The organism is Bartonella grahamii ATCC 700132, assembly GCF_000518085.1.
Lineage (GTDB): Bacteria > Pseudomonadota > Alphaproteobacteria > Rhizobiales > Rhizobiaceae > Bartonella > Bartonella grahamii.
Genome location: NZ_JACX01000001.1, coordinates 115,344 through 230,686, shown reverse-complemented (window position 1 = coordinate 230,686; position 115,343 = coordinate 115,344). Strand labels below are relative to the sequence as shown.

At 36.7% G+C, this 115,343-nt stretch carries 85 protein-coding genes (1 of these 85 only partly in view); 40 read left to right on the top strand and 45 right to left on the bottom strand.

The window, feature by feature from the left end; all coding sequences use genetic code 11:
* The 5 genes from sucD to U736_RS0100875 all read right to left on the bottom strand — a co-directional run.
* Positions 1 to 380 carry the 5' end (the start) of a succinate--CoA ligase subunit alpha gene (sucD, locus tag U736_RS0100895; protein WP_015857104.1) on the bottom strand. Its footprint begins 523 nt before the window's first position, so the window shows 380 of its 903 coding nt (coding positions 1-380); its start codon is at positions 378 to 380; its stop codon lies beyond the left edge, outside the window.
* 3 nt (positions 381 to 383) lie between these two features.
* Positions 384 to 1,580 (bottom strand): ADP-forming succinate--CoA ligase subunit beta, encoded by a 1,197-nt coding sequence (gene sucC / locus U736_RS0100890; protein ID WP_026500161.1) that lies wholly within the window; start codon positions 1,578 to 1,580, stop codon positions 384 to 386.
* Positions 1,581 to 1,670: 90 nt separating this feature from the next.
* On the bottom strand, positions 1,671 to 2,633 hold the full coding sequence (mdh, locus tag U736_RS0100885; RefSeq protein WP_015857106.1) for a malate dehydrogenase: 963 nt from the start codon (positions 2,631 to 2,633) through the stop codon (positions 1,671 to 1,673).
* Positions 2,634 to 2,921: 288 nt separating this feature from the next.
* Complete coding sequence (gene zapE, locus U736_RS0100880; RefSeq protein WP_015857107.1) at positions 2,922 to 4,121, bottom strand: cell division protein ZapE; 1,200 nt, start codon at positions 4,119 to 4,121, stop codon at positions 2,922 to 2,924.
* A 97-nt stretch (positions 4,122 to 4,218) separates the two neighbouring features.
* Positions 4,219 to 4,764, bottom strand: coding sequence for an AprI/Inh family metalloprotease inhibitor (locus U736_RS0100875; RefSeq protein WP_015857108.1), 546 nt, complete (start codon positions 4,762 to 4,764; stop codon positions 4,219 to 4,221).
* A 226-nt stretch (positions 4,765 to 4,990) separates the two neighbouring features.
* Between U736_RS0100875 and dapF the strand changes: the two genes are divergently transcribed.
* From dapF to U736_RS0100840, 7 genes are all read left to right on the top strand, one after another.
* Complete coding sequence (gene dapF / locus U736_RS0100870) at positions 4,991 to 5,842, top strand: diaminopimelate epimerase (RefSeq protein WP_026500160.1); 852 nt, start codon at positions 4,991 to 4,993, stop codon at positions 5,840 to 5,842.
* The gene (mtaB, locus tag U736_RS0100865; protein WP_015857110.1) at positions 5,842 to 7,125 is read left to right on the top strand and encodes a tRNA (N(6)-L-threonylcarbamoyladenosine(37)-C(2))-methylthiotransferase MtaB; all 1,284 of its coding nucleotides are present in this window, start codon (positions 5,842 to 5,844) and stop codon (positions 7,123 to 7,125) included. Before dapF ends, mtaB begins: the two co-directional genes overlap by 1 nt.
* A gap of 14 nt (positions 7,126 to 7,139) precedes the next feature.
* Positions 7,140 to 8,393 (top strand): signal recognition particle-docking protein FtsY, encoded by a 1,254-nt coding sequence (ftsY, locus tag U736_RS0100860; protein WP_015857111.1) that lies wholly within the window; start codon positions 7,140 to 7,142, stop codon positions 8,391 to 8,393.
* Complete coding sequence (locus U736_RS0100855) at positions 8,390 to 9,076, top strand: septation protein A (RefSeq protein ID WP_026500159.1); 687 nt, start codon at positions 8,390 to 8,392, stop codon at positions 9,074 to 9,076. Before ftsY ends, U736_RS0100855 begins: the two co-directional genes overlap by 4 nt.
* A 62-nt stretch (positions 9,077 to 9,138) precedes the next feature.
* Positions 9,139 to 9,900 (top strand): hydroxyacylglutathione hydrolase, encoded by a 762-nt coding sequence (gene gloB, locus U736_RS0100850; protein ID WP_015857113.1) that lies wholly within the window; start codon positions 9,139 to 9,141, stop codon positions 9,898 to 9,900.
* 2 nt (positions 9,901 to 9,902) lie between these two features.
* Entirely contained in the window at positions 9,903 to 10,400 is a 498-nt protein-coding gene (locus U736_RS0100845; RefSeq protein ID WP_026500158.1) for a hypothetical protein, read from the top strand.
* 194 nt (positions 10,401 to 10,594) lie between these two features.
* Positions 10,595 to 11,107 (top strand): hypothetical protein, encoded by a 513-nt coding sequence (locus tag U736_RS0100840; RefSeq protein ID WP_026500157.1) that lies wholly within the window; start codon positions 10,595 to 10,597, stop codon positions 11,105 to 11,107.
* Between the two features lie 549 nt (positions 11,108 to 11,656).
* On the opposite strand, the gene U736_RS0100830 is transcribed toward U736_RS0100840, so the two are convergent.
* The 6 genes from U736_RS0100830 to rho all read right to left on the bottom strand — a co-directional run bounded on the left by U736_RS0100830 (position 11,657) and on the right by rho (position 18,625).
* The gene (locus tag U736_RS0100830; RefSeq protein ID WP_026500155.1) at positions 11,657 to 12,562 is read right to left on the bottom strand and encodes a ParB/RepB/Spo0J family partition protein; all 906 of its coding nucleotides are present in this window, start codon (positions 12,560 to 12,562) and stop codon (positions 11,657 to 11,659) included.
* A 32-nt stretch (positions 12,563 to 12,594) separates the two neighbouring features.
* Positions 12,595 to 13,392, bottom strand: a complete 798-nt coding sequence (locus tag U736_RS0100825) for a ParA family protein (protein WP_015857117.1) — start codon at positions 13,390 to 13,392, stop codon at positions 12,595 to 12,597.
* A 6-nt stretch (positions 13,393 to 13,398) separates the two neighbouring features.
* The gene (gene rsmG, locus U736_RS0100820) at positions 13,399 to 14,046 is read right to left on the bottom strand and encodes a 16S rRNA (guanine(527)-N(7))-methyltransferase RsmG (protein ID WP_015857118.1); all 648 of its coding nucleotides are present in this window, start codon (positions 14,044 to 14,046) and stop codon (positions 13,399 to 13,401) included.
* A complete protein-coding gene (gene mnmG, locus U736_RS0100815) occupies positions 14,046 to 15,914 on the bottom strand; it encodes a tRNA uridine-5-carboxymethylaminomethyl(34) synthesis enzyme MnmG (RefSeq protein WP_026500154.1) in 1,869 nt (622 codons plus the stop codon). The genes rsmG and mnmG overlap by 1 nt, the downstream gene beginning before the upstream one ends.
* 106 nt (positions 15,915 to 16,020) lie before the next feature.
* Entirely contained in the window at positions 16,021 to 17,328 is a 1,308-nt protein-coding gene (gene mnmE, locus U736_RS0100810; RefSeq protein ID WP_026500153.1) for a tRNA uridine-5-carboxymethylaminomethyl(34) synthesis GTPase MnmE, read from the bottom strand.
* A gap of 31 nt (positions 17,329 to 17,359) precedes the next feature.
* Positions 17,360 to 18,625: a transcription termination factor Rho gene (gene rho, locus U736_RS0100805; RefSeq protein WP_015857121.1), complete on the bottom strand. Its 1,266-nt coding sequence runs from the start codon at positions 18,623 to 18,625 to the stop codon at positions 17,360 to 17,362.
* Between the two features lie 555 nt (positions 18,626 to 19,180).
* Between rho and U736_RS0100800 the strand changes: the two genes are divergently transcribed.
* The 6 genes from U736_RS0100800 to polA all read left to right on the top strand — a co-directional run bounded on the left by U736_RS0100800 (position 19,181) and on the right by polA (position 26,004).
* Positions 19,181 to 20,005 (top strand): pyruvate, water dikinase regulatory protein, encoded by an 825-nt coding sequence (locus U736_RS0100800; RefSeq protein WP_012754433.1) that lies wholly within the window; start codon positions 19,181 to 19,183, stop codon positions 20,003 to 20,005.
* Positions 20,006 to 20,017: 12 nt separating this feature from the next.
* Positions 20,018 to 20,614, top strand: coding sequence for a Maf family nucleotide pyrophosphatase (locus U736_RS0100795; protein WP_012754434.1), 597 nt, complete (start codon positions 20,018 to 20,020; stop codon positions 20,612 to 20,614).
* The gene (locus U736_RS0100790; RefSeq protein WP_012754435.1) at positions 20,607 to 21,479 is read left to right on the top strand and encodes a shikimate dehydrogenase; all 873 of its coding nucleotides are present in this window, start codon (positions 20,607 to 20,609) and stop codon (positions 21,477 to 21,479) included. The genes U736_RS0100795 and U736_RS0100790 overlap by 8 nt, the downstream gene beginning before the upstream one ends.
* Positions 21,476 to 22,060, top strand: a complete 585-nt coding sequence (gene coaE / locus U736_RS0100785) for a dephospho-CoA kinase (RefSeq protein WP_012754436.1) — start codon at positions 21,476 to 21,478, stop codon at positions 22,058 to 22,060. Before U736_RS0100790 ends, coaE begins: the two co-directional genes overlap by 4 nt.
* 4 nt (positions 22,061 to 22,064) lie before the next feature.
* Positions 22,065 to 22,772 (top strand): DNA polymerase III subunit epsilon, encoded by a 708-nt coding sequence (gene dnaQ, locus U736_RS0100780; RefSeq protein WP_012754437.1) that lies wholly within the window; start codon positions 22,065 to 22,067, stop codon positions 22,770 to 22,772.
* A 322-nt stretch (positions 22,773 to 23,094) separates the two neighbouring features.
* The gene (gene polA, locus U736_RS0100775; protein ID WP_012754438.1) at positions 23,095 to 26,004 is read left to right on the top strand and encodes a DNA polymerase I; all 2,910 of its coding nucleotides are present in this window, start codon (positions 23,095 to 23,097) and stop codon (positions 26,002 to 26,004) included.
* Between the two features lie 5 nt (positions 26,005 to 26,009).
* Here polA and U736_RS0100770 read toward each other — a convergent pair whose 3' ends face one another.
* The 7 genes from U736_RS0100770 to ihfB form a co-directional block, all read right to left on the bottom strand.
* The gene (locus U736_RS0100770; protein ID WP_012754439.1) at positions 26,010 to 26,873 is read right to left on the bottom strand and encodes an endonuclease/exonuclease/phosphatase family protein; all 864 of its coding nucleotides are present in this window, start codon (positions 26,871 to 26,873) and stop codon (positions 26,010 to 26,012) included.
* Between the two features lie 112 nt (positions 26,874 to 26,985).
* Positions 26,986 to 27,759: a Bax inhibitor-1/YccA family protein gene (locus U736_RS0100765; RefSeq protein ID WP_012754440.1), complete on the bottom strand. Its 774-nt coding sequence runs from the start codon at positions 27,757 to 27,759 to the stop codon at positions 26,986 to 26,988.
* A gap of 1,116 nt (positions 27,760 to 28,875) precedes the next feature.
* Positions 28,876 to 29,379, bottom strand: coding sequence for a signal peptidase II (gene lspA / locus U736_RS0100760; protein WP_012754441.1), 504 nt, complete (start codon positions 29,377 to 29,379; stop codon positions 28,876 to 28,878).
* The gene (locus U736_RS0100755; RefSeq protein WP_026500152.1) at positions 29,369 to 30,223 is read right to left on the bottom strand and encodes a TrmH family RNA methyltransferase; all 855 of its coding nucleotides are present in this window, start codon (positions 30,221 to 30,223) and stop codon (positions 29,369 to 29,371) included. Before U736_RS0100755 ends, lspA begins: the two co-directional genes overlap by 11 nt.
* A 2-nt stretch (positions 30,224 to 30,225) precedes the next feature.
* Positions 30,226 to 31,161 (bottom strand): class I SAM-dependent methyltransferase, encoded by a 936-nt coding sequence (locus U736_RS0100750; protein WP_012754443.1) that lies wholly within the window; start codon positions 31,159 to 31,161, stop codon positions 30,226 to 30,228.
* A 171-nt stretch (positions 31,162 to 31,332) separates the two neighbouring features.
* Positions 31,333 to 31,629 carry a lipopolysaccharide assembly protein LapA domain-containing protein gene (locus U736_RS0100745; RefSeq protein ID WP_012754444.1) on the bottom strand — a complete coding sequence of 99 codons (297 nt, stop codon included), beginning with the start codon at positions 31,627 to 31,629 and terminating at the stop codon, positions 31,333 to 31,335.
* Between the two features lie 7 nt (positions 31,630 to 31,636).
* Complete coding sequence (gene ihfB / locus U736_RS0100740; protein WP_012754445.1) at positions 31,637 to 31,915, bottom strand: integration host factor subunit beta; 279 nt, start codon at positions 31,913 to 31,915, stop codon at positions 31,637 to 31,639.
* Between the two features lie 184 nt (positions 31,916 to 32,099).
* On the opposite strand from ihfB, the gene lptC reads away from it, so the two are divergent.
* From lptC to rlmN, 6 genes are all read left to right on the top strand, one after another.
* Positions 32,100 to 32,744, top strand: a complete 645-nt coding sequence (gene lptC / locus U736_RS0100735) for an LPS export ABC transporter periplasmic protein LptC (protein WP_012754446.1) — start codon at positions 32,100 to 32,102, stop codon at positions 32,742 to 32,744.
* A gap of 76 nt (positions 32,745 to 32,820) precedes the next feature.
* The gene (locus U736_RS0100730) at positions 32,821 to 33,420 is read left to right on the top strand and encodes an LptA/OstA family protein (protein ID WP_012754447.1); all 600 of its coding nucleotides are present in this window, start codon (positions 32,821 to 32,823) and stop codon (positions 33,418 to 33,420) included.
* A 6-nt stretch (positions 33,421 to 33,426) separates the two neighbouring features.
* On the top strand, positions 33,427 to 34,221 hold the full coding sequence (lptB, locus tag U736_RS0100725; protein WP_012754448.1) for an LPS export ABC transporter ATP-binding protein: 795 nt from the start codon (positions 33,427 to 33,429) through the stop codon (positions 34,219 to 34,221).
* A 911-nt stretch (positions 34,222 to 35,132) separates the two neighbouring features.
* Positions 35,133 to 35,597 (top strand): PTS IIA-like nitrogen regulatory protein PtsN, encoded by a 465-nt coding sequence (gene ptsN / locus U736_RS0100720; protein ID WP_012754449.1) that lies wholly within the window; start codon positions 35,133 to 35,135, stop codon positions 35,595 to 35,597.
* A 1,811-nt stretch (positions 35,598 to 37,408) separates the two neighbouring features.
* The gene (locus tag U736_RS0100715) at positions 37,409 to 37,912 is read left to right on the top strand and encodes an invasion associated locus B family protein (RefSeq protein ID WP_026500150.1); all 504 of its coding nucleotides are present in this window, start codon (positions 37,409 to 37,411) and stop codon (positions 37,910 to 37,912) included.
* Between the two features lie 42 nt (positions 37,913 to 37,954).
* Positions 37,955 to 39,181, top strand: coding sequence for a dual-specificity RNA methyltransferase RlmN (gene rlmN, locus U736_RS0100710; protein WP_012754451.1), 1,227 nt, complete (start codon positions 37,955 to 37,957; stop codon positions 39,179 to 39,181).
* 496 nt (positions 39,182 to 39,677) lie between these two features.
* On the opposite strand, the gene U736_RS0100705 is transcribed toward rlmN, so the two are convergent.
* Positions 39,678 to 40,325 (bottom strand): LysE family translocator, encoded by a 648-nt coding sequence (locus U736_RS0100705; protein WP_012754452.1) that lies wholly within the window; start codon positions 40,323 to 40,325, stop codon positions 39,678 to 39,680.
* Positions 40,326 to 40,495: 170 nt separating this feature from the next.
* On the opposite strand from U736_RS0100705, the gene U736_RS0100700 reads away from it, so the two are divergent.
* The 6 genes from U736_RS0100700 (at position 40,496) to trxA (ending at position 53,171) form a co-directional block, all read left to right on the top strand.
* Positions 40,496 to 41,743 carry an argininosuccinate synthase gene (locus tag U736_RS0100700; RefSeq protein WP_026500149.1) on the top strand — a complete coding sequence of 416 codons (1,248 nt, stop codon included), beginning with the start codon at positions 40,496 to 40,498 and terminating at the stop codon, positions 41,741 to 41,743.
* A gap of 364 nt (positions 41,744 to 42,107) precedes the next feature.
* Entirely contained in the window at positions 42,108 to 43,769 is a 1,662-nt protein-coding gene (locus tag U736_RS0100695; RefSeq protein WP_012754454.1) for a lysine--tRNA ligase, read from the top strand.
* Positions 43,769 to 45,343: a peptide chain release factor 3 gene (locus U736_RS0100690; protein WP_012754455.1), complete on the top strand. Its 1,575-nt coding sequence runs from the start codon at positions 43,769 to 43,771 to the stop codon at positions 45,341 to 45,343. Before U736_RS0100695 ends, U736_RS0100690 begins: the two co-directional genes overlap by 1 nt.
* A 730-nt stretch (positions 45,344 to 46,073) precedes the next feature.
* Positions 46,074 to 49,193 carry a double-strand break repair protein AddB gene (gene addB / locus U736_RS0100680; protein WP_026500147.1) on the top strand — a complete coding sequence of 1,040 codons (3,120 nt, stop codon included), beginning with the start codon at positions 46,074 to 46,076 and terminating at the stop codon, positions 49,191 to 49,193.
* A gap of 2 nt (positions 49,194 to 49,195) precedes the next feature.
* Entirely contained in the window at positions 49,196 to 52,672 is a 3,477-nt protein-coding gene (gene addA / locus U736_RS0100675) for a double-strand break repair helicase AddA (RefSeq protein WP_026500146.1), read from the top strand.
* A 175-nt stretch (positions 52,673 to 52,847) separates the two neighbouring features.
* Positions 52,848 to 53,171: a thioredoxin gene (trxA, locus tag U736_RS0100670; RefSeq protein ID WP_012754458.1), complete on the top strand. Its 324-nt coding sequence runs from the start codon at positions 52,848 to 52,850 to the stop codon at positions 53,169 to 53,171.
* Between the two features lie 777 nt (positions 53,172 to 53,948).
* On the opposite strand, the gene U736_RS0100665 is transcribed toward trxA, so the two are convergent.
* The 11 genes from U736_RS0100665 to gyrB form a co-directional block, all read right to left on the bottom strand.
* The gene (locus U736_RS0100665; protein WP_012754459.1) at positions 53,949 to 54,419 is read right to left on the bottom strand and encodes a bifunctional alanine racemase/tRNA (adenosine(37)-N6)-threonylcarbamoyltransferase complex ATPase subunit type 1 TsaE; all 471 of its coding nucleotides are present in this window, start codon (positions 54,417 to 54,419) and stop codon (positions 53,949 to 53,951) included.
* 51 nt (positions 54,420 to 54,470) lie between these two features.
* Entirely contained in the window at positions 54,471 to 56,936 is a 2,466-nt protein-coding gene (locus U736_RS0100660; protein WP_012754460.1) for a sensor histidine kinase, read from the bottom strand.
* 33 nt (positions 56,937 to 56,969) lie between these two features.
* The gene (gene ahcY, locus U736_RS0100655; RefSeq protein WP_012754461.1) at positions 56,970 to 58,367 is read right to left on the bottom strand and encodes an adenosylhomocysteinase; all 1,398 of its coding nucleotides are present in this window, start codon (positions 58,365 to 58,367) and stop codon (positions 56,970 to 56,972) included.
* A gap of 718 nt (positions 58,368 to 59,085) precedes the next feature.
* Positions 59,086 to 60,084: a complex I NDUFA9 subunit family protein gene (locus U736_RS0100650; protein WP_012754462.1), complete on the bottom strand. Its 999-nt coding sequence runs from the start codon at positions 60,082 to 60,084 to the stop codon at positions 59,086 to 59,088.
* 42 nt (positions 60,085 to 60,126) lie between these two features.
* Complete coding sequence (locus U736_RS0100645; protein ID WP_012754463.1) at positions 60,127 to 61,446, bottom strand: bifunctional folylpolyglutamate synthase/dihydrofolate synthase; 1,320 nt, start codon at positions 61,444 to 61,446, stop codon at positions 60,127 to 60,129.
* A 4-nt stretch (positions 61,447 to 61,450) separates the two neighbouring features.
* Complete coding sequence (gene accD, locus U736_RS0100640) at positions 61,451 to 62,371, bottom strand: acetyl-CoA carboxylase, carboxyltransferase subunit beta (protein ID WP_012754464.1); 921 nt, start codon at positions 62,369 to 62,371, stop codon at positions 61,451 to 61,453.
* A gap of 1,008 nt (positions 62,372 to 63,379) precedes the next feature.
* A complete protein-coding gene (locus tag U736_RS0100635; RefSeq protein ID WP_012754465.1) occupies positions 63,380 to 64,099 on the bottom strand; it encodes a sulfate transporter family protein in 720 nt (239 codons plus the stop codon).
* 1,882 nt (positions 64,100 to 65,981) lie between these two features.
* On the bottom strand, positions 65,982 to 67,403 hold the full coding sequence (gene coaBC, locus U736_RS0100620; RefSeq protein WP_012754466.1) for a bifunctional phosphopantothenoylcysteine decarboxylase/phosphopantothenate--cysteine ligase CoaBC: 1,422 nt from the start codon (positions 67,401 to 67,403) through the stop codon (positions 65,982 to 65,984).
* A 68-nt stretch (positions 67,404 to 67,471) separates the two neighbouring features.
* Positions 67,472 to 69,058 carry a 2-polyprenylphenol 6-hydroxylase gene (gene ubiB / locus U736_RS0100615; RefSeq protein WP_012754467.1) on the bottom strand — a complete coding sequence of 529 codons (1,587 nt, stop codon included), beginning with the start codon at positions 69,056 to 69,058 and terminating at the stop codon, positions 67,472 to 67,474.
* A 2-nt stretch (positions 69,059 to 69,060) separates the two neighbouring features.
* The gene (gene ubiE / locus U736_RS0100610; protein ID WP_012754468.1) at positions 69,061 to 69,843 is read right to left on the bottom strand and encodes a bifunctional demethylmenaquinone methyltransferase/2-methoxy-6-polyprenyl-1,4-benzoquinol methylase UbiE; all 783 of its coding nucleotides are present in this window, start codon (positions 69,841 to 69,843) and stop codon (positions 69,061 to 69,063) included.
* A gap of 118 nt (positions 69,844 to 69,961) precedes the next feature.
* Entirely contained in the window at positions 69,962 to 72,394 is a 2,433-nt protein-coding gene (gene gyrB, locus U736_RS0100605) for a DNA topoisomerase (ATP-hydrolyzing) subunit B (RefSeq protein WP_012754469.1), read from the bottom strand.
* Between the two features lie 1,513 nt (positions 72,395 to 73,907).
* Here gyrB and U736_RS0100600 point away from each other — a divergent pair.
* Positions 73,908 to 74,813: an ABC transporter substrate-binding protein gene (locus tag U736_RS0100600; protein WP_425290140.1), complete on the top strand. Its 906-nt coding sequence runs from the start codon at positions 73,908 to 73,910 to the stop codon at positions 74,811 to 74,813.
* Positions 74,814 to 74,824: 11 nt separating this feature from the next.
* On the opposite strand, the gene U736_RS0100595 is transcribed toward U736_RS0100600, so the two are convergent.
* A complete protein-coding gene (locus U736_RS0100595; protein WP_026500143.1) occupies positions 74,825 to 76,357 on the bottom strand; it encodes a YifB family Mg chelatase-like AAA ATPase in 1,533 nt (510 codons plus the stop codon).
* Between the two features lie 409 nt (positions 76,358 to 76,766).
* Between U736_RS0100595 and U736_RS0100590 the strand changes: the two genes are divergently transcribed.
* From U736_RS0100590 to U736_RS12630, 3 genes are all read left to right on the top strand, one after another.
* Positions 76,767 to 78,731: an autotransporter assembly complex protein TamA gene (locus U736_RS0100590; RefSeq protein ID WP_012754472.1), complete on the top strand. Its 1,965-nt coding sequence runs from the start codon at positions 76,767 to 76,769 to the stop codon at positions 78,729 to 78,731.
* Entirely contained in the window at positions 78,731 to 83,389 is a 4,659-nt protein-coding gene (locus tag U736_RS0100585; RefSeq protein ID WP_012754473.1) for a translocation/assembly module TamB domain-containing protein, read from the top strand. The genes U736_RS0100590 and U736_RS0100585 overlap by 1 nt, the downstream gene beginning before the upstream one ends.
* A 326-nt stretch (positions 83,390 to 83,715) precedes the next feature.
* Positions 83,716 to 83,871, top strand: a complete 156-nt coding sequence (locus U736_RS12630) for a hypothetical protein (RefSeq protein ID WP_244596096.1) — start codon at positions 83,716 to 83,718, stop codon at positions 83,869 to 83,871.
* Positions 83,872 to 85,498: 1,627 nt separating this feature from the next.
* Here the strand turns inward: U736_RS12630 and U736_RS0100575 are convergent.
* From U736_RS0100575 to infC, 3 genes are all read right to left on the bottom strand, one after another.
* On the bottom strand, positions 85,499 to 87,271 hold the full coding sequence (locus U736_RS0100575; protein WP_012754474.1) for an ABC transporter ATP-binding protein: 1,773 nt from the start codon (positions 87,269 to 87,271) through the stop codon (positions 85,499 to 85,501).
* A gap of 64 nt (positions 87,272 to 87,335) precedes the next feature.
* Entirely contained in the window at positions 87,336 to 87,521 is a 186-nt protein-coding gene (locus U736_RS0100570; RefSeq protein WP_026500141.1) for a hypothetical protein, read from the bottom strand.
* A 346-nt stretch (positions 87,522 to 87,867) separates the two neighbouring features.
* Complete coding sequence (gene infC, locus U736_RS0100565) at positions 87,868 to 88,386, bottom strand: translation initiation factor IF-3 (RefSeq protein WP_026500140.1); 519 nt, start codon at positions 88,384 to 88,386, stop codon at positions 87,868 to 87,870.
* Between the two features lie 195 nt (positions 88,387 to 88,581).
* Between infC and U736_RS0100560 the strand changes: the two genes are divergently transcribed.
* The 3 genes from U736_RS0100560 (at position 88,582) to dapE (ending at position 91,535) form a co-directional block, all read left to right on the top strand.
* Positions 88,582 to 89,361: an alpha/beta hydrolase gene (locus U736_RS0100560; RefSeq protein WP_012754475.1), complete on the top strand. Its 780-nt coding sequence runs from the start codon at positions 88,582 to 88,584 to the stop codon at positions 89,359 to 89,361.
* 31 nt (positions 89,362 to 89,392) lie between these two features.
* Positions 89,393 to 90,139: a M48 family metallopeptidase gene (locus U736_RS0100555; protein WP_012754476.1), complete on the top strand. Its 747-nt coding sequence runs from the start codon at positions 89,393 to 89,395 to the stop codon at positions 90,137 to 90,139.
* A gap of 223 nt (positions 90,140 to 90,362) precedes the next feature.
* Complete coding sequence (gene dapE / locus U736_RS0100550) at positions 90,363 to 91,535, top strand: succinyl-diaminopimelate desuccinylase (RefSeq protein WP_026500139.1); 1,173 nt, start codon at positions 90,363 to 90,365, stop codon at positions 91,533 to 91,535.
* A 1,623-nt stretch (positions 91,536 to 93,158) separates the two neighbouring features.
* Here dapE and hemW read toward each other — a convergent pair.
* Positions 93,159 to 94,358 carry a radical SAM family heme chaperone HemW gene (hemW, locus tag U736_RS0100545; protein ID WP_012754478.1) on the bottom strand — a complete coding sequence of 400 codons (1,200 nt, stop codon included), beginning with the start codon at positions 94,356 to 94,358 and terminating at the stop codon, positions 93,159 to 93,161.
* A complete protein-coding gene (gene rdgB / locus U736_RS0100540; protein ID WP_012754479.1) occupies positions 94,355 to 95,002 on the bottom strand; it encodes an RdgB/HAM1 family non-canonical purine NTP pyrophosphatase in 648 nt (215 codons plus the stop codon). The genes hemW and rdgB overlap by 4 nt, the downstream gene beginning before the upstream one ends.
* 515 nt (positions 95,003 to 95,517) lie before the next feature.
* Here rdgB and hrcA point away from each other — a divergent pair.
* Complete coding sequence (gene hrcA / locus U736_RS0100535; RefSeq protein ID WP_012754480.1) at positions 95,518 to 96,588, top strand: heat-inducible transcriptional repressor HrcA; 1,071 nt, start codon at positions 95,518 to 95,520, stop codon at positions 96,586 to 96,588.
* A 124-nt stretch (positions 96,589 to 96,712) separates the two neighbouring features.
* Complete coding sequence (grpE, locus tag U736_RS0100530; RefSeq protein ID WP_012754481.1) at positions 96,713 to 97,375, top strand: nucleotide exchange factor GrpE; 663 nt, start codon at positions 96,713 to 96,715, stop codon at positions 97,373 to 97,375.
* 106 nt (positions 97,376 to 97,481) lie between these two features.
* On the opposite strand, the gene thpR is transcribed toward grpE, so the two are convergent.
* The 6 genes from thpR to U736_RS0100500 all read right to left on the bottom strand — a co-directional run bounded on the left by thpR (position 97,482) and on the right by U736_RS0100500 (position 102,526).
* Complete coding sequence (thpR, locus tag U736_RS0100525) at positions 97,482 to 98,021, bottom strand: RNA 2',3'-cyclic phosphodiesterase (RefSeq protein ID WP_026500138.1); 540 nt, start codon at positions 98,019 to 98,021, stop codon at positions 97,482 to 97,484.
* A 626-nt stretch (positions 98,022 to 98,647) separates the two neighbouring features.
* Positions 98,648 to 98,941, bottom strand: coding sequence for an HPr family phosphocarrier protein (locus U736_RS0100520; RefSeq protein ID WP_012754483.1), 294 nt, complete (start codon positions 98,939 to 98,941; stop codon positions 98,648 to 98,650).
* Between the two features lie 17 nt (positions 98,942 to 98,958).
* Positions 98,959 to 99,357 (bottom strand): PTS sugar transporter subunit IIA, encoded by a 399-nt coding sequence (locus tag U736_RS0100515; RefSeq protein ID WP_012754484.1) that lies wholly within the window; start codon positions 99,355 to 99,357, stop codon positions 98,959 to 98,961.
* Positions 99,358 to 99,491: 134 nt separating this feature from the next.
* The gene (locus tag U736_RS0100510; RefSeq protein WP_012754485.1) at positions 99,492 to 99,956 is read right to left on the bottom strand and encodes an HPr kinase/phosphatase C-terminal domain-containing protein; all 465 of its coding nucleotides are present in this window, start codon (positions 99,954 to 99,956) and stop codon (positions 99,492 to 99,494) included.
* A gap of 23 nt (positions 99,957 to 99,979) precedes the next feature.
* On the bottom strand, positions 99,980 to 101,764 hold the full coding sequence (locus tag U736_RS0100505; protein WP_026500137.1) for a sensor histidine kinase: 1,785 nt from the start codon (positions 101,762 to 101,764) through the stop codon (positions 99,980 to 99,982).
* Between the two features lie 39 nt (positions 101,765 to 101,803).
* A complete protein-coding gene (locus U736_RS0100500) occupies positions 101,804 to 102,526 on the bottom strand; it encodes a response regulator transcription factor (RefSeq protein WP_026500136.1) in 723 nt (240 codons plus the stop codon).
* A 386-nt stretch (positions 102,527 to 102,912) separates the two neighbouring features.
* Here U736_RS0100500 and lysM point away from each other — a divergent pair, with 386 nt between their 5' ends.
* The gene (lysM, locus tag U736_RS0100495) at positions 102,913 to 103,368 is read left to right on the top strand and encodes a peptidoglycan-binding protein LysM (protein WP_012754487.1); all 456 of its coding nucleotides are present in this window, start codon (positions 102,913 to 102,915) and stop codon (positions 103,366 to 103,368) included.
* A gap of 108 nt (positions 103,369 to 103,476) precedes the next feature.
* Here lysM and U736_RS0100490 read toward each other — a convergent pair whose 3' ends face one another.
* Positions 103,477 to 104,031, bottom strand: coding sequence for a copper chaperone PCu(A)C (locus U736_RS0100490; RefSeq protein WP_012754488.1), 555 nt, complete (start codon positions 104,029 to 104,031; stop codon positions 103,477 to 103,479).
* Between the two features lie 968 nt (positions 104,032 to 104,999).
* Here U736_RS0100490 and dnaK point away from each other — a divergent pair.
* The 5 genes from dnaK to lepA all read left to right on the top strand — a co-directional run bounded on the left by dnaK (position 105,000) and on the right by lepA (position 113,948).
* Complete coding sequence (dnaK, locus tag U736_RS0100480; protein ID WP_012754489.1) at positions 105,000 to 106,892, top strand: molecular chaperone DnaK; 1,893 nt, start codon at positions 105,000 to 105,002, stop codon at positions 106,890 to 106,892.
* 156 nt (positions 106,893 to 107,048) lie between these two features.
* Positions 107,049 to 108,191, top strand: coding sequence for a molecular chaperone DnaJ (dnaJ, locus tag U736_RS0100475; protein WP_012754490.1), 1,143 nt, complete (start codon positions 107,049 to 107,051; stop codon positions 108,189 to 108,191).
* 840 nt (positions 108,192 to 109,031) lie between these two features.
* On the top strand, positions 109,032 to 109,937 hold the full coding sequence (argB, locus tag U736_RS0100470; RefSeq protein ID WP_012754491.1) for an acetylglutamate kinase: 906 nt from the start codon (positions 109,032 to 109,034) through the stop codon (positions 109,935 to 109,937).
* Positions 109,938 to 109,969: 32 nt separating this feature from the next.
* Positions 109,970 to 110,884, top strand: coding sequence for a DMT family transporter (locus U736_RS0100465; RefSeq protein WP_012754492.1), 915 nt, complete (start codon positions 109,970 to 109,972; stop codon positions 110,882 to 110,884).
* 1,258 nt (positions 110,885 to 112,142) lie between these two features.
* The gene (gene lepA / locus U736_RS0100460; protein ID WP_012754493.1) at positions 112,143 to 113,948 is read left to right on the top strand and encodes a translation elongation factor 4; all 1,806 of its coding nucleotides are present in this window, start codon (positions 112,143 to 112,145) and stop codon (positions 113,946 to 113,948) included.
* Between the two features lie 75 nt (positions 113,949 to 114,023).
* Here lepA and U736_RS12085 read toward each other — a convergent pair whose 3' ends face one another.
* Together U736_RS12085 and dapD are read right to left on the bottom strand one after the other, a co-directional pair.
* Complete coding sequence (locus U736_RS12085; protein ID WP_155914949.1) at positions 114,024 to 114,170, bottom strand: hypothetical protein; 147 nt, start codon at positions 114,168 to 114,170, stop codon at positions 114,024 to 114,026.
* A gap of 262 nt (positions 114,171 to 114,432) precedes the next feature.
* Positions 114,433 to 115,281, bottom strand: a complete 849-nt coding sequence (gene dapD / locus U736_RS0100450) for a 2,3,4,5-tetrahydropyridine-2,6-dicarboxylate N-succinyltransferase (RefSeq protein ID WP_012754494.1) — start codon at positions 115,279 to 115,281, stop codon at positions 114,433 to 114,435.
* Positions 115,282 to 115,343 lie beyond the last annotated feature (62 nt).

Below are 115,343 nucleotides of genomic sequence, written 5' to 3'. Positions count from 1 at the left end.
CCAATAAGACGAGACTTTGAGTTTTCTAATCGCGCCTTCACTTTAACCATATCCATAACGGGAATACCTTCCGTAATACAGATAATTAAACGAACTTCAGCTTCAATAGCCTCTATAATAGCTGCCGCAGCCCCTGCAGGAGGAACATAAATAACAGAAGCATCCGCGCCTGTTTTTTCCTTTGCTTCTGCAACATTAGCAAAGATAGGAAGAGCTTCGCCTTTTGAACCTTCCCATATTTCTCCACCCTTTTTAGGATTAACACCCCCAACCATTTGCGTACCATGATAAGCAAGCGCCTGTTCTGTATGAAATGTTCCTGTTTTTCCTGTAAGCCCTTGAACTAGAACTTTTGTCTCTTTATTCACAAGAATCGACATAGCTTAAGCTCCCTTCACGGCTGCAACAATTTTTTGGGCAGCATCATCTAAATCATCAGCAGGAATAACATTCAAACCACTTTCATTGATAATTGCTTTACCCTGCTCAACATTAGTGCCTTCAAGACGAACAACTAAGGGAACCTTTAAACCAACCTCACGAACAGCAGCAACCACACCTTCAGCAATGACATCACAACGCATAATACCACCAAAAATGTTAACCAAAATGCCCTTAACATTTGGATCGGCCGTAATAATTTTAAAAGCAGCTGTCACCTTTTCTTTTGACGCTCCACCACCAACGTCAAGAAAATTTGCAGGCTCAGCTCCATAGAGTTTGATAATATCCATTGTTGCCATAGCAAGACCCGCACCATTAACCATGCAGCCAATTGTACCCTCAAGAGCAACATAAGCAAGATCATGCTTTGATGCTTCAATTTCTTTTGGATCCTCTTCTGAAAGATCGCGTAATTCTAAAATATCTGGATGACGAAACAGAGCATTATTATCAAAAGAAACTTTTGCATCAAGAACACGTAAACGACCATCTTTCATCACAATAAGCGGATTGATTTCTAAAAGGCTCATATCTTTTTCACAAAATGCCTTATAGAGAATCGGAAAAAGCTTTTCACCATCTTCTCGCGCACTACTTTGTAGTTTCAATGCATCACAAAGTCTTGCACAATCAACCGAAGTAACACCCTCTACAGCATCAATGGGAAGCGTGAATATTTTTTCTGGTGTCTCTTCAGCAACCGTTTCAATATCCATTCCACCTTCTGTTGAAACAACAAAAGCAATTCGACCAACGCTACGATCAACCAAAAGTGAAAGATAAAGCTCCCTTTCAATATCAGCACCATCCTCAATGTAAAGACGATTGACCTGCTTACCCTCTGGACCCGTTTGTTTGGTTACCAAAGTTTTACCAAGCATTTCTTGAACATTTGCAACAACTTCTTCAACAGATTTTGCAAGCCGAACACCACCCTTTGCATCAGGACCAAGTTCTTTAAACTTACCCTTACCACGACCACCAGCGTGTATCTGACTTTTAACCACATAGAGAGGTCCGGGCAATTTTTCCGCCCATTTTTCAGCTTGCTCAACAGAATAAACAGCAACACCATTTGCAATTGGTGCTCCATATTCATGAAGCAGACGTTTGGCCTGATACTCATGGATATTCATGCATTTGTCCTTTTCTTTTATGGATCATTATTAATCCTAAAGTTTTAATATTCTAAATACTTAGTTTTAATGAATTAAATCTTGTTCAATTTACTTGAGACTAGGCACAAGAGCAATACAAGCTTCACAAAGCTTTTTAACTGCATTTACTGAATGATCAAAAGCATCTCTTTCTTCTTTATCAAGATCAATTTCAATGACTCGTTCAACACCACCTGCACCAATTACAACAGGAACACCAACGTAGGTATCATTAACCCCATATTCTCCTGAAAGATAAGCTGCAACAGGCACAACACGCTTAGTGTCCTTTAAATAGGCCTCAGCCATAGAAACAGCAGAAGCTGCTGGTGCATAATAAGCAGAACCTGTTTTTAACAAACCAACAATTTCTGCACCGCCATCACGGGTACGCTGGATAATTTGATCAATTCTTTCCTGTGTTGTCCAGCCCATCTTTACAAGATCAGGCAAAGAAATACCACCAACCGTTGAATAACGCACGAGAGGAACCATTGAATCACCGTGCCCTCCTAAAACAAACGCTGTCACATCTTTAACAGAGACCTTAAATTCCTCAGATAAGAAATGACGAAAACGTGCTGAATCAAGAACACCAGCCATACCAACCACTTTATGTGTAGGGAGACCTGAAAATTTCTGCAATGCCCACACCATCGCATCAAGGGGATTGGTAATACAAATAACAAATGCTGAAGGCGCGTATTTTTTAATTCCAGCTCCAACTTGTTCCATCACCTTTAAATTAATTCCCAAAAGATCATCTCGGCTCATACCAGGTTTTCGCGCAACGCCTGCTGTTACAATAACAACATCAGATCCTTCAATTGCTTCATAAGCATTAGCACCTTTTAGACTGATATCAAAACCGTCAACGGGAGAAGATTCGGCGATATCTAGAGCCTTACCTTGTGGCACACCTTCCGCAATATCAAATAAAACAACATCACCAAGCTCTTTAAGCCCAATAATATGTGCTAAAGTACCACCAATCATACCTGAACCAATGAGAGCTATTTTTTTTCGTGCCATTTTATTTTTTCCTAACTTTTAGATAATTCAGCGCACACCCATCAGCGTCCGTATACTGAATATTTTTGACTTCAACCATATTCAAACAATATCATAAAAAGGAGTAAAGAAATGAAATTTACAAATTTTTCTCCTTACAGAAACAACAACCCTCCGCTGAAACAACTATTAGAAAATTATCACGATGTATCGATAAAGTGAATTTAAAAAAAATACAACAGAATTATTACATTTCTTTAATTTCAAAGAGTTATTGTTTTTACAGTTTACGTAAAGGTAAAAGTATAATCAATGCTTCTTCTTCAAAAGAAAATGTTCTTCCCAAAGTTTTAAATAATCGTGGCTTTGCATTTCAAAAAGACGTGACTGTGTTCTTTGAAATTCAAATGTTTCCGTAATCTGCGCATGCCCTTTATACAAATCCCCCACCTCTGCCGCAGCCGACATAAATAACCGTATGTGGCGCTCATAAAGAATATCAATAAGCAAAATAAACCGTTTTGTTTCATTGCGACATGTATCATCCATGACCGGTACATTATCAATAAAAATCGTATGATAACGCTCCCCTAATACCAAATACTCAGCCGCTGCCAAAGGCTTTGCACATAAATCTCTATAATCAAAGCGTGCACATCCTGCACCAACACGCGGAATAGGAATAAGGCGCCCTTTTATAGAAATTTTATCAGATATCTCCTTATGTCCTTGCAATACAAGTGCCCATGCTTGATCCATGCATTCATCTGCTTTTTTCCCTAAAGGTGCTACATACACAGGCTGTAGATTTGATTTTTCAAGACGATAATCTGTTTTTGCATCAAGATTAACAACACGAACATATGCTTTCAAAACTTGAATAAAAGGCAAAAAGAGTTCACGATTTAAACCGTTATAATAAAGGTTATCCGGCGCCACATTTGAAGTCGCAATAAAGAAAATTCCTTTATCAAACAAAGCAGAAATAAGCCGCCCCAATACCATAGCATCAGCAATATCTGTTACACTAAACTCATCAAAACAAAGTACCTTTGCTTCTCGTGCAAGATCTTCAGCAACAGCTAAAATAGGATTATCTTGTTTAAACTTTTCACCCCCAGATGCTTGACGATAAAAATTAATACGCTCATGCACATCAGTCATAAAATCATTAAAATGAGCACGCTTTTTATGACCTTTAGGCAAACAAGAAAAGAACAAATCCATCAGCATGGTTTTGCCCCGTCCTACTTCACCAAAAACATACAACCCCTGAAAAGAACCTTTTTCATCCCCTTGTTTTACAACACAAGAGATATTTTGTTTTTTCCTCTTGAATATTCTATTAAAGAAAGAGCAAAATATCCAAGTCCAAGGACGAGAGATGTTTTGTTCCGCAATTTTTTTTAATAAATGATCAAAATATTCTGTTATAGCTAATTGAGCGGGATCAAAACAAACCTCCCCTTTAGAGACAAGCTCTTTATAACGTGTTGAAACGAGAATCATCCAAATAACCTTTTCAAACCGTTCTCAATGAAAAATACAAATACTTTTCACGAATCTGCCCGTCTAGCTTAGTTTTTCATAAACGATCAAAAATGATTTAACGACTTAAAACAACTGGATGATCATCAAGTGTACGTCCCTCAAAACGATCAACATTTGAAGAGTAGAGAGCAAGGATAACACGTCCAGAGTTATTATAAAAATATAATCTTTTTCCTTTAACAGCCCACGATCTCACTTGGGAAGCAATTCCTGGACAGTGTAAAGGACCAGCGCGGTACCCTTGTCCAAACTTTGTTTGCGGCGTTGCGATCCGGCAAACTTTACCCCCCATAGAAAGATTCCATACACCAGCAACACTTGCAGGAAATAAATCAGTAGCATTACTTGGCAATTCGAGACTAGCCATTCGTCCATCACTCTGAGAATCTCCTTTTTCATACATCGAAGCGTTTGCTGCCTCAGATATCGACGAAGAAGTAGATGACAGATCAGACACTTCCAATGTTGTCATTTGTTGAGATGGATAAAAAACTTCTAATGCGTTACTACCGTCATTGCTGTCAAACCGTGTTGTTGAACATCCCCCTAAAAGCATTACAGTTGATAGTGCAACGAAAAACGAAATTTTTGAAAACGACATATCTGTACTCTCTCCCACGACAATAAATAAGTTCACAAAAAAATTAAGTGAATATTTGTTATATTTACAAAGATAAATTAACAAATTAAAAAAAACAGGTTAAAATCACTTATTTTTAAACGAAATAATTTATGTACCCAATTTTATCTTTATTAAAGACTAGAAATTTATAAGATTTTCGGTCATATATCCCTTTATAAGTAATCATTAGAAATAGAGAAGTTTCATGAAAACGCCATTTAGCAAAATGGACGGTCTTGGAAATCAAATTATTGTTATTGATATGCGTGAAAGCACTCATGCTCTTACACCACAAGCAATCCTTGCTTTGTCAGCAGATCCCGAAATACACTTTGATCAAATCATGGCTATCCACACACCAACCCAGAAAAAAGCCGACTTCCGCATAGAAATATGGAATGCCGACGGATCAATGGCTAAAGCTTGTGGCAATGGTACCCGCTGTGTCGTTGCATGGCTTAAAGATCACAATTTTGGTGAAAAATTTCGTTTAGAAACTCCCGCTGGAATTATTGAAGGGACATATAAAACCGATAATCTCATTTCTGTTGATATGGGATGCCCAAATTTCAATGCAAAAAAGATGCCTGTTTCACGTGAAATAGTTGATACCAATCACGTAGAAATTACGGCTGGTCCTCTAAAAGATGCTTGTCTCATATCCATTGGCAATCTCCATGCTATCTTTTTTGTTGAAAATGATATTCAACATATTCCATTAGAAAAATATGGACCAAAACTTGAACATGATCCCCTATTTCCCGAACAGTGCAATATTTCCATTGCTTGCATAACGTCAAAGAAAAGTCTAAATTTACGGACATGGGAGCGAGGAGTAGGATTAACACAAGCATGTGGAAGTGCTGCCTGTGCAAGTGCAGTGGCTGCTTATCGTCGTGGTCTTACACAACGCCATATTGATGTAAACTTACCAAAGGGAACACTTAATATTTTTTACCGAGAAGACGATCATGTTATTATGACAGGACCAATAAAATATCAATTTAGTGGTTTTTTAAGCCCTTTAACAGGGTGCTACAAAAAGGATCACTCCTGATGGCAATAGAAATTGTAACTTTTGGTTGTCGACTTAATAGCTACGAATCGGAAATCATTCGCAAAGAAAGTACTTCTTCAGGGCTAGATCAGCTTAAAGATGGTGCTATTATCTTTAATACCTGTGCTGTCACTGCCGAAGCCGTACGACAAGCAAAACAAGCTATCCGCAAAGCACGACGTGAAAATCCTCACGCACGTATCATTGTAACAGGGTGTGCAGCTCAAACAGAAGCACAAAATTTTGCCTCAATGAGAGAAGTGGATCTCGTTTTAGGAAACGAAGATAAACTTCACGCCCATTCTTATCGTCAACTTCCTGATTTTGGTATTAACCATTCCGAAAAGGTGCGTATCAATGACATTATGGAAGTACAAAAAATTGCCCCACATATGGTCAGTGCAATGCAAGAGCGCACCCGCGCTTTTGTACAGGTACAAAATGGATGTGATCATCGCTGTACATTTTGCATTATTCCTTATGGACGAGGACCATCTCGCTCAGTTCCCATGGGTGCTGTCATAGAACAAATTAAAAAGCTGATAGGTGAGGGTATTCAAGAAGTTGTCCTTACAGGTGTTGACCTTACAAGTTATGGCCACGATCTTCCTGGAAAAGCTACTCTAGGAAAATTAACTTCAGCAATTTTGCATCATGTCCCTAACTTAGCGCGATTACGCCTCTCATCTATTGACTCTATTGAAGCAGACGAAGAACTCATCAATCTTTTAGCTTATGAAACAAGGATCATGCCCCATTTGCATTTATCTTTGCAAGCAGGTGATAATATGATTTTAAAACGGATGAAACGGCGACACTTACGCGAACATGCCATTCAATTTTGCCAAGAATTGCGTGCCAAACGTCCTACAATGGTTTATGGTGCCGACTTAATTGCTGGTTTTCCTACAGAAACAGAAGAGATGTTTCAAAACAGTCTTGTTTTAATCAAAGATTGTAATTTAACCCATCTCCATGTCTTCCCCTTTAGTCCAAGAGAAGGAACACCTGCCGCACGTATGCCACAAATCAACCGTAAAATAGTTAAGATACGTGCTGAAAAATTACGTAAAGCAGGTGAAGAGGCTTACCAAAAGCATCTTTCTCATTTGCAAAACAGTCTACAAACAGTTCTCATTGAAAAAGATGAAATCGGACGAACAGAAGATTATACTCTTGTACAAGTTAAAGGTGCAAAAGCAGGAACAATTGTTCAAGCCCTTATCGTTGATCATGATGGCGATAAATTGATTGCTGTCCTTCCAAAATTAAACGCTGCTTGAGCAGGAAAATTCTTATGACGAAATCTTTTATAAAAAAAATATTCTCTTTTAACAAATCTCAAGAGCAGGAAATGGAAGAACAGATTTCTATTCCTGATAAAAGCGATATAATTGAAGAAAATAAAGACAAAAATGAAAGGACAAAAAATAACCAAATCTCTATAGACACAGAAAAAGAAGAACAAACAAAAAATCGAGAGTCAACACTTACAAAATATGATGAAAAATCTCCATTTCTAGAATCCCATTCTGATAAAATTCCTCTTTCTGGTAAAATTATTGTCACAGACAACATCCGTGAAAAAAAGAATGAAGAAATTTTATCTGAACCTTCTGTTGAACAAAAAAAGATAGCGTGGTTTGGGCGCCTTAAAAAAAGTCTATCTCTTTCTTCACAACGCCTAAGCGGATCAATTAGCGACCTCTTTGTTAAAAGAAAACTTGATGAAGATACATTGCAGGAGTTCGAAGATATCCTTATCCAAGCTGATCTTGGGGTAGAAACGGCGACACGCATCACAAATACTTTAGCTTCCAGTCGTTACGGAAAAGATCTTTCCCCAGACGATATTCATACTATTGTAGCTGATGAGGTCAAAAAAGTTCTGGAACCTGTTGCAATTCCATTAGAACTTGATCTCAGCTATAAACCTCATGTTATTTTGCTAGTAGGTGTAAATGGAACTGGAAAAACGACAACAATAGGAAAACTTGCAGCAAAATTAACAGCAGGGGGATTAAAAGTTATGCTTGCAGCTGGTGATACCTTCCGAGCCGCAGCTATTGAGCAATTGCATATTTGGGGTAAACGTACTGATTCTCCTGTTATTTCAACAAAATTGGGTGCAGATGCCGCCAGCTTAGCCTTTGATGCTTATGAAAAAGCAAAAAAAGCAAACAGCGATGTATTAATTATTGATACAGCAGGGCGTTTACAAAATAAATCTGAATTGATGGATGAGTTGGCAAAAATTATTCGTGTTTTAAAAAAACACACTCCCCAAGCACCCCATACAATCCTTCAAACGCTTGATGCAACTACCGGACAAAATGCACTCAACCAAGTGAAAATTTTCCGTGATATTGCTGGTGTTAATGGTTTAGTCATGACAAAGCTGGATGGGTCCGCACGAGGAGGAATTCTTGTCGCTATAGCAGCAAAATATAAATTACCCGTTTATTTTATCGGTATAGGAGAAAATATTGAAGACCTTCAACCTTTTTCTGCTTCTGACTTTGCCGAAACTATTGCAGGAAAACATACATGAAACAGCCTTTATCTAACTCTAATTCACACAATAATTCTGACAAAAATATGAATAACAATAAGAAACCCCCTCTCTCACCAACACTTAAGTTTCTCTTAGAAATGGGTCCATTGGTTGCCTTCTTTTTTGCCAATTATAAGGGAGAATGGTTAATAAAAAACATTGGATTTTTTCAAAATTTTAGTAAGCCTATTTTCCCTGCAACAGCTATTTTTATGATAGCGATTATTATTTCTCTAAGCTTATCATGGATCCTTGCAAGACAAATTCCTATTATGCCTCTTATTTCAGGAATATTTGTTTTAGTTTTTGGCTTTCTAACTCTTTGGCTTCACAATGAAACTTTCATAAAAATGAAACCAACAATTATTAATAGCTTATTTGCGTTCATCCTCTTTGGTGGTATGTGTTTTAAAAAACCACTTTTACGTTATGCTCTTGATTCTACCTTAAAACTTGATGATTTAGGCTGGCAAAAACTTACCTATCGTTGGGCATTCTTTTTCGTTTTTCTTGCCCTTTTGAATGAAATTATTTGGCGTAATTTTAGCGATAATTTTTGGACAAGTTTTAAAGTATTTGGCGTCATGCCCCTAACAGTCCTCTTTATGCTTACCCAAATGCCTATCATTATGAAACATTCAAAAGAACTTTTCACAGAAGAGGACAAATCTGATTCTTAAAAAAATTCACTACTATATATTATTTTATAGATTCATCACCAAATACTGTTCAGGAGAAAAACATGTTGATTGAACAGTTTATTTGTCGAAAAGATAACTTTGGTGTACTCATTCATGATGAAAAAAGTGGCTACACAGCTGCAATTGATGCACCTGAAAGTGAAGCGATTCATAACGCCTTAAAACGCCGTAACTGGACACTTCAGACTATTTTTGTAACTCATCATCATCACGACCATGTAGAAGCATTGGAAGAATTAAAACAAGTATACAACGCTATGGTTATCGGACCAGAAGCAGAAAAAGAAAAGATTCATCATCTTGATCAAACACTTCAACCTGATGAAAAACTTCTCTTTGGTTCTCACTCACTTTTGGCTCTTTCAACACCTGGTCACACTTCGGGCGCATTATCTTATTATTTTCCTGAGAAAGGTTTACTCTTTGCTGGAGATACACTTTTCTCACTCGGTTGTGGACGCCTTTTCGAAGGAACACCTGTTCAAATGCTGAACTCTTTAAAAAAGCTTCGTCAACTTCCCGATGAAACACTTCTCTATTGTGGACATGAATATACAAAAAACAATGCTTTTTTTGCGCTAACAATTGATCCACATAATAAAAAGCTCCACCAAAGAATAGAGGAAGTTTTTTTATTGAGTGCAGGAAATGCCATGACTTTACCTGTCACTTTAGGACAAGAAAAAACAACAAATCCCTTTCTTCGTTGGGATAATCCTGCAATCAGAAAGAACCTCTCAATGACCAATGCTACAGATGAAGAAGTTTTTGCTGAAATTCGAAAAAGAAAGGATAAATTTTAACCATGCTTAAGTTCGTATTACGTTTGTTTCTCTTTTTTCTTTTCGTGATACATATTCAACTAACAATGGCAGAGGAAAAGGAAACAGATAATTCTTCTCTTATATTACCTCTCATTGCAAATTACCCCTTAACAGAAGATTTTCTTTTAAAGCTGGAAAAAATTGAAAAAGAATGTAAAAATTTACTTCCAGAAACAAAAAATGATCTTATCACTTATGATTCTATTATCCACTCTAGTATTGAAAACTATGCTACTTATATTTCTAGTAAACCAAAATTTGTAAATATTTTAAAAGAAAATAATATCACGCCAAAAGATTTTGCTGCAGGAACCTTAGCACTCAAAGAAATATCAACGCTTCTTACATTTGTACCTGAACAGGAATATTCTACTGAGAAAAATACTATCTTTTTAAACAATATTGAATTTGTTAAAAAACATTTTTACAAAGCAACAATTCTTTTAGAGAGCTGTGAAAAACTCATTTTGAGCAACTAATCAGTTATGAAACGTTAAAAAATATCATCCCACTAATCTAATAAGAAGTCAGTGCATTAAAAATCACAGTGTTTTTATCATTACTAATAATTACTTTTATTTTGATTATATTTACAAACGTTTTTCTACAAATAAAGAATAACAGATGAAAAAATATTTATTGAAATTCAAAAAAGAAAGGATAATTTTTAATCATGTTCAAGTTAGTGTTACGTTTGTCTCTTCTTTTTCTTTTCGTAATACATACTCAACTAACAATGGCAAAGGAAAAGGAAACAGATAAAAAATTCGAGTTCCCGCATGTTATTGAAAATTACACCTTAACAGAAGATTTGCTTTTAAAAATGGAACAAATTAATAAAGAAGAGTGTGAAAGCTCACCATCAGAATCAAAAGTATCCGATACTGAAAAAGAACCTGATATTGAAATTGAACACGACCACAGTATTGAAGGATTCGTAGCTTCTATTTCTAATCAACCAAAATTAATGAATATTTTAAAAAAAAATAATATAACACCTAAAGATTTTGCTATAGGAACCCTCGCCCTTCAAGCAACATTAACAACGCTTTTAGTTCCTCTTGAACTTCTTAAAGAAGAAGGGATTTCTTTTGATGAAAAAAATACTGTAGTTTCAAACAATTTAGAATTTGGTAAAAAATATATGTATAGAATACTTGCTATTTTAAAAAGTCGTTGTAAATAGAATTAGTTCTATTTTGAACAGACGGTTGACTTCGCAGACGAAAAAGTCTTTACTGAAATACGAAAAAGAAAGTAAAATTTCAAACAATGTTTTAATTGGTATTGTATCTGCTTTCTTTCCCTTTTTTAACATATGTTCAATTAACAATGGAAAAGAAAAAGCAAACAGACAATCAATTTGTTTTCTCTCTAGCAGCAATCCAAATATCATTATAAATTATCTTTTAACAGAATATTTCCTCTCAAAAATAGAATAACTAAAACAAATAAATTGAGGATTTTCCTCCAGAGCCATCCAATACCGGAAATGATAACAGCATTGAAGGGTTCATTGCTTCTATTTCTGCTAGATCAAAACTAACAGATCTTTTAAGAAAATATAATCTCTCACCTAAAGATTATGTTATTGGTCTCATGGTCCTTCAAACAACTTTAGCTGTAATAATAGCCTTTGAAGATAAAAATTCTCTTCAAAAATACTATACCTTCAGATAATTTTAATTTCAGTCAAAAATATATAGATAGAATTCGTGCTATTTTAGACAATTAATTAGTTTTGCAAACGCCGGCAAATATCATCTAATTGTTCTAGTGAAGAGTAGCGTATTTTTAAATCACCACCTTTTTTGCCATGCCGAATAGTCACTTTCATTCCGATCACGTCTGCAAGTAATTTTTCTAAAGATTTTGTTTCTGTATCTTTCTCAACAGCAGTTCGTTTTTTGACTTTTGGATTTGCCTGTTCATACGCAAGTATTTCTGTTTGGCGCACAGAAAGCCCTTCGCGAATAATTTTTTCAGCTAAATCCTGTGGATTCTCAACAGTGATAAGACAGCGTGCATGACCAGCGGAGAGTTGCCCGTCGGTTAAGAATTGTTGTACTTTTGGTGGAAGTTTTAACAAACGAAGCGTATTAGCAACATGACTGCGACTTTTTCCAATAACTTGCGCTAAATCTGCCTGTGTATATCCATGTTCATTCAGCAAAATTTCATATCCCATTGCTTCTTCGATAGGATTAAGATCGGCACGTTGAACATTTTCAATAATTGCCAATTCCAAAGCCGTTTTATCATCTACATCGCGAACAATAACAGGTAATTTATTTAAATTAGCTCGCTGTGCAGCACGCCAACGCCGTTCGCCAGCAATTAATTCAAAACGATGAGGATGATCACGTGATGGTCTTACAATAACAGGTTGAACAACACCGTGCTGGCGAATTGATTGTGCTAAATTATCAAGTTCTGAATCGGTAAAATGACGTCGCGGATTATGTGGATTGCACGAAATAGATTCAAGTGGAACAAATCGTTCAGAAACAGGAGAAGCTGTATTGGACTCTGTAAATTTGTCAGTATTTGATGAACGTGTAAGATCACTGTTTAAACTGATATCCCCAATTAATGCCGCTAATCCACGACCCAGTCTTTTTTTTGATTGATCATCATTCATAATTTTGCTCTTTAAATTTTTAGTTGATTTTTTTAAGCAGCAGCACGCGCTTGTTTTTCACGTTGAATCATTTCTGATGCTAGACGCAAATAAGCTTGGCTCCCAGCACATTTGAGATCATAAAGCAATACAGGTTTTCCAAAAGAGGGCGCTTCTGATACTCTTACATTTCGTGGAATAACAGTACGATAAACCTTATCCCCCATAAAAGAACGTACATCTTCAACAACTTGATTTGAAAGATTATTACGTCCATCATACATTGTTAGAACGATACCTTGGATTTCTAAAGATGGATTAAGTACGGATCGCACTTGTTTTACTGTTTCAAGTAATTGACTTAAACCTTCAAGTGCTAAAAATTCACACTGCATAGGCACTAAAACAGAATTAGCTGCCCCCATAGCATTAAGTGTTAAAAGATTAAGGGAGGGAGGACAATCAATTAAAATATAATTGAATTTTTTTTCCATTTCCGGATCATCATAGAGAGCTTTACGTAAGCGTTGTATGCGATCTTGTGATGAAGAAATTTCCATTTCCACACCTAAAAGATCAAGTGTAGAGGGAACTATATAAAGATTAGGTACTGCTGTTTTTAAAGCCGCTTGTGTAATTGAAATTCCCGAAACTAAAACATCATAAGAAGATAAAGGACGGTTATTACGATCAATCCCTAAACCTGTACTAGCATTACCTTGTGGATCAACATCCATAATAAGGACATTTTCACCAATAGCCGCTAAAGCTGTTGCAAGATTAATTGCTGTGGTTGTTTTTCCGACTCCACCCTTTTGGTTTGCAATAGCGATAATTCGTGTTTCGCTCATTTTGCTCTACCCTCTATATGATCGAATATGAGAAATTTCTAAAATAACAGAATTTTCATCAACTTTACTTTTATGTTTTAACAGATCAAAGTGCCAATTGGCAGAGGCATTTTTTATTTCTGTAGCGTAATCCCGACCTTTTTGCAAAAGAGCTATTGTTTTTTCTGTTAATAAAGGAAAAATAAGTTGTAAAAGACTATTGAGCGGCGCTAATCCCCGTGCCGTTATAATATCAGATGCGGGAATTTTTTGATATACATCTTCAATTCTAGCGTGATAAACCGTTGCTGGAAGATTAAGTTGAGCAATAACTGTTCGCAAAAAAGCAACTTTTTTTCCACTACTTTCAACAAGATTAATATGTCCTACTTTTTTTTCTTTCAAAAAGATAGCAATCACAATTGCAGGAAAACCTCCTCCTGATCCTAAATCACACCAATGTAAAGAATGAGCATACAAAGGAAAAATTTGTGCTGAATCTAGAATATGCCGTGTCCATAGATCTGGTATCGTTGTAGCAGATATCAAATTAATATGTGCATTCCATTGAAGTATTAAAGACTCAAACTGAATTAAATTTTCCATCGTTTCACGTGAAACAGAAGGAACAATATTTAATAATTGTTGATATTTTTTTTCTGTAGAAAAATCCATTAAGCTGTTTTAGCCTTTTCACGTCGTTGACGTTGAATATATGTAATAATAAGCGATAACGCGGCGGGTGTCATACCATCAATTTTTTGTGCATCAGCAATTGAACGCGGCGACACTTCTTGAATTTTTGATTTAAGTTCATTTGAAAGACCTGAAATTGCCTGAATATCAAGAGAAGAAGGAATTTCTAAACGCTCATCTCTTTGAAGAGAGGCAATATTTTGTGCTTGTTTATCTAAATAAACCGCATATTGTGCTTCAATTTCTAAAGATTCTGCTGTTTTAGAATCAATCGTTTGTAATTGTGGCCAAAAATCTGAAAGACGCTCTAAAGTCATATGAGGATAAGCAAGAAAATCATAAGCGGAACGCCGAATTCCATCATGATTAACGTGTAATCCATGAGCAGAAGCTTCATTGGGTGTTAAAAAAAGATTTTGACATATTGATCGTGCTTGATCAAGGCGTTCTTGTTTTTTCTGATAACATTCCCAACGTATTTCACTCACAATACCCCATTTTTGTGCCAAAGGTGTTAAACGCGTATCAGCATTATCAGATCGTAAAGATAAACGAAATTCAGCACGTGATGTAAACATCCTATAAGGTTCACAAACACCACGTGAAACCAAATCATCAACCATAACACCAATATAAGCGGTAGAACGACTTATAAGTATTTCATCTAATTTACCTACTTTATGTGCCGCATTTAATCCAGCTAAAAGTCCTTGAGCTGCTGCTTCCTCATATCCTGTAGTACCATTAATTTGGCCTGCTAAGAACAAACCCGGTAAAGAACGTAATTCTAAGCTTCTCGTTAATTGTTGTGGATTAACAAAATCATATTCAATAGCATAACCAGGTTGCAAAACTATAGCATTTTCCAACCCTTCAATGGTTTTCAATAGAGAAATTTGTACATCTTCAGGAAGAGAAGTAGAAAGACCATTTGGATAAACAGTATCATCATTTAATCCTTCTGGTTCTAGAAAGATCTGATGTCCATCACGTTCTCCAAATTTCACAATTTTATCTTCAACAGAAGGACAATAACGTGGTCCTAACCCTTCAATATTTCCAGAATATAAAGCAGAACGATAAATATTATCGCAAATAATTTGATGTGTTCTCTCATTTGTACGTGTTATTGCACATTCAATTTGTGGTTGTTCAATTTTCTCTGTTAAAAGAGAAAAGGGAATGGGATTTTCATCTGCTTGTTGTTTTGGAAGATGATCCCAAGCAATTGTTTTTTTACTCAAACGAGCAGGGGTTCCTGTTTTTAATCGACCAAGTTTTATATGATAATTTTTTAAACGTTTAGCAAGATGCACACTTGACTGATCTCCCATACGTCCAGCAGCCCATGTTTTATCACCAATATGAATAAAGCCATTTAAAAATGTTCCTGTTGTTAAAACAACAGCACCAGATAAAATTGTTCCTTGTTTTTTTAAAATAACACCTGATACACAATTATCTTTAACAACCAGATCAATAACTTCATCCTCAATAAGAGTAAGATTTTCTTGTTCTTTTAATAATTTTTGAATTGCTTTTTTATAAAGTTGTCGATCCGCCTGTGTCCGTGGTCCTCTTACTGCCGGTCCTTTACGTCTATTAAGTAGTCTAAACTGAATTCCAGCAGCATCTGCTGCTCTTCCCATGAGACCATCTAACGCATCTATTTCACGAACTAGATGCCCTTTTCCAAGTCCACCAATAGCAGGATTACACGACATTGTTCCCAGTGCTGATATTTTATGTGTAACAAGCGCTGTTTTGGCTCCTACACGCGCTGAAGCTGAAGCCGCTTCACAGCCAGCATGACCACCACCAACAATAACAACATCATATGATTGCATTTTATTCATTCCGTAGAAAATATTCTAAGGTTTCACGTGAAACAGAATATAAATTACATAATCTTTATAATCTGTCTATGAAATAATCAATGTTTCACGTGAATCATTATTTACCAACACAAAACTCTGAAAAAATAATATCAAGCAAATCTTCAACATCAATATCTCCTGTAATTTTTCCAAGAAAATCACTTGCACAACGGAGATGTTCTGCACGTAAACTGAGATCAAGAGAATGATAATTAAGAGAATATTCAATCTCTTTAACAGCCTCCTTTAATAATTGAAGTTGTCTTTTACGCGCCGGAACAATATTTCCAATTTCAGAAGCACGATGATGACAAAATGATTCAAGTTCTTTGATAAAATAATCAAAATTTAAACCAGTTAATGCGGAAAATTGTATAGACCAATGCTGATCATTTTTTTCATAAAGATCAAGCTTATTGCCAACACACCATATTTCAGCCGATGTTTCTGGTAAATCAACTTGCTCAGGATTTCCTATATCATAAACCAAAATAACTAAATCAGCTTCCCTAACATGCTGTTTAGCAACTTCTATTCCCATTTGTTCTATTTTATTTTCTGTTTTTCTAAAACCAGCAGTATCCGTTAAAAAAATAGGTAAACCACCAAGAATAATTCTCATTTCTAAAGCATCACGGGTTGTTCCTGCTTCTTCCGTTACAATAGCAACAGATCTTCCTGAAAGACGATTCATAATGCTTGATTTTCCAGAATTTGGAGCACCAGCAATAACAATTTTTAATCCATCACGTAAAATACTAGCACGCTCTCCTTCAGTAATATATTCACGAATAGAAGTACAAAGATCCTCAACATCTTTCCAAACTTTATCAGATATTGCGTTGGGAATATCTGCTTCATCAACAAAATCAAGTTCTGCCTCAATAAAAGCACGCGCCTTCATAAGCTTATGACGCCAATCACGATAAAGCGTCGTTAAATGTCCACTTGTACCCATAACAGCTAAACGCCGTTGGCTTTCCGTTTCTGCTTCTATTAAATCAGCAAGACCTTCTGCTTGAACAAGATCTAATTTTCCTTCCATAAAAGCACGACGTGAAAATTCACCTGCTTCTGCAATACGGCATCCAGAAAATGTCGACAATTCATCGAGAAAACGACTAACAACGGCTTTTCCTCCATGTAAATGGAATTCTGCACAATCTTCCCCCGTAAAACTATGAGGAGCAGGAAAAAAAACAGTTAAACAAGAATCTAAAAAGCTCCCATCACGAGCAGTAAGATTTCCATAATGCATAAAACGTGCTTTAGGTAAACGACCACAAAGCGTTTTAACTATATTCACAACATGAGGACCAGAAAGCCGAATGACTGCAACCCCCGAAGGTAACAATCCACTCGAAACAGCAAAGATTGTATCCACAGGTTTTATCCTAATAAAAACTTTAATGACTCTAAGTATTCATTGAATCAAAAAATTCACTATTGTTTTTTGTTTGCTTTAATTTATCAATCAGAAATTCAATTGCATCTGTTACATTCATAGATGCTAAAATACGACGAAGAACAAAAATTTTGTGCAAATCTTGTCGTTCTACCAGAAGTTCTTCCTTACGCGTTCCTGACTTTAAAATATCCATAGCAGGGAAAATACGCTTATCAGCAACTTTTCGATCAAGAACAATTTCAGAATTACCTGTTCCTTTAAATTCTTCAAAAATAACCTCATCCATACGACTTCCTGTATCAATCAAAGCCGTTGCAATAATGGTTAAAGATCCACCTTCTTCAATATTACGTGCTGCACCAAAAAAACGTTTTGGACGCTGGAGAGCATTTGCATCCACACCACCTGTTAAAACTTTACCCGAAGAAGGAACAACTGTATTATATGCACGTCCAAGACGTGTAATAGAATCAAGAAGAATAACAACATCGCGTCCATATTCAACGAGGCGTTTGGCTTTTTCAATGACCATTTCTGCTACTTGTACGTGACGTATTGCAGGTTCATCAAAAGTAGAAGAAACCACTTCTCCTTTTACTGAACGCTGCATATCTGTAACTTCTTCTGGTCGTTCATCAATTAAAAGAACAATGAGATAACATTCAGGATGATTAGTGGTAATAGAATGAGCAATATTTTGAAGTAAAACTGTTTTTCCTGTCCGAGGAGGAGCAACAATTAACCCTCTTTGTCCTTTTCCCAATGGAGATATCAAATCAATCACGCGTGATGACATATCTTTCTCTGTAGGATCTTGTATTTCCATTTGGAAACGCTCATTTGAATAAAGAGGAGTAAGATTATCAAAGTGAATTTTATAACGAATCTTTTCAGGTTTTTCGAAATTAATTGTATTAATTTTAAGGAGAGCAAAATAACGTTCTCCCTCTTTTGGACTACGTATAGGACCTTCAATGGTATCGCCTGTTTTTAAAGAAAATGACTGTATTTGTGCTGGTGAAAGATAAATATCATCAGGACCAGGAAGATAATTAGCGTCAGCAGATCTCAAAAAACCAAATCCGTCTTGTAAAACTTCAACAACACCCTCTCCTATAATTTCTACATCTTGTAGAGCAAGTTTTTTCAAGATAGCAAACATTAATTCTTGTTTGCGCATAAGAGAGGCATTCTCAACTTCTAATGTTTCAGCAAAAGAAACAAGTTCAACGGGATTTTTGCTTTTAAGTTCTTGTAGTTTCATTTTTTGCATGAAATATGCTCTTTGTAATTAAGGAGAAAATTATCTTAAATAATTTATGGAAATTTATGAATGAAATATTCTTAAGAAGAAAAATATTTTACACTCAATTTTTTAAATCTGCAAGTACCATTTATATGAAATTTATCCCTGTAATATTAAGTAATTGTATGAAAAACTTGAAAAAATATAAAAATACAAATAGTGTTTAATTTATTTTATAACAAAAATATGAGTTAGAGTTATAGCATTAATTAAATGCTATTCAAAAGTATTTTTTACAGAAATTTATATTAATAAATTTATATTAAAGAAAGGATTCTTCTTATTTATAACTGTGTTTAGTGTGGATTAGTATTTATCCTCAATTTTATCCACAAAAGGGACTAAAAAAAAGAATAAAAATAACACTATCTTAAAGATATTATCCCCTCTTTTTTATAAGAGGTATAAAATTATCACAAGCATTTAATTTGTGTATAAAAACGAAGAATTTTTCCTAAATTTTAGTTTTATAAAAAACGGTAAGGATATATACACATATCTTAACAAGGAGTTAAAAATTCTGTGACAAAAGAAAAAAAATTCTTTCATTTACACATGCTTTCTGATGCAACGGGAGAAACATTAATCTCTGTTGGGAGAGCTGTAGCATCGCAGTATACAATGAGTCAGGCAACAGAGCATATCTACCCTATGATTCGTAATAAAATACAGTTACAAAAAGCTCTTGATGAAATACAACAAGAGCCAGGTATTGTTCTTTACACAATGATTGATGAAGAATTTAAACTTCTCCTTCAAAAAAGGTGTAAAAAAATAAAAGTTCCTTGTATTGATATATTGCATCCTGTTTTAAATGCTTTTCAGTCTTACCTTGGAATGCCAACACATTTACGTGCGAGCGCACAACATGATCTTAATGCAGATTATTTTCGCCGTATTGAAGCACTGGATTTTACAATAGAGCATGATGATGGACAGTCTTCCAGTAGCTTATCCGAAGCAGATGTGATCCTTGTTGGAATTTCAAGAACCTCTAAAACGCCAACAAGTATCTATTTAGCAAATCGCGGAATAAAAACGGCTAATGTTCCTCTTATTCCTAATATTGATTTGCCAGAATCCCTTTTAGAGGCAAAAAATTCTTTAATTATTGGTTTAATTGCTTCAGCTGAAAGAATCTCACATATTCGCCAAAATCGAGATTTGGGAGAAGGTTTTGCTCTTGATAGTTATACAAATCGTATCAACATAGCTGAAGAATTAATCTATGCAAAACGCATTTGCGAACGTTTTGGTTGGCCTATTATTGATGTCACAAGACGCTCTATTGAAGAAACTGCTGCTGCAATATTTGAACTTTTATCACGATTTCGTGAAGGAAAATGAGAGAAAATTCTCATGAACACAGATACGTTAATATTAGCATCTCTTAGTTTTTATCGTGCAAAATTATTAAAAAAAGCAGGTTTAAATTTTTTCATTGAAGGAGCTTCTTTTGATGAAAGAGAAGTAGAAAAAAAAGCAAAAGAAAAAACACCTAAAGAACTCAGCTGTTTTCTTGCGGGTGCAAAAGCAAAAAATGTTTCAGATCGTTTTCCTGATGCTTTCGTTATTGGTTGTGATCAAGTGCTTGATTTGGAAGGTAAAGTTTTTCACAAAGCAACAAATATTAAGGAAGCACATCAACGTTTATGTGAGTTATCAGGAAAAACCCATTCTCTTCATAGTGCGGTAGCTTTATTTAAAAATGGTCAAAAAATTTGGGTTGAAGCTTTTAGTGCACATATGTCCGTCCGTTTGCTCTCGTCAGAATTTATTGAACATTATTTAGCACGCGTAGGAAAAGATATTCTAAACAGCGTGGGAGTATATCAAATTGAAGGGGAAGGGATTCATCTCTTTGAAAAAATTGAAGGAGATTTTTTTACCATTGTTGGTTTACCTTTGCTGCCTCTACTCATAAAACTGCGTCATTTAGGAATTATTGATGGTTGACTTAACAATAAAAAAAATAAATTATCCGCGTGCTTTTGTTGTTGGTTCTCCAATTCATCATTCAAAATCGCCTAAAATTCACAATTTTTGGCTTAAACAATATGGTTTACAAGGAGAATATCTTGCACAAGAAGTAACATCTGAAGAATTCAGTCATTTTATTGCGTCTTTACAAAAAATAGGCTTTTGTGGAGGAAATGTTACTTTGCCTTATAAACAGGAAGCTTTTCGTTTAGCAGATTATAAAGATGAGAGAGCAACAATGATTGGTGCTGTTAATACACTTTGGTATGAAGGAAATAAGCTTTTTGCCACGAATAGCGATGCCTATGGTTTTAGCGCTAATCTTGATGATTTTGCATCTGATTGGGGAGGGGAAACAGCTCTTGTTTTTGGAGCAGGTGGTGCCGCACGCGCTATCATATACGCCTTAAAAAAACGCGGATTTGAACAGATTTATTTGGTTAACCGTACAAAACAACGCGCCGATAATTTAGCTCAGCATTTTGGAAAAACCATTAAAGTTTACGATTGGCATAAAATCCATGAAATACTCCATCAAGCTGATTTGATTGTTAATACAACCTCTATTGGTATAAAAAATCCAGAAGAAAAAAGTGATTCTTTTTTTTGTGATTTTCATAAAGCAAAAAAAACGGCGTTAGTAACAGATATTATTTATACACCATTGATAACTCCTTTTTTACAACAGGCAAAGGCTTGTGATCTCAAGACGGTTGATGGGCTTGGGATGCTTCTACATCAGGCTGTTATAGGGTTTGAACAGTGGTTTGGAATAAGACCACAGGTAACAAAAGCGTTACGGACAGCCATTTTAGAGGATATGAGTGAAAAAAGAGAATGAAGATCATAGGATTAACAGGATCAATTGCTATGGGAAAATCAACAGTTGCTGATTTTTTCAAGCAAGCGGGTATTTCTGTTTTTAGTGCTGATGAAGCAGTACAACAGCTTTATAAAAGTGAGCCAGCTTTGTCATTCATAGAGCGTATTTTTCCAGGTGTTGTTGAAAACGGTGAAGTTAACCGTTTGAAACTTTCTGAAATTTTGATTGATGATAAGGAAAAATTACAAACATTAGAAAAAATAATTCATCCTTTGGTGCAAGAAAAAGAAAGGGAATTTATTAATATAGCGCGTGAACAGGGGAAAAAATTAGTTATTCTTGATATTCCACTTCTATTTGAAAAAAATGGTGAAAGTCGTGTGGATAGCGTTATTGTTGTTTCTGCCCCACCAGAAATACAAAAAGAACGTGTAATGATTCGCAAAGGTATGAATGAGAAAAAATTTGCCTTTATCAATGCTCAACAAATGCCGGATGAAAAAAAACGAGAACGTGCTGATTTTATTATTTATACAGGGAAAGATTTAGAGAATACACGTCAACAGGTTTTTGATGTGATAAAAAAACTAAAGAATTGAAGTCATGCGGGAAATTATTTTTGATACAGAAACAACAGGTTTAGATAAAGAAAAAGATCGCATAATCGAAATTGGTTGTGTAGAAATGGTTGATCGTTATCTTACGGGGCGCCAATTTCATGTTTATTTAAACCCTGAAGGCGTTATTATTCCTGATGAAGTTGTAGCAATTCACGGATTAACCAATGAACGCCTAAAAAACGAGAAAAGTTTTAGTGATATTGTTGATGAATTTTTGGAATTTATTAAAGGCGCGACAATGATTGCGCATAATGCAAGTTTTGATATTGGTTTTATTAATGCAGAATTAAAACGCGTCAACAAACCGCTCATCAGTGTTGATAATATTCTTGATACATTGGCTATGGCACGGCGTAAATTCCCTATGGGGCCTAATTCTCTTGATATTTTATGCAAACGTTTTGGAATTGATAACAGCCATCGTGTTCTTCATGGTGCTTTGCTTGATGCAGAAATTCTAGCCGATGTTTATATTGAACTGATCGGTGGAAAACAAGGTGTATTGGGCTTTGGTAATAGAAGGGGTGTTGATGAACATATCCAGAATGATAAAGATACATCTTATGCAGTTAAAATTCGCCCACAGGCTTTACCTTCAAGATTGAGTATGCAAGAAAAAAGGTTGCATGCCGATTTTATCAACACGATGGGTGAAAAAGCTCTGTGGAATAACTTCAAAATTCATGAATAAAATCATCTTTTCTCTAAAAAAGTCACCATTTAAATTAAAGAATATGGATGTCAAAAAAAACGGTCGTTGTGGGGAGGGGAACACCACAACGACCCTGTCGCTACATCGTACCTCAGCTATCATAGGAGGAGCAAAATGAAAGCTATTAATCCTGTAACAGCAAAGAAAAGCTCTAGGTACTTAATATAAAGTGCAACGACTTCATGTCTTATGAAAAGAAAAAATGGCTTTTTAGAGGCAAAGTGAAAAAAATAAAATAAAAGTGAAAAAAATATATAAGGGTAATTTGCGTTTTTAGCTGAAATGGAGAAATAAAATTGTCATGAAAGCAACAGATCATCTTTTTTTGGTTGACGGATCAGGCTATGTTTTTCGTGCTTATTATGCTTTGCCGCCTTTAAAACGTAAAAAGGATGGACTTCCTGTAGGAGCAGTAGCTGGTTTTTGCAATATGTTATGGAAATTACTTTGTGATGCTCGTAATACAGCTACTGGTATTGTTCCAACACATTTTGCTGTTATTTTTGATTATTCATCTGATACTTTTCGGAAACAAATTTATCCTGAATATAAAGCGAATCGCGCTGAACCTCCTGAAGATCTAATTCCTCAATTCGCGCTAATACGCCAAGCAACGAAGGCTTTTAATTTGCCTTGTATTGAAAAGGAAGGCTTTGAAGCGGATGATTTGATTGCTACCTATGCAAAATTGGCAACAAAGGTTGGGGCAAAAACAACCATTATCTCTTCTGATAAGGATCTTATGCAACTCGTAAATACGCATGTATCTTTGTATGATGGAATGAAAGACAAGCATATAGGTATCTCAGAAGTTGTAGAAAAATGGGGTGTTGCACCTGAAAAAATGATTGATTTACAAGCATTAATTGGAGATTCAACGGATAATGTACCAGGTATTCCAGGCATTGGTCCCAAAACTGCAGCTCAGTTGTTAGATCAGTTTGATTCTCTAGATCTTTTGTTGCAAAATGTAACAGAAATTAAACAAACAAAACGACGTGAAAACATTCAAGCTTATAGAGAACAAGTTAAAATTTCTCGTGAACTTGTTAGGCTTAAAACAGATGTTCCTATAGATAATGATTTAGATGATTTTATTTTGGAGCCACAAGATGGTCCACGTTTAATTGCTTTTTTGAAAGCGATGGAATTTTCAACATTAACGCGTCGCGTGGCAGAGGCAACGACATGCGATGCAACTGTTATTGATGCACTTGATATAGATGTTGAATGGGAAAAACTGAGCCACGGGCATGATTCTGATATCAAAAATACTGAGCGCGCATCTCTTCATAATTTTTCTGAAAATTCTCCACAAGTTTTTGCACAAAAACGTAAAGATCAAGCGCTGACTCAAAAAATTACAAGAGATGCTTATACAACAATTCTTGATGAGGAAATTTTAAAAGATTGGTTATCACAAGCACAAGAGCAGGGTTTTTTCGCTTTTAATACTGAAACAACATCTCTTGATCCGATGCAAGCAAAGCTTGTTGGTTTTTCACTCGCATTACAGCCAGAAAAAGCAGCTTATATACCTCTTGAACATTTTGATGAAGGAGAAGAGGATCTTTTGAGGGGCGGGCACATTGCCTCGCAGATTGAGACCCGAAAAGCTTTAGCACTTTTAAAACCAATATTAGAAGATTCATCGGTGTTAAAAATTGGTCAGAATATAAAATATGATTGGTTGGTGATGAAGCAATACGACATTATTATAAGCTCTTTTGATGATACCATGCTTTTATCATATGCTTTTGATGCTGGAATATTAACCCATAATATGGATGATTTGTCTGAACGTTGGCTTAAGCATAAACCAATTTCCTATAAAGATTTAACGCATAACGGAAAAAAAATTACTTCTTTTGCACAAGTAGATTTAAAACAAGCAACCCTTTATGCGGCGGAACGTGCTGATATAACGCTACGCCTTTGGCAAGTATTAAAACCGCAACTTGTTGCTCGTGGAATGACAAAAATTTATGAACGTCTTGATCGACCCCTTGTAGAAGTTCTTGCAAGAATGGAAGAACGTGGGATTCTTATTGACCGGCAGATTTTATTGCGTCTTTCAGGAGAATTGGCACAAGCTGCTTTGATTCTAGAAGAGGAAATTTACAAACAAGCTGATGAAAAGTTTAATCTTGCTTCGCCAAAGCAATTAGGGGATATCCTTTTTGGAAAAATGGGATTATCTGGAGGCGCTAAAACTAAGGGTGGACAATGGTCAACTTCTGCTCAGACCTTAGAAGAGTTGGCTGCTGAAGGTCATGTTTTACCGCGTAAAATTATTGAGTGGCGTCAACTTGCAAAGCTAAAATCTACCTATACAGATGCTTTGCCTTCTTATATTTTTTCAAAAACAGGGCGAGTTCACACGAATTATTCTTTGGCAATAACATCAACAGGGCGGTTATCATCATCAGAGCCAAATTTGCAAAATATTCCAGTGCGGACTGCTGAAGGACGTAAAATTCGAACAGCTTTTATTGCTCCCAAAGGACATGTGTTACTTTCTGCTGATTATAGTCAGATTGAATTGCGTATTCTTGCACATATTGCGGATATAAAAGCATTAAAAGAAGCTTTTGCTAAAGGGCATGATATTCACGCTATAACGGCATCACAAATGTTTGGTGTTGCGATAGAAGGAATGCATTCAGATATACGACGGCGTGCAAAAGCGATTAATTTTGGTATTATTTATGGTATTTCAGCTTTTGGATTAGCCAATCAATTGGGAATTTCACGCCAAGAAGCGGGTCGTTATATTCAACTGTATTTTGAAAGATTTCCAGGAATTAAAGATTATATGGAGAAGACCAAAATCTTTGCACGTGAAAATGGTTACGTAGAAACAATTTTTGGACGTCGTATCCATTATCCAGAAATAAAAGCAAAGAATGTAAAAATTCGTTCTCTTAATGAGCGAGCAGCTATCAATGCTCCAATTCAAGGTTCCGCGGCTGATATTATTCGCCGCGCTATGATACAGATGGAAAATGCTTTAAAAGAAGAAAAACTATCAGCAAAAATGTTGCTGCAAGTGCATGATGAACTGATTTTTGAAGTACCAGAAGAAGAGAGTAAAAAAACCATGGCTGTTGTTAAAAATGTTATGGAAAATGCTACAATGCCGATTTTATCTTTATCTGTACCGCTTGAAGTAAAAGTCATGACGGCTCAAAATTGGGATGAGGCACATTAATTTTTTTATTTATTTTTAAGAATGTTGATTGCGTTGGAAAGATTAAGATAGGCTTTGATAGGCAAATGATCTGAAGCAATGCGTGCAAGCGGTGAATGATGATTTTCAATACTTGTTACCAATTGGTGGGGAAAAGAAAAAACTCTATCAAGGGCTAAAAAAGGAAAGCGAGATGGAAAACTTGGTACAACTTCAAAAGTGCTATCAAAATAGGGAGAAAAATGATTTAAAGATGAGCCTTTTCCCATCCGCCATTCATTAAAATCTCCTATGAGGAGTGTAGGCATAAGGGAGCGTTTTTGGAAAATTTCAAGGAGCATTTTTGTTTGTTGTTTACGAGAGTAACGTAATAAGCCAAAATGAGCCGCAATAATACGAATAGGGCCTGCTGCCATTTCCAACTCTACAATTACAGCCCCACGTGGTTCAATACTAGGCAGAGTGACTTGTAAAGTATCACGTACATATCCCTTTCGCAAAAAAAGAGCATTCCCATGCCAACCGTGTCCATGAGGTGACATAGTATTAAGAGGTACAGGAATCAAACCGGTTTCAGCTTTTAATAGCTGAAGATTAATCAAACCGACGCGTTCTCCAAAACGTCTATCTGCTTCTTGAAGAGCAAGGATATCAACTTGTAATTCAGTAATAACACGGACAATTCTTGTAGGATTAAAAATTTTATCAACACCTACACATTTATGCACATTATAGGAAGCAACAGTCAGATCATAATTACTATTTTGATTGATGATGTTTGATTGATGATGAGAGCGGCTGTGAATTGCATTTAAAAGGGAGCTATGGAGTTTTTGTTGGATAAAACTGGTAAACCAAGGGAATTTTTGCTTATAAGGTATTTTTGTCATTTTGCGAAAAGGATAGTCCCTAAGAGGCAAAGGGTAAAGACTTACACTAAAAACAAAAGAACCTTGTCTCTTTTAGAAACAAGGTTCTTTAATTAAGTTATGATTTCTGTAATCAATCACGGTTTGAGCCAAGAAATTGTAGCAAGAAGACAAACATATTGATGAAATCAAGATAAAGATTCAACGCGCCCATAATAACTTTACGTCCTCTGGTGTCGCTTTCATCTCCTTCATAATACATCAACTTAATGCTTTGGGTATCGTAGGCTGTTAAACCAGCAAAGATCAACACGCCAATCACAGAAATAGCAAATTGCAAAGCGCTTGATCCAAGAAAAATGTTCACAATCATGGAAAGAAACAAGCCGATTAATCCGATGAATAGGAATGAACCGATTGCTGTGAGATCACGCTTTGTCGTATAACCATAAAGTGAAAGAGCTCCAAAAGCTGCAGCGGAAATAACAAATGTTTGCACAACACTTTCTGTCGTATAGCGCAAAACGATTGAAGACAGTGAAAGACCAACCAGAGCAGCATAACCAAAAAAGAGGCTACGAGCAGCATTTGTGCTCAATGTATTAATTTTAAAACTGAGGAATAAAACTGCTATGAGTGGTGCAAACATAACAATGTAAGAGAATGGCGATGTATAAAATGTTACTCCAAATGATGTTAAATAAACACTGCTATTGATCTGAGCTGCTGCTTGGCTCATATCTGTTGTCGTTGCTAATGATACAATTACATAAGCGGCAGCAGCTGTAATAAGCAAACCAATGGCCATTGTATTGTAGACACCCAACATATAGTCGCGCAATCCCTGATCAATTGATGCATCGGCGTGAGAAGTAGGCGCCGAACGTAAATTTTTAAAATTAGCCATAATATAAAATCCTTTAGCATATGTTCCGTCAGGTATAGGGCTTTAAAAGTGTCTCTGTCATTACACAGATAAGCTTGGCATAAGCCTTAATTGGGCAAATACAAAAAACCCTAAGAATCACTGACAGAATTCCAGCATATTTGCTCTTATTATGGAGATTTATTTAAAAATTACAAGAGATTTATATGAAGAAGGAACCTTACAAATTGGTAAGGAAACGGTTCATTTTAATAAAAAATATTTTCATTTTTCGCCATGTTTTTACAAGATAAAAAGACTATACTCAAAAAATTTTTATTATTCACAGAAACTATGTAATACAATCCTTTATAAAATATCCACTATTTTGCGTTTATGGGAAGAGCGGCAACAATCATAACACTATTTTTCAACCTTCAATATTGCACCTGTTTTGCATGGTTAGAAGAGGTATTGAATTTGATTTTTAACATATTGATATATAATGATAAACTGTCTTTTTTGTATGTTAAATGATATTCTGAATATCGTAAGATTCTCTGGTTGCAAATTTGTTTATATTAAATCAATCAGGATTATTGACTTGCTTGTGTCTTTCAAGAGACATGGTTTTAATGGATTCAACATGAACAGATTCCAAATAAAAGAGATTTAGACTATTAAGGGCTTTTATCCAATATAAAAAAGGTAATTTATATCTATAATCAATAGGTTGGTTTAACAAGATACCATTGAAAATAGTTGAAAAAATGTTTTTTATTAAACAATATATAAAATAAAAAAGGAGAGTTTTTTAACGAAGCACTTAAGAAAGGCTCTGTAGAAAACAATACCTGTAAAAACTAAAAAACATATGAAAAGCAAATGTTCTAAGCAAATAATAGAACTTTAAATGCTGTAAAATATTTTCTCTCTGAATTTGATAGAGGACATATGGATAAAAAATATTGATTTCTATTTGAGTTCATTTCTTTTGCATTGACCAAGTGTAGAAGTGTAAATTTGAAAAATAAGATTTTATAATTTTATGAAAAGAAACACGAAAAACAATTAGCTGCAAGAATTATCCAAGAAAAATCAATTTATAATCAGGCTTATGATGGTCAATAAGCTCTGTTTTCTAAGACAATGAGCATATCAATGAGAAGATGTACTGTTAGAATGACGTTTTTCTTTCATCCAAGTGCGCAATTCTTCAATAAGGATGGCAATAACACCGAGAGTGATAAAACTATCTGCAAGGTTGAAAATAGCAAAATAAAAAATATCATCAATATGAAAGAGTATATAATCAGTGACATGATGAAAGCGAATACGATCAACGAGATTGCCAATTGCTCCCCCAATAATAAGAATAAGGCCAAAGCGCATTAAAGACTTATTATGTTCAGTATTTTTCCATAGCCGTAGAAGGAAGATAATCACAATGATTGTGATGGCGATGATTCCCCAGTGAGAAAAGGAAGAAAAAAACGAAAATGCAATGCCAGAATTACGCACATGATAAAGGGAAAGAAAAGGAATAAGCGAAATTTCTGTTCCTAAAGGCATATTGTGCATAACCCAGTATTTGACAGCTTGATCAAGTACTACTGTAAAAGCCAAGCCCAAGAGAAGAAAAGGGAGTGATTTACGCATCATATTTTTCCTCACATGGTTCCAGTATTAAATAGGGGCGACGGATTTCATAAAGCATAACAGCTGTTGCTACAGCTAGATTAAGCGAGTCTGCACGTCCGCTTTGTGGAATACGCGCAAGTTTATCACACCGATTTGTAAGAAGATCTGATAATCCTTGTTTTTCATTTCCCATTAAAAGGATAATAGGGCCATTTTTGAAATCAAGTGTGCGATAATCCAGAGATCCTTTGAGATGTGTTCCAACGATCATACCTTTAAAGTGAGCAGACCAGTTTAAAAAGGCGCTTTCATCAAGACGATAAAGTGGTACAGAGAAAATAGATCCCATGGTTGCACGAACTGTTTCAGGCGAGAAAGGGTCTGTTGTTTCGCCAATTAAAATAACACCTTTAGCACCTACAGCATCAGCGGTTCGAATAATGGTACCAAGATTTCCAGGATCACGTACACGATCAAGCGCGATGTAAACATCTTTAATCTGTCCTTTTATCATTTCAAAAGGGTGCCATTTTTGCTTGAAAATACCAATAACTGTTTGTGGATTATCGCGTCGGGTAAGTGATTCCATAACCTTTTGTGAGGCTTTAATAACAAAACCACCGTTGGCTACAGCACGTGCGGCAGTATTTTCGATAGCAGCATTACCAATTTTACTTTTAGAAAAAATAAGCGTCTGTATTGTCCAGCCGAGATCGAGAGCATCAATGACTAATTTCAATCCCTCTGCCATGAAAAGACCTTCTCTATTACGGTTTTTCTTTTGGCTAAGTGCTTTAAGGTCTTTTATGATGGGGTTGCTAAGAGAGGTAATTTCTTTCACTCTACCAGTTTTGGGTCTACACATATTCAAGCAATCCAACGGCTAAAAAGAGAAGTAGAAAGAGCACGTCCTGCAACTTCTTCACGCAAAATGAGTTCTCCTGATTCGACCGTACCACCAAGATTTACAAATGCATCACGCATTAAAGCATGAAGTGCAAAAAAGGAAGCACGAATAGAATAAGCTGTAAGGACAACAGAGAGCGGTTTATCAGAGAGAAGTTTACGACAATTTGTGATCATAGCGGGTAAATGATCAAACAGTTGCCAAATTTCACCATGGGGTCCACGCCCATAAGCAGGGGGATCAAGAAGAATCATATCATAGCTTTTCTTACGACGCAGTTCACGCTCGACAAATTTCATAGCATCATCGCAAATCCAGCGAATAGAATGATCTGGTAATCCTGCTTTTTCTTGATTAGCTTTTGCCCACGCAATGGCTTTTTTAGAAGCATCAACATGGGTAACATTCGCACCCGCTCGTGCCCCAATCAAAGAGGCAATACCTGTATAGCCAAAAAGATTCAACAATTTTATAGGACGTTCGGCTTTAACAATTTGTTCTTCCATAGAGCGCCAATGAGCATCTTGTTCAGGAAAAACCCCTACATGCCGAAAGGAAGTAAAACGGCCTAGAAAAAACAATCCATTCCAAGAAAGAGTCCATGTTTCATCAAGTGGCTTTTTAGGAAAATGCCAACGACCAACCCCTTCTTCATCACGGTTTCCTGTGAAAATAGCATCAACATTAGCCCATTGTTTTCGTGGTAAAGCGGGTTTCCATAGTGCTTGACCTTCTGGTCGAATAATGCGGTAAGCTCCATAACGTTCTAATTTTTGTCCATGACCAGAATCAATGAGAGCATAGTTTTCACTTACACCTGTTTCTAAAATAAGTGGCAACTTTTCCTGCGGATATCTATTGTTATGGGAGGAGGATTGAAAGCATTGTGCGGGCATGTTTTGTATCACGGTATATGAGGTATGAAAATATATTATAAAGCTCTTAAGTGTTTAGTAAAAGTGCAAAAGAGCTAAAGCCAATTAAAATATGTATAAAAAAGAAAAGAGCACTTTTAACTCTGTACTGAATATAAAATACAGAGAGAAAAGATTTAATTAAAATACCAATTACACAAGATTTGTGATAGATGTTTTCAATTTTTCGATCTCGGCTTTACTTTTTTTGAGATCTTTTTTGTATTTGTGATAGGAAAACCAACTGATCAGATTTCCTAATAAAATACCAAAACCAAAGAAAATAAAGAGCCATATAAAGAGGGGAGCATGATAAGTAAAACTTTCAGAATCTGCTCGAAAAGGATCAAGGGTTAACGGAACCATTTGCCGATTAGCCACGATAAAAACAATCAAAAAAGCTGCAAGAATCACACCGATACTTGTTAGAAGAATACGTTTAATTATCATAAGTTTCTCACTGATTAAGACGGTCGCGTAAATCCTTGCCAGTTTTAAAAAAAGGAATCCACTTTTCTTCAACAGAAACAGCTTCACCTGTTCGTGGATTACGTCCATTACGGGCTGAACGGCTTTTTACAGAAAAAGCTCCAAATCCACGAAGTTCAACGCGATTGCCATTTGCAAGTGCTGTTGAAATTTCCTCAAAAATAGCGTTTACAATATTCTCCACATCCCGTTGAAAAAGATGCGGGTTATGACGAGCGATAATTTGCACAAGCTCTGATTTTACCACAATAGCCTCACTTTCACACAAAAATTTTTTTGTAATTGTGCACTTCATGCATATTACAATATATAAACGGATAAAAGCAAAATAAAACCAAGAAAAAACAAATTGCAAGAAACAAAATTTGAAAATACCTTCTATAAAGGTTATACAGATTAAAAATGCGGAGTATTTAAGAGATTAGGAGAGTATGTCCGTACACAATAATTATGAAGCCTTTTCAACGCAATCATCTTTTGGAGATGTTTTAAAAAAAGCATCCCGTCATTCGCGTCGCATTAGCGTATTAAAAATTTTTTTACCTCTCTTAGCGTTAATTTCAGCGCTGGTTTTTTGCTGGTTTACGTTTTTCTTGGTTCCCGTTACTTCTGATTCTATGCCTTTGAATAATGAAGAAAGTGGCGTGGTGAATTTGACAATGCTCAATCCAAAGTTAGAAGGGTATACGCGTGCTCATGAACCTTATTGGCTTAAAGCAGAAAAGGCATTTCAAGACCATACACACTCTGGAATGATTGGGTTGCAAAACATTACAGCTAAAGCATTTATGGGCCAACAAAAACAGGTTTTTCTCGCAGCACAAGGGGGGGTTTACGATAACATTAATGGTTTTTTACAGTTGGACAAGCCATTCACCATTACGACGAATGATGGGATCATGGTACAATTTATGTCAGCGAGTATTAACTTATCCGAGGGACAGTTAAAAACAGATCAACGTGTTAATATTCAGCAAGCGGGTTTGCATCTTGCCGCAAATGCCTTACAAATTCGAGAAAAAGGAAAAAACATGTATTTCCATGGTGGTGTGCATTTAGTGCTTCAAAAGCAATGACGCAAGATCAATACGAATCTTCAAAGGATATTTATAAAGAGAAGTATGTGTATATACAAACAGAAGAATTGAAATAATGAAATCGTACAAAAGATGGATAGGTGTGACCTTGGCTTTTAGCATGGGAATGTTAGGAGGAGGAGCAGTTTTAGGATATGCTGAAGTGGCCCATTTTGGAATAAGTTTATCAAGCGACAAAGAACCGGTAGAACTTCATGCAGATTCTTTGGAAATACGTGATAAAGAAGGGATAGCGCTTTTTAAAGGTGATGTTTCAGTGGTGCAAGGTGAACGTCTTTTAAGAACGGCAAAATTAGTTGTTTACTACGATAAAGCATATAAAGAAATTGATAAAAACAAGGAAGATACAAAGGCATCATCTGTTTCTTTATTTGGTTCGTCGGGTATACAAAAAATGGAAGCTTTAGGAAAAGTTTATATAAAAATTGCTACGCAAATTGCTACGGGTGACAAAGGCGTTTTTGATGGAAAGTCAAAAATGATGAGTTTGACAGGGAGTCATGTTGTATTAACTGATGGTGACAATGTGGCCACGGGGTGCAAACTAACGGCAAATATGGAAAGCGGAAAGGCTTTTTTAGAAGGTTGTGAGACGCCTAAAAAAAAAGGTCGTGTTTCTATTATTTTAAAACAAAATCAAAAGAATGGCCGTTAAGATTTCATGTTTGGAATCAAAAGAAAAAAGCAGACCGATAGGTATAATCTTGAAAGTGAAGCTTCAAAAAATCCCTTAAAAGGGACCTTGATTGCCAGTAACTTGATTAAAGTTTATCGAGGAAGACGAACTGTTAATGGTGTTTCTTTTGGCATTCGTACGGGAGAAGCCGTTGGCATTTTGGGGCCCAATGGGGCAGGTAAAACAACTTGTTTTTATATGGTTACGGGGCTCATAAAATCTGATGGAGGATCCATTAAAATTGATGGATTTGATATTACGCATCTTCCGATGTATCGACGTGCGCGTTTAGGTATTGGATATCTTCCACAGGAAGCTTCTATTTTTCGTGGTCTTTCAGTAGAAAATAACATTAAAGCTGTTTTAGAGGTCGTTGAAAAAGATCGCCTTAAACAACGTGAAGAGTTAGATAGCCTTTTACATGAATTTAAAATTGATCATTTACGTAAAATGTCTGCACTTTCGTTATCTGGAGGTGAACGTCGGCGACTTGAAATTGCGCGCGCTTTAGCTTCTCGTCCCCATTTTATGTTACTTGATGAACCATTTGCAGGAATTGATCCTATCGCTATTTTCGATATTCAACAACTTATTCGTCATTTAACTAGGCGTGGCATTGGTGTTCTAATAACGGATCATAATGTGCGTGAGACATTAGGGCTTGTCGATCGCGCTTATATTATTCATACAGGGCGGGTGTTAGTTCACGGTTGTCCTAATGATATTATCAACAACGTTGATGTACGCAGAATTTATTTGGGAAATCAGTTTTCTCTTTGATTTTACAGCTTTCACGAGTTTCCATTTAAGTTTAACCAAACATTATTACTGAAAATCTCCTTATTTATGCCAAAACTTCTTTTATGACTATAACCTTAATGCTGTTATTGAGTGGTGAAAAAGACTTCATCATTAGAGGGTTAGTTTGTTGTTTTATAAGTTTAGCTTGCTCATGATTGTATCATAGAAAAGATATCACTAGATTAACTTGATAATGAGTGATAAACGAAGCTCTCAATAAATGCGTGTGTTATTGAAAGGTAAGAGATATTTATCATATTTTTCTCTGTCGAATCAAATAATATATCGATGATGCTGTTTTAGGTATTTTGATGAGAGCACCGGTTATATATTGCGGTTATTCAATAGGAGTTGTTGTATTTTATTGGTTTATATGGCCTATTTGAAAATAGGAGCTCGGCTAAAGATATCAGGATAAATCTATAAACCTTTCAAAATAATCATTAAATCTCTAAAAACCTTTATATTCTTGTTATAAGGCGATGTTCAAGCTATACAGTAATTTTCAAAGTAAAGGTCCATTTTGCTCAGTATGCTTTTCATCTTAATTTAAGGGCTCATTTTTAAAGAAAGAAAAACTCTGATGGCGAATTATACATCAACTCTTATGACAAGTTTAATAAATTTATGAATAATGACCTTTTCTAGAGTCGTGAGGAAATTAACTTTATGAACAACTTCATTTCTTTGGTTTCTCATGCCGTTAATGATGATCCGAATACTATTTATTGTTGTGTTAGAAGTGATATGAGATGTATTGAGCCATCACCCATTATAAATTGAAAAGTAAAAACACATGCGATGTTGCGAAAAGTGAAAGAACGTTAAGTATCTATACCGTTTATAGGTTTATTGATGAGCATTTTAGCGTGTAAGAGGAAAATTAAAGTATGAATTTGAGTGAGTTAATAGCACCGGAAGCGATCATTCCGGCTCTTAAGGCTAATTCGAAAAAACAGGTTCTGCAAATTTTAGCCGAAAAAGCTTCCAAGCTAACAGGTCTTAGTGAGCATGTGATTTTTGATGTTGTTTTACAACGCGAGAAGCTTGGTTCAACGGGGTTGGGTGGAGGTATTGCGATTCCTCATGGAAAATTACCTGATATTAATCGGATCATTGGTATATTTGCACGTCTTGAAAGTCCTGTTGATTTTGAAGCTCTTGATGACGAACCTATAGATCTCGTTTTTCTCCTTTTAGCACCTGAAAATGCTGGTGCAGATCACTTAAAGGCTTTATCACAGATCGCACGTGTTTTGCGTCACACTGATGTTGTGCAAAAATTGCGCAATACGCATAATGCTAATGCGCTTTATGCTTTACTGATTCAAACTTCAGAATCAAATGCAGCTTAGAAGATATTATGAGTGTATAAGTTGCAAGGTATACACCACGGAACGTAGAAAATAATATAATTTTTATCTTAAAAGACTGATAACAAAAGGTTATGTCATGCAATTTTGAGAAATCGTTTCTAAGCGAACCTTCTTTTTAAAGAGCAAGTAACAAAAACGAAGTACTTGTTTTTGTTACTTGCTCTTGTATATTAAAGCATCTAATCATTATGCTTCGTGGGTTCATTTATCCTGTTGTACTGTAAAAAGCCATCATTTGAGGTGTGGAGAGATAAGGCATGTAAGTCTTCTTAATACATTAAATGCATTTAGAATGTGTGGTAAATATTCTTAAGCAGGACTTGTTTGTAGAGCTTTTGGTTAGGTAAATCACATAAGTGGGAAGACAAGAGGAGACCGCTCGACAAGAATCCAGACTTTTTCAGTCCAGATTGGATTAAGAATCTTTGTCCTTTGAAAGCGGGAAAGAAATCAACAGAAAAATTTATTTGTGCATCGAATTTTTTCGTAAATTGAGTTTGAGTGTTTAGGGATAATATTTTAATGCTCAAGAAGAAATAAGAGTGTATCCTCAGTATAGCAAGATATTGATTTATAAATATAATTCACTATTTTGCATGTTGTAAATGGAATTAGCGTGTGGATAAAAACTGTACAAGAAAGGGTAAAAATGCTTCCTATGAATCGTCTCAAGTATCGAGGGTTGTAGCAAAACATTGGGAGCTGGAAAATAGTGTTATGGTGCCGGTTTGCTTCTTCACAAGTGGGGAGGTCAACTATTTTATAGATATGATTTAGATGTCAGCTGTTTTATAGAGCCCATGCTAAAAAACAATTTTGTACGGTAAAAATGAAAGTTATAGCTTTAGGTTGGGTGAAACAGCTTTGTGCATGGGAAGATTTATTCAGATCCACTTTAATTGATTAAAATGTTGTTAAAAAACGATAAGGTTAAAATTGCTGTAGAAAAAGATTTTATATTTTTGTTGATAAATTACTTAGAAATAAGAGAAGGAAACTTTTCAAAAGAATTCTTAGGAAGTTTTTTATAACAGAAAGGAAAATGTCGTCTAACGTATTAAAATAATATGATTAAGCTATTATAAGCTACTAAAATCATTTTAGAAATTAATAATTGGAGATAAAATATATAGGGAAATAAGATCAAAAGAAACAAAGTGGTATGTGATTATTGAGATAGAATCTGAATTCTTTATGTTTTATTATTAATATCTTGATAATATTTTATTATTTTTACAAGATATTTTGAAGATTGAGAAAAAGTGTTATCGGGACGATATTGAATACGAAGTATGAATGCACTATAATGGGTGAAAGATGGAGTATTTTGCGAACATAAATGTATTGAATGCATAAAGTCGAGAAGTGATATCCGTAAGGCGATTAAGCTTTTTTGCGGGGAGTACGGGGTGTATTTTCAAAATTTTGCATCAGATTGCTTGTGACATAATGTGACATAAAGAGTATGGTTTATTTCTTAACAGAGTGATGGTATATTTTCATCTCGTTTTGAAGTTCTATAGCTTAAAGAAACCGTTTTTTATACAAAAACGAAATGAGTAGCATAAAATGAAGATGTTATTTTTTAATGTGGTTATTGAATAAGAAGTTTATGTTTTGGTAACGATTAAAAGGTCACAATGGAACGTGGAAATCTATTCTGGTTAGTGTGAAAATATTTCGCTTATTGAAGGAATTAAGACAATAACACATGAATATCGAGGAGTTTTTGTTGAATTTTTCCAATGAAGAGAATCTTGTTAGAGACTAAAGAAGTGAGCTAAATGAAGATGTTTGAAAAGACTGTTATTGCTGCATCTGTAATGGTTTTTGTTACAGCGGGCGTGGCATATGCACAAACGCCAAGCCGTTTAAATCAATTTGAAGCGTGGGGAGCCTATTCTTATAAATCGCCCAAAAATACGATTTGCTATGTGTTATCGGTACCTTTGAAGGCTCTTCCAACGACAGTTAATCATGGTGATAACTTTTTCTTGGTTACCAAGCGTTCTCATTCACCTATTTCGTTTGAACCGCAGTTTATGGCTGGTTATACCCTTCAAGAAGGGTCGAGAGTGACAGTGACCATTGGAGGTAAGGACTTTGATTTTTTCACGAAAGATTCCTCAGCTTGGTTGGCTTCATCAGAGCTAGAAAAGCAGCTTGTTTCTGCTATGCGTGCAGGAAGCAATATGACAGTGAAAGCGATATCAAAACGAGGAACGCATACCACTTATACTTATTCCTTAAAAGGGGTCACTGCTGCATTAAATGCAGCTCAAAAGTGCCATTAAGGTTTCGATAATTTCTAAAATAGTGATGTGAATTGGAAAGCAATGGCCATTTCCTATGACCTTAGACCAGTTGGTTCATGTTTTGCGCGAGAAACAGATAATGTGGTCGTGAAGGAGAGTTCTAAGCTCTCTTTAATTGGTTTGTCGCAAGATGAGATGGTGCAGGCTTTAAAGACAGTTGGTGTACCAGAGCATCAAACGCGTATGCGTGTGCGTCAGCTTTGGCATTGGCTTTATGTGCGTGGCGTTTCAAATTTTGATGAGATGCTGAATATTTCTAAAGCAATGCAAGAAACACTTAAGTGTCATTTCTCCATTGCGCGCCCAGAAATTGTTGGAGAACAAATATCAAAAGATGGTACGCGTAAATGGCTCTTACGTTTTCCTGCACGTGGAGCTGGAAGGCCTGTTGAAATTGAAACGGTTTATATCCCTGAAGAAGGACGTGGTACTTTATGTCTTTCATCGCAAGTAGGGTGTACGTTAACTTGCTCTTTTTGCCATACGGGAACGCAGATGCTTGTTCGCAATCTGACTGCGGAAGAAATTTTGGCACAATTATTGGTTGCACGTGATTGTTTGGGTGATTTTCCTGATAAAAATACCCCTGATGGGGCAATAGTTCCCATTGAAGGTCGCAAAATTACCAATATTGTTATGATGGGGATGGGAGAACCTCTTTATAATTTTGAAGCTGTTAAAAAAGCTTTATTGATTGCTTCTGATGGCGACGGGCTTTCTTTATCAAAACGTCGGATTACGCTTTCAACCAGTGGGGTTGTTCCTGGAATTATCCGAACCGGAGAAGAAATTGGTGTTATGTTGGCGATTTCACTCCATGCAGTACACGATACATTAAGGGATATGCTTGTTCCCATTAATAAAAAATATCCGCTTGCTTTACTAATGGAGGCTTGCCGTAATTATCCTGGTCTTTCCAATGCAAAACGAATCACTTTTGAATATGTTATGCTGAAAGATATCAATGATAGTTTAGATGATGCTAAGCGATTGATTAAGTTATTGAAAGGGATTCCTGCTAAGATCAATTTAATCCCTTTTAATCCGTGGCCAGGGAGCAATTATCAGTGTTCTGATTGGGAGCAAATCGAGCGTTTTGCTGATGTCGTTAATCAAGCGGGCTATGCTTCTCCTATTCGGATACCGCGTGGACGCGATATTTTAGCGGCATGTGGACAACTTAAATCAGCTTCAGAGCGTTTACGGAAATCTGAACGTTTGCGACTTGAAAATGCCATTGGTCATTAGTTAATGCAACTTTCTGCGATATTAAAGCCTATGCTTTTTTTCAGTAAATCAGCATATAATAGCATGTGTGAGACAGAGATTAAGATGGATAAGTGTTAGACGAACAGTTTCAGCTTTTATATGCTCAATGGGGAGAAATATTGTATATAGCAGTCTGTTTGCGTAATTTCTAAAATAAGGAGGAAACCTCATTTAGAGGCAATATGAAGTCTTAAGGGTCTTAACTAATTTCCATATTATTATCATACATTTTAATTCTATTTTATGACTTTTAAAAGCATCTACGGTAATATCTTTTAAAAAGTGGAGATTGTGTATTGCCTCACTCTTTTGTTTATTACGTTCTTTAAAAAGATTTCGCCTCACACACGAAAACTCCCGATTCGCTTATAACGTACAAGGGAAAGATATTGTTTGATTCAAAATAAACAGGTTTGAAATGAGAGAATCCTACAATATTTTGGTTCTCATTTAAATTAAAAACGATAAATTACATTTATAAATCAATTTTTGTAACTATAAGGAGATGGAGGGCAAAGATAGTAAAAGTACCAGCAATAAGCCAGTCGAGAAAGCGAATATAAAGAGGATTTTTCTTGAGAATTTTTGCAAGTTTATGCGCTGTAAAAACGATAGAAATTGTAATGGGAAAAGAAATAGGAATATAAGAGAGTCCTAAAAAGAGTAGCTTTTGTGTTGCCATAGGATCATCCGCATTGATAAATTGTGGTAAGAATGTCGCGTTAAAGAGTATAACTTTAGGATTTAAAAGATTGATTCCAATACCAGCAAGATAGTTACGTTTAGCGCTTTGAGATTTAGAAGATGTCTGTTCGAAGGAAAAAGTTGGATTTCTCCGTAACGCTTGAAAAGAAAACCATAAAAGATAAAAGGCGCCAGCAATTTTTAGAAGAATAAAAGTGTGTGGCGCAGCAAAAATAAGCGCTGATAAGCCAAGTGCTACAGCGGTAACTTGAATGGCAAACCCTGTTGCACTACCCAAGGCGCACATAATTCCAGCTTTTTTGCTTTGTGTAATGGTTCGTCCTACAGAAAGCATCATATCAGGTCCTGGAATAAGTGCTAAAATCAACGATGCTAAAGCAAATTGTACAACAATAGACCACTCCGGTAGAAATGACACGTAAATCTCCTTTTATTTTTAAGCAGTATTCATTATTTACACTCTAAAGCGTTTTTATTTACGTTTTTTGCGTCTTTTTAATGTTTCTTAAAGAGAATTTATTTTTATATTTGTTGCATTGTTTTGATTTCTAGGTAGAGATAAAAGAGCAGCTCATATAGAACTTTGAAATGAAGAAGTGGCAAAATATTAGAAAAGTTGTTTTGGCTTATTCAGGGGGATTGGATACGTCAATTATTCTCAAATGGTTGCAAAGTACGCTAGGCGTTGAAGTTGTAACTTTTACAGCGGATTTGGGGCAGGGGGAAGAGCTAGAATTTGCTCGTCGTAAAGCTGAAATGTTAGGTGTTAAAGAAATCTATATTGAAGATTTGCGCGAAGAATTTGTGCGTGATTTTGTTTTTCCGATGTTTCGAGCCAATACCGTTTATGAGGGAACTTATCTTTTAGGAACATCAATTGCACGCCCACTTATTTCAAAACGCCTTATTGAAATTGCTAAGGAAACAGAAGCAGATGCAATTGCTCATGGGGCAACGGGCAAAGGCAATGATCAGGTACGCTTTGAGCTTTCCGCTTATGCTCTTAACCCTGATATAAAGATTATTGCTCCATGGCGTGATTGGGATTTTAAGAGTCGGACAGATCTGTTTGAATTTGCTCGTATACATCAAATTCCTGTAGAAAAGGATAAGCAAGGCGAAGCACCTTTTTCAGTGGATGCAAATTTATTGCATTCTTCATCAGAAGGAAAGATTTTAGAAGATCCAGCACTTCCTGCTCCTGAATATGTCCATATGCGTACTCTTTCGGTGGAAGATGCTCCAGATCAAGCAACCAGAATCACTCTTGGCTTTAAAAAAGGTGATGCTGTTTCAATCAATGGAAAAAATTTATCTCCTGCAACTTTACTTGCAGAATTAAATCATTATGGGCGCGATAATGGTATTGGTCGGTTAGATTTGGTAGAAAATCGCTTTGTGGGTATGAAATCGCGGGGTATTTATGAAACACCAGGGGGGACCATTCTTTTAACGGCTCACAGAGCTATAGAATCTTTAACGCTAGATCGTGGTGCAGCTCATTTGAAAGATGAATTGATGCCACGTTATGCAGAACTCATTTATTATGGATTTTGGTTTTCGCCGGAACGTAAGATGCTGCAGGCAGCTATTGATTTATCTCAAGAACATGTTGAAGGTGAAGTCACGTTAAAACTCTATAAAGGAAACGTGATTGTTGAAGGGCGCCAAAGTAAAAAATCACTTTATTCGAGTGAGTTGGTAACTTTCGAGGATGATCAAGGTACTTATGATCAAAGAGATGCAACTGGTTTTATTAAATTAAATGCTTTACGTTTGCGTACATTAGCAATGCGTCATCAAGGTGACAAAAAAAGAAATAGAAAATTACAGTGACAAGTGTAAAGTAGGGGAAGTACTTTTGTATGGAATGCCTAACTTAAGCATTTTTATCTGTTGGTTTTTGCAGTCCTTTCATTCAATGTTAGAGGCTTCGCTTTTGTACTAAATCAGTATAATAAGCAAAATTCATGATAATAATAGCAATGAAGGCTCTGATAATCAAAACAAGTCAATTTTGCTTTATAATATTGAATGTTTTTGATTTTTATCAGAACAAAATATGTTTATAGCGAGGGCGGTTTTTTTATTGTGACTTAAGAGTATAAAGAAATTTTCATCTTTTTGCTTGCTATTATTGACGAATAAATTCAAGAACCATACACCCTATTTTGAAAGAGTGTAATTTTTAGGACAAATAATGATGCGTGATCAGTGTGATACCCTTAACCTTACGCCTGAATTAAAAGATGCGGCTTCTCAATCGAGAACTTGGCCATTTGAAGAAGCACGTAAGATTATCAAACGGTATGAAAAGACGGGTTATCCAGACAGTGTGATATTTGAAACAGGTTATGGACCTTCTGGTTTACCGCATATTGGTACTTTTGGGGAAGTTGCACGTACAACCATGGTGCGTCATGCATTTCATATTCTTACGGAGAATAAAGTAAAAACAAAATTACTTTGTTTTTCTGATGATATGGATGGTTTGCGCAAGGTTCCTGAGAATGTGCCTGATCGCGAGAGGATGGAACATTATCTTGGTCAACCGTTGAGCCGTGTACCAGACCCTTTTGGAGATGACTATCCTTCTTTTGGGGCAGCAAATAATGCGCGGCTACGGGCTTTCCTTGATCGTTTTGGTTTTGATTATGAATTTGCAAGTGCTACGGATTATTACCATTCTGGTCGTTTTGATGAAACACTTTTGAAAATCCTTGCCTGTTATGACAAGGTTATGGCAATTATTTTACCAACATTGGGTGCAGAGCGGCAAGCGACCTATTCGCTCTTTTTACCAATTTCTCCCTTTTCTGGAAAAGTATTACAGGTACCGATGATTGAGCGTAATGTTGAAAAAGGTACAGTTACTTATATCGAACCAGAAACAGGAGAAACCATAGAAACAGAGGTTACGGGGGGCAAGGTTAAATGTCAGTGGAAGGTGGATTGGGCAATGCGTTGGACAGCACTTGGCATTGATTATGAAATGGCAGGAAAAGACCTTATCGATTCCACAAATCTTTCTTCTAAAATTTGTAAAGTATTAGGTGGGAAGTCCCCAGAAGGATTCAACTATGAGCTATTTTTAGATGAGAAAGGGCAGAAAATTTCCAAATCCAAGGGAAATGGCTTAACCATTGATGAATGGCTTACTTATGCCCCAACAGAGAGTTTAGGGCTTTATATGTTTTCAAAGCCTAAAACAGCAAAAAGGCTTTATTTTGATGTCATTCCTAAAGCGGTTGATGAATACTATGCGCATCTTTCAGCCTATGGTCGCCAAGAATGGAAAGAGCGGTTGAATAATCCTGTATGGCATATTCATAATGGTTGTCCTCCGCAGGTTGATTTGCCTGTTTCCTTTGCGATGCTTTTAAATTTGGTAAGTGCTTCAAATGCGGAGAATGCAGAAGTTCTTTGGGGTTTTATTTCTCGTTACGCTAAAGGAGCAAATGCACAAACTTATCCAGAACTTGATCAATTAGTGAAGTTTGCCATTAGATATTTTGATGTTTTTGTTAAACCAAACAAAAAATTCCGGCTCCCTGATGAAAGTGAACGCACAACATTAGCACAAATTGATGAAAAATTAGCTAATTTACCTGAAACTGTTGATGGCAACATGCTACAAAATATGCTTCTTGACGTTGCACGGTTAACGGAACGCTATCAAGACCATAGCAAAAAAAGCCCTGAAGGTGGGCCTGGTGTTTCCAATGTTTTTTTTCAAATGTTGTATGAAGTCCTTCTGGGACAAGAGCGAGGTCCACGATGGGGATCATTTATAGCGCTTTATGGGATTAATGAAATGCGTGCACTGATTGCTGAAGCGCTTGCACGGCCGACGGAGGAATAATGGAAAAGAGAGTGCAGGAAGTAAAGCGACGCCGTACATTTGCAATTATTGCTCACCCAGATGCTGGGAAAACAACATTGACAGAAAAGCTTTTATTGTTTGGTGGTGCTATTCAACTTGCAGGAGAAGTAAAAGCCAAAAAAGATCGTATTCAAACCCGTTCTGATTGGATGAATATTGAGCGTGATCGTGGTATTTCTGTTGTGACTTCGGTGATGACGTTTGAATATGAAAATCATATTTTTAATCTCCTAGATACTCCAGGACATGAGGACTTTGCGGACGATACCTATCGCACACTCACAGCTGTTGATAGTGCTGTCATGGTTTTGGATGCGGCACGGGGAATTGAGCCTAGAACATTAAAATTGTTTGAAGTGTGTCGGATGCGGGATATTCCTATTGTTACGTTTATCAATAAAATGGATCGTGAGGCACGTGATCCTATAGAGCTTTTAGATGAAATTGAAGAAAAGCTTGCTCTTGATACTGCGCCTATAACATGGCCAATTGGTACGGGTAAAGATTTTGTTGGTACCTATGACCTTTATCATAATCGTTTTCGTCAAAAAGATGATGAGATAACACAGCAGATAGTTTCAAATCCCAGAGAGGTTGTCCATTTACTTCCTGAATATCAACATTCAACTTTTATTGAAGGGGTAGAACTGGCTCAAAGTGTTTGCAAGAATTTTGATCTTCAAGCTTTCCATGAAGGTCATATGACTCCGGTTTATTTTGGTTCAGCTTTGCGAAATTTTGGTGTTCGTGATTTGATCAATGCGCTTATTGATTTTGGTCAAAGTCCTCGTGACCAAAGTGCAGATCAGCGCAATGTCATAGCCATGGAACCTAAAATGACGGGATTTGTTTTTAAAATTCAAGCAAATATGGATCCTAATCATCGTGATCGTATTGCATTTTTTCGGGTATGTTCGGGAACACTTGAACGTGGTATGAAGACAAAGTTGGTTCGAACAGGAAAACCAATGACACTTTCGGCTCCACAATTTTTCTTTGCGCGTTCACGCCAAATTGCTGATCAAGCCTATGCCGGTGATATCGTAGGGATTCCTAATCATGGAACATTGCGTATTGGCGATACTTTGACTGAAGGAGAAGATATCCTCTTTAAGGGAGTACCAAATTTTGCACCAGAGATTTTGCGTCGTGTTTGTTTGGGCGATCCAATGAAAGCAAAAAAGCTCAAAGAAGCTTTGCAACAAATGGCTGAAGAAGGGGTTGTACAATTGTTTATTCCTGATGATGGGTCGCCTTCTCTCATTGGTGTTATTGGTGCTTTGCAAATTGATGTTTTAAAAGAACGATTAAAAATAGAGTATTCTTTGCCAGTGAATTTTGAGTCTGCGCGTTTTAATTTATGTCGTTGGATTTCAGCGCAGAGCAAAGATGAGTTGCAAAAGTTTCTCAGCAATCACCGCTCTGCTATTGCGTATGATTTAGAAGGTGATCCAGTCTTTTTAGCGGAGAATCATTTTTCATTGAATTATGAGGCAGAAAGAGCTCCTAAAATAAAATTTTCTGCTTTTAAAGATTACCAAGTACGCTCTTAAAATAAAGAAAAATATTTTCTACAATAATTTGATTTATAATGATAATTTATCATTTTTTATATTGGGTTAAAAATCTGAATATTATAAGTTTCTTATATTGAAACAATCAAAATCGTTTGTTTGCATGTCATAAGTAGGATTGATGTGTGCGTAAAACACTGGAAGCAAGAAATACAAAGCCTCTTATAAATCTTCTCCATAGCCAAGAGCTTTCAAAATATTGGGTGAGGGTAAAAAAGTGATGATGGTGGTTTGTAGCGTTATGATGTAACGATGGTGGTGTGTGGTGTATCTTATCCCATTCACGGAAGTTTAAGTTATACTATTCATTTATATTATTTACGGGACGACATTACGAGGTAAGCTCAAGTACAATGAAAGATGTCTCTTTAAAAACAAACATATAAAATTGCAACATAATATTATTTTTGGGCATTCTATTTTGCATAAGGGATGTAATCCTAGCAAAATAGAGGCTTGCACGATAAACTTTTGCAAAACTCTCTCCATCAAAGTAATCTATTTTCGCTGTGAAGGGTGGAAATATTATTTTTTTTCCCAAGCTTTTTATGGGAAAATATTATTTATGAAACTGCTTTTTTAAATCTAAAATAAAAAATCTGCTGTATAAACATAGCTTTTCAGTTTTTCCTTGTATAAATATTGTATACAGTCAAAATAATACAAATAATCAATAAGCTGAAATTTGTTATCCCAAATATGAGATCATATGACCTATAAACCGCGTGTCTTTTCTATTTCTCCGGGAACTGCTTTTTTGCCTCACTTTGTTGATGCACTACTCTCTGGTAGCCTTATTGATAATTTCGCTTCCAGTGGAGATATTCAAACTGCCCTTGCCGATAGCCTTATTTATGTTCCGACACGTCGTGCTGCTCGCGCTTTGCGTTTAGCCTTTGTTGAAAGAAGTGATACACAATCAACATTCTTGCCAACCATTCGTGCTCTAGGAGATGTAGATGAAGACAGTTTCCTTTTTGTTGAAAATCATACCAGCACTCTCGATCCGCCTATTGGAGAAAGCGAACGTCTTTTACTTTTAGCACGCCTTATTCGTCCATGGCGTGAAAATTTACCTGCGCATCTGCGTGCCATGTTTGGCACAGAAGATGTGCTTATTCCGGCTCATAGTGCTGATGCGATTTGGCTTGCGCAAGATTTAGCACACTTGATGGACGAAATTGAAACAGAAGGAGCAGACTGGTCAAAACTTAAAAATATTGCACCTGATATGGTCGCTGAATGGTGGCAAATAACGCTCGATTTCTTGACTATTGTTACGCAAAATTGGCCAAAAATCTTGACAGAAAGACAACGAAGTAATCCCGCTGAATGGCGTAATCAAGCACTCACAATGCACGCAGAGACTTTACGACGTATGCCGCCTGATAAACCGGTCATTGCAGCTGGTGTGTCAGGTTCTATGCCCGCAGTTTCTCATCTTTTAAAGGTTATAGCTTCTCTGCCAAAAGGGGCTGTTGTTCTTCCTGGCCTTGATCTTCATATGGATGAAGAACAATGGAATGCACTAAGCACAAGCCATAAAGAAAAAACAGCTTGTGATTTTTTTGATCCTGCAGAAAATGTTTTTAGCCATCCTCAATATCATTTAAAAAAACTTCTAACTCTCATGGAGTGTCAGCGTCATCATGTTTGCGAAATTGGCCAACAAAGTATAACAAAGAAAAGACGAATGGCTATTTTATCAGAAGCACTCCGACCAGCTTCTACAACAGATAAATGGATACAAATTGTCCGTGATGATTATGAAAATCTTTGTGCAGATTGGTTATTTATTGAAGCTATAAATGAACGTGAAGAAGCTCTCGCTATAGCTGTTACCTTACGCAAAGCTATTGAAGAACCCCAAAAAACTGCGGCCCTTATTACAAATGACCGTAATTTAGCACGCCGTGTTGCTGTGGAATTACAGAGATTTGGAATTGAAGCAAATGATTCAAGCGGAATACCACTTGCACAAACATTGCCTGTAACTCTCTTACGGCTTATTTTAGAAAATGTGTTGCAACCCGATGATCCCATTGCTTTTCTTTCTCTTCTTAAACATCCTCTGACAACACTCCAACAAAACCGTCATCGTTTACGCGAAATGGCAGAAAATTTTGAACTTTTTATTCTTCGAGGGAATACAGGGCGCATCAATCTTTGCGAATGTGATCAATTTCTTGAAAAATGGATTGAAACGCACTTTCATAATAGTTCTGAAATCAACGCTCTTGATCAGCAGAAATGTGAAGAAGCACGTTTCCTTTGTCATCTTTTGAGGAAAGCTGTTGAACCTTTAACATCTCTTATGAAAAAAGAGAAAGAATGCACCATCACCGAAGCTGCGATAGCAACTGTTGAGGTTTTTGAAAATTTTGGTCGCAATGAAGATAATTCTCTTGCACATCTTTATCAACACGAAGCAGGACAAGCCCTATCAAAATTTTTACGTGAATTGGTCAGTGATCAATCAGGATTAACATTTCATCTTTGCGAATGGCCCGCTATGTTTTCTGCCATAATAGCAACTCGTTCCGTCACACCTTCGCCTGGAGGACATCCACGTTTATTCATCTGGGGTACTTTGGAATCACGTTTGCAAACAGTTGATACAGTGGTCATTGGCGGTCTTAATGAAGGGTCATGGCCGATATCAACCCGAAATGATGCTTTTTTATCGCGACCGATGAAAATGATGTTAACTCTGGAGCCACCAGAGCAGCGTATTGGTCTTTCCGCGCATGATTTTCAATGGGCGATGGGAATGGATAAAGTGGTGATGAGTCGTGCATTGCGCGTTAATCATACACCCTCCATTCCTTCACGCTGGCTACAACGCATGGAAACAGCTGTAGGGAAACAGGTTTGGAAAAAAATCCGTGAACGAGGTGAAATACTACGCCATTGGGCAAAGATGCTTGATCATACAAGCATAACTTCTGAGGTGGAACGTCCTTGCCCTGCTCCACCTCTTGATATACGTCCGCGTCATTTTTCAGTCACTGAAATAGAAACATTGCGGTATGATCCTTATGCTATTTATGCTAAAAAAATCTTACGGCTCAAACCACTTAAAGAACTTATTCATGATCCTAGCGCTTCAGAACGTGGAACACTTTATCACGCTATTCTTGCAGCTTTTTGCACACAAATAAAAAATCCAAATGCTGCAAATGCACTCAATGTGCTGCTTTCTATTGGACGTAAAGAGTTTGATAAATTCAATTTTCCACCCGACATTGAAGTAATTTGGTGGAATAGTTTTGAAAATCTTGCTCCACGCCTTATTCAATGGGAACAAAGTTTAGGACTGCGAGAGCGATATTCGGAAGTGGTATCACAAAAAATCCCTATAGGAACAACAGGGGTAACCCTTTCAGGACGTGCTGATCGTCTTGATGTTTTGCCAGATAAAACAGTTGAAATTCTAGATTTCAAAACCGGTACCCCTCCTTCATCAAAACAAGTTCGTGAATTATTATTTCCGCAATTGGCTTTAGAAACAGCTTTACTCATACAAGGGGGATTCCCAGATTTTCAAGATTTTACTCCCTCAAATTTATTTTACATTCCCCTTAACAAAAAAGGTGAAATTAAATCCCAATCAATTCTTTTAAAGAAAAAAGACGGAAAAACTCACCTAAGTGCTGTTAATCTTGGTGAAAATGCATGGGAAAATCTTATCGCACTCATAACTTATTATCAAAATCCACAACAAGGCTATCTCTCACATGCTGTCCCCATGTCAAAACGATATGAAGGCGACTACGACCATTTGGCTCGGTTGTGGGAATGGTCAAGTGGTTTTCATAAAGAAGAGTAATCATGACGATTTTTTCTATTCCTGAAGCCGCTCTTGATGCACAAGCAACGGCAACACATCCCCAAAAAAACGTGTGGGTTTCTGCAAATGCTGGATCTGGAAAAACCCATGTTTTAAGTGAACGTGTTATCCGTTTGCTTTTAAACGGTACGCCTCCAGCACGTATTTTATGCCTTACTTATACAAGAGCTGCTGCTGCTGTTATGCAATCACGAATTTTTCGCACGCTTTCCAGTTGGAATGAACTCGATGACGCACAGCTGCAAGAAACCTTAACACGGTTTGAAAAAAAAACTGTTAATGCGCAAAAACTAACTTATGCACGACAACTCTTCGCGCGTGCTCTCGAAACGCCTGGTGGCTTAAAAATCCAAACGATTCATGCTTTTTGTGAATCTCTCTTGCATCAATTCATGTTAGAAGCCAATATTGCAGGGCATTTTGAACTTCCCGATGAAATCAGTCGAAAAAAATTACTACAAGAATCTCGTCGCCAACTTTTAGCTCGTCGTGATGTACAGCCTGCTTTACAACAGTTATTTAAAGTTATTAGCGAACATACTTTTAATCAATTGCTCTATGAAGCAACGGAAAAGCAACATAAATTATCTGATTTTTTATCTTCTCTTCTATCTGAAAATGGAGAAGAAAAATTGCGTGCACTTTTTAACTTAGCGCCAGATGAAACAAACCAATGTCTATTGGAACAAATTAAACAGACAGCGCGCCTTCCTCTTTATGCTCTTAACCATTGTGAAACCAATGGTAGTCAAAGCTGCAAGGATATGGTGGAAAAACTTTCCCAATTAGAAAAGGTGCATGATGAGACAAATATTCTCAATATTATTTCTGATATTTATTTTACAATAAAAGGTGAGCCACGTAAGTTTTCACATTTATCTCGTAAAAAGTCAGACCAAATTTGGCCTTTTATTCAACAAATGCTTGAAGATAAACAAAACAAGCTTTCTATTCTTTTAGAGAAATATCAATGTGCAAAAGTTGCTACTCTCAATATGGCTGCTTTTCAGTTATGTGCTGTTTATCTCAAAATCTACACGAATCTAAAAAAGGCTAATGGCTTCTTAGACTTTGACGATCTTATTGAGCGTACACTTCATTTATTACAGCGTAAAGGTGCAAGCCAATGGGTGCATTATAAACTTGATCGTGGTCTTGATCACATTCTACTTGATGAAGCACAAGATACTAATCCTGAGCAATGGCAAATTATTCAACTGTTGGCACAAGAGTTTTTCTCAGGTTATAGCCAACGAACAAATATACGGACTCTTTTTGCTGTTGGAGATGAAAAGCAATCTATTTATTCTTTTCAAGGCGCAGCTCCAGAAAATTTTGCTGAAAATGGACGAATCATTCAAAAAAAAGTGCAGCAAACAAATCAGCAATTTGAAAAAATACAACTGCATTACTCTTTTCGCTCTACAGCGGATGTTCTTAAAAGCGTTGATATTGTTTTTGAAACACCAGAAAACTACAAAGGACTTTCGGCAGAAAATACAAAAACGGTGCATGAAGCTATTCGTGTTCATAGTCCCGGTGAAGTTGTTATATGGGATGCTATTTCCCAAGAGACGAGTGAATTTCCTCATGATTGGCATTTAAGCGTTGATCATTTAGATACCCCTGAAGTTCGTTTAGCAGAAAAAATTGCTGAAACTATTGCCAACTGGTTACAAAAAGGTGAAATGCTTCCAGCAAAAGGACGCTTAATACGTGCAAGTGATATTATGATCTTGGTTCGTAAACGTGATCAATTTGTCTCAGCTCTTTCTCGTGCTTTTAAACACCGCAATATTCCCGTAGCAGGGGCTGATCGTTTACAGCTTACCAAACATATTAGTATCCGTGATTTAATGGCGCTTGCGCGTTTTGTTTTGCAGCCACAAGATGATCTTTCTCTTGCTTGTGTTTTAAAAAGCCCCCTTTTTGCTCTTAGTGAAGAGGAACTCTATCAGCTTGCTGCACACCGCACCGGCTCTCTTTGGCAAAGCTTATTTACGCACGCATCATCGCAGGCATCTTTTAAAGATGCTTTTGAAAAGCTAAACCATTATCGCGCTTTAGTGGATAAAATACCGGTTTTCGAGTTTTATAACCATATTTTGAATAATGATAAGGGAAGACAAAAAATTCTGTCTCGTTTAGGATCTGAAGCAAATGATGTGCTCGATGCTTTTATGGATTATACGCTTACTATTCAAAAAACAGGATTACCAGGATTACAAGCTTTTTTAGAAACATTAAGTGCAAGCGAACCAGAAATTAAACGTGAATTTGAACAAAATAATGAAGAAATCCGCATCATGACTGTTCATGCTGCAAAAGGACTAGAGGCTGCTATTGTGTTTTTAGTCGATCCTGGTAGTGCGATTTGGCATCCTCAGCATGCGCCTCATTTGCTTAAAGTTCCTTTAAACAATGCAAAATGGAACGGAAAACAAGCCTTTATTTGGCGCCCTAATGAAAAGTTTGATACAAAACTCTCTAAACAAGCAATTTCACACTTAAAAGAGCGTGCAGAAGAAGAATATAGGCGCCTTCTTTATGTAGGAATGACACGCGCTGAAGATCGCTTGTTTATTTGTGGATATAAAGGCCAGAAAACGCAATCTCATACATGGTTACAACTGGTAAAAAAAGCCCTCGAACCGCATGCTCTTGCTATAAAAGATTCTGTGGAAGATATTGCAGCTTGGCGTTTTTGCATTACACCTCCTTCCTCTGTTTCTATAAACCCAAAAGTCCCTTGCGCTGAATGCCAAACCTTACCACCTTTGCCTGCTTTTTTCTCCCATAAAGTACCAGAAGAACCAGTGCTGCCAAAACCGTTAAAACCCTCAGTTGCGAGCCTTTCCATTGAAGCTGATACAGAACTGTCCTCAAGTCCAAAACAGCTTACCATCTCCCCTGTTTTAGGAGCAACAAATACGAACAGAGCTTTTTCCATTGAATATGGTAATATCGTTCACCGATTGTTACAATATTTACCCGATTATCCCCTACAAAAACGTCGAGACTATGCTCGAAACTATCTCAATATCAAAGCCTCTCACTGGTATGAGAGCCAAAGAGAAGATGCTCTTCGCCATGTTTGGAAAATATTAGATCACGTTTACCTCAAGCCCCTTTTCTCTGAGCATTCACGTGCTGAGGTTTCCTTAATGGGTATTGTAAAAATTCATGGAAAAGAACACGCAATTTCTGGTCAAATTGACCGTCTCTACATCACGCAAAACAGCATTATCTTTGCTGATTTTAAAACAGGAACCCCGCCAGAAAATGAAGCTGCTATTGCTTCCCATCACTGGTTGCAAATGGCTCTTTACCGAAAATTGTTGCAAGCTATTCATCCCGATAAAGATATCCAAGCTCTGCTTATCTACAGTAAAGAAGCCAAAATTTTTAAACTTTCTCCAGAAAAACTCGAGGCATTTCTTGGTGAAGTTGCCTTATAAGTTACTCCTTTCCTTCAAAGTATCCTTACACTTTTTTACTTTCATAAAATCGCCCAAACAAACACAATGCACAATCTCTGGTGTAAAAAAGTCCTTTAATAATTTATCTTTGCAATAACTTGATATGAATTGTTATCATACCAATCTATAAAGAGTGAATATAAAGGATAAATCAATGACGTGTATAAAAGTTGATAAGGACAATTTCGAAAGTGAAGTTCTAACCTCTTCCACCCCTGTTGTGGTTGATTTTTGGGCAGAATGGTGTGGCCCTTGCAAAATGATTGCTCCAATTTTGGATGAAATTTCAATGGAAATGCAAAATCAAGTTAAAATTGCTAAGGTAAATATTGATGAAAATCCGGAACTGGCTACCCAATACGGAGTACGTTCTATCCCTACATTATTAATGTTTAAAAATGGAAATATTTCATCGAATATGGTTGGCGCTACCTCTAAAGGACGTCTTTCTGAATGGATAAAAGATGGGCTTAGTTAATTCCACATATAATCACTATAAAGGAGAGAAGCTTTGTCTCTCCTTTTGATTTTTTTAACATTCTTTTTTGCATTATATTATAATAAAAAGATAATAAAATCAAAATATTAAATGAATTTAAGAATTCGTACTTTTATGCATGATTCAATTGACTATTTTTTATAAAAAATTGTCCTGTATGAAGAATATAGGCAATTCTTTCCTTATATGCGCGTTAAAAATATTGGGTGAATGATAATTTCATAAAGGTATTTTCTTCTTGAATAAGACTATAGAGATAGATAGTGCTTTCAACACATAAAAAGGCAATATCAATCTAGAAATAAGGAGATTTTTGTTTGGAGTTCTTAGCAATCATGAAAGGAGATTTTAAGAAAAAACTTTGCAAATTACTTTTCTGAAGTTCACAATTTTTAAGCAGAAAGAAGCAAGCAATTCACTACAGGTTATATAATGCTCTTCTAAAGGGTTACCACTTCAATTTAAAATTCTCTTACACTATTCTCTAGAATCAAAAGACTTTTTTTGAAGCCTTTACTAAAAGTATGAAAGGCAAAAAACATTCTCTAAAATAAATTGATAAATTCCTATAAATTAACAGATGTCCTTTGCAATTTATGTCATTGTTATATAAAAGAGCCAGTATTTCATCTCATCTTCATAGTTGATACATCCATGAGGGACTTCTTTATGTTGTTCATCATCTCAAATTTCGGTATGTATTGAGGTATTATCAATTAAAAAATGATGATGTTCATGCTCATGTCGATGTTTTTTTTAAAATGTACGAATTGCAAAAGACTGTTGCAAACGTTCAATGGCATGTTGTGCTGATCTGAGTGTTACATGACGCCCATGTTCTTTATAGTGTAAGGTGAGTGCAAAAGTGGCGAGCTCTAAAAGAGCTGTATTTCTTTCTGGCCATTCAACAAGTAAAATATTTTTCTCACGAGCTTCATGAAGCCCTAATTCATCAATTTCTTCTGCCATAGAAAGGCGGTAAAGATCAGCATGAATAATTTCAAACTGTGGAAGTTGATAGCTTTGCACAAGAGTAAAAGTAGGGCTTGGAACATCCATAGTGTTATCATTCGTAAGTGTTTGGATGATTGTACGTGCAATAGTTGATTTTCCAGTTCCAAGATCTCCTTGCAGCGTTACAAGATCCCCCGGCTTTAAAGAAAGGGTTAAATGTTGTGCAAAAAGCTTTGTTGCCTCTTCATTTTCAAGAAAAAAACTAAAATTCATTAAGAGTTCCATGAAATGGATGAAAAATTTTTGTTACGATAAAGATTGAAATTAAAAAATCTTATCTCCTTTGGGAAGTGGGAAAAAACATTTAACTGTTGTTCCTTTTCCAGAACCGGTAAGAATTTCAACATGCCCGCCGTGTAGTTCAACGAAACTTTTCACAAGGGAAAGGCCAAGACCCGCTCCTGCACGTCCCCCATGGTGTGAATGAGAAGAAAAACGTTTAAAAATACGATCAAGGACGTCTTCTGGAATATCAGAGCCTTCATTGTGAACGCTAAAGACAATATTATCATCTTGTTCATCGACGCAAAATTCAATAGTGCTCGCCTCCGTTGCAAAATTAATAGCATTACTCAGCACATTCACAAAAATTTGATGCAAGCGTTTTTCGTCAGCAGAAATGGAATTTAAGGAAGGAGAAATTTGTTGTAAAAGCGTAATATGGCGTCCATTAAGGCGATCTTCTATACGTGCTACTGCTTGTATCATAGCATCTGCAATATTAACCGATTTTATGTCCAACTCCATAATGCCTGCATCAAGGGTAGCAAGATCAAGAATATCGTTAACAATATTTAAAAGAGTTCCTGATTCTGAATGAATATGCCCAAGATATTCTTGTTGACGTTTATTGATAGAGCCGAAAATTTGATCACGTAAAATATCCGAAAATCCAATAATATTGGTGAGAGGTGTACGCAATTCATAGGAAACATGTTGGACAAATTCATTACGCAAACGATCAGCACTTTCTAATGCTTCATTTCTTTCTTGAAGAGCACGTGCAACATGGACAGTATCTGTAACATTCACAAAAGTAAGCATTGTTTGTCCATCGGGAAGAGGAACCAGAGTATAGTCAATAATCATATCATTTTTAAGATCTATACGACCTGAATATGTTTCACGTTTTTCAGCAAAACCGGTAATGAATTTGGTAAATTGATCCCATTCTTGTCCTAAGGTTAAGGCTGAACAATGGCTTTGTAACTGTGTAATATGGGTCCCTTCTACCAGTAAATTATAAGGAAGAGACCACAATTTCGACAAGGCAGGATTCGATAAACGAAGGCGTCCATCAGTACCAAAAACAACCACGCCTTCGGAAAGTTTATCAAGTGTTTCACCTTGTATTTTAATAAGTGTATTATAACGGCGTTCAAGATCAATTTTTTCTGTAAGGTTTTCGTAAAGCCAAGTGACACCTCCTTGTGGATGAGGGTTCGAGATAACACGCACCGTACGCCCATCTGGAAGATTCCAAATTTGTTGGTTCGATTCTGTTTGTCGATAGGCTTTAAAAAGTTCTTCTTTCCACGCGCGCCAATCGGGGTGTTCAGCAATGAGCCCTTTTTCACGTAGACGTTCAAGAAATAATGTATGGCTTGGTTCACTTTCTAAAAAGGAAGTCTCCAACGGCCATAAAATTTTAAAAGCATGATTACAGAATTTTAATTTTTGGTTTGTATCAAAAATAGCTACAGCTGTTGAAATTTGGTCAAGTGTTTCACAATGGCTTTGAAGAACATAACTTAATTCATGAGCAAGATTTTCATATGCGCTGTCATCACGCGCAAAAGCTGCCATCCCTTCGGCTGTTGTAATACGTGTGAGATGAAAACGATGTCGTTCTCCATCAATAACTGTGTGAACATGTTCTTGAAAAATTGTTTCTGTTTCATCTGTTTTGCGTTGTGTATTTTCATTGAAAAGATCCCCCACTTCATCACTGTCTTCACGAAAGTCTGTCATTTCTCTAAAGGCGCGATTTATAAAACAAACTTTTCCTTCACAATCTTTTATCCATACGGGCTCTTGAATCAGATCAAGAAGATTACGCTGCATTCTGAGTTCAGTAAGAAGGCGGGCGATATCTTTCTGTAAACGAGCATTTTCACTCTGTTGTTTTGAGATATCTTGAAAACGAGCAATAGCGACTGTTCCTGCGATAACTCCTGTAACTTGCAGCAGTACATTGTTTGTGGTGGTGATAGAAAGATCAAAAGGATGACATTTACAACGTAGTTGAGTCAATACATAATCAAGTTCTCGCAGAGAATTTTCTTCAACCCAGAGCTCAAAACGCTGAAAATCTTTCTGGTCGATTCCTATTTTTTGCAATGCAGAAAGGGCACCAACGACACGGGGTAAGGTTGTTGGATTTTCCCAAATAAGAAGGAATTGCTCGGTTTCTTCCAGAAGCCATTCATAATATTTAAGTTTTTCAGAAAAATTTGCCTGAATTATCTTCAAAGGCTTCTGTGCAGTTTTTTTTGCACGCATAATAACAGCTAGGCACGTGAGAAGTGAAGCACAAGAAATTCCTCCACACAGCGCTAAAAGCAGCCATGGACCATCTAGTAAAGTGAAGAAAAATGGTAGATAACCTTCCAATGACTGAGCAACAGCGCATGTTGGAGAAAAAAAGAAAAAAAGGCAAAATATATACGCATAGATTCGAATCATTTTTTGAGCTTTTTCTTTGGGGTTATAGTCACCAAAGCTGCACACGACATCTTTCCCTTTTTTAATCCAAGGAAATGTTTAGTAACGGTAATGGTTTGGTTTATAAGGTCCTTGCGGTGTGACTCCAATATAAGCGGCTTGTTCTTCTGATAAAACACTTAATTTTATTCCTAACCGATCAAGATGTAGACGTGCAACTTTTTCATCAAGATGTTTAGGCAAAACAGTGACTTCATTTGTATAGTGTTCTGCACGGGTAAAAAGTTCAATTTGCGCTAAAACTTGATTAGTAAACGAGGCTGACATGACAAAAGAGGGATGCCCAGTCGCATTCCCGAGGTTTAACAAACGCCCTTCAGAGAGCAAAATGATGCGTTTTCCATCGGGAAAGGTGATCATATCAACTTGTGGTTTAATATTTGTCCATGGCAAATTTCTAAGGGCTGCGACTTGGATTTCGTTATCAAAATGACCAATATTTCCAAGAATACACATATCCTTTACTTGTCGCATATGGTCTAAACGGACAACATCTTTATTGCCTGTTGTCGTGATGATAATATCAGCACTGGAAGCAGCATCATCCAAATTAACAACTTCATAGCCATCCATAGCTGCTTGAAGAGCGCAAATAGGATCAATTTCTGTTACTTTAACACGAGCCCCAGCACCAGAAAGAGATGCTGCTGAACCTTTTCCTACGTCACCATAACCACAGACAATGGCAGTTTTACCAGCGATCATCACGTCTGTTCCACGTCGAATACCATCGACCAATGATTCTTTACATCCATATTTATTATCAAACTTTGATTTAGTGACGCTATCATTGACATTAATAGCAGGAAAAGGCAAAAGCCCTTCTTTTTGTAACTGATAAAGACGGTTTACACCTGTTGTGGTTTCTTCGCTTACACCTTTAATTGCTGCGCGCTGTCGTGTAAAAAATCCTGGCGTTGCATCCATACGCTTTTGTATTTGTTTGAAAAAAATTTCTTCTTCTTCTGTTTTGGGATGCGATAGGATATCTTTATTTTGTTCTGCACGACTTCCCATTAAAATATAGTTTGTGGCGTCAGCGCCATCATCTAAAATGAGATTGGAAGGATTACCATTTGGCCATTGGAAAATTGCATCTATATAAGTCCAATATTCTTCCAATGTTTCACCCTTAACGGCGAATACAGGAATACCAGTTGCGGCGATAGCTGCTGCTGCATGGTCTTGCGTAGAAAAAATATTGCTAGAGCTCCACCGTATATCGGCGCCAATCGCTTTTAATGTTTCAATTAAAACAGCTGTTTGAATTGTCATGTGCAATGAGCCAGAAATACGCGCTCCGCGCAAAGGTTGATTAGAGGAAAACTCCTTACGACAAGCCATCAAACCAGGCATCTCAGTTTCAGCAATATCAAGTTCTTTACGACCATAAGCGGCAAGTGCAATATCTTTGACAACAAAATCTTGAGCTGCCATTCTTTATTCCTTTAAAATAAGTTTTTCCAAGACGGTAGGAGAAATTAAAAAAAAATGCAAGACAAGAAGAGGACTTCTTTATGTGAAAAAGCTCTTTTAAAATCTCCATAAATTTGTGCAACAAATATGCATTTATGAATCTGACTAATGATGTTAATGACAGAATAAGAGATCTTCATGATAAGTCTTATTATATAAACAAAACTCTATCCTTTTCACGTAACTTTAAAGCTTTTAAAAATCTCCAGAGAGAATACCTTTTAAATAATAAAAATTGTGCATTGCTTCACAGTTTTTATATCGATTTTTTATGGGATAATATCGAAAGTAGTATACTTGTATTCTACTCGCTTATGCGGTTGTTGAAAAAGGAAGTATTATCTTACTTTAATCTCATTATTAAGCTTTCTACCAAAATAATATAATGCAAAGCCATAGGTTATCATATTTATGAATAGGCAATTCAGAATCGGTTTTTTAGGATTCCAATGTTGCATCTGCTCTTGGATAAAGACAGCTTATAAGAAGTGCTTTTCTCCTGTTTTCAACGATTTTTATCAAAATACTATAGATATACGATTAAACATTTTTTGTGATACTGAATAGAGCATTTAAAATGCAAAAACATTATTCTATTGAGCATTCTGATTTTAGAACCGCTAACAACGAGCTATGAATTATAAATCAAATAATTAACTCAGTTTTGGAAAAATTTATTCTAGACGAGTAAGTTTTGGGAAAATTGACCATGTGGACGAAATCGCCAAAGATAACTTGGCAAGAATGCAGCCATTGCTCTGGGGGTAATTCCCACACCTTCTAGAGTATATCCATTCTCTATAGCCTCTTTAGAAACAATGTTATCCATTTGCAAAAAACGTATCTGATTGGCTGTTACAAGTGTTGGTACAAAAGGTAATTTACCGATAGTTCCCAAAATTCCTCCAATCAATAGACCAGCAGAAAGGGGCATGGATAGGATTGTTTTTTTACGGTGAATAATTTTGAGTATATTTTCAAGAGTATTTTGAAAGGTGATAATCTGGGGACCACCAAGATCATAATTTTTTCCCCAAGCAACCTGTCCATCTAAAGCGCGCGCGATAAACTCAGCAACGTCACCAACATACACGGGTTGCAATTTGCTTTGCCCACCCCCAAAAAGAGGCATAATTGGTAAAAAACGTGACAAATCTGCTAAGGTGTTAAAGAAACAATCCTCTGGTCCAAAGATAACGGATGGACGGATAATAATTGCTTGAGGATGCTTGTTATGAACGATTTGTTCACCCATAAACTTAACACGTGCATAAAGACATGAAGCATTCTCGTTAGCCACAAGTGCTGACATATAGATGAGTGGAATAGCAGCTTGTGCTGTTAATTCAGCAACATTGTAAGCACCATCAATTTGTGTGTTTTTAAAATTCGATTGATTTGCTTGTTTTAAGCTACCAGGTAAAAACACTGCCGCATCAGCTCCAAGCAACGCGCGTGCAACAGAGGCACGATGCTTGATATCCGTTTTAAGCATTTGGGTTTGTCCTACTTCTCCTATTTGGAGCATGTAATAAGCTTTTTGTGGATAACGAACAGCGATACGAACGCGATATCCCCGCTTAGTCAAAGTTTCAACGACATGTCGTCCTACAAAACCAGATCCGCCAAAAACAGTAATAAGTTTAGGATGTTGATAAAGTGCACAATCAAGTTGCATGATTAAAAAGTCTATCTTTCAAAGCTTTAAAATAATCAATTTCTAGCATGGAGGTGTTTTATTGTCACGTAAAATATCGCCCGCAAGATAAAGGGAACCACTAATAAGGACAATTGCCTCTTTATATTCGGCTCTAATCTTATGCAAAGCATCTTGTAGATGTGCTTGTGGAGTAGCAAAGATTCCTGCTTTTTGCGCTGATTCAGCTAATTTTATTGGAGAGATACTGGCATTATTGTTAATCAGCGGTATCGTATATATTTTATCGACAAGGTTCGCTAAGGAACGAAAATAACCGACAGCATCTTTGGTATTGAGCATGCCAGCAATCATAATAATGGGACGATCTGTTTTTTTTCTCCATTGTGTAAGTTCTGCCGCAATAACTTTTCCAGCAGCAGGATTGTGACCACCGTCTAACCATAAATCAATATTAGGAGACAGTTGATCAACCAAATGTCCTTGGATAAGATGTTGCATCCGTGCGGGCCAATAGATATTTTTCAAAGCGTCATTTATGGTTTGTTCTGAAAGTTGAAAACCTGCTTGACAAACTGCTTCAAGAGATGCGCCAGCATTGGCAACTTGGTGGTCTCCAATAAGGTTAGGAAGTGAAAGATCCATGAGACCTTGATTGTTTTGAAAAACCATACGTCCATGTTCTTTATAACTTTGATAATCTTGATCAAATAGAGAATAAGGTGCTTTATTTTTATCGGCAAGGGGTATTAAAGTAGCAAGAGTTTCTTCATAATTTTGCTTCCCGATGACCACTGGAACATTTGGTTTGATAATTCCCCCTTTTTGAAAAGCGATTTGAGCAATTGTGTTTCCAAGAAAGTTCTCATGATCATAATCAATAGGCATAATAAGCGATACAGCTGGTTTGTTAATGACATTGGTAGCATCAAAACGCCCTCCCAACCCAACTTCTAAAATGACAACATCAGCTGGATGTGTACTAAACAGCATAAAGGCAGCGGCTGTAAAAATTTCAAAAATAGTAATCGGCTCTTGGCGATTTACTTTTATAATTTCACGGATTGTCTCAGCCAATTGGTTTTCTGTAACAAGTTGACCACCTCCTTTTTGAGCTAACCGGCAGCGTTCATTCCAGTTGACGAGATGAGGTGAGCTATAGACATGAACGCAGTATCCTGCACTTTCTAAAAGAGCACGGCAAATCGCTGAGGCAGATCCTTTGCCATTTGTTCCAGCGATGTGAATAATAGGGGCAAGTTTTAAATGTGGATTACCAAGACGCTCTAAAAGGTGAATAATACGCTCTAAAGAAAGATCAAATTTTTTCGGATAATTTTTTAGTAAATCATCCACCACCCTTTGTATCTGGTTTTGTTGCATAAATTTAAGCTGCTTTTGTTGTAGAAAGCGATGTTTGAGAGTCTGTTGGGGATGGATCGGAAGGGTTAAAAACAGCAGGGCGTTTCATCATCAAACGTAAAAGACGCGCAATTGTTGTTTTCATTTCTAAACGTGATACAACCATATCAATCATACCATGTTCGAGCAGATATTCACTACTTTGAAAACCTTCTGGTAGGGTTTCGCGTATAGTTTGTTGAATCACACGTGGACCAGCAAAACCAATCATAGCGCCAGGTTCAGCAATGTGAATATCACCAAGCATGGCGTAAGAAGCAGTAACACCACCGGTGGTTGGATTAGTCAGCACAACAATATAGGGAAGTTTTGCTTCTTTCAACATTTCAATCGCTACGGTTGTACGAGGCATTTGCATCAACGAGAGTGTTCCTTCTTGCATGCGTGCGCCACCAGAAGCAGAAAAAAGAACTAACGGGCGCCTTTCGGCAATGGCAGTATCAAAAGCTTTAATAATAGCTTCTCCTGAAGCCATACCGAGCGATCCACCCATAAAGGCGAAATCTTGAACGGTTGCAATGATGGGTAAGCCTTCAATCGTACCACGTGCACTTAAAATATTATCATCAACACCAAGTTTAGAACGATAATCTTTTAACCGGTCAATATAGCGTTTTTCGTCACGAAATTTTAAAGGATCTGTTACAACTTTTGGATTTTCAAGAGCTGTATAAACACCATCATCAAAAAAATGCATGAGACGATTTTTAGCGCTGATACGCATATGATGGCCAGAATTGGGAGCTACAAATTGATTAGCTTCCAGATCTTTATGGAAGATCATTTCACCACTGGTAGGATCTTTAATCCATAGATTTTCTGGAATTTCACGGCGCCCCAATATAGAGTTAATTTTAGGACGAACATAATTTGTAATCCAGTTCATCTTTATAACCTTCCTTTAAATATTACACATCTTTCGCATGATTTGAAAGAATATGAACCCAAGCAGTCACATTTGCTTTACCGGTGGAACAAAGGAGTCTATTTAATACTTTTATCAGTGTACGTATAGCTTGTTTTTTTAATTTTTAATTTTCCAATATCATAACAATCATATCTATGAAGAGTATATCCTATAACAAATTTGTCGTAAGTTTAAGAACTTACATGTTTTTATTTTTTATTTTGGTATTAAAATTCACTTCTTGCGATGGTTAACAAACCCCTTATTTTTTAATAAAAATGAATATCCAATTAATCATTCATATCAACAGTTTTGAAGAAAAGGAACCTTCTAATATAAGACGTGAATAAGGCTAAAATAACCCATTAAAGATAATCGATATGATAACGCTATATTAGCGAAACGCTAACATCAGAGCAAGATTTTTTTCAAAAGGTTTCTTTAAAGCGCGCGCTTTTCACAATTAAAATAGAATACCCTTAAAATAGAATACCCTCAAAAATGCTATTATATAACTCATTCATGTGCTTGTTTTACAAAGACATTTTTCAATAATCTCCAAAACTCTCTTATGACGGTTCTCAGAAGAGCATATACTCTCCATGAATGGTATAAAATACATTATGCTCTTCATTTTTACTGAAATAGAAGGTACAAATCGATACTATCATACTTTTTTCCAGTTTTAATGTGACGATAATGTTTGCATTGAGAGGATTCATAAAAGACATTTCACGCCTTTTTGAAAGTACCTTTATCCACACACCACCTCCGTTTATGACATATTAACAAACGATTTCAATTGATCCAATATGAATAGGATTAAAAAGAGAAAGCCTCATGATATTTAAGTTTTTCACTCATGTTGTGAAACGATAAATTATCATTATAAATCAATACATTACTTTAATATAAAGATAAAGCATAAAATTTTATATTATGCTTTCTTTGGCTGGCAAGTTTTATTAGCCTTAAAGTCAAGTAACATTATTTTTGTGTAATGCGTGCCATGGTCTTTTGGGAAAGCATTTTGTGTAAATATGTCATAAAGGCGGCTGCAAAAAGCGGTGTTGCTAAATTAAGAATTGGAATCGAAACAAAAAGCGCTATCAATAATCCTGCACCAAAAACCGTTGTATAATGAGTATGTAAAAAAGCACGTGCGTCTTGCTCTGTTCGAAAACGATAAGCAGCAAACAAGAAATATTCATGACCAAGCAAATAACCATTAATAACATAAAAAGCGATTAAATTAATACCTGGTATGAAGAATAAAATAAAAGCAATTCCATTACCAAGAAGGCTTAGAATAACAAATTTAAAGGAAATGATAAGAGAACGCTGAAACGGCAAAGCTTGTCCAATAGGCTCGTTTGGGTAATCCTCTTTTTCAATGATTTCAGCAACAGAGTCAATGAAAAAACCACCAATCATAGCTGCGATTGGTGCAATCAAAAAAGCCAACAAAAGAGCCAAACCAAGATTAAAAATGATAAGCATGCTAAAACCAATCCATCCCGCCCAACTAGGGAGTCCAGGAAGAAACTGGGCAATCCAGGGCCAAAAGTAAGACACAAAAAGTTGGTGCACACATAACCATAAAATGGCGAGAATGAAAAAAGTAATCCCCAATGCTTTCAGTATCATAATACTATATTGCGAGGTCAGAAGACGTTGTAAAGCACGATAGGCAGCAGTAAAAATCATAAATTAATAAACTAAGAAAAGAAGCAAAAAAAACAAGAAATATATTTAAAGAATGTACGGTGTAATTTTTTCTTTTTTGAATTACAAGATTTCTTTTCAAGAACATTATAAAAAACGGCTAAGGCTTCTTTGTTTAAAATAAAGTTTGAATAAATAGAAATTTTGATTTTTAAAAATCAAGAAGAATTTAAAAAGCAGCTGTTGTAGAATAAATTTTTAATATTTTTGTACAGAGTGTAGTTTATTGCGTTTATATGATATATGTGAAAAATTAAGGAATAAGAACTATTTGGGAGGAAAGTTGTTGACTTCTATTTATTCAGTAGAGTTGTCTAACTTCGTCTATCTACGTGCTTAATTGTTTTGCACAATTCCTAATGTTCTGTACTTTTATACTATTTGGCGGCATGCTTTTGCCTCTCGCTTTTATTCAAAACATATTGAGTTCAATGGAATCGGAGTAACGTAGTAGCTTGTAGATATTCTGATTTGGGCAACAGAATGATTAATATGATAGAAGTGGAAAATAAGCTTAGGCGATTGACCGTCCATATCCCATGGAAGGGTAATTTCTTGAGAAGAAGCAAAGAGTGGGAGACACCACTGATGATTAAAAATGATGAGATTTTGAATTTTAAAAGCTATAAGTGCAATGAGGTAAGAATTCATTGAAGCACTTTTCATACAAGTGGTGCACTGTATCAAATAATTTTTAGATAATAACACCACTAATTTATGAAGAGAATTGATCATTTTCAACTTGAATAAGAATCCAAAATATAGAAATATTCTTTAATTTCAAAGCCTTTATTCAACATCAAAAAATTATTTACTTGCACATTATAGGCGAGACCAATGTATGGATACAAAGCTTTCGATAAAGGACTAAAAATGCTTCTCATGAAACATCACAATGTGAGGATATCATGGATCAAATTCTAGTCTTTGTGGTCTTGGTATGCTAGAGAGAGGACACACACATTTAATTTTAAAGACCGATCACTGAGGAAAATAATAAAGGCGTCAGTTTCATAAACTTATAGACAGTGGTGCAATGAATTTTGTCTACATTCTTTATGAGCGTCAGTGTGAGATATGCTTCAAATTGCATTGAGATGTTATAATACATTGATTTATACATTATTTTTCATAGTGAATAAGAGCCCCAAGTAAAGTTGTCATATTTTTTTATTAGCCGCTCTCATCATGAAACAATCAAAATCATTTATTTGCACATCATAAATAGGACCAATATGGGGATAAAAACATTGAAGAAAGAAAATGCTTTTATAAATTTTATCCAGTGCAAGAGCTTTCTCAAAATTGATGGTAGGCAAAGTAAATAATAGCTTGTTTTTTATAAGCTGGGGAAACAGAGGTGCAATAGATCCTACTTTTTATGATGGCTATGGGTGAAATAGAATTTTTTAAAGAAACATTTCCCAACGCTCGTCACACCCATTTCCCAACAGTGCTTGTGAATGGTATAAGGGTAAAGCTCTCGTGAATAATATAAAACTTATAGGGCACCACTATCTTTACACTTAATAAAAGAGCACGGCGGGCACCATCATTCTCTCAGTATTGCTCGACAGCTCTGTTCTTGAGACGGTCCATTATAAGCGTTTTTAGTTCTTTCTTAAACGTTTTGTATTCATACGGCTATCCTTCTTTGCAACGTGCAAGAAAATGGTTTTTATTGATTCAACATGAGAGAGATTTGAAATGAGAGAATCTTACGATATTCGGGATTCTAATTTAATATGAACAACGCTAGATTATCACTATAAATCAAAATATTGTATACTAATCGAGATAGATAGACACCTATTGTTAGTTCTATTTTATAAGGTGTTTTAATATGAATGCATTTGAAGAGTTATTATTTGAAATGGGGTATATTTTCCTCATGAGGAGTAGGTGTCTGGGGGGCAAAAAATGATACAATCATGTTTGCTAATTTTTGCGCTACGTGTTGTTTACTCATATGGGGCCATTGTTCAACTTTTTCCTTACTCACGAGATAAACTTGATTTGTATCAGCACCCATGACACTTGTGCCATCTAGTTGAAGAGAAATATCATTAGCAAGAATGAAATCAGCTCCTTTTTCAACACATTTTTTTTGCGCATTGGCAATGATATCACATGTTTCAGCAGCAAAACCAATGACCAATGAGGGGCGATTTGGAGCGTGTCCAATCGTTGCTAAAATATCAGGATTTTCGACCATATGAAGGGATGGTGGTATTTTATGAGCATTCTTTTTAATTTTGTGTAAAGACTGCGTTTGACTGCGCCAATCACAAACAGCGGCGACAAAAATGGCACCATCAGCAGGCAATGCGGTTTGAACGGCTTGTAACATCTGTTGTGCTGTTTCAACATGAATGGTTTTTACTTCTTGTGGGTCTGCAAGATTAACAGGTCCACAAATAAGTGTTACTTTTGCACCCAAATGCGCAAGAGCGGTTGCGATGGCATGACCTTGTTTGCCTGAAGACCGATTAGCAAGATAACGCACCGGATCAATTGGTTCATGGGTAGGGCCAGAGGTAACGATGAAATGGCGGTCAGAGAGAGGTTTTTCATGCACATTCAAAAGAGCCTCTATGGTAGCGACAATCGTTAAAGGTTCGCTCATGCGCCCATATCCTATCTCGTCACGTTCAGCCATATTTCCGATTTCTGGTCCAATGATATGAACGCCATCTGCGCGCAGTTGTGCAACATTGCGAATAGTGGCTGAATGCGCCCACATGGACGGATTCATAGCGGGTGCAATTAAGAGTGGACAGCGTGCCGCTAAAAGGATGCAATCAGCCAGATCATCTCCTATGCCATTGGCTATTTTTGCAATGCGATTGGCTGTAGCAGGGGCTAAAATAATAAGGTCAGCATTACGTGCTAATCGGATATGTCCAATATCGTGTTCTTCTTCACGTGAAAATAAATCAGTATATACAGTACCACCGCTTAAAGCTTCAGCGGCTAAAGGCGTAATAAATTTTTGCGCTGCTTTTGTCATAACAACTTTTAAGTGTGCTCCACGTTCTTGTAAACGGCGAATCAAATCAAGTGCTTTATAGGATGCAATACTTCCCCCAATAATAAGAAGGAGAGATTTTGATTTCAATGATTGCACTTCAACAGCACTAGTATGAGAGGGTTGTGTGGTGAAAGGAGTGGGATTGCTTAAAAGGCGTCGGACTTCTTCTTCCATAGAAATACCATTTTGCGCGGCGCGTATGCGCAAAGCTTCTTTGGTTTCAGGAGACAGGTTACGAATAGTAATACTGGCCATAAAATACCTCCAAGAAATAAAATGATTGCAATGATTTCATTGTTGATATTTTTAGCATATTAAGGAAATTAGAAAAGATGAAAAAAGTAAAAAGTGAGACAAACGCAACAAAGCGCAATGATGAAAAGGCTATAACGACCATAACGGTTTCTACGACTTTGTTCGACAGCAAGTTGTTTGAGGGTGGCAGGAGAAAGATTAAAACCTGTTTTTCTCATTTGATCGAAATCTTCTTCTATCCGTTGGAAATTTTGAACCAATTGTGGTGTTTTGCGTGCCAGCGAAAGGAGAGCTTGCGCTCCTTCACTAAAGTCTTTTGCAACGCCTACGGGCCCTAAATTTTTACTAATCCATTCTTTGACAACAGGTTCAGAAGCTTTCCACATATTAAAAGTGGGGTCTAATGTGCGGGCAACACCTTCCACAACAACCATCGTTTTTTGCAGCAATAAAAGTTCAGGTCGCGTTTGCATGTCAAATAATTCAGTGACTTCAAACAATAAAGTAAGCAATTTAGCCATGGAAATGCTTTGTGCTGATTGTCCGTGTATTGGTTCGCCAATAGCGCGGTTGGCTTGCGCAAAGCTTTCAATATTATGGTATGAAGGAACATAACCTGCTTCAAAATGGGCGCGTGCAACCCGATGGTAATCGCGGGTAATAAAGCCGTAAAGAATTTCAGCAAGGAAATGCTTTTCTTTTTTGCCAAGTCTTCCTGTAATGCCCAGATCAACAGCAACAATACATCCTTTTGCATCTACAAATAAATTACCAGGATGCATATCGGCGTGAAAAAAACCATCACGCAATGTATGACGAAGAAAAGATTGAATAAGTGTAATGGCAAGCGCCTGCAAATCAAATCCTGCTTTTTTGAGTTTGGAAATTTCGGATATTCTGATACCATCAATCCATTCCATTGTGAGAACATTACGTCCTGTCCGTTCCCAGTCAATACGCGGAACCCGAAAGCCTGTATCATGTTGAATATTTTCAGCCATTTCAGATATAGCTGCTGCTTCTAACCGTAAATCCATTTCAAGGCGTGTTGTTTGTGCTAAAGTATCTACCACACGAACAGGACGAAGCCTTCGAGAGGCAGGGATATAGCGCTCTTGTAAGTGAGCAATGAGATAGAATCCTCTAAGATCTTTAGAAAAACGTGCTCTGATATTAGGACGAATAACTTTTACAGCACATTTTTTCTTATGACCAGTTTCATCACTGTATTCAGCTGGGTGAACTTGAGCAATAGAAGCGGCAGCAATGGGGGGATAAAAATTTATGAATAAATCATCGATAGAGCGACCAAGAGAACTTTCAATTTGAGCAACAGCGGCAGTGCAAGAAAATGTTTGGACACGATCTTGTAGTTGTGACAAATCTTCCGCAATATCACGCCCAACAATATCAGGTCTTGTGGCAAGAAATTGACCAAGTTTTATGTAAGAGGGGCCAAGCTTATTAATGGCATACGAAATATTTTCAGATCGCTGTTTTTTTTTCGTTTTGCGTCGTGCTAATGCACTCGCTATACGATGACATAGCGCTGGAAATCCTTGAAGATCATCATGAGGAAGAGCACTAAAAACACCTTCACGTGTTAAAACCCATCCTGCACGCATCAATTGAAAGTAAGGGGAAATTTGCACCATTTTTAAATTTTCCAACCTGAATGCAGCGCTGCAATCGCACCGGTGAGATTGCGGTACGATACCCGCGAAAATCCTGCATGCTTGATCATATGGGCAAAATCATCTTGCTTAGGAAATTTGCGGATAGATTCAACCAAATAACGATAAGCATCACCATCATTTGCAATAAATTGACCAAGCTTAGGGATAGCATGGAAAGACCAAAGATCATAAATTTTATCGAGCCAAGGCATCTCGACATTTGAAAATTCTAAACATAAAAAACGTCCACCGGGCTTTAAAACACGAAAAGCTTCTCTAAGAGCTTGATCAATATGAGGAACATTGCGAATTCCAAAAGCAATAGTGTAAGCGTCAAAGCTTTGATCTTCAAAAGGTAGATTTTCTGCATTGGCTTCAACAAAATCAATCAGAGGAGCAAGACCATTTTTTTGTGCGCGTTTTTTGCCAACGCTGAGCATTGAGCCATTAATATCAAGCACTGTAGCATGGGCTTTTTGGCGTGAAGCATTAAGAATACGAAAAGCAATATCACCTGTACCACCAGCGACATCAAGAACTTTCCAATGAGAAAGTGCTGGTGGGGAAAGCCAAGCAATCATGGAATTTTTCCACACACGGTGTAGCCCTAAGGATAAGATATCATTCATCTTGTCATAATTTTCAGCAACAGAATGAAACACACCATCCACCATGGATTGTTTTTGTGTTTCATCTACTCTTGTAAAACCAAAAGAGTGCTCCATGCCACCCTTGGCTCCTACACGTTCTGTTTCAACTGCCATGTGTATGACCTTCCTTATTTTTCTTTTATCGTAAATGAAATAGAGAGAGAATGTTCAAATACGAAAAAACAACGTATAAAACTGCGACATTTACACAGCTAAAAACAGAAGAGTACCTTTAGATATCAAGATTGGCAACGCTTAAGGCATTGTCTTGAATAAAAATACGTCTAGGTTCAACTTCATCACCCATGAGACGAGAAAAGAGTGAATCTGCATCGGTTGCATCATTAATTTTTACTTGTAAAAGAGAACGTGCATTAGGATCAAGCGTTGTTTCCCAAAGCTGTTCAGCATTCATTTCCCCAAGGCCTTTATAACGTTGAAGAGTAATACCTTTTTTACCATTTGTAAAAATGCTTTCTAAAAGGCTCATAGGACCAAAAATACGCTCTGTTTTATCTTTGCGACGTAAAAGAACAGGAGGATGATATATGTCGATAAAATTTTGGGAAATGCGATCAATTTGGCGTGCGTCAGTTGAATTTATAAGTCCCACATCAAGCGTAACAACATCTTTAACACCACGCAAAATACGCTCAAAACATAAGTTTCCATCTGCTGTATATTGTCCACTCCAACCTTGTTCCATATCATCAGCAATCAGATTAAGGCGGTGTGCTATAGTATCTGCTATTTTTTGCGCTTTTTCTTGTGTTGCAAAGACTTCAAGATTAAAAGCGCCAACAATTGCTGCTTGTTCAACGATATTACGATCATAACGGGTATGAAGACCATCTAAAAGTTGACGTAATATACGAGCATCTTTAGCGAGTTGATACAAATCAGCCCCTGCACGAACTTCTCCCGTTGAAAGCTCAAGCGTTGTTTCTTCTAATCCAGTATCGATCAAGAATTCTTCAAATGCTGCTTCATTTTTAATATATTGGGAAGATTTTCCACGCGATACTTTATAAAGAGGAGGCTGAGCAATATAAAGATGTCCACGTTCAATCAACTCGGGCATTTGTCTAAAAAAGAAAGTGAGCAGTAGAGTACGAATATGGGCTCCATCAACGTCCGCATCTGTCATGATAATAATCTTATGATAACGTAATTTATCCGGTGAAAATTCATCTTTACCGATAGACGTCCCAAGAGCTGTAATAAGTGTTCCAATCATATCAGATGAAAGCATGCGGTCGAAACGTGCTCGTTCAACATTGAGGATTTTACCACGAAGGGGTAAAATTGCTTGATTTTGACGTGAGCGCCCACTTTTTGCTGAACCGCCAGCCGAATCCCCCTCGACAATAAAGATTTCTGATTTTGCAGGATCACGTTCTTGGCAATCGGCAAGTTTTCCTGGCAAAGAAGTGATATCAAGCGCCCCTTTTCGTCTTGTGAGTTCACGTGCTTTGCGTGCTGCTTCACGTGCTGTTGCAGCTTCTACCACTTTACTAATGAGAAGTTTTGCTTCATGAGGATGTTCTTCCAGCCACACTGAAAGACCTTCATTGACCAAATTTTCAACAATAGGGCGCACTTCAGAAGAGACTAACTTATCCTTTGTTTGTGAAGAAAATTTTGGATCAGGAACTTTGACAGAAAGAATAGCTGTTAATCCTTCACGGCAGTCATCACCGGTTAAGTTTACTTTTTCTTTTTTAGCAATACCTGAAGATTCAGCATAGCCATTAATTTGGCGCGTAAGGGCACTTCTAAAACCTATCAAATGAGTTCCACCGTCACGCTGAGGAATATTATTGGTAAAACACAAGACTTTCTCATGATAAGAATCATTCCACCATAGGGCAACATCAACGCTCATACCATCCTTTTCACTTGCAATGTAAATAGGATTATCAAGCAGGGCTTTTTTTGATTGATCAATATATTTGACAAACTCCGTTAATCCACCTTCATAATGTAATTCAACTGATTTAGTATCAGCATGACGCTCGTCAACAAGGAGAATATAAACGCCAGAATTTAGAAAGGCTAATTCCCGTAAACGGCGCTCCAAAGTTTCAAAATCAAACTCAACCATAGTAAAAGTTTCAGAACTTGGTAAAAATCTGATTTCTGTTCCACTTTCTTTATCGCAATCGCCAATAACTTTTAATGGAGCATCAGCCACTCCATGGGTAAATGATATTTCATGAATTTTACCATTCCGTCTGATTTGCAATTTAAGCCAAACGGATAATGCATTCACAACAGAGACGCCAACACCGTGTAATCCACCTGAAACTTTATAAGAGTTTTGATCAAACTTTCCGCCGGCATGAAGCTGTGTCATAATAACTTCAGCTGCAGAAACACCTTCTGTTGGGTGGATATCTGTTGGAATTCCACGTCCATTATCACGAACAGAACAAGAACCATCAGCATGGAGTGTGACGTTTACAAGAGTAGCATGACCGGCTAAAGCTTCATCGATAGCATTGTCTACAACTTCATAGACCATATGGTGTAAACCCGATCCATCATCAGTATCACCAATATACATACCAGGACGTTTGCGTACAGCATCAAGACCTTTGAGGACTTTGATAGAAGAAGCGCCATAATCATCACTTTGTGCCGCTGAGGTTATTTCATCACTCATAAGTTAGTCCATTCCTGTGTTCAATTTACAATATTCTATCTGCTTTTTTAAAGCTTAATGTTCTGATCAGTTATTTATGGAATAACCACATTAAACATTTACCGTATATCAGAACTAGATTCAATATCTGTCGATATATAATGAAGAGAATGATGAAATGAGATTGTACTGTTATGTCGTAAAACTCCGTCATTTAGGGCGGTGATATGGTGATATAAGGAAAGTAAGCACTACCTTGATACATTAGGTATTTTTAAAGTGCGTGGTGAATATTCGGAGCAGGGTTGATTTGTATAATCTTTAGTTAAATGAAGCGCATGAGTGGATAGCCTCGAGGAATTAGTCGAGAGAAGCAGGATTGTCTAGACGTCAACGCTAATAGGAATCCTTTTCCTTTGAGGGGGGGGATAAGGTCAATTAAGCTTTTACAATAATGATGCTATTTATTTTGTTTATTTTTGCATATGCGTAATGTTCCAAAATTAGTTATGCATTTTTGTGTTAGACTAACAAAGGTCTTACTTGTTTTATCCATAAATCAATTTTCAATTCTAATGCTGCCGTATATTTAAAACAAAGGTTACGAGCACTCTAAGCAGCTCAAACTTTTGTATGTTAGATTGAGGAGAAAATACTGTGTATATTAGTTTGTGTCATCTTTAAAATGTGGAAAATATAAAGGCGTAAATGTAAAAGCACGTTTCCACTATCGTTCTTTATATTCAGTTTTACAACTTTTAAAAACGTCTACGGCGATGTTTTTAAATAATGAGGGTGATGACGCATTGTCTTACGCTTTTGTTTTTCTCATTCCTATAATGGAGGTTACGTCCCTCATTTAAAACAAAACACCATTGCGCTGTTATTCACGCGCTTCTTTAAGAAAGATCTCTCAATGTTCCTAACTCATTTTACAACGATGTTTGAATAGTATAACGCAAAATACCCTGTGAATACTACAAGATTCATGTCCCTCATTTTGCCCATATTGACAATAAGGCGCAAACCAGCATCATCATTTTATTTTCCGGTTCTTAAATGTTGATGCAACCTTAATGTTGAGAAAACCCTCGGCATTTGAAGGGTATTTTTACTCTTTTCTTTAATAGTATCTATATGCTCCCTCTGGTTGTGATACGCAAGAAAATGGTTTTGATGTTTTCAATATAAATAGATTTGAAATAACGTTTTTTATTCAACATATAAATAATAAATTATCATTATAAATCAGTATCTTAATATTTTAAGATACGCGGGATATTTTGATAAAATAGAGTGTGCCACTAAAGTATGTACAGCTTATTTCTTATATTTAAAAAATCAAATCGCCTTTCTCTAAAATTACATTTTTATATATTCATTTGGGAAAATTAACACCAAAAGCTTAGGCATTTTCAATGGTTTTTAAAAATAGCAAGAATTTTATTTATTAAACGCCAGATATTTTGGTGAAGAGCATTAGATAATAATCGAGAAGAGTTGCATCTTAGTTTTGAAAAATGGGGGAGAGATTTTGAAAATAAAAAAATCTATATATGTAAAACATCTTCAATTGTGTTTACGGTACTTTTTATTCAATAATCCATACAATATTTTTATTCGTACTTTATTTGTAACAGGGGGGATTCTATTTTCCTCTTACGCGGGAGCTGAAAGGTTACCTTCTTTTTTTGATTCGCATGAACATTTGGTACAACCAGATACAACGGATATCCTTCGTTTGCGTTTTGTAACAACTTTTGATTTTCTTCCTTTTAATTTCCTTGATCAAACGGGGCATCTTGCAGGTTATAACATCGATTTATTGCGCGCTATTTGCTCAAAATTAAAATTAGAAAAGCTTTGTGAAGTAGAAGTAATTCCTTGGAAAGAGCTTATAGAACATGTTAAAAATGGTGGTGCAGAAGTCATTATTGCGGGTTTAAAAGAAACAAGTAAAACCCAGCAAGATCTTGTTTTTACAAAGTCATATTTGCGCTTTCCAGCGCGATTTGTTGCTTCTCGACTTTTAAATCTCGATGAGCCAATAAGCGATCAATTGGTACATTTAACCAGTGGTGTTTTGTCTAAAAGTATTCACGAAAAGCTCTTTCATCATTATTTTCCTAAAGCAAAATGGCAAGGATTTAAAAAGAGAGAAGAGCTCTATAAAGCATTACAGGAGCGTAAAATTGACCTTATTTTTGATGATGGATTTGCTTTATCGTTATGGTTCAAAAAACAAAAATCTGTTGATTGCTGCCATTTTGTTGGGGGGGCATATATGGCGCCACAGTTATTAGGACAAGGAATGCAGCTTGCTGTTGCAAAAAAGAATGAAAAATTGGTTGATATACTCAATTATGCGCTGAAATCTCTAGAAGAGGATGGTAAACTTACAGAACTTTATTTGCGTTATTTTCCAATAAGTTTTTATTGATGAATAGTTTTTTAGTTAAGAGCTGTTAATCTTTCTGCGCCTAATCGATAGGAAATAGCTTCTGCGAGATGATAGCGTGAAAGATTATCTGATCCGTCAAGATCAGCAATTGTGCGTGCAACTTTGAGAATGCGATGATAAGCGCGTGCAGAGAGGCGCATTTTTTCACTCACATCTCGTAAGAGTATGGTCGCACTTTTATCAGGAATGGCAATCTGTTCTATAATTTTGGCAGGGCAGTCGCCATTGGTGCGAATATGATCAAACCCCATTGTTGCAAAACGTTTAGCTTGAATGGTACGGCATCGTGCGACGCGTTTGGCAACATCGCAGCTTTTTTCTGATTGTTCTGGTTGCATAAGGTCCATAGCTGTCAAAGCAGGGACATCAATCCGTAAATCAATTCGGTCAAGCAGAGGACCAGAAATACGGGACTGATAATCGATTTGGCAGCGTATTCCTTTAGCGCAAACATGGTCTTTTTCGCCTGCCATACCACAACGGCAAGGATTCATTGCGGCAATGAGTTGGAAGCGAGCAGGATAGCTAATATGGTGATTAGCGCGGGCGATAACCGATTCCCCACTTTCTAAGGGTTGACGAAGAGAATCAAGAACCTGCGGAGAAAATTCAGGCAATTCATCAAGGAATAACACACCATTATGGGCAAGGGAGACCTCTCCCGGTCGTCCTTTAAGTCCCCCACCAATCATTGCGGCCATGGAAGCAGAATGATGTGGGGAACGAAAGGGGCAATGAAGTGAAATGGTATTATGAACCGTTTCTCCTGTAATAGAAGCAATCAGAGAGACATCTAAAAGCTCACGGCTATCAAGAGGTGGCAAAATGGAAGGTAAGCGTTGCGCTAACATAGATTTCCCAGCACCAGGAGGTCCTACAAACAAAAGGTTATGGCGTCCAGCAGCACAAACTTCTAAGGCACGTTTAGCTGTTTTCTGTCCTTTGATTTCGCAAAGATCTGGGAGTTCAGTTTCGATAGTATATTGGCGTGGTTGTGGACGTTTTTGAATTTGGGTTCCTTTGAAATGGTTGACTATAGTGAGCAGAGTCTCTGGGGCAAGAATATTTATTTCTGCATTTGCCCAAGCAGCTTCAGGTCCACATTGGAAGGGACAAATCAGTCCTTTATCGAGTGATAAAGCTGTCATGGCAGCTGGTAAAACACCATTAACAGCGGTAAGTGAACCATCCAGTGATAATTCTCCCAAAATGATATAGTCTTGTGCTACTTCAGGAGGGAGGATTCCCATAGCAAGCATTAAGCCTACAGCGATTGGCAAATCATAATGCGAGCCCTCTTTAGGCAAATCAGCTGGTGCAAGATTAATCGTAATCCGTTTAGTAGGCATAGAAAGTCCACAAGCGTGAAGGGCTGCTTGCACACGTTCACGGCTTTCTGCAACTGCCTTATCAGCTAATCCAACAATAGCCATTCCTATTTTACCAGACGAAATCATAACCTGTACATCGACAGGGACTGCTTCTAGACCGCGAAAAGCAACAGTTGTAACATGTGCGATCATTTATTTATTTTCCCCCCCTTCAGACTTTGTAGAGACAATCATATCTATGCATAAAAATCAAGAAGCATCTCTATGGTTTTTTTTATAGAGAGATCTACATACATAGGCAGTTTTTTAGCGTTCTCATGGAAAGTCATTTGTACAAATTTAACCATGATAGTATGGGACGCAATAAAACATTTATAATAAGCTAAATAAATATGTTAAGAAAAAAGAATGAGGCTGTTCGTGTTATACAACGGTGCAAAATTTTATGAAAATATAAGGGGAGGGTGACGTTGTGTATCGCAGAGTGTTATTTGATGTGATAAAACGTGTAAAATGTGCAAAGTAATCACATTTACCTTTCTTATTTTTATATTATTTAAAGTATAGTAGATGCAAAGTGTATTATAAGGTATCTGATTTTATGGTATACCAGGCAAGAATTTTGTTAAAATCAGGGACTGTGCGCTGTGTATTTATAGGCTTGTGTTTCGCTTTTGCTTTTCCACAGCCACTTGCTGCATTTGATTTTTTCGGCATACCTTTTTTTGGTCAAAAGAAAACAAATTCTCCTTCAAATTATGCCAAAAGTACAGAGAGATTTTATAAAGTTGATGTTGTTGCACCGCCAGGCGCGCCATTAGAAGGTATAAAAATAGTTAAATCTGTTTCTTCTCTTGTTGCTGATAAAGAGAAAGCATCCGCCAGTTCTTCTGGTTTGCTAGCCAAGGCGCGTTCAGATTATCGAGCAATTCTTTCTGCTCTTTATGCTGATGGACGCTACGGTGGTGTTATTAGTATTAAAATTAATGGCTTAGAAGTCGCTGATTTAAGTCCGGTAACTCAACTTCCAGCACAATCCAATATTGTTATTACAATTAATGCCGGTCCACAATATGTTTTTAGTATTGCAGATATTGATAAAGTAGCTCCATTTGAAAAACGTAAAGCGCATAAAATGCCCACAATTGAAGAATTGGGCTATAAAGTTGGGGCTATTGCTAAATCTGAAACCATTTTGAAAGCAGAAAAATGGGCGATAGAAGGATGGCGTCAACAAGGTTATGCTAAAGCTAAAATTATGAAAAGTGAGGTCGTGGCTGATCATGCTGCGTTGCGTGTTGAAGGACGGATTGTTGTTGATCTTGGACAAAAGGCTCATTATGGTCCTTTAAGTGTGCGTAATATAAGTAATAAACCACGTGTAGATTCAGCTTATATCGCATGGATGACCGGATTGAAGCAAGGTCAGAAGTACGATTCCGATGCGTTAGCGAAGGCAAATGAACGTCTTGCGCGCCTTGGTGTTTTTCGCGCTATCAATATACGTGAGGCTGATACCATTAATCCAGATGGCAGTTTACCGCTTTCACTTGTTGTACAAGAACGTAAACCGCGTCGTTTTGGTGTAGGCGGTAGCTATTCAACATTAGATGGTGCTGGTTTTGAAGCTTATTGGATGCATAACAATCTTTTTGGTCATGCAGAGGTTCTTAAAATTGAAACAAAGATAAGTGGTGTTGGTGGCAATAAAAAGCAATCGTATAATTTTAAAAATTTTGATTATCTTTTCGGTGGCACGTTTATAAAGCCTGGTGTACTCACGCCAGATACAGATCTCAGGTCAGAATTAAAAATACAACAAGATGTTCTAGAAAATTATACGACAAAAGCCATCAAAGGAAGATTAGGGATTACGCATATTTTCAATGGTAATCTATCGGGACAGGCTGCTGTAGAAGTTTCAAATGGTTATTCACGTGATATTTATTTTGGGAGCCGTAATTTTACAACAATAGGTTTCCCTAGCGGTTTGATTTACGATAGTCGTAATAATAAGCTTAATGCAACAAAAGGTTTATATGGTGAAGTTTTCATTGAGCCTTTTTATGAGATGCGTTTTAGCAACTTTGTTGCAAAAGTAACAGCAGAAGGTCGTTCTTACTGGGCGTTGGATGAAGGGAATCGTTTTGTTTTTGCTACGCGGGCAAAGCTTGGTACAATTCTTGGGAATGATACAGCACAAATCCCCGCGAATACGCTTTTTTTTGCTGGTGGTGGGGGCTCTGTTCGTGGTTATGCTTACCGTAATATTGGTATCAAAACAGAAAATGATGCGGTTGTTGGTGGACGGGCAGTTGTTGAGGGATCGGCAGAATTGCGTGTTTCTTTAAATGACAAAATAGGGTTTGTCGGTTTTCTTGATGGAGGTTTAGTAGGGGAAAAGGCGAATTTTGATTTTTCTCAAAAAATTAAATGGGGAGCCGGTATAGGAGGTCGTTATATGACGGGTCTTGGTCCTTTACGCGTTGATTTAGCCTTTCCTTTAAAGAGAGAGAAGGGTGATCCTCGCATTGGTTTTTATGTGGGTATAGGGCAAGCATTTTAATGAAAAAAGGTGTACATTTATCAGCTTTCTTCTTTGTATTTTTGTTTTTTGGGGTGGGTGGTTTTGTTTTTGCGCAAAGAGGAGATACTCTTCCCTCTAGCGAAATGAAAACAGATGATCGCTCATGGTTTGTTTCTTTAATTGAACGAAAGCTTTCAGCGCCCAATCGTCAAGTTCGTTTACACAATATGCAAGGGACACTGTCTTCTCAAACATCAATTGATGCTATTACGGTCAGTGATAAAAAAGGGGTTTGGCTTAAAATTACCAATGCTAAAATGAATTGGAATCGTCTAGCGTTGCTGAGAGGGCGGATGGATATTAACCAGCTTTCGGCAGAACAGGTTACATTTTTACGCAAGCCGCAAGGCAATTCTTCTTTTGTTTCTTCCCTAGAGACGGGTAAGTTCTCTTTACCAAAATTGCCGCTTGCTCTTTCTATTAATACGCTCACAGCTCAACATGTGACATTTGAACAGAATCTTTTTGGTTTTTCTGCTGATATGTCCTTAAAAGGTAATTTCACTTTAGCTAGTGGTAATTTTGATGTCGATATAGCGGCGCATCGTTTAGATGCACCGGGTTCTTTTTCTGTTCTCACCAAGATATCTGATAGTAATCGTACAGCTCAAATTGATATTTCTGCTAACGAACCACAAAATGGTATTTTGGCGAATATTTTTAACATTGAACAACGTCCAGCACTAAATCTCGTCGTGAAAGGTGATGGTACTTTTGATGATTTGGTTATCAAACTTTCTTTAGAGTCCGATCATCATTCTATTTTAGAAGGTAATGTTATTCTTGCAAGTGTTCCAGAAGGACACAGTTTTTCTACGAAACTAGAGGGAACACTGAGCCCTTTAATACCTTCTCAATATCGTAGTCTCTTCGAATCTGATATAACATTAAAAGCAAAGGCAAGAAGAACAAAAGAAGGTGTGACACACCTTGATCAGATGGTTATTCAGAGCAAAGCAATGAATGTTATAGCCAATGCTGAAATAACTGCCGATGGATTTTTGCGGCGGCTTTTTGTTGATGGCAAAATGGCTCTTGATAACGAACAGGAGTCTGTTCATTTACCTGTATCAGAAGTGCCAAAACCTGCCAATACTCTTGCTTTGAACATTGACTATGGTCGCGAAGGGCAACAATCTTGGAATGGGCGGTTGGTTGTAGGCCATTTAAGCAATAAAAATATTTATATTCGCGATGCAATTTTTGATATGGGAGGAGTAAGCGAAAATCTTGATAATGCAGCTTCTCGTCATGTTGGTGTTCAGGTTAAAGGGACGCTTCAAGGGGTTAAAAAAATTAAGGGAGCGTTAGTAGAAAATTTAAGCCAAGCGGTTCATGTGCATTTAGATACGGATATTGTTTCGAATAAACCAATTTTGATTCATGATCTGAGTGTTACGGCTCAGGGTTTTTCTTCTTGGTTAAAAGGGACAATGGAGGGTTTTGTTTTTAAAGGCGATCTCGGTTTAAAAGCTCAAACACTAACTCCTTTGGAAGTGTTCAGTAAACAATCACTTTCTGGTAGTGCAGATATTAAAGCCAAAGGAACGATCAATTTATTGAGTGGCATTTTTGATCTCCAATTATCAGGAATGGCTGACGATATGAAAATAGGCGTGCAGTCTTTTGATCGTTTATTCAAAGGAAACATCACTCTTTCAGGTGGTGCTACTCGAAATACGAAGGGTTTCATTTTTCGTCATTTTAATTTGAAAAATCAATATACAAACATAAAGGCTAATGGTTATTTTTCAGATGAAAGCGCTAAAATGGATCTATCTGCTGAAATATCTGATTTGTCCAAATTAGATCCAAAGATAAGCGGTGCGCTTACGATTGAAAGTACGGCGAGAGGGCGCAATAGCCATATAAAACTAAATACACGTGCCCATATTGCTGAAGCATTAATCGTAGGGAAGAAACTTCAAAACACAACATTTAACATAGATGTACTTGTAGATAATACAGCACCAGTTACTGCTTTAACGGGGGGGGTAAGAGGTGAAGGAATTTTTGCTAAGAAACCTTTGCATTTATCGGCCTCTTTTAAAGATTCTCATAAAATTCGAAAACTTGAAAATATCGATATTAGAGGGGGAAGTGCAAAAATAACGGGTTCTCTTTCTCAACAACTTGGGGGTTTTTTGAAAGGAGCGTTGCATATTGATGCCGATGATATTTCCGTACTTTCAGCGTTATTTTTGCAGGATGGTAGTGGAAAAGTAAAAGGAGATTTTATTTTTGATGAACAAAATGGCAGACAAAAAACCAATGTGAAGGCGCATGTTAGCCATTTGAATTTTTCCAAGAATAAAATAAAAAAATTAGCAATAGATGCTGACATATTCGATCCTTTTGGCATGACACAGTTTAAAGGAGTTATCAATGCAGAACATATTCAAACACCTTTGATAATGGTCAATCGTTTAAATGCTCACGCCGATAGAAATAATGGACAAACGGTTTTTACTGTCCAAGCGATGTTGCATGATACTCTCAATGCACAGCTTTCTGGTCGTTTAATGGTTGAGGAACTTCCAGAAAGTATAAAACGAGAAGTGCAAATTGAAACTGTGGATCTAAAACAACACTCTTTTCATGCAACATTGCTGAAACCATCCATAATTGCTTTTGATAAAGATGGAATGACAATCAATGAATTAGGAATTGCAATAAATGGAGGCAACATCATCTTAGCAGGGAATATTCAAGATACCCTGAATTTGCAACTTACAATGAATGCGCTTCCTGCTACTTTAGTCAATCTGTGGAAAGCCGATCTTGGAGCAGCAGGGAGTGTAACAGGGCATGTTATGATTCGTGGTCATTTAAAAAAACCTGATATAACTTACGATATAAAAGGTGAAGGACTGACAACCGTTGCTTTTCAAGATAAAAAAATTATGCCTTTTTCTCTTTCTGCTACGGGGAAAACCTTAGATCAAAATCTTACTTTAAATGCAAATTTAACAGGAGAAGGAGTACAAGCACAAGCTCAGGGGCATGTATCTCTAGAGAAAAATAAGCTTGATCTTCATATTAATTTGCAAAATTTATCTGCACGTTTGGCAAATGGTTTTATTGCAGGACAAGCGCTTGATGGGACAATGATAGGCAAAGTTGATATTGGTGGAACAATGAAGGATCCATCTGCTCATTTTGAGCTTTCTAGTCAAAATTTAACCGCTATGACGCATAAAGGACCAATGTCAATCAATATAAATGCTCATGGTTCTTATAAAAAATCGACTTTTCATATTGAAAATATGATAGCTACTGGAGATAAAGGATTAGATCTTTCCATCCATGGGCCTGTATCTCTTAATGGTTCAGAGGCAAAATTAAACGTTAAAGGAATAATGCCTCTTGATTTTGTTAATCTCTTATTAGCCAAGCGTGGTGCACATATAACGGGTACAGCAAGAATTGATACAGTTCTTAATGGGGCGTTATCAAAGCCACAATTGGTAGGAAATATTTCTATAGGCGACGGTAGCTTTTTTGATTCACAAACAAATGTAGGGTTGAATAATATAACGCTTGAAGGCAAATTGAACGGTGATCATATCCTTATAGAGAAAGCTTCAGCTTCTTCGTTTGAGGGGGGGAGAATTTCTGCTTCAGGTCGTATCTCTAATGATCTAGAGACAGATTTGATATTTCATCTTGATAATGCCAATTATAATGATGGTTCTATGATTCTGGCAACATTATCAGGTGAGATGACAATGACAGGTCATTTTTTAAATGATCTTGTTCTTGGTGGTGATATCATCGTTGAAAAAGCTGAAGTTTTTGTTCCTGATAATTTTAAAAGTGCCAAGTTTCTTGATGTTAGAAATAAGAATTTAACTAAATCGATTCAAACAACACTTGAACGTGCTGATGTTAAGAACACGGACAAAAGCAAAAGCCGTATAGTTACACAAAAGTCTTCATCTGTCGTGCTATCAAATATGCGTATTACAGCACGCAATCAATTTTTTGTACGCGGAAAAGGGTTAGATGCTGAACTGGGAGGACGCATTAATCTAGCAGGTCCATTGAATGATGTGCATCCAGTTGGTGAATTTAGAATGATTCGTGGACGTTTTGATATTCTTTCGCAACGTCTTAACTTTGATCAAGGACAAGCGAGTTTTAGCGGTAATCTTAATCCTACGGTTTATTTTGTAACCAACAATAACAGTGGTGATATTCAAGTCACTGTAACTGTAAGTGGGACGATTGATAATCTTGATATTAATTTTTCTTCACAACCGAACTTGCCTCAGGATGAGATTTTGGCGCGTTTGATTTTTAATCGCTCTCTTAATGAATTATCACCATTTCAGATTGCTCAACTTGCAGCAGCAGCGGCTGATCTTGCAGGTGCTTCTAATACATCTTTGTTGAATACTTTACGAACTAAAATTGGGCTTGATGATCTTGATGTTATCGTTAATGAGAAAGGTAATACAGGCTTACGTATTGGACGCTACATACACAATAATATTTATTTGGGTTTTGAAGCAGGGTCCGATGGAACGACGAAAGGGACAATTAATTTAGATATTTCGCGTCATCTCAAAGCTAAAGGTGCCATAGGAAATGAACAAAATTCTAGTATTGGTCTCTTTTATGAAAGAGATTATTAAAGATTGAATTTAAAAAACAAATTCTTCGTTTTTTGTCTCTCATTTCTAAATCTGAGGAAGAAGACATAGGCTAAAAGTCCTATAAAAAAAGAAGCTTTTTGTTGAGGCATGAAGAAACATATCTAAAATACTCAATTTTTGTTTATACTATCCTCTAAAGGGATAAAATCTTCACGAAAGACAGTATGTTATTTGCTGTTATATATTTATTTTATAGAAATACTTTACCTTGTTCTCAAAACCATTCGCCTTGTATGTTACAAGCGGAGAATCCTGTGTGGATAAAACTATTGAGAAATGATTAAAAATGCCTCTTATGAATTATCTTGAGAGCTAAGAGCTGTCGCAACATTAGGGGCTGGCACTATAGTGTAAATGGTGCCGGCTTGTTACTCCATAAGCGTAAAGATGAGGGGCTTAATGGATTTATCGTTATACAATTCACGAACGTTATCGCGAAATGGACTTGGGGAGGACTTTGAGAGAGGTCTCTTTAAAACAAGCACCTGAATTTGCAATACAATGGCATTCTGTTTTTACGTGAAGGGCGTGATTCCATTAAAGAACGCGATAAACAAAAGCGTGAGATAAGCGTAGAATTTATAAAATATCGATTTTATTTTCAAACGCATTTAAAGCAATATTTTTTAATAATAAAAATTATCTATTATTTTAGATTTTTGTTTATTGTGTTTTTGAATGAGATCACTTTTCTTATAACGAACAGCCCCCCAAACAGAACACTCCAAAATATAACACTATTGTGTTGCAAATTCATGTGCTTGTTTTAAAGAAACATTTCTCAGTGTGCGCTTGAGCCTATTTCATACGATTGCTTGTGAAATGATATAAAGTACCCCTTATGAATGGTATAAAATCCATACTACCATTGTTAATAAAGGTATAAGTATTTATTAAAGATATAAGCCGGCATTATCATTCTATTTTCCAGCTTCTCATGTTGCCGACAATCTTTTCACTTGAAAATGTAGAGGTATTTTTATTGCTTATCTTAAGAGTTTTTATGCATACACCAATATCTCTTATGACGTATAACAAGTGCTTTTGATTAATTCATCATAAATATAAAGAAAATTTGCAATAAGTAAATTACATCTTATCTTTTATTTAAGATGTAAAGTAATAAATTATGATTATAAATCAAAGTATTAAAATGCAGGTCAAAAGATATTTTTTGTAAAAATGTTTATCAGAGTTATATGTCATATTTTTCTATTTAGGCGGTTAAAAGAAAGAGGAATGTCATTTTACTTTTCATCTGTTTTTTTGCATATTGAAATCATAGCCTTATATAAGCACTAACGTTGTGCATTTATAAACTCTTCAAGAAGTTAAGGTATTGGAGGAATATCACTTTAGTTTCGGATGTAGAAAAAACAGCAAAGCTTGCTTTAAAGCAATCTACAACAGTAAAAAAGTTTGATAATAAATCTTCTCTTATTTTTTCAATGTTTTTCTTTTATGCTGAGTGTATCTATAATTTGCAGCATAATTATAATTGTCAGCCTAGCCTGTTGTATCATAAAAGACCGACATTTGAGGTGCGGTAATGTAAGGCATGTAAGTCTTTTTGACAAAGTATTTTGAAAGCACGTGGTGAATATTTAAGGTAAGCCTTGTATAAGTGAATCACATAAGTTGTTATCAAGTGGAACGAACTCAATAAAAATCTGGATTGTTTACAGATCCGATTGGGTAGAATCTTTGTTCTTTAAGATGTGTGGAGAAAAAAATTGTCAGTGCAGGGATAAACACGGATAAAGGTTGTATTAATCCAGATTCATCATCATAATCTGGGGCAATTTTTTCAAACTTTGATGCTCTCTCTTTTAGGATTCGCAACATTTATGAATGTTTCAATACTTATTTGAGGAAGGGAAGGGGTTTTTGAAGTTTCATTGTTAAAGTCAATTGTATTCAACAAAATAGCGAGTAAAGTTTTCATCTAAATCCAAGAAGCTTATTTCCAATAAACCATAAATTCTTTGCCAATTCTTGATTGCAGTAATACTTTTTCTGGTAACAAACCTTTTTTATAAATGGAGCATTACCTTCTATCCATTTTTATTTCAAATCTTATTTAAGGATCTAGAAATTAGGAGGTATATTTTTAAACTGGATATTATGAAGTTTTTTATAAAACCCATGTTCTTTTGCTAGCAATTCTTTCTGAGTACCTTGTTCAATCAGTTGTCCATTTTGTATGACCACAATTTTATGAGCACGAGCAATCGTTGAAAGGCGATGAGCAATAATGATCGTTGTGCGTCCTTTGGTAAGGTGTTGAATGGCTTCATTAATTTGTGCTTCGGTGTGTGAATCTAGCGCACTCGTTGCTTCATCAAGAATCAGAATTTCGCTATCGTGAATCATTGCTCTAGCGATAGCGAGCCGTTGTTTTTGCCCCCCTGAAAGGTTACAGCCATTATCACCTATCTGTGTATCATAACCATTTGGCAAACTCATAATAAAGTCATGAGCATTTGCTGCTTTTGCTGCTTCGATAATTTCGTCATCACTAGCCCCTTCTTTTCCAAGTCCGATATTATATTTAACAGTTCCTTGAAAGAGAAAAGTATCCTGTCCTACATAGGCCATCAGGTTTCTCAGAGAGCGAAATGTTGTGTAGCGAATATCTTGATCATTAATCAATATGCGTCCTTTTGTGGGGTCATAGAGGCGCATAATAAGGTTGATAAGGGTTGACTTTCCCGAACCGGATGGTCCCACCAATGCTGTCATTTTTCCGGCTTCTATTTCTAGGTTGATATCTTTCAATATCATTTTGTTATTAGTGTATGCAAAAGAAACATGTTCGAAACGAATAGTTCCCTGCGTTTTACTCAGATCTTTAGCTTCTTTATGTTCTATAACTGTAAGGGGACAATCGAGTATTTCAAACATCGTACGGATATTGACCAAGCCAGATTCAATTTTGACACGTACATTTGCTAGCCTTTTTGCGGGTTCATACGCTAAAAGTAAAGCAACAATAAAGGACATAAATTCACCTTGAACACCTGCGCGTTGGGTTGCAAGATAACCGGAAAAACAAATAATACCTGCAATGGCAACACCCGTGAGTGTTTCCATAATCGGATTGGTAATAGCTTCGAGTGTTGCAATATTGTTTGTTTGTTTTTCAACATCACAAATGGCTTTGTCCATTCGTTTTTTCATGACTTCTTCTAGTGAAAAGGCCTTTATGATTCGAATACCAACAGCCGTTTCCTGTACGATTTTGATAATTTCACCAAGTGAAAGGAGCTCTTTTTCCATTAGGCGGCGAACGCGTTTTAAAGCCATTCGAACGCCTAAAAAAGCTAGTGGTCCTACGATTAAAGTAATGGAGATTAACACAAAGTTTTGAATGAACATGACAAGCAACAGACCACTAACGGAAAGCAAATCACGTACAAAAGTTGTGATAATAGTATCAATTATATTACGTACAGCTGTCGCATTATGAGTTACACGAACAAGAAGATCAGATGAAGTGTTATTATGATAAAAAGAAACTCCTTGTTCCATAAGTCGTGCAAAAATTTTACGCTGTTGTTCAGCAATGATACTATTGCCTGCTTTGTTCAGAAAATAAGTTTGGGAAAAAGTTGCGACTCCTTTGAGAATAAAGATAAAAGCAATGAAGCTAGAAATCAAAACAATCATAGGAAAATTTTGTGCATCAATAATCTGATTAACAACATCACGCATAATCCATGCACTGGTTGCCGTGGTACAAGAAATGATGATCATTGAGAAAATAGCTGCACTGTACCAACGCATATGTTTACGAAAATTTTCTCGCAAAAGGCGGATAATAAGATGTTTATCAAAAGAGGAAATTTGTTTTTTAGCCATGAAGTGCTTCCATATTCTCTCATTATTTTATGCAAGATTGAAACATTCTTAATTAAAAAGCCTCTTAATCTTTTTTACAAAAATAGCCTTTTCTTTCAAGGTTCATCATATCAATTTCACGACGGCGAGAGTGAAAAATGTAGTGCAAAGTTTCTGTGAAAGGTATAACGAAAATTCGTTGTTCATCATTATTTTTGATTTTCAATAAAAGGCAACGGCGAGTTTCACCATCGTATTTACCAATTTCCATATTGTGATAGCCTTTGGCACTTGAAATAGCTCACAAAAAACATTTCTGCTTTTTTAATAATTTTTATGTATCATCTCCGTTTGTGATGTGTAAGCAAACAATTTTGCCGCATTGCATGATAAGAGAGCTTGAAATAAGAAGACCTTATGATGTTTGAGCTTTCTCATTTAATATGCAAAATAACGAATTCTTCTTATAAATCGATAAAGCATTATTAAACTCTTAAAAGGATTTATACACATTTATAAAACCTTAAAAGCACCACAAAAACTCCATGTGGTGCTTCTAAATAATACTATACGCATCATTTTGATGAGTTGCATGCAAATATTATTCCAATGCAAAACTATTTAGGTGCTATCACCATCATCATTTGCCGGCCTTCAAGCTTTGGCTCCAATTCGATTTTGGCAATTTCACTTGTATCTTCTTTCACACGCTGAAGAAGCTTTAATCCAAGATCTTGGTGAGCCATCTCACGACCACGAAAACGCAAAGTAATTTTTACTTTATCACCGTGATCAATAAAGCGATGAACAGCCTTGAGTTTGACTCCATAATCATGGACATCAACATTTGGGCGCATCTTAATCTCTTTGATTTCGATAACTTTTTGCTTCTTACGTGTTTCAGCAGCTTTTTTTTGGGTTTGATACTTTAATTTGCCCAAATCGATGATTTTACATACGGGTGGCTCCGCATTTGGTACAATTTCAACCAAATCAAGCCCCGCATCTGCAGCCATAGCAAGAGCTTCTTGTATCGCAACAACCCCCTGATGTTGTCCCTCATCATTGATAAGCTGAACATGAGGTACTCGGATATCCTGATTTGAACGTGGTCCGTCTTTTTGGGTAGGTGTTATTTTAAACGGTTTACGAATGGTTTATGCTCCTTAATTTTGATTCAACTACAGTTAATTTAATATACAATTATGCACCTAAAAACAACTATAATTCGTGTCTTTTTCATTATTTGATTTATTACTTTTTGGAATGATTTAGATTATAAAAGTTTTTCTCTTAATTTAAAGGAATTGTTTTATGGAGGATAAAGAATCATGGATCAAAATATTCCTTGTCAGTTTTTTTCGTTTGAGAACACCGCACTTGCAGTACGTTATCGCAAAGGCAGCCATTCTCCAGGTTTAGTTTGGCTTCATGGCTATCTGTCCGATATGTCAGGGGATAAGGCGATGTTGGTTGATAGTTTTGCTCAGAAGAATGATTTGTCCTGCTTACGTTTTGATTACTCTGGACATGGAGAATCTGAAGGTGATTTTTTTCAAGGAACGATTTCACGCTGGGTTAAAGAAAGTTTAGCGGTTTTTGAAAATTATTGTGAGGGGCCACAAATTTTGATTGGCACCTCTATGGGCGGGTGGATTGCGCTAAAGCTTGCTATGATGCTAGCACAGAAAAATAAGAAGCTTGCTGGCATGGTCTTGATTGCGCCAGCACCTGATTTTACACAAACATTGGTGGAACCAAAATTAGGCCCAGAAGAATGGAAGATTTTGGAGGAAAAAGGCTATATTGAACGACCTGCAGTTGATGATACAGAGCCAATGCCCTTTACAAAAACATTGATTGAAGATGGACGCGAAAATTGTGTTATGAAAGGATGCATTGATGTTGGGTGTCCAGTCCATATTCTACAAGGGATGGAAGATGAAGATATTCCCTATCAGCATACATTGACTTTACTTGATCATTTACCTCTCCATGATGTAACATTGACACTTGTTCGTGATGCAGATCATCGCTTTTCTCGTCCGCAAGATTTAGATTGTCTTGAGACAGTATTGAGATCTTTTATTAATCAGATTAATGCACAATAAGGGGTACATTTATTGATGAAGATAAAAATATATGAGCATTTCTAAACAGCATTTTATTTTTTCTGATCGCTCTGTACCTGTACGGGTGCGGGAAAATAAGTGCGCGCGCCGTCTTACCTTACGTATTGATGCGAGCGGACAGAGGATTTGTGTAACAACACCACCAGCGATAAGTCTCTGTACGGTTCAAAGTTTTATTGAAAAGCATCGGTCTTGGATTGAGGCACGTCTTGCTCGTGTACAAATCTCTCATGAAAATGCTTATCTCAAAGAGGGGGCAACGATTCCTTTATTGGGTGTTTGCCATTCCATAAAGCATAGAGAAGGACGTGGGGTGACGGAAATTATTGCAGGAGATGCAGAACAAGAACCTCAAATTATCGTTTATGGTCAATTAGAATATTTGCCAAGGCGTGTTGCTGACGTTTTGAAAAAACAAGCAGCACGTATTATAACACCTTTGGTGGCACATTATGCCCATAAAGTAGAGCGTAAAGTCAAATCAATTTGTTATAAAGATACGAGAAGTCGTTGGGGGTCTTGTTCAATAGATAAGCGTCTTTCTTTTTCTTGGCGCCTTGTTATGGCACCAAAAGAAGTTGTGGAATATGTTGTTGCTCATGAGGTTGCTCATCTTGTTGAAATGAATCACGGTCCAAGATTTTGGGCTCTTTGTGAAGAACTATGTCCTGATAGTAAAACGTATCGTGCTTGGTTGAAGGAAAATGCTCATAGATTGCAAGCAATTAATTTTGATTCATATAATTTAAAGGCGTAAAAAACTTTCCAATGAAGGCAATATTTAACGGAACTTTTTGTTGAGTGTTTTGTTGTGTGTGTACTTGCTCATGCATAATGAGGAAGTCATTGAAGCTCTCAGCACGATTGTTCTCCCCTGCTTGGTTTGCTGAGTGTCTTCAATGTTTTTGCTTTATCTTTTTTGTAATTCAGCGTAATAACTTTAAGTTTCGATAACTTATAAAAAATGGGAAGGGGAGCTTATGCCTGTTCTTACAGATCCACTTCAGCTATTACAGAGACTTATCCGTTGTCCTTCTGTTACACCTCATGAAGCAGGGGCTTTATCAACTTTGGAACAATTTTTGAAAAAAATGGGATTTCATGTTGAGCGCCCTATTTTTACGGATAAAAATACAGATAATGTTGAAAATCTTTATGCAAAAATGGGAAATGAAGGACCCCATCTTATGTTTGCAGGTCATACAGATGTCGTACCACCAGGCGCATTGGATGAATGGACCTATTCACCTTTTGAAGCTGTCATAGATCAGGGGAAATTATATGGGCGGGGTGCTGTTGATATGAAGGGCGGTATCGCTTGTTTTATTGCGGCGCTAGCGCGAGTTCTTGAGAAACGGTCCATTAAAGGAATGGTAAGTTTTTTGATTACCGGTGATGAAGAGGGACCTGCTGTTAATGGTACCGTCAAACTTCTCAAATGGGCAGAAAAAAAAGGCGAAAAATGGACTGCGGCTCTTGTAGGGGAACCAACAAGTGTAAAAACTGTTGGGGATGTCATCAAAATTGGTCGCCGCGGATCGATTTCTGGTATCATTACCGTGAGAGGTCGCCAAGGTCATGTTGCTTTTCCAGAGCGGGCTGCTAATCCCTTGCCTTTAGCAAGTAAGCTTATTCAAGCATTGACACAAACTGCTTTAGATAAAGGGACAGAGGATTTTCAACCCAGTAATTTAGAGCTAACAAGCATCGATACCGGTAATTTAGCGGTCAATGTTACCCCAGCGCAGACAACAGTTCATTTTAATATACGCTACAATGATCTTTGGACAAAAGAAACACTGATGGAGGAAATTAAAAAGCGTCTTGCTTTGGTGCAATCAAAAAACAATGGTGACCAATATCCCTCTTATCAGCTTGAATGGATTCCAAGTTTAGGGGATGTTTTTTTGACCAAAAATGATAAACTCATTCAAACTTTATCCAATGCTATTAAAAGTGTGACAGGGAATATACCAGAATGTTCCACTTCTGGTGGTACTTCAGATGCGCGATTTATTAAGGATTATTGCCCAGTGGTTGAATTTGGCTTACCAGGGCAAACGATGCATATGGTAGATGAGTGTGTAGCCCTTGATGCAGTGGAAACGCTTACTACTATTTATGAGCGTTTTATTGTTGATTTTTTTGCATGAAGAAATGATTGCTGGTTCAAAAATACCTTTATCTTGTTGTGCCATAAGATATTGCCATTTGAGGTGTGGTAATATGAGGCACGTAAGACTTAATATATTAAGTGGGTTTAGAATAAGTGATGAATATTCTTAAGTTGTGATTTTTGCCTGTAGAGTCTTTCGTTAAGTGAATTACATAACTGGAAAGCCAAGCGGGACCTGCTTTAAGAAGCAGAACTGTTTACAGACCATATTAGGTTAAAAATATTCGTTCTTTAAGTGTAGAAAGGAAGTCAATACGCAATCATATATGGAAAATAATGAATATTATATCATCATTGTGTGATGATAGGTTGAAGCCATAAAGACACACAAAAACATGCTGCTATTGTACAAAATTCGCACAACATAAATATGCTCATTCACAGCTCATGCCTTAATATGGTTTCTGCACTCTCATAAAAGATACTTCTTGTTTCAATTAGCCTCTCTTAGAGTAAAGCCCATAGAAATGCGCTTTAAGTTTGTTTTATTTCATATATTTTCCCCTTCTTTTTTTCCCTAAAAACTTCCATTGAAAAATCATTACGAGATAGAAAGTGAGCTTATTTAATCAGCTTTAATATTGGTTATGATAAAGATACACAGAAATTCTTTTGTAGCAGCACGTTGACTTCTTCAGCCAAGGATTGTCCTAGTATTATTCTCAATTTTTTAATAAAATAACTTTAAAGGACGCGTACAGACACTCATAAGTATGTATGCAAGTAAGATCATATGGGATTAATATCGTTTCGCTCGCTAACAAAGCAATTCCGATTCATATCTGGTATATTTGCCATTTGAGTGCATTATTTGTTTAATAAAGCTCATGATTTTGCTGTGATCTATAAATCAATACCGATCATACAGCCGCGTATCTCAAATAAATATTGGTTCAGTATTTTTTACGACAACAGCTTTTATATGCCAGAATAGGATAAAAGTATGGTATATATCTATTTTTTGTAATCTCTGAAACAGACATACAACCACAACTTGATTGAGGGAAAATATAAAGGTATAAAGGTGAAAATCAGTGTGCTTTTTTACTCTCCTTTTTTATTCGGTTTTACGGTTTTCAAACTTATCTAGAGTAATATCTTTTTAAATAATTAGAGATTGATACATGGTTTCATGCTCATTTCTCTGGTTCTTTAAATGGTGCCACGATTTCATAAAGAACAATATATTATCGTATTATGTATTCACATACTTGTTTTAAAGAAATTTTCTCAATGTTTGTCACATTCGTGCCACTACGGTGCTTATGAATAGTGTAATATAAAATTTTCCGTGAAGTGTATAAAGTCTACAGTGCCTCACCATCTTTACGTTTATGAAAAAAAAGTTAGACCACCACACACTTTCTAGCTCAAAATATTGCGATAGCTTTTAGCACTTAAGAGTGTTCATAAGAGTTCTTTTTACTTCTTTTTTATAGCTTTTATCCATACACTTCTCTACTTTTAAGGTGTAAGCAAATGGTGGTAACTAATTTACTATAAATAGTTTTGAGATTAGAGTATCTCACGATACTCTAATCTCGCCTTTTCTATGAAAAATGATGATTATGATTAAAATAAGTATGTTGTTATAAAAACTTTAGTTTGCGAGTTGGCTGATGATGTGATCAAGAACAATACGTCCTTTGGTTGTCGCTTTTAAGCGTTGGTTATCCACCATTTCTATCAATTCTTGGTGTTGTAAATCGATCAGTTTTTCCATTGGGATGCGTTTAGGGCTTAAGGTTTCATAGCGTATAAGTTCTAAGCCTTCGCTAAGGCGTAATCCCATAAGGAGCATTTCATTTGCCTGTTGTTCAGTGGTTAAATGTTCCGTTTCAATACAGCCATGTCCTGTTTTTTCTACCAAATTAAGCCACTGTTCGGGATGCTTTTCATTTATTGTGACATAACGTTCGCGGTTTTCAAGGTGTGATGACAATGTTTTTGAACAGGCAGAGGAATGATTCGGTGCGTGCTCAATGAAACGTCCATGTGCTCCTGGACCAAAGCCTGCATATTGGTGATAACGCCAGTAAAGAAGATTGTGTGCTGATTCAGCACCGGGTATTGCGTGGTTTGAGATTTCATAGGCAGGAAGTCCATGCAGTGCTGTTATTTCTTGGGTAAGATTATACAGATCTGCTGCTAGCTCTGATGGGGGAAGAATAAGTCTTCCTGCATCATGAAGCCGTTTAAAGGCAGTTCCTTCTTCGATTGTCAATTGATAAAGAGAAAGATGGTCCGCTGCCAAATCAATTGCTTGTACGAGTTCAGATTTCCATTGTTCAAGGGTTTGTTCGGGGCGGGCATAAATGAGATCAAAGGATAAACGTGGAAAAATTTGCCGTGCTAAATCAATGGCACAAAGAGCTTGTTCCACATTATGGAGTCGACCAAGTTTGCGCAATGCTTTATCATTGAGCGCTTGTATCCCTAGAGATAAGCGGTTAACACCTGCTGCACGGTATCCACGAAAGCGCTCTGCCTCCACACTGGATGGATTAGCTTCTAATGTAATTTCAACGTTATCATTAACTACCCATTTTTTTGCAAGTGCTTGCAATAGGGCATCGACAGTTTGCGGCTCCATAAGAGAAGGAGTTCCTCCACCAATAAAAATACTTGTAATATGGCGTGGGCCTATTTTGTGGTATTGCGTTTCTATTTCGCGCTTAAAGGCGGTGACAAAACGTGGTTGATCAACACCATGGATGCGAACATGCGAATTAAAGTCACAATAAGGACATTTAGCTGCACAAAAGGGCCAATGAATGTAAATGCCAAAAGGTTCATTCATGAGAATGCTAAAAGGTTTTCTGCCAAAAGTTTGAAAGCACGTGCGCGATGTGAAAGAGGGGGAATATCATTACATTTCCAGTTGTGTTTTTGCTCTGTTGACATTTCTCCAAAGGTATTTTCATATCCATCTGGTAAAAAAATAGGATCAAAACCAAAGCCTTTGTCTCCCCGTGGAGGCCAAATGAATGTTCCTTCAACGCATCCGCGGAAGTAATCTGCATGAGCATCAGGCCATGCAATGCAAATGATGGATATAAAACGGCATTTTCGTTGGCTTTTTTCTCGCGCTCCGACTTTTTGGAGTTCATTTTCTATTTTTTTCATAGCTTTTGGAAAATTACGTGTGCCATCGGCTTGAATTGCCCAATCAGCGGTATAAACGCCTGGCGCACCCTCCAATGCATCTACCTCTAAGCCTGAATCATCAGAAAGGGCAGGAAGTCCTGTCTTTTTTGCTGCTGAAAAAGCCTTAATATAAGCATTTTCTTCAAATGTTTTTCCCGTTTCTTTTGGTTCTGGCAAGCCCAGTTCTTTTGCCGATTGTATTATTAAACCGAAAGGCGTAATTAAAGTAGTGATTTCATGCAATTTGCCGGTGTTATGTGTAGCAATGACAAGTTTTTTATCTGCTATGCTTCTCATATAGATTTCTCCAAAAATGAAAGGGGAACTATTTTTGTGCTAAAAACCAGCTTAAATACTCATATACACACATTCTGCTTAATTTTACATGATATGATTATTTTACACGTTTTATGATATTTTATTCCAATAAAATTTTTTATCTTGTATAAAGATAACCTTGCAAAGATATGAAGGACATGTCTTTTTTATAATAGCATTTTTATGGTAAATTTCCAATTTCCGGCTTGCTCTAAAGGGTGAAATTTTTTATTTACAGCGGTTTTTAAACAATCCAGATTCTCTTGGAAAGTCTCTACAGTAGACCACTTTATAGATCAACTCTTAATCTTAAATATTTTTCACATACTCTAACAAAAAATACCTCCTGCGTAATTTATCAATCATCACTCTGAAAGCTAGAATTTTACGGTTCAATAGGATAATATGTTCTTATACTACTTTAGACTATTTGACCAAACCTTGGCAAAACTTATATAAGAGATGAGGATTTTAAAAGTAGTGAAACAATTGTGATGAAGCACAAAACTATTGATAATGAACTAAAATATCTTGATGAACGTTCGCGTGATATTTTTCGCCATATTGTTGAGGCTTATCTTAATGATGGTGAGCCTGTAGGGTCACGCAATCTTTCGCGGCTTTTACGACAGACATTATCACCTGCGACGATTCGCAATGTGATGAGTGATCTTGAACATCTCGGTTTGATTTATGCACCACATGTTTCTGCGGGTCGAATGCCGACACAATCAGGTTTACGCTTTTTTGTAGATGCATTTATGGAAGCGGGTGATTTGCCAAACGAAGAGCGAGAAAATATTGAAATGCAAGTCAAAGAGGCTGGTCATGCACAATCGGTTGAACATTTTCTTGTTCAAGCAAGCCGAGTTCTTTCAGATCTTTCACGTGGGGCAGGGCTTGTTTTAGCAACAAAACAAGAAGGAACATTGAAACATATTGAATTTGTGCGCCTTGATAGGGAGCACGCTCTTGCCGTTTTGGTGACTCAACAAGGTGAAGTTGAAAATCGTATTGTTCATTTGCCAGAGGGGGTTACCCATGCACAATTGACGGAAGCAACGAATTTTCTCAATGCCCATATCCAAGGGCGTACATTGAGTGAAGCTAAAGGGGAAATTGCCCGCTTATGCGCAGAAACACAGGCTGCACTTGATGATTTATCGCATCATCTTGTTGAAACGGGATTAGCTCTTTGGGGAGGAGAAGGCGCTGATCATAAAATACACCTCATTGTTCGCGGGCGCAGCAATTTACTTGAAGATGTGAAAGCAGAAGAAGATTTAGAACGGTTACGCCATTTGTTTGATGATCTTGAAACGCGTGAGAGTATGGCACAGCTTCTCGATTTAACGGATGAAGGTTCTGGAGTTCGAATTTTTATTGGTTCAGAAAATAAGTTATTTTCACTTTCTGGTTCTTCTTTAGTTGTAGCACCTTATCGTGATTCACAACAAAGAGTCATTGGTGCTTTGGGCGTTATTGGTCCTACAAGGCTTAATTATGCAAGGATTGTACCCATGGTTGATTATACAGCTCAACTTGTGTCACAGTTATTGCGTTAAAACGATGCAGGTAAGTATTTGTACTATAGAAGCTCATTGTATTATATACATCGATACCCCTTGATTTTTGTCTGTAGAATTTCGATATCGAGAATAACGAATCTTATGAAGGAATAAAATTTTTATGTCTGATGAAAAAAACAAATTTACTGACGCTTCATTTGAAAATTGTGATTTAAAAAATCCAGCTGATCGTAATACACTTAAACAGGCAGCCGATGAATTTTTAAAAACACATAAAACAGAGGAACACGAAGACGTTGAAAAAGAAAGCAATGAGGTTAGTGATCTTTTAGCGTCTTTGCAGGATGAAAATAAAGAACTGAAAGATCAGCTTTTACGTCTTGTTGCAGATATGGAAAATCTTCGACGCCGTACTATGCGAGATGTGGCGGATGCAAAGGCTTATTCCATTGCTAATTTTGCACGGGATATGTTATCGGTTTCTGACAATCTCAATCGTGCTTTGGAAGCTATTCCAGAAGGGGCGCGGGAAAGTGATGCTGGTTTGAAATCATTGGCAGAAGGCGTTGAAATGACCGAACGTGCCATGATGGCAGCATTAGAACGTCATGGGGTGCAAAAAATTCATCCAGAAGGGCAAAAATTTGATCCTCACTTTCATCAAGCGATGTTTGAAATTCCTAATGCCGATGTTCCAGATAACACTGTTCAACAAGTTGTTCAGGCAGGTTATATTATCGGGGAAAGGGTGTTACGTCCAGCTATAGTGGGTGTAGCCAAAGGAGGAGCAAAAGAAGCTTCTGTTGAAGCTGATTCTGCTTAAAACACATCAATAATAAATCTCCAACATAAAATGCAGTATTCCCTGCAATTACACATATATGAGGTCTTTTCTCAAAGAGTTTTTAAAGGGTGTTATAAACACCCTTTTATCTTTGAAGTGACCAACTTCCTTTTATAAGATACACGGACTCACTTGAGGGAGATGACGATGAAAATAAAACAAAGTGATCGACCTCAAAAGGAGGGATAAAAAAATCATCTTGAAAAGATAGATAAGAAGAAAGATCTTCAAGATTGATATCAAATATTCGTGCAAGAGTAATATGCGGAATAAATTGTCTTTCATCAGGCTTTAACTCTAATTTATTCCGGATATATTGCATCTTTTCATGTAAAAGATTAAGCTTTTCACAAGGTTCAATGCGAACCACAAGAGAATGGGGAGCATTTTCTGAACCAAAAACTTCAAAACCATCTATTTGTAGCATAAAAGGAGAGAGCTTTATTGTATCAAAGGCGTGCATAAGTGCATCTGCGGTAGCACTTTCAACTTCACCGAAAAAAGATAAGGTGACGTGAAAATTTTGCGGGTTGATCCATTGCGCTTTTGGTAAGCCATTTTGCAACGATACAAGTTGTTGTGTTGTTTGTTGAGGAATCTGAAGGGCACTAAATAGACGACCCATAATATTATCTCCTTATAATGAAAGATGCTATTCCAAACACAATATAGATAATAAAGGCGAGGCATGTACCATAGAAAATAAGGCAATAGTATTGAAAAAGAATGTCTAAAAAATGCTTACTATAATTATGAGCGTACAAAGCTTATTCGTTTAAAAAAATGGCTATGATATCGATAAGAATTGCGTTTTCATGAGCTGTATCACAATGATGTGCAATGGAAGATTCCTTGTGTATTATAAAGACTACAAATTTAGCAGAAAATAAGAAAAGTTGATAGATTTTTGATGTGCTAAATTATTTTGACATCTATCTTTAGCTTAAAATAAAGCATATTCTAATACAAGGTGAAGAGTTCTCTTTTTCTGTAAAGATTTAATTATACGATTAAGTCGGGTAATAGCCGTAATACGCAAAACTATTCAAATTGATCAAATAATGTTAGGAAAGGAAGGAAAAACTCCAGTATAATAAAATTACTATAAGCTTTTACATTTATGATAATTATGCCAATCCATAATGGATATGAATATTGGTATAAAAGTGGGAAGAGAAATTAAAATTCAAAATAATGATGGAAAGTTCCTATTTTCTAAGAATCATCATCCTTATTTATGGTGAGAAAGCGCTAGTTTTCTTCTCCAAAGTTGTTATTGATAAGCTTTTCAAGAGCATTAAGAGCATCTGTTGCTTCTGGTCCTGAAACACGAATGGTGAGGTTACAACCGGATGAAGCCGCTAACATCATAAGTCCCATAATTGATGATCCACCAACGATTTTTCCATCCTTTTCAACTTCAACAGTAACATTAAAATTGTCAACGGTTTGTACAAATTTTGCAGAAGCACGTGCATGCAAGCCACGTTTATTACAGATATTGAAATGACGACTTATACATGGGAGGGTATCTTTGGAAAACATTGGTATTTTATTATCCGCTATAAAATCATACTTGGTACATTAATATATTTACGCCCTGCTTCTTGTGCTATTCTTAACGCGTCTGATAATGAAATATCAGGACATTTGCGAATAGAAATCAGTTTAATAAGCATGGGCAAATTAACACCCGCAATCATTTCAACGCGTCCTTTTTCAATAGCAGGAATAGCTATATTCGATGGTGTTCCACCGAACACATCTGTTAATATGATGACGCCATGATCCGTATTTGTATCGGTTACTGCGGCTATAACATCACCTCGGCGCTGATCTATATCGTCATCGGGATAAACGCATATTGTTGCGAACTTTTCTTGTACTCCAACAACATGTTCCACGGCATGTAAAAATTCGACAGCCAGCTCACCGTGCGTTACAAGCACGAGTCCAATCATTTACGCAAACTCCTGTTAACTAATAAGATCCGACCATATTGGTGGGAAACACATTTTACAAGGCTTTGTCTTGCTGCCAAGAAAAATTTGCAAAAAAAAGGCAAAAATTGTGATTTTTTATCTTTAGAAAAAAATTAGACAGATTTTTGCCATATTTTTCTAAACAAAAATGCTTCAATAGCTTGACAAATGGCTGTACAATCGGCTTCACGAAGAGAGGGAAGTTTTAAAAGAGGAATGTGCAAATCTTCAAATTGGAAAGTTTTATTTGTGGAAAAACGTTCATATTCCGGACCGAGAAAAATAACACAATCGATAGTTGTGTGCTTTTCAAATTCTATCATATAAAGACCAACGCCACGAATCTCGATACCGCCCTCTAAATTATCAGGAGTGTATCCGTGAAGCTTTCCATTTTCCGCACGCAACATTGTATAATCATCACTAATAAGCTTCGCTTCACGTTTTGACCACTCAGCACGGTCGAGCAAAGAAAGGGTAATGGTTGATTTTCCTGATCCCGATGGGCCTATAATTAACAGGCCCTTGCCGCCCAATTGAAGGCAATTTGCGTGGAGTATTTCACATTTTGTTTTCATGCCTTTTACTTTGGATAAAAGATTTATTTAGCGAGGGGAAGCATAATAATAAAACGTGCACCAGTTTTACACTTCCCAAGTGTAGAATCAATAATATTTTCGGCTGTAATTGTCCCATTATGAGCTTCGATGATTTGCCGACTAATAGAAAGTCCAAGTCCAGAGTTTTGTCCAAAAGCATCTTCGTTTGGTCGATCTGTATAAAAACGCTCAAAAATGCGTTCAATATTTTCTGAACGAATACCTGGGCCATTATCTTCAATGGTTAAAATAAGGGTTGAAGCATGACTTTTCATAGTAATGCAAATTTTGCCACGATTACGAGGAATAAAAGAACGTGCATTTTCAAGAAGATTTGAAATCACTTGCCCTAAACGGAGTTCATGTCCCAATACAAGATAGGCTTTTCCATGAGGACGTGGGACAATATTAAGGCTTATATCAATGGTTTGCGTATTACGATACACTTCCTGAACAGCATGAACAAGACTTTCCAAAAGCGGTGTCATATCAACAATCTCTGCGGTTTCTCGTGCAAGCTCTGCATCGAGCCGCGATGCATCAGAAATATCTGTAATCAACCGATCAAGACGGCGCACATCATGTTGAATAATTTCAAGCAATTTCTCTTGTGCTTCTTCATTTTTAGCCAGAGGGAGCGTTTCAACAGCACTGCGTAGAGAGGTGAGAGGATTTTTTAATTCGTGGCTTACATCAGCAGCAAAGCGTTCAATGGTTTCAATACGCATATAAAGGGCATTAGTCATATCACGAATAGAGGTTGAAAGGTGACCAATTTCATCTTCACGCATTGAAAAATCAGGAATTTCTACACGCTGATTATTGCCATTACGCACTCGATTAGCCGAGGCAGATAATTTACTTAATGGATGGGCAATCGTATGGGCCAAAAAGAGAGAAAGAACCAAAAGTACGCTGCCTACAACGGCAAAAACTTTAAAGATAACCAGTCTTTCACCTTTTACAATGTTATCAATATCAGAACCAGTGGTTGAAAGAAGAAGAGCTCCAACCACTGCGCGATAGCGTTGCACAGGAACGGCAACAGAAACAATTAATTGACCTTGTCTGTTGCGTCTTTTAGCCGTAGCAAGAGATCCGTTTAATGCGCGGTACACTTCTGGATAAGCAATACCACTGGTTTTTGTTTGTTCTCTGTCAAGAGCAATACCTTTGCCATAAAATGTGCTTGAATACCATGAAGTAAGGCGATCCCACATGCTTTGTTCTGTTTTAAGTGGGGGTAAATCATAACTAAAAACTTCTCCACTAGAATAAAGAACGCGCGAATCAAGAAGGAGAGTAGCATCACGATCATAGATACGTGCTCTTGTCGTTTTAGGTGTGATGAGACGCCGTAAAAGAGGGGCAACTTGCTCAGGGTTAATAGGGAAATCCCAAGAATCGGTTGATTGAGGGGCGGGTGTAACGCTTTCACCAGTCTGTAACTCTAAGAGTTTTTGGGGATCAATGAGGATAGAATTTGTATCTACTGTTGCGGAAGCAGCAATAGCCCCAGCAATAATTTTTCCTTGGGTACATAAACTTTTAATTTTTGCTTCAATTAAACCATCGCGAAATTGGTTAAGGTATAAAATGCCTGTAACTAAAATGGCAAGGGCAGCAATGTTTAATATAACAATGCGACGTGTGAGGCTGGAAAAAAGCAATTGTCTAAAGAGACGTTGTGTTCGGAGATGCAAACGGGCAAACATAAGAAATGGCGTTGAGGATGTACCATTAACGGTTGTTTTTTGTAAAGTTTCCAGTTGAGAATTGTCTGTCATCGATTTGATTGCCGTTCAAATTTTTGCGACAAAGTAGTTTTATACCTCGTGGAAACGATAACCTACACCATAAAGTGTTTCAATCATTGCAAAATCATCATCCACTTGTTTAAACTTTTTACGCAGACGTTTAATGTGACTATCAATGGTGCGATCATCTACGTAGACTTGATCACTATAGGCAGCATCCATTAAAGCATCACGACTTTTTACAACTCCTGGTCTTTGTGCTAAGGTTTGCAGAATCAAAAACTCCGTAACGGTTAAAATAACAGGTTTATCTTTCCATGTACAGGTGTGGCGTTCTTGATCCATCACAAGATCTCCACGTTTGAGAGAAGAGGTGGAAGAAGTTCCTGTAGAAAGTGGTTGGTTACGTGCATTAGAACGGCGCAAAATAGCTTGCACGCGTTCAATGAGAAGACGTTGGGAGAAAGGTTTAGTAATAAAATCATCAGCTCCCATTTTGAGACCAAATAATTCATCAATTTCATCATCTTTAGAGGTAAGAAAAATAACTGGAAGATCAGATTTTTGACGTAAACGACGCAAGAGTTCCATCCCATCCATTCGGGGCATTTTAATATCAAAAATAGCTAAGTGTGGAGGGTGAAGAGTGAGACCCTTGAGTGCAGATGCTCCATCTGTATAGCTTTCAACTCGATAGCCTTCTGTCTCAAGCGCAAAAGATAAAGACGTCAAAATATTGCGATCATCATCAACAAGTACAATCGTTTGTGTGATTGTTGGTGTATCTTTCATGGTTTCTTAGACCTTTCTATTGCTGTGGTAGCAAATTACCCACACTTATTTATATGGGAGTTCATATTTTTTTTGCAAAACAAATATGATACAAATTGTAGCAAAGTAAAAAACCTTTTGTCATTACTGTAAAATCTTGTTTTGCTTTCATAATTTATAATGTTTCTACGTCTATTAAGATCCCTTCGTTTGAGAGAAAATTTTCATAAAGGCTTTTTTTATCAAGGTTTATTACCAAGTTGATTATTGTATTTGTCCCATAATTGAACAGGTATAGTTTTGATTGTTGAAGTTTAGAAAATCTGCCTATGTGTTTTAAGAGCAAAGAAAAGAATGTGGCAATATATGCACAAAAATTTGTTTCTGCTACACGAAAGGAGGTTGTAATGGGATTTTTTAATTTTATTAAAACTGTAGGGGAAAAGTTAGGTATTGGGGACCATGAACCAAAAGAAAAAGATTTTAAGACAGCATTTGATCATTTTCAACTCGGTACAGAAAAAGTAAATATTCAAGTTGAAGACGGTAAAGCTATTTTAAGTGGTGAAGTTCCAGACAGGGAAACACTTGAAAAAGCACTGCTGGTTGTTGGCAATTCACAAGGTATCTCTTCTGTAGATGTTGATCAATTAAAGGTTATAGATACAACGCCCAGAAAACCTTCTCGCTTTTATGAGGTTAAATCTGGTGATAATCTTTGGAAAATTGCTGAAGAGGTTTATGGAAAAGGGCAAGGTAATAAAAACACGTTTATTTTTGAAGCCAATAAGCCAATGCTAAAATCTCCCGATAAAATTTATCCTGGACAAGTTTTACGTATTCCTGAAATTGACCATAGTTAATTCATCAAAGGGGAGAATTTTTTACTGATGGCATTAAACAAAAAATAAAGAAGCGTACAAAAATTTCACGCTTCTTCATTTTAAGAGTGTGTATTATAAAAAAGGAGCTTAGTGGCTAGGAGAGGATTTAGAAGGTGATGGTGCTTTCATAGCGTTTACAGAGAAATCAACATCAATCGTTCCTGCTTTCTCAAATGTCAATTTTGCGCTAATTTTATCACCTAACTTGAATGGTTGTGAAAGCCCCATAAACATAATATGATCACCGCCAGGCTTAAGCGTGATTTCGCCATTTCCCGGAATTTCAATGCCATTGTGCATTTTTTCCATTTTCATAATATCATTAACGACAGCCATGGAGTGTATCTCTGTTTTTTTTACTCCGTTTGTGGAAATAGAAACCAAACGGTCTGGGGTATTACTGTGATTAATAATGTAGAGATAACCGCTACCAACTCTTATACCTCTAGGTGTTTCGCGTGTCCAAGGATTGAGAATTTCTATGTCGCCAAGTTGATATTGCTGAGCACCTGCAGGCAGGGTTATACCAGCAAAGAGAAGAGCACACACGATATTTATGATAACCTTTTTGTATGGATATTGTGTATTTATTATATTCTTAAAGATAAGATTTGTTATTTTCTTAATAATAGATGTCATCATTGATTTACCCTCCTTCATAAGATTCACACTTTGAATAACTTTTTATTTTAGCAGAGCTTTTATTTAAAATAAAAGAAAGAAATGCTAAAATGAAATTGATTTGAATATGAGAATAAAAATCATAGAATTCTTTGATTTTAAAGGAAGACAATAAGGTTTACAATGACAACACACCTCTTAACGCTTCCGTGTTCATCTCATAATAGTGTTTGTAAATGGTATAAAATCTATGATGCACTACTATTTTACTTAATAAAGATATAACACAGAGAAATCATCAACTACTTTACCAATTTTTAATATTACGACAGCTCTTGGTATTTTAAAGCATTTATACAGAGGCATTTTTATATATTTTCAAGTTCAAAATTATACAGTTAAGAAAAAACGCTTTAGGTGAGTTTAAAACACATCTTTCAAATAGCAGTAAACAATGAGACCGTTAAAAGGAGAATTTTTGAAAGGAGATCGATAGATAATACCTCTACTGATATGAGTATTAGATATGATGACTATTTTAGTCCAAGGAAAATTTATAATATTCGTGATATAAATTATTCGCCTTTTAAAAAGTTTTTACGTGAGTATAATTTTATTAATGATGAGAAGATCAAGAGCGAGAGTGCAAGCACTCTTTTGTTTTTTTAATTTTTATAGAAAGATGTATTTACTGAGAATTGCAAGAAAAATATATTATGATCTCAAGTTTCTCATAAATATGGTATTTATGGGTCATTAAAGCGCCTATTTTAAAATAAATTTTTTATTTTGGAGATGTTTCTCTCATTATTCTCTTGTAGCAATAAAAGCCTGTTCTTATATACGAGGCAGCAAGGCTTATTGCGACTTGCAATTTTTTATTATTTTATGTTGCTTGAAGCAATGTATGGGCTTTGAGTGTTATGAGGAGCTGTCTTAAAAAGATGCTTTATGAAGGTTGAGGTAGCTTGCTGAATGGAGATTATAATATGGCAAAAGTAATTGGTATTGATTTGGGGACAACGAACTCTTGTGTGGCTGTTATGGATGGCAAAAACGCAAAGGTTATCGAGAACTCAGAAGGAGCACGAACAACACCTTCCGTTGTTGCCTTTACTGATGGGGGAGAGCGGCTTGTTGGACAGCCTGCTAAACGGCAGGCGGTAACAAATCCCGAAGGGACAGTTTTTGCAGTTAAACGTTTGATAGGGCGTCGTTTTGATGATCCTATGGTTGAAAAAGATAAAGCACTTGTGCCTTATAAAATTGTTAAAGGTGACAATGGTGATGCATGGGTTGAAGAAGCGGGTAAGAAATATTCTCCATCGCAAATTTCAGCTATGATTTTGCAAAAGATGAAGGAAACAGCAGAATCTTATCTGGGTGAAAAAGTTGAACAAGCGGTTATTACTGTTCCTGCTTATTTTAATGATGCGCAACGTCAAGCGACTAAAGATGCGGGTAAAATTGCTGGACTTGAAGTTTTACGGATTATTAATGAGCCCACTGCTGCTGCTTTAGCTTATGGTTTGGACAAAAAAGACGGAAAAACAATTGCTGTTTACGACCTTGGTGGTGGTACATTTGATATTTCAGTACTTGAAATTGGAGATGGCGTTTTTGAAGTTAAATCAACCAATGGAGATACGTTTTTAGGGGGTGAAGACTTTGATATGCGCTTGGTCGGTTATTTTGCCGATGAGTTTAAGAAAGAGCAAGGAATTGATCTGAAAAATGATAAATTAGCTTTACAGCGCTTAAAAGAAGCGGCAGAAAAAGCAAAAATTGAGCTTTCTTCGTCACAGCAAACAGAAATCAATTTACCATTTATCACGGCAGATCAATCAGGTCCCAAGCACTTAACAATGAAATTGACTCGGGCAAAATTTGAATCTCTGGTTGACGATTTAGTGCAGCGCACCATCGAGCCTTGTAAAGCTGCGTTAAAAGATGCTGGATTAAAGGCCGGTGAGATTGACGAAGTTGTTTTAGTGGGTGGTATGACACGTATGCCCAAGATTCAGCAAGTCGTGCAAAGCTTCTTTGGTAAGGATCCACACAAAGGCGTTAATCCTGATGAAGTTGTTGCAATGGGTGCTGCCATTCAAGGAGGTGTATTGCAAGGCGATGTCAAAGACGTTTTGCTTCTAGATGTAACACCTTTATCCTTGGGGATCGAAACCTTGGGTGGTGTTTTCACACGTCTCATTGAGCGTAATACCACTATCCCAACAAAAAAATCTCAAGTTTTTTCAACAGCTGATGATAACCAGAGTGCTGTGACTATTCGTGTTTTCCAAGGTGAACGGGAAATGGCGAGCGATAATAAGTTATTGGCTCAATTTGATCTTGTTGGTATTCCTCCAGCACCACGTGGTATACCTCAAATTGAAGTTACTTTTGATATTGATGCGAATGGTATTGTTAATGTTTCGGCCAAAGATAAGGGAACTGGTAAAGAGCATCAAATTCGTATTCAGGCATCAGGTGGTTTAAGTGATGCTGATATTGAAAAAATGGTACAGGATGCGGAAGAGCATGCAGCTGAGGATAAAAAACGCCGTGAAGGTGTTGAAGCTAGAAATCAAGCGGAAGCTCTTATTCATTCAACTGAAAAGTCACTCAATGAATATGGCGATAAAGTATCAGCTGAAGAAAAAGGACAGATTGAAACAGCAATATCTGATTTGAAATCTGCGCTTGAAGGCAGTGATACTGAAGAAGTAACAACAAAGATGCAAAAATTAGCTGAAGTCAGTATGAAGCTTGGACAGGCTATGTATGAAGCTTCACAAGCAGCGGGCGCTGACACTGAAACAGAAGCAAAGAATGATGATGTTGTTGATGCTGATTTTGAAGAAGTTAATGATAAGAAGAAATAGTGTCAGCATGTGTGTTGATTAATTTATAAACCCGGCCTTTGAAATATAAGGCTGGGCTTTATTATTTGAGTGAGTTGCAACTTTGTTGCTAAAAATATAAATTAAAAGCAATCTTATCCATAAGATGGATGACAGAGAAATTATCAGGAATACATGATGAAGGTTGACTATTATGAAATTCTTGGCGTGACTCGTGAATGTGATGATAAAAAGTTGAAATCTGCTTTTCGTAAGTTGGCAATGCAATATCATCCTGATCGCAACGCCGGGGATAAAGAGGCAGAGCGAAAATTCAAAGAAATTGGCGAAGCCTACGAAGTCCTCAAAGATCCCCAAAAGCGTGCTGCTTATGATCGATTTGGTCATGCGGCTTTTGAAAATAGCGGTAGTCAAGGAGGAGCAAATCCCTTTGGAGGTTTTGCTGCTGGTGGTGGATTTGCTGATATTTTTGAAGATTTTTTTGGCGAAATTATGGGAGGTGCGCACCGTAAGCGTGGTGATGGTCGCGAACGTGGTGCAGATCTGAGTTATAATATGGAAATAACCTTAGAAGAGGTATTTTCAGGAAAAACTGCAGAAATTACTATTCCCAGTTCCGTTACGTGCGATGTTTGTGAAGGATCAGGAGCGAGAAAGGGTTCTAAGCCGCAAGTTTGTGGAACATGTCATGGATCTGGTCGTGTGCGTGCTGCACAAGGTTTCTTTTCTATTGAGCGAACATGTCCTTCATGTCATGGACGTGGTGAAACTATTACGGATCCATGCCCAAAATGTCAGGGGACACGACGCATAGAGAAAAAACGTTCATTGAGCGTGAATGTTCCAGCTGGTATTGAAGATGGAACGCGTATTCGCCTTTCTGGTGAGGGTGATGCTGGTATTCGTGGTGGCCCCAATGGTGATCTTTATATTTTCCTTTCCGTTAAACCGCATGAGTTTTTTCAGCGAGAAGGAGCAGATCTTCACTGTCGCGTTCCTATTTCAATGGTAACAGCTGCTTTAGGAGGAGAGTTTGAAGTTTCCGATCTTGATGGTGTTAAAGCGCGTGTTAAAATCCCAGAAGGGACACAAAATGGACGTCAATTCCGCCTTAAGGGTAAGGGTATGCCTATGTTGCGTCGGCAGCAAGCAAGGGGTGACCTTTACATCCATATCACGATTGAGACACCACAAAAATTAACGCAAGAACAACGTGAACTATTGCAAAAATTTGAAAAACTTTCAAATCATGAGAATTCACCGCAATCACATGGCTTTTTTTCACGTATGAAAGAATTTTTTGAAAATATTTCTGGTTAAATATGTGAATGTTCTCAGAATAGATTAGAAAAAACTTTTGGAAGGTTATTTTAATTAAGCTTTCTATAGTCTTATCATCTGTGAAAAGCATTTTTTTCTTGAAAAGAAAAGAGAGAAACGATTAATTTAGGGTAAGTGCCTGCCGCTGATAGTTTTTTACATTTCACGAGTTTTATGGATAAGTCTTATTTTTGAGTATCTATGATATTTTAAAAAGGGCTTATCCATACAAGAAGAACGCAATTGAGTGACTAATTTCCAGTGTAATGATAACTGCCTTTATGCATTCAGCATTTTTCGTATTTATTGTTTTACTCAAAATGCCTTTTTAAAAGCCCTATACTAAAACTGTCAAATAGGTAGTAGCCTATCAAGAAGTAGCTAAATAAGCTGTTAGACAATCCATCTTTTTCAAATAAAATATCAATTCCTCATAACCAATTTTATTTTTGGCATTTTTGATAGTCTTAAAAATTGCTTGGATAAGGTTACAGTGCTAAGTCAATCTACTTCTTATCTTGGTGATCTGTTAATTTTATTATTATAAGAAAATTTTGTTTTTATCTTACAAAATCAATGGTTGTATATATTCTTATTCATTGTTAAGTATCCATAAGCGTAAACTAACGAGTCGAATGTACGGCATAGCTTTAAAATTTTTTCAGAACTTTGCTTTTCAATTTTATACATAAAATCATAAAATAATAACGTTTTGTACGCCTGTTTTGTTTAATTTTTCGCTGTCAGTTTTTTGAGGAAGTTGTTTTCTTGTTTCATTTCGTTATTACTTTTCCTAAATTCCACTAAGAGATGGTAAAAAGTGATGAGGAGGCTCTATTAATGGATGATGCTAAAAACGGTGCTGTAGATGTTTTAGAAAAACAAGCAGCATTTCTATCGTCTGCTTTACCATATATGCAAAAATACGAAAATGAAACGGTTGTGGTAAAATATGGCGGTCATGCTATGGGTGATCCTGCCTTGGGGCGAGCATTTGCGCGTGATATTGCTCTATTAAAGCAATCGGGGATTAACCCTGTTGTTGTTCATGGTGGAGGACCTCAAATTGCTGAAATTTTGATGAAAATGGGGATTGAATCACGATTTGAAAACGGTTTACGGGTAACCGACGAGCGGATCGTTGAAGTCGTTGAAATGGTTTTGGCCGGTTCCATAAACAAAGAAATTGTCGCTCTCATCAATGCAGAGGGTGAATGGGCAATAGGATTATGTGGTAAGGACGGCAATATGGTTTTTGCCGAAAAGGCTTATAAAACTGTCATTGATCCTGATTCGAATATTGAACGTGTTTTAGATTTGGGATTTGTTGGTGAGCCTATTGAAGTTGATCGCACATTGCTGGATCTTTTAGCATGTTCTGAAATGATACCAGTTCTTGCTCCTGTGGCTCCAGGACGCGATGGAAAAACCTATAATATTAATGCTGATATTTTTGCTGGGGCTATTGCTGGTGCATTAGAAGCTAAACGCCTTTTATTTCTCACTGATGTTCCTGGTGTTTTGGATAAACAGGGCCAGCTTTTAAAAGAATTGACAGTTTCTGAAGCAGAGAAACTTATCAAAAATGGAACAATTTCAGGAGGCATGATTCCAAAAGTAGAGACTTGTATAAAAGCCCTTCAAAATGGTGTGGAAGGTGTTGTCATTTTAAATGGTAAAACTCCTCATTCTGTTTTACTAGAACTGTTTACCGAACAGGGAGTTGGAACGCTTATTGTTTCATAAATTGTGCGGAAAATTGGAGGAGAAAGCCTTTCATGACAAATATAAAACAGCTTAAATATCCTTTATTAAGTAAGCCAGAATTGGCAATATTTGCTGCAACAATATTGTGGGGTATTACATTTTTAGTCATTCATATTGCGGTACGCTATAGTGGTCCCCTGTTTTTTGTTGGATTTCGTTTTATTATTGCATCTCTTATATGTGGAGCAATTTTTTGGCGCTCTATAAAAGGTATAACGGTTTATGAAGTTTTCGCTGGAATGGCGATTGGTTTAGCCATGTTTTTAGGTTATGCTTTTCAAGCAGCTGGACTTCAAACGATTATTAGTAGTCAGTCGGCTTTTATTACAGCGCTTTATGTACCGATGGTTCCAATCTTGCAATGGATTGTTTTTAAAAAACCTCCCCGTTTTGCTTGTTGGGTTGGTATTGTTTTCGCTTTTATAGGGCTTGTTCTTGTTTCAGGACAAAAGCCGGGGAATTTTGATTTTTCAAAAGGCGAAATTTTGACTTTGTTAGGCGCTTTAGCGATTGCTGGAGAAGTCATACTCATCGGAATTTTTGCCAATAAGGTTGATAGTCGGCGTGTGACCATTATCCAGTTATTTTTTAGTGGTTTTTTTTCATTTTCTTGTATGCCTTTGATGGGTGAAAGCATTCCTGAATTTTCGTGGGTATGGTTTAGTATTGGCATCGGATTGGCATTAATGAGTGCCATCATTCAATTGGCTATGAATTGGGCACAAAAGTCTATTTCTCCTACACGTGCAACACTCATTTACGCAGGTGAACCGGTATGGGCTGGTATTGTTGGGCGTTTGGCTGGAGAGCATTTATCCCCGTTAGCATTATTAGGTGGCTTGCTTATTCTGATTGGGATCATTGTGGCTGAATTACAACCTTCACAATGGCGTAAAAAAAACAAAGCAATTGAAAAAATTGATTAGCTATGCACCTTTTCTATTATGATTTTATTACATGAGATTTTTGCTTGCAAAGTTTTCATTTTTGAGGCTTTTTTTAATATGGAGATAAAGGAGGCTTTATAAGCTATTCCAGCTTTTGTATAGTAAATTGGAGCAATAATATTTATCTGTCTTCTTAACTTCTGAAACGGGAAGTCAACCTTCATTGAGTCAAAGCATGAAGTGGTAAAGACAAAAAACAACTCTCATCTTTACTGTTATTGTTAAATTTAGCTTTACAATTTTCAAAAACATCCATGGTAATTTTTTTGAATAATAAAAATTACGCACCGTTGCACGTTATTCCTTTTGTTATTTCATGGGATCACGCTTTTCACGTAAAATAGAACGCCTAAAGCAGCCTCCCATAATGTTGTATATTAACGCGTTTTTTTAAAAGACAATTTTCTTAATATACATCATATTCATTGACGATCCGCGTGAAGTATAGAAAAACCACAGAGCATCATCGTTTTACTTAAATAAAAGGCACTAGCATTTTCTTTGTCAGTTCTCAATATTACGACAGCCTTTCGCATTTGAAAGAGAGAGAGGCATGTTTACTCATTTCTTAAACGTTTTTATCCATATACTAGCTCTGTTTTATAATGGGGAAGCAAAAAATTTGATTGATTCACTATGAAAAGATTTAAAATGAGAAAGGCTCGCGATATTCATGTTATTTTATATAAGATTGCTAAAAAAGCAGGTTATTGCGTATAAATAAAAAAGCATTTCTTGCGAATTTTATTGCAAGCTTAAGTGATATACACGCCCATCATATAAATATTATAACACATTGATTTATAATTATAATATAGAATTATTCACATTGAATTAGAACCCTGAATACCGTAAAACTTCCTCACTTCAAATCGTTTTCATATTAAATCAATCCAAGTCTACTTGCTGACACGTTACAAGCAGGTAGTCCATGTGGGTAAAAACTGTACAAGAAAGGCATATCTCTTATAAACTTTTTCAAGTGTAAAGGATTGTTGCAACATTGGAGACTGGCAAAATGTATGATGGTATCGGTTTATCCAGCATATAAGTCATAAAATAAGATGCGAAAGTATCATTTTAGCACCGTTGGATTTAATTTAGCAAATAAAAGCCTCATTTTTTAGGTTATGAAAAGTTGTGTTTTGAGAAGCTTTTTAGATTTATATTTTTTTGATAGAAGCCGGAGCATAATTGGTCTTTGCGTTTTGTATTATTCTTTGCTAAATCGCCTTATATGACAATAGATCGTAATTATATTCGTAATTTTTCCATCGTGGCGCATATTGATCACGGCAAATCCACTTTAGCTGATCGTTTGATTCAAATAACAGGTGGGCTTGATACACGTGAGATGAAAGAACAAGTACTCGATTCCATGGATATTGAGCGTGAACGTGGAATTACTATTAAAGCACAAACGGTACGTTTACACTATAAAGCAAAGAATGGTGAAACCTATATTTTAAATCTTATGGATACACCTGGTCATGTGGATTTTGCTTATGAGGTTTCGCGTTCATTGGCAGCTTGTGAAGGTTCTCTGTTGGTGGTGGATGCAAGCCAAGGTGTAGAGGCGCAGACGTTAGCAAATGTTTATCAAGCCATTGATAATTCCCATGAGTTGGTTGTTGTACTCAATAAAGTTGATCTTCCAGCAGCAGAACCTGAGCGTGTTAAAGAACAAATTGAAGATGTGATAGGCATTGATACATCTCAAGCAGTAGAAATATCAGCAAAAACAGGTTTGGGTGTTCCTGATGTTTTGGAGGCAATTGTAACACAATTACCACCTCCACATACAGGCGATGTTGCAAATCCCTTGAAAGCAATGTTGGTTGATAGCTGGTATGATGCATATCTTGGTGTCATTGTTTTGGTACGAGTGATAGATGGTATTTTAAAAAAAGGCCAAACCATTCGTATGATGGGTACGGGAGCAAAATATCCAGTTGAGCGCGTTGGGGTGTTTACACCTAAAATGGTACAGGTTGATGAGTTAGGACCAGGCGAGATTGGTTTTATCACTGCCTCTATCAAAGAAGTAGCAGATACACGGGTTGGGGATACGATTACTGAAGAGCGCCGTCCTTGTGAAAATGCTTTGCCTGGTTTTAAGCCGGCGCAACCAGTTGTATTTTGTGGTCTTTTTCCAATTGATGCTGCCGATTTTGATGATTTGCGTGCAGCCATGGGCAAATTACGCTTAAATGATGCGAGTTTTTCTTTTGAAATGGAAACATCCGCGGCTTTAGGATTTGGTTTTCGCTGTGGCTTTTTGGGACTTCTTCATCTTGAAATTATTCAAGAGCGATTAGAGCGTGAGTTTAATTTGGATTTAATCGCGACAGCACCTTCGGTTGTTTATCGCATGAATATGAATGATGGTTCTGTTAAAGAGTTGCACAATCCAGCGGATATGCCTGATGTGGTTAAAATTTCTTCAATCGAAGAACCATGGATTCGGGCGACAATCATGACTCCTGATAATTATCTTGGATCAATTTTAGAACTATGCCAAGAGCGGCGGGGGATACAAGCTGGTTTATCCTATGTTGGAACCCGTGCTATGGTAACGTATGATTTACCACTGAATGAAGTTGTTTTTGATTTTTATGATCGGCTAAAATCAATCTCAAAGGGTTATGCTTCTTTTGATTATCAGATGGCAGATTATGCAGAAGGGGATTTAGTTAAAATGTCTATTTTGGTAAATGGAGAGTCTATAGATGCATTGTCTATGCTTGTGCACCGCACGATTGCAGAAAAGCGCGGGCGTTCCATGTGTGAAAAACTGAAAGATCTTATTCCCCAGCATATGTTTCAGATTCCAGTTCAAGCAGCTATTGGTGGTAAAGTTATAGCGCGCGAAACAATTCGTGCTTTGCGTAAAGATGTAACAGCAAAATGTTACGGGGGTGATGTCACGCGTAAGCGCAAACTTTTGGAAAAGCAAAAAGAAGGCAAAAAGCGGATGCGCCAATTTGGAAAAGTAGAAATTCCACAATCGGCATTTATTCAAGCGCTCAAAATGAACAAATAATGAAAAAAGGAGTATTGTCTCTCATTGATTGCGCTTTTGCTTTTGTTGATTGGTTCAGGTGCTTAAAGAACACTTTTAAATAGAATTGCGCTGTGCTTGTTTTAGTGAATCATCACTCAATGCATCAAATTCCATTTCACAATAGGGGATGTGAAAAATATAAAGTAACATACACTGTGAATGATATAAAATCCATTTGGCATTACCGTCTTTACGCGTCATAAAGATGCAAAGCGCACCTATCATTCTCTTTTTCAGCTCAAAATATTATGACAGTCCTTATCACTTGAGAGAATTTTCATTAAAAATATTTTTACTCTTTTCTTAAAGTGTCTCTTACCCACGCGCCAACTGCGTTTGGAACGATCAAGGAAATGATAGTGATTGATTCACTATGAAAGGATTTGAAATGAGAGAATTCTTGTATTTGAGGTTATTATTCAAGTAAAAAAACGATGAAATATTATTATGAATTATCTTGTGTCTAAGAACGTAAAAGATCATTAATGGATGTTTTTTCTCGTGTTTTTTGATCAACGCGTTTTACAATAACGGCACAATAAAGGCTTGGTCCTGCTTCACCATTTGGTAAAGGTTTTCCAGGGAAAGAACCAGGCACAACCACTGAATAGGCTGGTACCTCACCGATAAAAATTTCACCTGTTGTACGATCAATAATCTTTGTAGATTTTCCAATAAAGACTCCCATACCCAAAACAGTACCTTCACGGATAATACAGCCTTCAACAATTTCAGAGCGAGCACCGATAAAGCAATGATCTTCAATGATTGTTGGATTTGCTTGCAGTGGTTCCAAAACACCTCCAATACCAACACCGCCAGAAAGATGGACATGTTTACCAATTTGTGCACAAGAACCAACGGTAGTCCATGTATCAACCATTGTACCCTCATCGATAAAAGCACCAAGATTAACAAAGGATGGCATCAATATAACGTTGGGTGCAATGTAAGCAGAGTGACGTACAATGGCTCCAGGAACGGAACGGAAATCAGCACTTTTAAAATCTGCCTCTTGCCAACCAGAGAATTTTGAAGGAACTTTATCCCACCAATGTGTTCCATTGATTCCACCAGTGATGATTTGCATAGGATTAAGCCGAAAAGAGAGCAAAACCGCTTTTTTCAACCATTGATGAACATGCCATTGTCCATTTTTTTGTCTTTCTGCAACACGGATTTCACCTTTATCAAGAAGGTTCAATGTATGTTCGATACTCTCACGGATTTCGCCTTTTGTGGTAGTATCGATAGAATCGCGATCGTCAAAAGCTTGTTGAATAATCATTTCAAGTTGTGTGAGATGGGTCATGACGAGAGTTCCGTTAAACAAGTTGAAAGCTTCAAGATTTATTCTCTATGAACTACGCGAAG

Excerpts from the sequence above, each read along its gene's own strand:
- mnmG (WP_026500154.1), bottom strand. The coding sequence starts at position 15,914 with ATGCAATCATATGATGTTGTTATTGTTGGTGGTGGTCATGCTGGCTGT.
- U736_RS0100875 (WP_015857108.1), bottom strand. The coding sequence starts at position 4,764 with ATGTCGTTTTCAAAAATTTCGTTTTTCGTTGCACTATCAACTGTAATG.
- U736_RS0100745 (WP_012754444.1), bottom strand. The coding sequence starts at position 31,629 with ATGATAATTAAACGTATTCTTCTAACAAGTATCGGTGTGATTCTTGCA.
- grpE (WP_012754481.1), top strand. The coding sequence starts at position 96,713 with ATGTCTGATGAAAAAAACAAATTTACTGACGCTTCATTTGAAAATTGT.
- rsmG (WP_015857118.1), bottom strand. The coding sequence starts at position 14,046 with ATGGATTTTTCTACAGAAAAAAAATATCAACAATTATTAAATATTGTT.
- ptsN (WP_012754449.1), top strand. The coding sequence starts at position 35,133 with ATGAATTTGAGTGAGTTAATAGCACCGGAAGCGATCATTCCGGCTCTT.
- rho (WP_015857121.1), bottom strand. The coding sequence starts at position 18,625 with ATGCAAAAAATGAAACTACAAGAACTTAAAAGCAAAAATCCCGTTGAA.
- dnaK (WP_012754489.1), top strand. The coding sequence starts at position 105,000 with ATGGCAAAAGTAATTGGTATTGATTTGGGGACAACGAACTCTTGTGTG.
- coaE (WP_012754436.1), top strand. The coding sequence starts at position 21,476 with ATGAAGATCATAGGATTAACAGGATCAATTGCTATGGGAAAATCAACA.
- ubiE (WP_012754468.1), bottom strand. The coding sequence starts at position 69,843 with ATGGCAGTTGAAACAGAACGTGTAGGAGCCAAGGGTGGCATGGAGCAC.
- U736_RS0100700 (WP_026500149.1), top strand. The coding sequence starts at position 40,496 with ATGAAGAAGTGGCAAAATATTAGAAAAGTTGTTTTGGCTTATTCAGGG.
- U736_RS0100575 (WP_012754474.1), bottom strand. The coding sequence starts at position 87,271 with ATGGCTAAAAAACAAATTTCCTCTTTTGATAAACATCTTATTATCCGC.
- trxA (WP_012754458.1), top strand. The coding sequence starts at position 52,848 with ATGACGTGTATAAAAGTTGATAAGGACAATTTCGAAAGTGAAGTTCTA.
- addB (WP_026500147.1), top strand. The coding sequence starts at position 46,074 with ATGACCTATAAACCGCGTGTCTTTTCTATTTCTCCGGGAACTGCTTTT.
- U736_RS0100840 (WP_026500157.1), top strand. The coding sequence starts at position 10,595 with ATGTTCAAGTTAGTGTTACGTTTGTCTCTTCTTTTTCTTTTCGTAATA.
- U736_RS0100465 (WP_012754492.1), top strand. The coding sequence starts at position 109,970 with ATGACAAATATAAAACAGCTTAAATATCCTTTATTAAGTAAGCCAGAA.
- gyrB (WP_012754469.1), bottom strand. The coding sequence starts at position 72,394 with ATGAGTGATGAAATAACCTCAGCGGCACAAAGTGATGATTATGGCGCT.
- lysM (WP_012754487.1), top strand. The coding sequence starts at position 102,913 with ATGGGATTTTTTAATTTTATTAAAACTGTAGGGGAAAAGTTAGGTATT.
- U736_RS0100585 (WP_012754473.1), top strand. The coding sequence starts at position 78,731 with ATGAAAAAAGGTGTACATTTATCAGCTTTCTTCTTTGTATTTTTGTTT.
- U736_RS0100795 (WP_012754434.1), top strand. The coding sequence starts at position 20,018 with ATGAACACAGATACGTTAATATTAGCATCTCTTAGTTTTTATCGTGCA.
- dapE (WP_026500139.1), top strand. The coding sequence starts at position 90,363 with ATGCCTGTTCTTACAGATCCACTTCAGCTATTACAGAGACTTATCCGT.
- lptC (WP_012754446.1), top strand. The coding sequence starts at position 32,100 with ATGTCCGTACACAATAATTATGAAGCCTTTTCAACGCAATCATCTTTT.
- U736_RS0100825 (WP_015857117.1), bottom strand. The coding sequence starts at position 13,392 with ATGAGCGAAACACGAATTATCGCTATTGCAAACCAAAAGGGTGGAGTC.
- U736_RS0100505 (WP_026500137.1), bottom strand. The coding sequence starts at position 101,764 with ATGACAGACAATTCTCAACTGGAAACTTTACAAAAAACAACCGTTAAT.
- lspA (WP_012754441.1), bottom strand. The coding sequence starts at position 29,379 with ATGATGCGTAAATCACTCCCTTTTCTTCTCTTGGGCTTGGCTTTTACA.
- U736_RS0100770 (WP_012754439.1), bottom strand. The coding sequence starts at position 26,873 with ATGACAAAAATACCTTATAAGCAAAAATTCCCTTGGTTTACCAGTTTT.
- U736_RS0100765 (WP_012754440.1), bottom strand. The coding sequence starts at position 27,759 with ATGGCTAATTTTAAAAATTTACGTTCGGCGCCTACTTCTCACGCCGAT.
- argB (WP_012754491.1), top strand. The coding sequence starts at position 109,032 with ATGGATGATGCTAAAAACGGTGCTGTAGATGTTTTAGAAAAACAAGCA.
- U736_RS0100490 (WP_012754488.1), bottom strand. The coding sequence starts at position 104,031 with ATGATGACATCTATTATTAAGAAAATAACAAATCTTATCTTTAAGAAT.
- lepA (WP_012754493.1), top strand. The coding sequence starts at position 112,143 with ATGACAATAGATCGTAATTATATTCGTAATTTTTCCATCGTGGCGCAT.
- U736_RS0100510 (WP_012754485.1), bottom strand. The coding sequence starts at position 99,956 with ATGAAAACAAAATGTGAAATACTCCACGCAAATTGCCTTCAATTGGGC.
- U736_RS0100665 (WP_012754459.1), bottom strand. The coding sequence starts at position 54,419 with ATGAATTTTAGTTTTTTTCTTGAAAATGAAGAGGCAACAAAGCTTTTT.
- U736_RS0100845 (WP_026500158.1), top strand. The coding sequence starts at position 9,903 with ATGCTTAAGTTCGTATTACGTTTGTTTCTCTTTTTTCTTTTCGTGATA.
- dnaQ (WP_012754437.1), top strand. The coding sequence starts at position 22,065 with ATGCGGGAAATTATTTTTGATACAGAAACAACAGGTTTAGATAAAGAA.
- U736_RS0100755 (WP_026500152.1), bottom strand. The coding sequence starts at position 30,223 with ATGTGTAGACCCAAAACTGGTAGAGTGAAAGAAATTACCTCTCTTAGC.
- hrcA (WP_012754480.1), top strand. The coding sequence starts at position 95,518 with ATGAAGCACAAAACTATTGATAATGAACTAAAATATCTTGATGAACGT.
- U736_RS0100730 (WP_012754447.1), top strand. The coding sequence starts at position 32,821 with ATGAAATCGTACAAAAGATGGATAGGTGTGACCTTGGCTTTTAGCATG.
- U736_RS0100650 (WP_012754462.1), bottom strand. The coding sequence starts at position 60,084 with ATGCAACTTGATTGTGCACTTTATCAACATCCTAAACTTATTACTGTT.
- ahcY (WP_012754461.1), bottom strand. The coding sequence starts at position 58,367 with ATGGCAGCTCAAGATTTTGTTGTCAAAGATATTGCACTTGCCGCTTAT.
- mtaB (WP_015857110.1), top strand. The coding sequence starts at position 5,842 with ATGGCAATAGAAATTGTAACTTTTGGTTGTCGACTTAATAGCTACGAA.
- U736_RS0100830 (WP_026500155.1), bottom strand. The coding sequence starts at position 12,562 with ATGAATGATGATCAATCAAAAAAAAGACTGGGTCGTGGATTAGCGGCA.
- zapE (WP_015857107.1), bottom strand. The coding sequence starts at position 4,121 with ATGATTCTCGTTTCAACACGTTATAAAGAGCTTGTCTCTAAAGGGGAG.
- sucC (WP_026500161.1), bottom strand. The coding sequence starts at position 1,580 with ATGAATATCCATGAGTATCAGGCCAAACGTCTGCTTCATGAATATGGA.
- U736_RS0100750 (WP_012754443.1), bottom strand. The coding sequence starts at position 31,161 with ATGCCCGCACAATGCTTTCAATCCTCCTCCCATAACAATAGATATCCG.
- accD (WP_012754464.1), bottom strand. The coding sequence starts at position 62,371 with ATGAACTGGATTACAAATTATGTTCGTCCTAAAATTAACTCTATATTG.
- ftsY (WP_015857111.1), top strand. The coding sequence starts at position 7,140 with ATGACGAAATCTTTTATAAAAAAAATATTCTCTTTTAACAAATCTCAA.
- polA (WP_012754438.1), top strand. The coding sequence starts at position 23,095 with ATGAAAGCAACAGATCATCTTTTTTTGGTTGACGGATCAGGCTATGTT.
- thpR (WP_026500138.1), bottom strand. The coding sequence starts at position 98,021 with ATGGGTCGTCTATTTAGTGCCCTTCAGATTCCTCAACAAACAACACAA.
- dnaJ (WP_012754490.1), top strand. The coding sequence starts at position 107,049 with ATGAAGGTTGACTATTATGAAATTCTTGGCGTGACTCGTGAATGTGAT.
- U736_RS0100695 (WP_012754454.1), top strand. The coding sequence starts at position 42,108 with ATGATGCGTGATCAGTGTGATACCCTTAACCTTACGCCTGAATTAAAA.
- U736_RS0100515 (WP_012754484.1), bottom strand. The coding sequence starts at position 99,357 with ATGATTGGACTCGTGCTTGTAACGCACGGTGAGCTGGCTGTCGAATTT.
- U736_RS0100560 (WP_012754475.1), top strand. The coding sequence starts at position 88,582 with ATGGATCAAAATATTCCTTGTCAGTTTTTTTCGTTTGAGAACACCGCA.
- dapF (WP_026500160.1), top strand. The coding sequence starts at position 4,991 with ATGAAAACGCCATTTAGCAAAATGGACGGTCTTGGAAATCAAATTATT.
- lptB (WP_012754448.1), top strand. The coding sequence starts at position 33,427 with ATGTTTGGAATCAAAAGAAAAAAGCAGACCGATAGGTATAATCTTGAA.
- ubiB (WP_012754467.1), bottom strand. The coding sequence starts at position 69,058 with ATGGTGCAAATTTCCCCTTACTTTCAATTGATGCGTGCAGGATGGGTT.
- U736_RS0100690 (WP_012754455.1), top strand. The coding sequence starts at position 43,769 with ATGGAAAAGAGAGTGCAGGAAGTAAAGCGACGCCGTACATTTGCAATT.
- coaBC (WP_012754466.1), bottom strand. The coding sequence starts at position 67,403 with ATGGCCAGTATTACTATTCGTAACCTGTCTCCTGAAACCAAAGAAGCT.
- hemW (WP_012754478.1), bottom strand. The coding sequence starts at position 94,358 with ATGAATGAACCTTTTGGCATTTACATTCATTGGCCCTTTTGTGCAGCT.
- U736_RS0100715 (WP_026500150.1), top strand. The coding sequence starts at position 37,409 with ATGTTTGAAAAGACTGTTATTGCTGCATCTGTAATGGTTTTTGTTACA.
- U736_RS0100570 (WP_026500141.1), bottom strand. The coding sequence starts at position 87,521 with ATGGAAATTGGTAAATACGATGGTGAAACTCGCCGTTGCCTTTTATTG.
- U736_RS0100500 (WP_026500136.1), bottom strand. The coding sequence starts at position 102,526 with ATGAAAGATACACCAACAATCACACAAACGATTGTACTTGTTGATGAT.
- U736_RS0100595 (WP_026500143.1), bottom strand. The coding sequence starts at position 76,357 with ATGATCGCACATGTTACAACTGTTGCTTTTCGCGGTCTAGAAGCAGTC.
- dapD (WP_012754494.1), bottom strand. The coding sequence starts at position 115,281 with ATGACCCATCTCACACAACTTGAAATGATTATTCAACAAGCTTTTGAC.
- mdh (WP_015857106.1), bottom strand. The coding sequence starts at position 2,633 with ATGGCACGAAAAAAAATAGCTCTCATTGGTTCAGGTATGATTGGTGGT.
- rlmN (WP_012754451.1), top strand. The coding sequence starts at position 37,955 with ATGGCCATTTCCTATGACCTTAGACCAGTTGGTTCATGTTTTGCGCGA.
- U736_RS12085 (WP_155914949.1), bottom strand. The coding sequence starts at position 114,170 with ATGACGCGTAAAGACGGTAATGCCAAATGGATTTTATATCATTCACAG.
- U736_RS0100590 (WP_012754472.1), top strand. The coding sequence starts at position 76,767 with ATGGTATACCAGGCAAGAATTTTGTTAAAATCAGGGACTGTGCGCTGT.
- U736_RS0100635 (WP_012754465.1), bottom strand. The coding sequence starts at position 64,099 with ATGATTTTTACTGCTGCCTATCGTGCTTTACAACGTCTTCTGACCTCG.
- U736_RS0100645 (WP_012754463.1), bottom strand. The coding sequence starts at position 61,446 with ATGCAACAAAACCAGATACAAAGGGTGGTGGATGATTTACTAAAAAAT.
- U736_RS0100790 (WP_012754435.1), top strand. The coding sequence starts at position 20,607 with ATGGTTGACTTAACAATAAAAAAAATAAATTATCCGCGTGCTTTTGTT.
- rdgB (WP_012754479.1), bottom strand. The coding sequence starts at position 95,002 with ATGAGAAGCATAGCAGATAAAAAACTTGTCATTGCTACACATAACACC.
- U736_RS0100855 (WP_026500159.1), top strand. The coding sequence starts at position 8,390 with ATGAAACAGCCTTTATCTAACTCTAATTCACACAATAATTCTGACAAA.
- U736_RS0100555 (WP_012754476.1), top strand. The coding sequence starts at position 89,393 with ATGAGCATTTCTAAACAGCATTTTATTTTTTCTGATCGCTCTGTACCT.
- gloB (WP_015857113.1), top strand. The coding sequence starts at position 9,139 with ATGTTGATTGAACAGTTTATTTGTCGAAAAGATAACTTTGGTGTACTC.
- U736_RS0100520 (WP_012754483.1), bottom strand. The coding sequence starts at position 98,941 with ATGTTTTCCAAAGATACCCTCCCATGTATAAGTCGTCATTTCAATATC.
- addA (WP_026500146.1), top strand. The coding sequence starts at position 49,196 with ATGACGATTTTTTCTATTCCTGAAGCCGCTCTTGATGCACAAGCAACG.